General features: G+C 37.0%; 99 protein-coding genes and 2 pseudogenes (2 of these 101 cut by a window edge). 86 read left to right on the forward strand and 15 right to left on the reverse strand.

The genetic code is table 11. The annotated features are described in order from the left end of the window. From HMPREF1654_RS01665 to HMPREF1654_RS01710, 10 genes are all read left to right on the forward strand, one after another. Positions 1-2,537: the 3' portion of an alpha-mannosidase gene (locus tag HMPREF1654_RS01665; protein WP_004233768.1), read on the forward strand. Its footprint begins 97 nt before the window's first position; the window shows 2,537 of its 2,634 coding nt (coding positions 98-2,634); its start codon lies off the left edge, out of view; the stop codon is at positions 2,535-2,537. A gap of 65 nt (positions 2,538-2,602) precedes the next feature. Then, the gene (locus tag HMPREF1654_RS01670; protein ID WP_004233845.1) at positions 2,603-3,481 is read left to right on the forward strand and encodes an ROK family protein; all 879 of its coding nucleotides are present in this window, start codon (positions 2,603-2,605) and stop codon (positions 3,479-3,481) included. Next, entirely contained in the window at positions 3,466-5,349 is a 1,884-nt protein-coding gene (locus HMPREF1654_RS01675; protein WP_004233903.1) for a family 20 glycosylhydrolase, read from the forward strand. Before HMPREF1654_RS01670 ends, HMPREF1654_RS01675 begins: the two co-directional genes overlap by 16 nt. Before the next feature lie 186 nt (positions 5,350-5,535). Next, positions 5,536-6,456: an ABC transporter permease gene (locus HMPREF1654_RS01680; RefSeq protein WP_037589559.1), complete on the forward strand. Its 921-nt coding sequence runs from the start codon at positions 5,536-5,538 to the stop codon at positions 6,454-6,456. A gap of 13 nt (positions 6,457-6,469) precedes the next feature. Then, positions 6,470-7,402, forward strand: a complete 933-nt coding sequence (locus tag HMPREF1654_RS01685) for a carbohydrate ABC transporter permease (protein WP_003073189.1) — start codon at positions 6,470-6,472, stop codon at positions 7,400-7,402. An 88-nt stretch (positions 7,403-7,490) separates the two neighbouring features. Next, on the forward strand, positions 7,491-8,972 hold the full coding sequence (locus HMPREF1654_RS01690; protein WP_016670364.1) for an ABC transporter substrate-binding protein: 1,482 nt from the start codon (positions 7,491-7,493) through the stop codon (positions 8,970-8,972). A gap of 261 nt (positions 8,973-9,233) precedes the next feature. Then, the gene (locus HMPREF1654_RS01695) at positions 9,234-9,854 is read left to right on the forward strand and encodes a DUF624 domain-containing protein (RefSeq protein WP_003073185.1); all 621 of its coding nucleotides are present in this window, start codon (positions 9,234-9,236) and stop codon (positions 9,852-9,854) included. Continuing rightward, positions 9,851-11,494, forward strand: coding sequence for a sensor histidine kinase (locus HMPREF1654_RS01700; RefSeq protein ID WP_004233787.1), 1,644 nt, complete (start codon positions 9,851-9,853; stop codon positions 11,492-11,494). The genes HMPREF1654_RS01695 and HMPREF1654_RS01700 overlap by 4 nt, the downstream gene beginning before the upstream one ends. Positions 11,495-11,504: 10 nt before the next feature. Continuing rightward, positions 11,505-12,797 carry a response regulator transcription factor gene (locus tag HMPREF1654_RS01705; protein ID WP_004233843.1) on the forward strand — a complete coding sequence of 431 codons (1,293 nt, stop codon included), beginning with the start codon at positions 11,505-11,507 and terminating at the stop codon, positions 12,795-12,797. A gap of 90 nt (positions 12,798-12,887) precedes the next feature. Further along, positions 12,888-13,454 carry a GrpB family protein gene (locus tag HMPREF1654_RS01710; protein WP_004233983.1) on the forward strand — a complete coding sequence of 189 codons (567 nt, stop codon included), beginning with the start codon at positions 12,888-12,890 and terminating at the stop codon, positions 13,452-13,454. A gap of 180 nt (positions 13,455-13,634) precedes the next feature. On the opposite strand, the gene lysS is transcribed toward HMPREF1654_RS01710, so the two are convergent. The 5 genes from lysS to HMPREF1654_RS01735 form a co-directional block, all read right to left on the reverse strand. Further along, complete coding sequence (lysS, locus tag HMPREF1654_RS01715) at positions 13,635-15,122, reverse strand: lysine--tRNA ligase (protein WP_004233909.1); 1,488 nt, start codon at positions 15,120-15,122, stop codon at positions 13,635-13,637. Positions 15,123-15,204: 82 nt separating this feature from the next. Beyond that, on the reverse strand, positions 15,205-15,846 hold the full coding sequence (locus tag HMPREF1654_RS01720) for a histidine phosphatase family protein (protein WP_004233994.1): 642 nt from the start codon (positions 15,844-15,846) through the stop codon (positions 15,205-15,207). A gap of 24 nt (positions 15,847-15,870) precedes the next feature. Then, positions 15,871-16,347 carry an aminoacyl-tRNA deacylase gene (locus HMPREF1654_RS01725; RefSeq protein ID WP_004233944.1) on the reverse strand — a complete coding sequence of 159 codons (477 nt, stop codon included), beginning with the start codon at positions 16,345-16,347 and terminating at the stop codon, positions 15,871-15,873. Continuing rightward, entirely contained in the window at positions 16,347-17,189 is an 843-nt protein-coding gene (locus HMPREF1654_RS01730) for a DUF368 domain-containing protein (protein ID WP_003073165.1), read from the reverse strand. The genes HMPREF1654_RS01725 and HMPREF1654_RS01730 overlap by 1 nt, the downstream gene beginning before the upstream one ends. A 155-nt stretch (positions 17,190-17,344) precedes the next feature. Continuing rightward, the gene (locus HMPREF1654_RS01735) at positions 17,345-19,699 is read right to left on the reverse strand and encodes a cation-translocating P-type ATPase (protein WP_014829622.1); all 2,355 of its coding nucleotides are present in this window, start codon (positions 19,697-19,699) and stop codon (positions 17,345-17,347) included. A 118-nt stretch (positions 19,700-19,817) separates the two neighbouring features. Here HMPREF1654_RS01735 and HMPREF1654_RS01740 point away from each other — a divergent pair, with 118 nt between their 5' ends. The 4 genes from HMPREF1654_RS01740 to HMPREF1654_RS01760 all read left to right on the forward strand — a co-directional run bounded on the left by HMPREF1654_RS01740 (position 19,818) and on the right by HMPREF1654_RS01760 (position 25,004). Next, the gene (locus HMPREF1654_RS01740) at positions 19,818-20,558 is read left to right on the forward strand and encodes a lysophospholipid acyltransferase family protein (RefSeq protein WP_004233985.1); all 741 of its coding nucleotides are present in this window, start codon (positions 19,818-19,820) and stop codon (positions 20,556-20,558) included. A gap of 133 nt (positions 20,559-20,691) precedes the next feature. Then, complete coding sequence (locus tag HMPREF1654_RS01745; protein WP_004233958.1) at positions 20,692-21,333, forward strand: DJ-1/PfpI family protein; 642 nt, start codon at positions 20,692-20,694, stop codon at positions 21,331-21,333. A gap of 200 nt (positions 21,334-21,533) precedes the next feature. Beyond that, a complete protein-coding gene (locus HMPREF1654_RS01750; protein WP_004233942.1) occupies positions 21,534-23,540 on the forward strand; it encodes a C69 family dipeptidase in 2,007 nt (668 codons plus the stop codon). Positions 23,541-24,302: 762 nt separating this feature from the next. After that, a complete protein-coding gene (locus HMPREF1654_RS01760; protein ID WP_004233824.1) occupies positions 24,303-25,004 on the forward strand; it encodes a CPBP family intramembrane glutamic endopeptidase in 702 nt (233 codons plus the stop codon). 126 nt (positions 25,005-25,130) lie between these two features. Here HMPREF1654_RS01760 and nrdF read toward each other — a convergent pair whose 3' ends face one another. The 4 genes from nrdF to nrdH all read right to left on the reverse strand — a co-directional run bounded on the left by nrdF (position 25,131) and on the right by nrdH (position 28,994). Further along, positions 25,131-26,090 carry a class 1b ribonucleoside-diphosphate reductase subunit beta gene (nrdF, locus tag HMPREF1654_RS01765; RefSeq protein ID WP_003073153.1) on the reverse strand — a complete coding sequence of 320 codons (960 nt, stop codon included), beginning with the start codon at positions 26,088-26,090 and terminating at the stop codon, positions 25,131-25,133. 10 nt (positions 26,091-26,100) lie between these two features. Further along, the gene (locus tag HMPREF1654_RS01770; RefSeq protein ID WP_004233955.1) at positions 26,101-26,487 is read right to left on the reverse strand and encodes a nuclear transport factor 2 family protein; all 387 of its coding nucleotides are present in this window, start codon (positions 26,485-26,487) and stop codon (positions 26,101-26,103) included. Positions 26,488-26,516: 29 nt separating this feature from the next. Further along, on the reverse strand, positions 26,517-28,676 hold the full coding sequence (gene nrdE, locus HMPREF1654_RS01775; RefSeq protein ID WP_004234000.1) for a class 1b ribonucleoside-diphosphate reductase subunit alpha: 2,160 nt from the start codon (positions 28,674-28,676) through the stop codon (positions 26,517-26,519). 99 nt (positions 28,677-28,775) lie between these two features. Next, positions 28,776-28,994: a glutaredoxin-like protein NrdH gene (gene nrdH, locus HMPREF1654_RS01780; protein WP_003073148.1), complete on the reverse strand. Its 219-nt coding sequence runs from the start codon at positions 28,992-28,994 to the stop codon at positions 28,776-28,778. A gap of 381 nt (positions 28,995-29,375) precedes the next feature. Between nrdH and HMPREF1654_RS01785 the strand changes: the two genes are divergently transcribed. From HMPREF1654_RS01785 to HMPREF1654_RS01825, 9 genes are all read left to right on the forward strand, one after another. Further along, positions 29,376-29,639, forward strand: coding sequence for a phosphocarrier protein HPr (locus tag HMPREF1654_RS01785; protein WP_003068444.1), 264 nt, complete (start codon positions 29,376-29,378; stop codon positions 29,637-29,639). 1 nt (position 29,640) lies between these two features. Continuing rightward, a complete protein-coding gene (gene ptsP / locus HMPREF1654_RS01790; RefSeq protein ID WP_004233783.1) occupies positions 29,641-31,374 on the forward strand; it encodes a phosphoenolpyruvate--protein phosphotransferase in 1,734 nt (577 codons plus the stop codon). 345 nt (positions 31,375-31,719) lie between these two features. Further along, entirely contained in the window at positions 31,720-33,528 is a 1,809-nt protein-coding gene (gene uvrC / locus HMPREF1654_RS01795; protein WP_004233915.1) for an excinuclease ABC subunit UvrC, read from the forward strand. 106 nt (positions 33,529-33,634) lie between these two features. Then, complete coding sequence (locus HMPREF1654_RS01800) at positions 33,635-34,240, forward strand: nitroreductase family protein (protein ID WP_003073142.1); 606 nt, start codon at positions 33,635-33,637, stop codon at positions 34,238-34,240. Positions 34,241-34,257: 17 nt separating this feature from the next. Continuing rightward, entirely contained in the window at positions 34,258-35,658 is a 1,401-nt protein-coding gene (gene pepV, locus HMPREF1654_RS01805; RefSeq protein WP_003073138.1) for a dipeptidase PepV, read from the forward strand. 766 nt (positions 35,659-36,424) lie between these two features. Further along, positions 36,425-37,009, forward strand: coding sequence for a uracil-DNA glycosylase family protein (locus HMPREF1654_RS01810; RefSeq protein WP_004233759.1), 585 nt, complete (start codon positions 36,425-36,427; stop codon positions 37,007-37,009). A gap of 102 nt (positions 37,010-37,111) precedes the next feature. Next, on the forward strand, positions 37,112-37,564 hold the full coding sequence (locus HMPREF1654_RS01815) for a MarR family transcriptional regulator (RefSeq protein WP_004233842.1): 453 nt from the start codon (positions 37,112-37,114) through the stop codon (positions 37,562-37,564). Continuing rightward, on the forward strand, positions 37,561-39,093 hold the full coding sequence (locus HMPREF1654_RS01820; RefSeq protein WP_004234018.1) for an ABC transporter permease/substrate-binding protein: 1,533 nt from the start codon (positions 37,561-37,563) through the stop codon (positions 39,091-39,093). The genes HMPREF1654_RS01815 and HMPREF1654_RS01820 overlap by 4 nt, the downstream gene beginning before the upstream one ends. Beyond that, the gene (locus tag HMPREF1654_RS01825) at positions 39,090-39,809 is read left to right on the forward strand and encodes an ATP-binding cassette domain-containing protein (protein ID WP_004233835.1); all 720 of its coding nucleotides are present in this window, start codon (positions 39,090-39,092) and stop codon (positions 39,807-39,809) included. Before HMPREF1654_RS01820 ends, HMPREF1654_RS01825 begins: the two co-directional genes overlap by 4 nt. On the opposite strand, the pseudogene HMPREF1654_RS10155 reads toward HMPREF1654_RS01825, so the two are convergent. Beyond that, positions 39,799-39,965 (reverse strand): annotated as a pseudogene (locus tag HMPREF1654_RS10155) (IS30 family transposase); the annotation flags it as partial. The gene HMPREF1654_RS01825 and the pseudogene HMPREF1654_RS10155 sit on opposite strands and share 11 nt — an antisense overlap. Positions 39,966-40,410: 445 nt before the next feature. Between HMPREF1654_RS10155 and HMPREF1654_RS01830 the strand changes: the two are divergent. Beyond that, the gene (locus tag HMPREF1654_RS01830) at positions 40,411-42,306 is read left to right on the forward strand and encodes a CAP domain-containing protein (RefSeq protein WP_014829625.1); all 1,896 of its coding nucleotides are present in this window, start codon (positions 40,411-40,413) and stop codon (positions 42,304-42,306) included. Between the two features lie 434 nt (positions 42,307-42,740). On the opposite strand, the gene HMPREF1654_RS01835 is transcribed toward HMPREF1654_RS01830, so the two are convergent. Beyond that, on the reverse strand, positions 42,741-43,580 hold the full coding sequence (locus HMPREF1654_RS01835; RefSeq protein WP_014829626.1) for a glycoside hydrolase family 25 protein: 840 nt from the start codon (positions 43,578-43,580) through the stop codon (positions 42,741-42,743). Positions 43,581-43,875: 295 nt separating this feature from the next. Between HMPREF1654_RS01835 and ftsW the strand changes: the two genes are divergently transcribed. The 8 genes from ftsW (at position 43,876) to HMPREF1654_RS01875 (ending at position 56,567) form a co-directional block, all read left to right on the forward strand. Beyond that, entirely contained in the window at positions 43,876-45,108 is a 1,233-nt protein-coding gene (gene ftsW / locus HMPREF1654_RS01840) for a cell division peptidoglycan polymerase FtsW (protein WP_004233960.1), read from the forward strand. Between the two features lie 38 nt (positions 45,109-45,146). Continuing rightward, complete coding sequence (ppc, locus tag HMPREF1654_RS01845) at positions 45,147-47,846, forward strand: phosphoenolpyruvate carboxylase (RefSeq protein ID WP_004233931.1); 2,700 nt, start codon at positions 45,147-45,149, stop codon at positions 47,844-47,846. Between the two features lie 125 nt (positions 47,847-47,971). Next, positions 47,972-48,442, forward strand: coding sequence for an RNA polymerase sigma factor (locus HMPREF1654_RS01850; protein WP_003068536.1), 471 nt, complete (start codon positions 47,972-47,974; stop codon positions 48,440-48,442). Beyond that, on the forward strand, positions 48,429-49,493 hold the full coding sequence (locus HMPREF1654_RS01855) for an anti sigma factor C-terminal domain-containing protein (RefSeq protein ID WP_004233975.1): 1,065 nt from the start codon (positions 48,429-48,431) through the stop codon (positions 49,491-49,493). Before HMPREF1654_RS01850 ends, HMPREF1654_RS01855 begins: the two co-directional genes overlap by 14 nt. Before the next feature lie 123 nt (positions 49,494-49,616). Beyond that, on the forward strand, positions 49,617-50,813 hold the full coding sequence (gene tuf / locus HMPREF1654_RS01860; protein WP_003073108.1) for an elongation factor Tu: 1,197 nt from the start codon (positions 49,617-49,619) through the stop codon (positions 50,811-50,813). Between the two features lie 156 nt (positions 50,814-50,969). Beyond that, positions 50,970-51,728: a triose-phosphate isomerase gene (tpiA, locus tag HMPREF1654_RS01865; RefSeq protein WP_003073106.1), complete on the forward strand. Its 759-nt coding sequence runs from the start codon at positions 50,970-50,972 to the stop codon at positions 51,726-51,728. Positions 51,729-51,794: 66 nt separating this feature from the next. Then, positions 51,795-55,550 (forward strand): GBS Bsp-like repeat-containing protein, encoded by a 3,756-nt coding sequence (locus tag HMPREF1654_RS01870; RefSeq protein WP_004233907.1) that lies wholly within the window; start codon positions 51,795-51,797, stop codon positions 55,548-55,550. A 165-nt stretch (positions 55,551-55,715) separates the two neighbouring features. Continuing rightward, complete coding sequence (locus HMPREF1654_RS01875) at positions 55,716-56,567, forward strand: CPBP family intramembrane glutamic endopeptidase (RefSeq protein WP_003068543.1); 852 nt, start codon at positions 55,716-55,718, stop codon at positions 56,565-56,567. A 17-nt stretch (positions 56,568-56,584) separates the two neighbouring features. Here HMPREF1654_RS01875 and HMPREF1654_RS10350 read toward each other — a convergent pair whose 3' ends face one another. From HMPREF1654_RS10350 to mnmE, 3 genes and pseudogenes are all read right to left on the reverse strand, one after another. Continuing rightward, positions 56,585-56,743, reverse strand: a complete 159-nt coding sequence (locus HMPREF1654_RS10350) for a helix-turn-helix domain-containing protein (protein WP_080568629.1) — start codon at positions 56,741-56,743, stop codon at positions 56,585-56,587. A gap of 36 nt (positions 56,744-56,779) precedes the next feature. Continuing rightward, a pseudogene (locus tag HMPREF1654_RS01880) lies at positions 56,780-56,917 on the reverse strand (transposase); the annotation flags it as partial. Positions 56,918-57,154: 237 nt separating this feature from the next. Then, positions 57,155-58,528, reverse strand: coding sequence for a tRNA uridine-5-carboxymethylaminomethyl(34) synthesis GTPase MnmE (gene mnmE, locus HMPREF1654_RS01885; RefSeq protein WP_004234012.1), 1,374 nt, complete (start codon positions 58,526-58,528; stop codon positions 57,155-57,157). A 358-nt stretch (positions 58,529-58,886) separates the two neighbouring features. Here mnmE and rpiA point away from each other — a divergent pair, with 358 nt between their 5' ends. From rpiA to HMPREF1654_RS01905, 4 genes are all read left to right on the forward strand, one after another. Then, positions 58,887-59,570, forward strand: a complete 684-nt coding sequence (gene rpiA / locus HMPREF1654_RS01890) for a ribose-5-phosphate isomerase RpiA (protein WP_004233820.1) — start codon at positions 58,887-58,889, stop codon at positions 59,568-59,570. Positions 59,571-59,789: 219 nt separating this feature from the next. Beyond that, entirely contained in the window at positions 59,790-60,599 is an 810-nt protein-coding gene (locus HMPREF1654_RS01895) for a purine-nucleoside phosphorylase (protein WP_003073095.1), read from the forward strand. A gap of 190 nt (positions 60,600-60,789) precedes the next feature. After that, a complete protein-coding gene (gene deoD / locus HMPREF1654_RS01900; protein WP_004233789.1) occupies positions 60,790-61,500 on the forward strand; it encodes a purine-nucleoside phosphorylase in 711 nt (236 codons plus the stop codon). Further along, complete coding sequence (locus HMPREF1654_RS01905) at positions 61,500-62,255, forward strand: hypothetical protein (protein ID WP_004233979.1); 756 nt, start codon at positions 61,500-61,502, stop codon at positions 62,253-62,255. Before deoD ends, HMPREF1654_RS01905 begins: the two co-directional genes overlap by 1 nt. 61 nt (positions 62,256-62,316) lie before the next feature. On the opposite strand, the gene HMPREF1654_RS01910 is transcribed toward HMPREF1654_RS01905, so the two are convergent. Continuing rightward, positions 62,317-64,491 carry an LTA synthase family protein gene (locus tag HMPREF1654_RS01910; protein ID WP_014829630.1) on the reverse strand — a complete coding sequence of 725 codons (2,175 nt, stop codon included), beginning with the start codon at positions 64,489-64,491 and terminating at the stop codon, positions 62,317-62,319. A gap of 237 nt (positions 64,492-64,728) precedes the next feature. Between HMPREF1654_RS01910 and HMPREF1654_RS01915 the strand changes: the two genes are divergently transcribed. The 50 genes from HMPREF1654_RS01915 to HMPREF1654_RS02160 form a co-directional block, all read left to right on the forward strand. Then, entirely contained in the window at positions 64,729-65,892 is a 1,164-nt protein-coding gene (locus HMPREF1654_RS01915; protein WP_004234006.1) for a class I SAM-dependent rRNA methyltransferase, read from the forward strand. Further along, complete coding sequence (gene aroD, locus HMPREF1654_RS01920) at positions 65,889-66,566, forward strand: type I 3-dehydroquinate dehydratase (protein WP_003073084.1); 678 nt, start codon at positions 65,889-65,891, stop codon at positions 66,564-66,566. The genes HMPREF1654_RS01915 and aroD overlap by 4 nt, the downstream gene beginning before the upstream one ends. Continuing rightward, positions 66,556-67,410: a shikimate dehydrogenase gene (locus HMPREF1654_RS01925; protein WP_004233993.1), complete on the forward strand. Its 855-nt coding sequence runs from the start codon at positions 66,556-66,558 to the stop codon at positions 67,408-67,410. The genes aroD and HMPREF1654_RS01925 overlap by 11 nt, the downstream gene beginning before the upstream one ends. A gap of 10 nt (positions 67,411-67,420) precedes the next feature. Further along, positions 67,421-68,488: a 3-dehydroquinate synthase gene (gene aroB, locus HMPREF1654_RS01930; protein ID WP_004233776.1), complete on the forward strand. Its 1,068-nt coding sequence runs from the start codon at positions 67,421-67,423 to the stop codon at positions 68,486-68,488. A 33-nt stretch (positions 68,489-68,521) separates the two neighbouring features. Beyond that, entirely contained in the window at positions 68,522-69,688 is a 1,167-nt protein-coding gene (gene aroC / locus HMPREF1654_RS01935; protein WP_004233939.1) for a chorismate synthase, read from the forward strand. Continuing rightward, the gene (locus tag HMPREF1654_RS01940) at positions 69,688-70,524 is read left to right on the forward strand and encodes a sulfite exporter TauE/SafE family protein (RefSeq protein ID WP_003073075.1); all 837 of its coding nucleotides are present in this window, start codon (positions 69,688-69,690) and stop codon (positions 70,522-70,524) included. Before aroC ends, HMPREF1654_RS01940 begins: the two co-directional genes overlap by 1 nt. Further along, on the forward strand, positions 70,521-70,901 hold the full coding sequence (locus HMPREF1654_RS01945; protein ID WP_003073073.1) for a DUF1634 domain-containing protein: 381 nt from the start codon (positions 70,521-70,523) through the stop codon (positions 70,899-70,901). Before HMPREF1654_RS01940 ends, HMPREF1654_RS01945 begins: the two co-directional genes overlap by 4 nt. A gap of 10 nt (positions 70,902-70,911) precedes the next feature. Next, on the forward strand, positions 70,912-72,018 hold the full coding sequence (locus HMPREF1654_RS01950) for a prephenate dehydrogenase (RefSeq protein ID WP_004233753.1): 1,107 nt from the start codon (positions 70,912-70,914) through the stop codon (positions 72,016-72,018). 11 nt (positions 72,019-72,029) lie between these two features. Next, the gene (locus HMPREF1654_RS01955; RefSeq protein WP_003073067.1) at positions 72,030-72,368 is read left to right on the forward strand and encodes a YlbF/YmcA family competence regulator; all 339 of its coding nucleotides are present in this window, start codon (positions 72,030-72,032) and stop codon (positions 72,366-72,368) included. A 452-nt stretch (positions 72,369-72,820) separates the two neighbouring features. After that, positions 72,821-74,104, forward strand: coding sequence for a 3-phosphoshikimate 1-carboxyvinyltransferase (aroA, locus tag HMPREF1654_RS01960; RefSeq protein ID WP_004233971.1), 1,284 nt, complete (start codon positions 72,821-72,823; stop codon positions 74,102-74,104). Continuing rightward, positions 74,097-74,573: a shikimate kinase gene (locus HMPREF1654_RS01965; RefSeq protein WP_004233905.1), complete on the forward strand. Its 477-nt coding sequence runs from the start codon at positions 74,097-74,099 to the stop codon at positions 74,571-74,573. Before aroA ends, HMPREF1654_RS01965 begins: the two co-directional genes overlap by 8 nt. Next, positions 74,570-75,403, forward strand: coding sequence for a prephenate dehydratase (pheA, locus tag HMPREF1654_RS01970; RefSeq protein ID WP_003073061.1), 834 nt, complete (start codon positions 74,570-74,572; stop codon positions 75,401-75,403). Before HMPREF1654_RS01965 ends, pheA begins: the two co-directional genes overlap by 4 nt. A gap of 12 nt (positions 75,404-75,415) precedes the next feature. After that, positions 75,416-76,753 carry an LCP family protein gene (locus tag HMPREF1654_RS01975; RefSeq protein WP_004233893.1) on the forward strand — a complete coding sequence of 446 codons (1,338 nt, stop codon included), beginning with the start codon at positions 75,416-75,418 and terminating at the stop codon, positions 76,751-76,753. A 73-nt stretch (positions 76,754-76,826) separates the two neighbouring features. Then, positions 76,827-78,182 (forward strand): 23S rRNA (uracil(1939)-C(5))-methyltransferase RlmD, encoded by a 1,356-nt coding sequence (gene rlmD / locus HMPREF1654_RS01980; protein ID WP_014829634.1) that lies wholly within the window; start codon positions 76,827-76,829, stop codon positions 78,180-78,182. A gap of 1,009 nt (positions 78,183-79,191) precedes the next feature. Then, positions 79,192-80,058 carry a MerR family transcriptional regulator gene (locus HMPREF1654_RS01985; protein ID WP_004233809.1) on the forward strand — a complete coding sequence of 289 codons (867 nt, stop codon included), beginning with the start codon at positions 79,192-79,194 and terminating at the stop codon, positions 80,056-80,058. A gap of 431 nt (positions 80,059-80,489) precedes the next feature. Then, the gene (eutM, locus tag HMPREF1654_RS01990) at positions 80,490-80,768 is read left to right on the forward strand and encodes an ethanolamine utilization microcompartment protein EutM (RefSeq protein ID WP_004233772.1); all 279 of its coding nucleotides are present in this window, start codon (positions 80,490-80,492) and stop codon (positions 80,766-80,768) included. 30 nt (positions 80,769-80,798) lie between these two features. Then, positions 80,799-81,827, forward strand: a complete 1,029-nt coding sequence (locus tag HMPREF1654_RS01995) for a DMT family transporter (protein WP_004233726.1) — start codon at positions 80,799-80,801, stop codon at positions 81,825-81,827. A gap of 1 nt (position 81,828) precedes the next feature. Further along, positions 81,829-82,101 carry a hypothetical protein gene (locus HMPREF1654_RS02000; RefSeq protein WP_004233807.1) on the forward strand — a complete coding sequence of 91 codons (273 nt, stop codon included), beginning with the start codon at positions 81,829-81,831 and terminating at the stop codon, positions 82,099-82,101. A gap of 20 nt (positions 82,102-82,121) precedes the next feature. Beyond that, on the forward strand, positions 82,122-82,418 hold the full coding sequence (locus HMPREF1654_RS02005) for a BMC domain-containing protein (RefSeq protein ID WP_003078117.1): 297 nt from the start codon (positions 82,122-82,124) through the stop codon (positions 82,416-82,418). A 14-nt stretch (positions 82,419-82,432) separates the two neighbouring features. Next, positions 82,433-82,750 carry a BMC domain-containing protein gene (locus HMPREF1654_RS02010; RefSeq protein WP_004233922.1) on the forward strand — a complete coding sequence of 106 codons (318 nt, stop codon included), beginning with the start codon at positions 82,433-82,435 and terminating at the stop codon, positions 82,748-82,750. A 15-nt stretch (positions 82,751-82,765) separates the two neighbouring features. Next, entirely contained in the window at positions 82,766-84,121 is a 1,356-nt protein-coding gene (locus tag HMPREF1654_RS02015) for an aldehyde dehydrogenase family protein (protein ID WP_004233755.1), read from the forward strand. A 42-nt stretch (positions 84,122-84,163) separates the two neighbouring features. Next, on the forward strand, positions 84,164-86,710 hold the full coding sequence (gene cutC / locus HMPREF1654_RS02020) for a choline trimethylamine-lyase (protein ID WP_004233990.1): 2,547 nt from the start codon (positions 84,164-84,166) through the stop codon (positions 86,708-86,710). 72 nt (positions 86,711-86,782) lie between these two features. After that, positions 86,783-87,769 carry a choline TMA-lyase-activating enzyme gene (gene cutD / locus HMPREF1654_RS02025; RefSeq protein ID WP_004233752.1) on the forward strand — a complete coding sequence of 329 codons (987 nt, stop codon included), beginning with the start codon at positions 86,783-86,785 and terminating at the stop codon, positions 87,767-87,769. Positions 87,770-87,791: 22 nt separating this feature from the next. Continuing rightward, positions 87,792-88,142, forward strand: a complete 351-nt coding sequence (gene cutR, locus HMPREF1654_RS02030; RefSeq protein WP_004234014.1) for a microcompartment shell protein CutR — start codon at positions 87,792-87,794, stop codon at positions 88,140-88,142. Further along, entirely contained in the window at positions 88,139-88,585 is a 447-nt protein-coding gene (locus HMPREF1654_RS02035; protein ID WP_016670365.1) for a EutP/PduV family microcompartment system protein, read from the forward strand. Before cutR ends, HMPREF1654_RS02035 begins: the two co-directional genes overlap by 4 nt. Beyond that, the gene (locus HMPREF1654_RS02040; RefSeq protein WP_003078120.1) at positions 88,582-89,724 is read left to right on the forward strand and encodes a 1-propanol dehydrogenase PduQ; all 1,143 of its coding nucleotides are present in this window, start codon (positions 88,582-88,584) and stop codon (positions 89,722-89,724) included. The genes HMPREF1654_RS02035 and HMPREF1654_RS02040 overlap by 4 nt, the downstream gene beginning before the upstream one ends. A 68-nt stretch (positions 89,725-89,792) precedes the next feature. After that, positions 89,793-90,416, forward strand: a complete 624-nt coding sequence (locus tag HMPREF1654_RS02045) for a hypothetical protein (protein WP_004233884.1) — start codon at positions 89,793-89,795, stop codon at positions 90,414-90,416. Further along, positions 90,403-91,245, forward strand: a complete 843-nt coding sequence (gene eutJ, locus HMPREF1654_RS02050) for an ethanolamine utilization protein EutJ (protein WP_014829636.1) — start codon at positions 90,403-90,405, stop codon at positions 91,243-91,245. Before HMPREF1654_RS02045 ends, eutJ begins: the two co-directional genes overlap by 14 nt. A 17-nt stretch (positions 91,246-91,262) precedes the next feature. Beyond that, the gene (locus HMPREF1654_RS02055; protein WP_004233771.1) at positions 91,263-91,559 is read left to right on the forward strand and encodes a EutN/CcmL family microcompartment protein; all 297 of its coding nucleotides are present in this window, start codon (positions 91,263-91,265) and stop codon (positions 91,557-91,559) included. Between the two features lie 15 nt (positions 91,560-91,574). Further along, a complete protein-coding gene (locus HMPREF1654_RS02060; protein WP_004233804.1) occupies positions 91,575-92,207 on the forward strand; it encodes a cupin domain-containing protein in 633 nt (210 codons plus the stop codon). Positions 92,208-92,216: 9 nt separating this feature from the next. Beyond that, a complete protein-coding gene (locus HMPREF1654_RS10290; RefSeq protein ID WP_004233770.1) occupies positions 92,217-92,822 on the forward strand; it encodes a BMC domain-containing protein in 606 nt (201 codons plus the stop codon). A gap of 14 nt (positions 92,823-92,836) precedes the next feature. Beyond that, positions 92,837-94,489 carry an acetaldehyde dehydrogenase (acetylating) gene (locus HMPREF1654_RS02070; RefSeq protein ID WP_004233889.1) on the forward strand — a complete coding sequence of 551 codons (1,653 nt, stop codon included), beginning with the start codon at positions 92,837-92,839 and terminating at the stop codon, positions 94,487-94,489. A 9-nt stretch (positions 94,490-94,498) separates the two neighbouring features. Further along, positions 94,499-95,221, forward strand: coding sequence for a phosphate propanoyltransferase (gene pduL / locus HMPREF1654_RS02075; RefSeq protein ID WP_004233949.1), 723 nt, complete (start codon positions 94,499-94,501; stop codon positions 95,219-95,221). Between the two features lie 76 nt (positions 95,222-95,297). After that, positions 95,298-95,570 carry an ethanolamine utilization microcompartment protein EutM gene (eutM, locus tag HMPREF1654_RS02080; RefSeq protein ID WP_016670366.1) on the forward strand — a complete coding sequence of 91 codons (273 nt, stop codon included), beginning with the start codon at positions 95,298-95,300 and terminating at the stop codon, positions 95,568-95,570. A gap of 24 nt (positions 95,571-95,594) precedes the next feature. Beyond that, a complete protein-coding gene (gene eutM / locus HMPREF1654_RS02085) occupies positions 95,595-95,870 on the forward strand; it encodes an ethanolamine utilization microcompartment protein EutM (RefSeq protein WP_016670367.1) in 276 nt (91 codons plus the stop codon). Positions 95,871-95,991: 121 nt separating this feature from the next. Beyond that, a complete protein-coding gene (gene nifJ / locus HMPREF1654_RS02090) occupies positions 95,992-99,654 on the forward strand; it encodes a pyruvate:ferredoxin (flavodoxin) oxidoreductase (protein ID WP_231840240.1) in 3,663 nt (1,220 codons plus the stop codon). 464 nt (positions 99,655-100,118) lie between these two features. Continuing rightward, the gene (locus HMPREF1654_RS02095; protein ID WP_003075683.1) at positions 100,119-100,814 is read left to right on the forward strand and encodes a glycosyltransferase family 2 protein; all 696 of its coding nucleotides are present in this window, start codon (positions 100,119-100,121) and stop codon (positions 100,812-100,814) included. A 7-nt stretch (positions 100,815-100,821) separates the two neighbouring features. Continuing rightward, a complete protein-coding gene (locus tag HMPREF1654_RS02100; RefSeq protein ID WP_003075638.1) occupies positions 100,822-101,163 on the forward strand; it encodes a DUF2304 domain-containing protein in 342 nt (113 codons plus the stop codon). After that, complete coding sequence (locus tag HMPREF1654_RS02105) at positions 101,147-102,430, forward strand: lipopolysaccharide biosynthesis protein (RefSeq protein ID WP_003073015.1); 1,284 nt, start codon at positions 101,147-101,149, stop codon at positions 102,428-102,430. The genes HMPREF1654_RS02100 and HMPREF1654_RS02105 overlap by 17 nt, the downstream gene beginning before the upstream one ends. After that, positions 102,420-103,415, forward strand: coding sequence for a glycosyltransferase family 2 protein (locus tag HMPREF1654_RS02110; RefSeq protein WP_003075622.1), 996 nt, complete (start codon positions 102,420-102,422; stop codon positions 103,413-103,415). Before HMPREF1654_RS02105 ends, HMPREF1654_RS02110 begins: the two co-directional genes overlap by 11 nt. Positions 103,416-103,461: 46 nt before the next feature. Further along, on the forward strand, positions 103,462-105,003 hold the full coding sequence (locus HMPREF1654_RS02115; RefSeq protein ID WP_016670368.1) for a DUF2142 domain-containing protein: 1,542 nt from the start codon (positions 103,462-103,464) through the stop codon (positions 105,001-105,003). A gap of 115 nt (positions 105,004-105,118) precedes the next feature. Then, positions 105,119-105,679 carry an excalibur calcium-binding domain-containing protein gene (locus HMPREF1654_RS02120; protein WP_003075686.1) on the forward strand — a complete coding sequence of 187 codons (561 nt, stop codon included), beginning with the start codon at positions 105,119-105,121 and terminating at the stop codon, positions 105,677-105,679. A 102-nt stretch (positions 105,680-105,781) separates the two neighbouring features. Beyond that, positions 105,782-106,708: a glycosyltransferase family 2 protein gene (locus HMPREF1654_RS02125; protein ID WP_003075652.1), complete on the forward strand. Its 927-nt coding sequence runs from the start codon at positions 105,782-105,784 to the stop codon at positions 106,706-106,708. Between the two features lie 73 nt (positions 106,709-106,781). After that, on the forward strand, positions 106,782-107,633 hold the full coding sequence (gene rfbD, locus HMPREF1654_RS02130; protein ID WP_003075712.1) for a dTDP-4-dehydrorhamnose reductase: 852 nt from the start codon (positions 106,782-106,784) through the stop codon (positions 107,631-107,633). Between the two features lie 102 nt (positions 107,634-107,735). Continuing rightward, positions 107,736-108,884 (forward strand): beta 1-4 rhamnosyltransferase Cps2T, encoded by a 1,149-nt coding sequence (gene cps2T / locus HMPREF1654_RS02135; RefSeq protein WP_003075691.1) that lies wholly within the window; start codon positions 107,736-107,738, stop codon positions 108,882-108,884. Further along, entirely contained in the window at positions 108,881-109,816 is a 936-nt protein-coding gene (locus HMPREF1654_RS02140; RefSeq protein ID WP_003073003.1) for a glycosyltransferase family 2 protein, read from the forward strand. The genes cps2T and HMPREF1654_RS02140 overlap by 4 nt, the downstream gene beginning before the upstream one ends. A 2-nt stretch (positions 109,817-109,818) precedes the next feature. Continuing rightward, a complete protein-coding gene (locus HMPREF1654_RS02145; RefSeq protein ID WP_003073002.1) occupies positions 109,819-110,625 on the forward strand; it encodes an ABC transporter permease in 807 nt (268 codons plus the stop codon). Next, positions 110,625-111,845 carry an ABC transporter ATP-binding protein gene (locus HMPREF1654_RS02150; RefSeq protein WP_003075697.1) on the forward strand — a complete coding sequence of 407 codons (1,221 nt, stop codon included), beginning with the start codon at positions 110,625-110,627 and terminating at the stop codon, positions 111,843-111,845. The genes HMPREF1654_RS02145 and HMPREF1654_RS02150 overlap by 1 nt, the downstream gene beginning before the upstream one ends. A 25-nt stretch (positions 111,846-111,870) precedes the next feature. Then, positions 111,871-113,622: a glycosyltransferase family 4 protein gene (locus tag HMPREF1654_RS02155; protein ID WP_003075630.1), complete on the forward strand. Its 1,752-nt coding sequence runs from the start codon at positions 111,871-111,873 to the stop codon at positions 113,620-113,622. Further along, positions 113,619-115,343, forward strand: the 5' portion of a protein-coding gene (locus HMPREF1654_RS02160; protein WP_003075624.1) for a rhamnan synthesis F family protein. Its footprint extends 36 nt past the window's final position; only the first 1,725 of its 1,761 coding nucleotides appear in the window; its start codon is at positions 113,619-113,621; its stop codon lies off the right edge, out of view. The genes HMPREF1654_RS02155 and HMPREF1654_RS02160 overlap by 4 nt, the downstream gene beginning before the upstream one ends.

Below are 115,343 nucleotides of genomic sequence, written 5' to 3' on the forward strand. Positions count from 1 at the left end.
TTGACAATCTATTTGATCTTTTTGAAAATGATCCAGATTTCAAGAGCTTCCACCTAGACGGGCAAACTATTGTTTTGGATGATTATCTAGAAATCTGTCCTGAAAATCGGAACAAGGTGCAGCGTTACATTGATGAAGGCAAATTGAAAATTGGGCCTTTCTATATCTTGCAGGATGATTATTTGATTTCAAGCGAAGCCAATGTTCGTAATACCTTGATTGGCCAGCAGGAGTGCAAGAAGTGGGGCAAGTCCACTCAAATTGGCTATTTCCCAGATACTTTTGGGAATATGGGGCAAGCGCCTCAGCTTTTGCAGCAATCAGGTATTCATGTAGCTGCTTTCGGTCGGGGGGTGAAACCAATCGGGTTTGACAACCAAGTTTTAGAAGACGAACAGTTTACTTCTCAGTACTCTGAAATGTACTGGCAAGGTGCAGATGGCAGCAAGGTTTTGGGGATTCTCTTTGCTAATTGGTATAGCAATGGGAATGAAATCCCGGCAAATCCAGAAGAAGCGAAAGTTTTCTGGGAGAAGAAATTGGCCGATGTGAAGAGCTATGCCTCTACCAATCAATGGTTGATGATGAATGGCTGTGACCACCAGCCAGTTCAGCGCAATCTCAGTGAAGCTATCCGAGTAGCCAATGAACTTTATCCACATATCAACTTTGTGCACAGTTCTTTTGATGACTATGTGAAAGCTGTGGAAGCTGCCTTGCCTGAGGAATTGTCTATAGTTCAAGGCGAATTGACTAGTCAAGAAACTGACGGTTGGTATACTTTAGCTAATACTTCTTCAGCCCGTATCTATCTAAAACAAGCTTTTCAAGAAAATAGCAACTTGCTGGAGCAGGTAGTTGAACCACTGACTGTTATTACAGGCGGTCACAATCACAAAGGCCAGCTGACTTACGCTTGGAAGACTCTTTTGCAAAATGCGCCACACGACAGCATCTGCGGCTGCAGTGTCGATGAAGTTCACCGTGAAATGGAGACCCGCTTTGCCAAAGTTAATCAAGTGGGGGAATTTATCAAAGGAAACCTACTGGAAGAATGGAAGCAAAAATTAGATAGCCGTCAAGCAGAGAGTGATCTCCTCTTCACTGTTGTCAATACTGGACTCCATGACAAGGTAGATACCGTTTCTGTGGCTGTGACATTTGCGACCTGTGATTTCAAGGACGCCCATCCGACAGAAGCCTACCAGAGAATGGCGGATCTGACAATTCCAGATTTTGTTGTTAAGGATTTGGATGGCCGCTCCGTTGAAGCCAAAATCGAAGATTTGGGAGCTAATTTCCAATATGATCTACCGAAAGATCGCTTTCGTCAGGCTTATATTGCCCGCCAACTGCGCGTGACTTTGCCGATTCACCTAGCACCTCTGGCTTGGAAAACCTTTCAATTGCTTCCTGGTGCAAAAGAAGAACATGAAGGCCTTTATCGAAATGGCGTGATTGACACTCCATTTGTAACTGTTAGCTTTGACAAACACTTGACTGTCTATGATAAGACAACTCATGAAGCCTATGAAAACTTCCTCCGTTTTGAGGATCGAGGCGATATTGGGAATGAGTATATCTACTTCCAGCCAAAAAATACAGAGCCGATCTATGCAAAACTGGCTGACGTTAAGGTTCTGGAAAACAATGCTCGCTATGCCAAGGTGGAATTAAGCCATGAATTGACCCTGCCAGTAAGCGCAGATGAACTGTTGGAACAAGAGCAAAAAGGTATCGTCGAATTTATGACTCGCTCAGCAGGTCGTTCGTCAGAATTGACAAGCATGATCTTGACGACAGAGTTGACAGTCTTTGCGGATAGTCCGCAACTACGCTTTAAGACTCGATTTACTAATACTGCTAAGGATCACCGAATTCGTGTTCTCTTCAGAACTCATAACAGCAGTAAAACCAACGATTCAGACAGCATTTACGAAGTAGTTCATCGCAACAATCGACCAGCTTCCTCCTGGGAAAATCCAGAAAATCCACAGCACCAGCAAGCCTTCGTCAGCCTCTATGATGACCAAAAGGCTGTAACAGTAGCTAATAAAGGCCTAAATGAATACGAGATTTTAGGTGATGATACGATCGCGGTCACTATTCTGCGGGCAACAGGGGAGCTAGGTGACTGGGGTTACTTCCCAACTCCAGAAGCCCAATGTCTGCGTGACTTTCAAGTCGAGTACACAGCAGAATGCCACCAACCGCAAGAGCGTTTTGCTGCTTATCGTCGGGCTAAAGCCTTCCAAACACCTCTGACAGCCTTCCAAATTTCTAAACAAGAAGGAAGTGTCACAGCGACTGGACAAGCTTTCGAGCACCCTGCTCTGAAGTTAGCAGAAATCTGCCCGACAGCTCTTAAAGTGGCGGAAGACGAGTCAGGTATCGTACTTCGTTACTACAATATGAGCCAAGAAGAGCAGGAAGTGGTTTCTGATTCCAAAACTCTAGTTAACCTTTTGGAAGAAGTAGTGCCAGAAAAGCTAGGAGCCTTAGGACCACAGGAAATCCGCACAGAGCTCTTGAAGTAAGATTATGCTGACTACTGGGGTGTCTTGTCCCAGTCTTAGAATAAAAAACAGACAAAGGAGAAAATATGGTCATTGCAACAGTGGATATAGGCGGAACAGGTATCAAGTTTGCAGCTATGTCCAAAGAAGGAAAGATAGTAGAAAAGCAGAATATTGCTACACCTGACAATTTAGATGACTTGCTGGCTTGGTTGGATTCTTGCCTTTCTAAGCGAGATTACCAAGGCATTGCTATGAGTGTGCCTGGGGCAGTTGATCGAGCAACAGGAATTATTGGCGGTATTAGCGCAGTTCCCTATATTCACGGTTTTTCTTGGTATGATAAGCTAGCTTCTTATGGTCTGCCAGTTCGTCTAGAAAATGATGCCAACTGTGTTGGTTTGAGCGAACTTTTGGCTCACCCGGAGCTAGAAAATGCTGCTTGTGTTGTCATTGGTACTGGTATTGGCGGGGCCTTGATTCTCAATGGTAGGTTGCACCGAGGTAAGCACTATCTGGGTGGGGAATTCGGGTATATGCTCTTGTCCGAGCCTGCTGAGACACTGGGAAATTGGTCGCTCTTGGCTTCAACAGGCAGTTTAGTTCGCTCCGTTCAAGCTAGCACTGACTCGCAAGACTGGAATGGAAAGAAGATCTATCAAGCTGCGGCTACAGGAGATGAAACTTGCCAAGCAGCTATTGAACAAATGAACCGAAATCTTGCCAAGGGGTTGCTCAATATCCAATATCTCTTTGATCCGGATGTGATTAGTCTGGGAGGCTCTATCAGCCAAAATCCTGACTTTATCAAAGGTGTCCGCTCAGCGATTGCTTATTATGTCAATCGTTATGAAGAATATTCGGTGTCCCCAGAGATTCTAGCTTGTACTTATCAAGGAGAGGCTAACCTTTATGGCGCTTTAGTAAATTGGTTACAGGAGGAAGGTCAATGGCCACATTCTTAGGACTATCAAGTAAACAAGAAAAGGCTCTTATCCGTTTAGAAAAGTATTTGAACTTAGGAGAAATTGAAGTCAGTCTTGCTCCTAACTCAACTGTATCGATCAAAGTGGAAGGTTGTCAAGGACATTATCAAGTCAGTTATGAACAACCTCATCAGATCTATCGAGCTTTGGCCCTTTTATCTGCCGCTCTTAAATCAGGGCAGGATGAGGTTCATATTGTGGAAGAAGCAGCTTATGAGGATTTGGCTTATATGGTTGACTGCTCCCGCAATGCTGTTTTAAACCTAACCTCAGCCAAGAAGATGATTGAAGTCTTGGCCTTGATGGGCTATTCCACTTTTGAACTCTATATGGAAGATACCTATGAGATAAAAGACCAGCCCTATTTTGGCTATTTCAGAGGCCACTATACCGTCGAAGAATTACAAGAGATTGAAAACTATGCTGCAGATTTTGATTTGGCTTTCGTTCCCTGCATTCAGACATTGGCTCACCTGTCAGCTTTTGTCAAATGGCAGGTCCAGGAAGTGCAGGAACTTCGAGATGTTGAGGATATATTACTAATTGGCGAAGAAAAGGTCTATGACCTTATCGAAGGCATGTTTCAGACCATGGCGCATCTGCATACACGCAAGATTAATATCGGAATGGATGAAGCCCACTTGGTTGGCCTCGGACGCTATTTAATTCAGCATGGTTTCCAAAATCGAAGTCTCCTCATGTGTCAACACCTTGAGCGAGTTTTGAATATTGCTGATAAGTATGGTTTCCATTGCCAGATGTGGAGTGATATGTTCTTCAAGCTCATGTCAGCGGATGGCCAATATGACCGTGATGTAGAAATCCCAGAAGAAACCCGAGTTTATCTGGATCGTCTGAAACACAGAGTGACCTTGGTTTATTGGGATTACTATCAGGATAGCGAGGAGAAATACAATCGTAACTTCCGTAATCACCAGAAAATCAGTCAGGACATCGCTTTTGCTGGAGGCGCTTGGAAGTGGATTGGTTTTACACCAAATAATCATTTCAGTCGTTTGGTAGCCATCGAAGCCAATAAGGCCTGCCGACAAAATCATATCAAGGAAGTGATTGTAACTGGTTGGGGAGATAATGGTGGTGAATGCTCTCAATTTGCTATTTTACCTACCTTACAAATCTGGGCAGAATTAGCTTATCGCAATGATTTAACAAATGTTACACAGCATTTTCTGCTTAGTACAGGCCTTGATTTTGATGATTTCATGAAAATAGATTTGGCTAATCTCTTGCCAGATTTGCCAGATAATCTCAGTGGTATCAATCCAAATCGTTATATTTTATATCAAGATATTCTTTGTCCATTACTGGATAAGCACATTCGCCCTCAAAAAGATAGACTTCATTTTGAACAGGCGGCTCAGCAATTGAGAAATATTAGTAAAAGAGCAGGAAGCTACAGTTATTTATTTGCTACACAGGAACAGTTAAATCAAGTCTTAGCTCTTAAGGCTAGGATTAGCTCTCGTATTCGATCTGCTTATCAGAATAAACAAAAAACTATTTTAAAGACATTCGCCCTGGAGGATTTAGAAGTTCTTTATCAAGAAGTAGAGAAGTTTGCTGCATTGTTTAGCACGCAATGGATTGAGGAAAACAAGGTTTTTGGTTTAGATACGATTGATATTCGCATTGGTGGTTTGCTCAAGCGCATCAAACGAGCGCAAGAGCGTTTGTTGCAGTATGTTAATGGGGAAGTCGATTGTTTAGAAGAGTTGGAAGTTGAACTCTTGCCCTTCAATGATTGTTATACCGCACAAGGCTTTACAGTTACTAGTGCCAATCAATGGCATACGATTGCGACTGCTTCAACGATTTACACTACCTAATCAAAACATGACTTACTTGCGATCAATCTTTTTTAATAAACTAAAAGTGTCTTTTTCCTATTTTCGTCATATAATAAATAATTAGTAGAATTTTTTCTATAATTAGGAGTTTAGTTAAGGCCATGAAAAGGGGTATAATAAAATATGGAAGCGGTATCATTCTCAAAAAAGGAAAGGGGGATTTTAGTGAAAAATTTTGTAAAAACCTTAAAAGATAATGCAATTTTTTTATTCATGGTTTTACCTGGTGTCATTTGGCTGATCCTATTTTTCTATATACCTGTTTTAGGAAATGTGGTTGCTTTTAAAAACTTTAAACTAAGCAGCGAAGGTTTTCTCCATAGTGTACTGACTAGCGAATGGGTGGGGCTAAAGAATTTTCAGTTCCTCTTTAACTCAAAAGATGCTTTTACGATTACGCGAAATACGGTTTTGTACAATAGTGGATTTATTATTTTAGGCCTTATTTTCTCTGTAGGGTTTGCTATTGTCTTTAGTGAATTGCGCTCAAAGAGATTAGTGAAATTCTATCAAACAACAATGTTATTTCCTTATTTTCTTTCATGGGTTATCATCAGTTTCTTCGTTGATGCTTTCTTGAATCCAGGAAAAGGATTGTTGAACCATCTCTTGCATAATCCAAATATCAATTTTTATACAGTTCTGTCTTTTTGGCCAGCTTTCATTCTCTTTATTGGGATTTGGAAAGGGCTTGGTTACAGTAGTATTTTCTATTATGCAAGTATTATGGGAATTGATCCAACTTATTATGAAGCAGCTACGGTTGACGGTGCTTCAAAATGGCAGCGAATTCGCCATGTCACCATTCCATCTCTAGCTTCTTTAATTACCGTCTTGACAATTTTGGCAGTCGGAAATATCTTCCGTGCAGACTTTGGGCTTTTTTATACAGTTCCGCATGACTCTGGTTCACTTTATAGTGTCACCAATGTTCTAGATACCTATGTTTATCGTGGAATTTCCGGTACAGGGGACTTAGGAATGGCGTCTGCAGCAGGGCTCTACCAATCGATTGTGGGCTGTATTCTAGTTGTTGTAAGTAATTTAATCGTCCGCAGAATTGACAAAGAATCTGCTCTGTTTTAGAAAAGAGGAGACTATGAAATCGAAAAAAATTCAAAAAGAAAAGATTGATTATGTCGGTATTCATTCTTTTGATAAAAAAACAGACTTTTTCTTTAATGTCTTGATTGCAATTTTTGCCTTATCTTGTGTCTTACCTTTCTTCTTTGTGATTATCATATCTCTGACGGATGAAACAAGTTTGGTACAGAATGGCTTTGCTTTTTGGCCATCAAAGTTTAGCTTGGCGGGTTATGAATTTTTACTTTCTTTGAAAGATAAATTGTTACAGTCGCTTTTTATCACAATTTTTATTACGATTGTAGGAACCACTCTAAATGTCTTTTTCACAACGACTTATGCCTATGCTATTTCAAGGAGAACATTTAAATACAGACGATTTTTCACTCTTTTTGCCATGGCAAGCATGCTCTTTCAAGCAGGATTGATTCCAACCTATATTATTATGACAACCTTTTTAGGTTTAGGTGATACAGTCTGGGCATTGATTTTGCCACTGTTGCTTAGTCCTTTCAATATTATTCTGATGCGAACTTTCTTTAAACGAACCATTTCAGAGTCCATTATTGAATCAGCAAAGATTGATGGAGCAAGCGAGACAAGAATTTTCTTTCAAATCTGTCTACCACTGTCGCTTCCAGGTATTGCAACGATCACGCTTTTCACAGCGCTAGCTTACTGGAACGATTGGTTCAATGCCTTGCTTTATATCCGTAGCGATAACTTAGTTCCACTTCAATACTTACTGATAAAAATTCAGCAAAATCTGGACTATCTTTCTAAAAGTGTAGGAGCAAGTGCCCAACTTGCAGGTTTAACAAACTCTTTTCCTAAAGAATCAGCTCGTATGGCCATGGTGGTTTTAGCGACCGTGCCAATTGCTTGTGTTTATCCATTCTTCCAACGCTATTTTGTGAAGGGGTTGACAATCGGTGGTGTAAAAGAATAGTGCCTAATAGCATTGAAAAATACTTTATCAGTATGGAAAATTTTAAAGTCATTTATAAATGTAAATAATAAAAAAGGAGACTTTTCATATGAAAAAATGGAAAAAATATGCTCTGACCTCTACTAGTCTTTTAGCTTTGTCTGCAATGCTTGCAGGCTGTGGGAATCTGACTGGTAATAACCAAAAATCTTCTAAGACAGAGGATGGGAAAACAGTTCTTAAGATGTATCAAATTGGTGATAAACCAGAGAATCTTAAGGAGCTTCTAGCCAACGCTAATAAGATTATTGGGAAAAAAATCAATGCTAAATTAGAGATTCAGTATATTGGCTGGGGTGATTATGAACAAAAGATGAATGTTATCACTTCATCTGGTGAAAATTATGATATTGCTTTTGCACAAAACTATGTCATCAATGCCCAAAAAGGTGCGTATGCTGACCTGACAAAATTGTATCAAAAAGAAGGAAAGAAGCTATATGATTCCTTGGATCCAGCTTATATCAAAGGGAATACGATTAATGGCAAGATTTACGCTGTACCAGTCAATGCCAATGTAGCCTCTTCTCAAAATTTCGCTTTCAATGGTCCACTTCTTAAGAAATATGGTATTGGTGATGTTTCTAACATTCATTCCTACAAAGATTTGGAACCAGTTTTGAAAGCGGCTAAGGAAAAAGATCCAAAAGTAACACCATTTGCTATTGGTAAAAACTTTATTCCATCTGATAATTTTGATTATCCTATAACTAATAATCTTCCATTTGCGATTGATTTAGAAGGAGATAAGACGAAGATTGTCAACCGTTATGAGGTTCCTCGCTTCTTAGATAGTTTACGGACTATTCACAAATATTATAAAGCAGGATACATTCCAAAAGATGTTGCAACTAGTGACACTACATATGAATTGTCACAAGATACTTGGTTAGTCCAAGAACAAACCGTCGGACCTGCTGATTATGGAAATAGCTTGCTTTCACGCGTTGCAAATCGGAATATTAAAATCAGTCAATTGACAAAAAATTATAAGAAAAATCAAACGACACAAGTAGCAAACTTTGTCATTTCCAATAATTCTAAAAATAAAGCAAAAGCAATGGAATTACTGAACTTGCTTAATACCGATCCAGAGTTGCTGAACGGTTTGGTATATGGACCTAAAGGTAAAAATTGGGAAGACGTTGCTGGTAAAAAGAATCGAGTGAGAACACTGAAAGGCTATAATAACCGTACTCATATGTCCGGCTGGAATACAGGTAATAATTGGCTGCTTCACGTTGATGAAAAGGTAACAGATCAACAAATTAAAGATTCTAAAAAGATTCTTTCTGAGGCACCAGAATCACCAGCACTCGGATTCAACTTTAATGTAGATCCTGTAAAAGCTGAAGTATCTAGTATTACCAATACAATTAAAGAATATGCTACAGCAATCAATACAGGTACAGTTGATCCAGATGTTGAAATTCCTAAAATGATGGCAAAACTGAAATCAGAAGGTGCTTATGATAAAGTCATGAAAGAGTTTCAAAGACAATACGATAAATTCCTTGCTTCTAAAAAATAAGCTTAGATTAGCATATCTCCTTGGATTTATCTAAGGAGGTTTTTAGTTAGCAAAATTTTGAAATATCACAGAACAGTTCATCTTTATTTTAGGTTTTGTGGTAAATAGAAGAAAATCAAATGAGGAATAGTTGAGACTTAGCTATAATACTTCATTAATAGAGATAAGTGAAAGATTTGAAAATTTTTGAAAACGGTTAAAATATGGTATAATCATTTCATGTAGTAGATGATTTTACTGATAAGAATTGAGGAATAAAGAATGGGAAAATTGATTGAATTAATTTTTCAAAGAGTTTATATGGCTATGATAGCGACAGCGATTTTTTGGCTCTTAACATTGTCAGGTGGACTGTTTTTTGGACTTGCTCCAGCAGGAAGTACACTCATGACTCTCTTTCAGCAGTATCGCTATGATTATAAACGATATCATTGGCAGGAGGCGTGGACTGTATTCAAAAGCAATTTCGTATGTGCCAATCAAATTTTTTATAGTTTCTTTATAGTAGAAGGTGTTTTGTTTTATGGCATTTTTCTACTAGTGCAATTACCACATCAAACAATTCTGCATATTTTACTTGCAATTCTGGATTTAGTTTTCTTACTAGTTGCACCCTTATCATACGCTGTTTATTTAAAATTGCAAGTCTACTTTGAACTATCTTATAAAAATTGGTTCAAACTGGCTTTAATTGGTCCTTTTCTCAATATTTCAGCCGTATTAAAAGTTCTAGTGGGAACGATCTTATTATCAATTGCTGGTTATTATATACCTGCTTTACTCTTTTTTGTTTTTATTGGAGTCTGGCATTTTTTTATCAGCGATGTTTTAGAACCTATTTATCAAATAGTTCAGTCTAAATTAATCATGAAAGAACAATGAAAAAATTTTGGTTAAACTCATTATTAAAAGCCTATGCTGTGATTATGATTGTTATCATCGGCTGTCTAAGTTTCATTCTTTCTTATGTAGCTTGGCAGGGAAAGAAGCAGGAGATAGAACGAATTTCTCAGCAAGCTGCAACGAGATTGGTGGAAGAAGTTGAATATTATAATCGCCGTACTATTCAGTTAGCACAGAGCCTAGTGGAGAATCAAGCGAAGCTCGAAGGAGTTTATAAATATTTTACATTAAGCCCGGCAGAATATGCTAGTTGGCGTTTATCGGAGGATGTTCCAGACTATGTTCAGGTTTCTCTGCATCGAAATATTAATAATATCTATGTTGAAAATGATTTTGTAAAAGGTATTGATATTGCTTTAAAAGATTATAAGACAGTCTTTATATCTACACGAGAAACGAAGGGTGGAAAACAGATAGCGGCAGCAAAATTCAAACCAGCTGCTGATGCATTTCCGATTGCTATTTATGATAAAGCTGCGGGTCAAGTCATCGGAACAGTTTACATAACAGTTGATACGACTATTTTTAAAAATATAGTAGATAATACTAGGAGAGAAATCCCTCTTGTCGCTAGAATCACCTCATCCTATAACAAAGAAATAGCACACTTTGGTGAAAATCACCTGAGTAAAGATATTCGGTGGATAAAAAAAGAAACAGCTTATAATTATCTGATACAAGTAGCAGTTCCTTCGTTTTATATGTTTAATAGTATTCTTTCTAGTATTAGTCTGATTGTTCTTTCTGGTCTTGCGTTGGTTGTGATTTTATATTGGAGCTTGCAACGTATTTTTTTGAATTATCAAAGACAGGTTGTAGATATTGTAGATACGATTCAGGATATCACTCAGGGAGAAAACAACAAGCGAATTGATACTGCTACAAAAGAGCAAGAACTGCTGCTTATTGCAACGAATACCAATACTATGCTAAATAGTTTAGATAAAAATATCCGTGATATTTATCGGTTACAGCTTACTCAAAAGGATGCTAACATGCGTGCACTTCAGGCGCAAATTAATCCTCATTTTATGTACAATACATTGGAATTTATCCGCATGTATGCTGTTATGCAAAGCCAAGAAGAACTGGCGGATATTATTTATGAATTTAGCAGTTTGCTAAGAAATAATACTTCTAGTGAAACCAAGACAAGGCTGGAGGATGAGCTGAAATTTTGCCGTAAATATAGTTATCTCTGTATGGTACGTCATCCGAAGTCTGTTGCTTATGGTTTTAAAATAGATGAAGGACTAAAAGATATGTTGCTTCCTAAATTTAGTATTCAGCCTTTAGTAGAAAATTATTTTGCTCATGGAATTGATTATCGCAGAAAAGACAATGTCATCAGCGTTAAAGCAGTTAAAATAGCAGGTGCTGTCAGATTGTTGATTCAGGATAATGGTTGTGGAATGCCGCCCGAAAAATTAGCTCAGATTCAGCAAATGTTAGCTAATCGTCAGCTGCTTGGTATAGACAACGGAGAGATAAGAAAGTCTATTGGAATTGTGAATGTTCACGAGCGTTTCTTGCTCTTTTTCGGAGAACGGTATAACATTCAGATCGAATCCCGAAAAAATCAGGGAGTTACCTATACTATAGAAATTAAGGATGAATAGAGAAAACATTATGTACAAAGTATTGTTAGTTGATGATGAATACATGATTACAGAAGGGCTCAAAGTACTCATTCCTTTTGAAAATTGGAAGATGGAAGTTGTAGCGACTGCTAATGATGCAGAAACTGCTTTAAAATATATCAAAACAAATCCTGTGGATCTAGTTATTACAGATGTCAATATGCCAGGTATGAATGGGCTGGATATGATTGCTCAGATGAAGTCTTCTTTACCAAATGTTGCGTTCATTATTTTATCTGGTTATCAGGAATTTGAGTATGTTAAAACAGCTTTAAACTTACAAGTTGCGGACTATTTAGTGAAGCCAGTTAATAAACTGGAATTGGCAGCTATTTTAGAAAAATTATCCAAAAATTTTGAACAATCCTCTTACCATCAGATGGTGACTATTTTTCAAGATGATACTACAGAAGAAGAAATAGTTCACTTGCTAAAGGAAGTAGGGCCAATCTATCTAGGAGCTAGTACAAAAGCACAGGGTATCTTCTCTATTCCTTATCATAGTTCAGGGCAATCAATCTATCTTTTTCTTTCTCATCAAAAAGAAGAGAGTATCTATGAAGTTGAATTTTCAGCGCCCTATAAAGAACAAATTCAGCATTTCAAGCTCAATTTGGAAAAAACAATTTTTTATGGAACAATCAGTTTGAAGGTACAAAATCCACTTTTTAGCTACTATGAACCTATGTATCGGGTGATTATTCAAGGAAATATTCATCAAATTTTGGAAGAATTGGATTTGCTAAAAGAAATTATCCTAAAAAATACCCCGAAGGTTTCTATTACTAAGCAGTTGATGATCCAGTTTATCATGGATGTCTATCACCTTTTTGAACATTTGAAATCAGATGATATCACCAGTATTATCAAAGAAATTGAAGGGATGCACTCTTTTGATGAATTGTTAAGTTATATCAAGCTGCAGTTGCAAGATTTATTTGCTCAGTATCGGATGAATGAAAATGTAGCCAGTGTTTTAGAGGTTATTGGTCGTGATTACCAAACAGATTTGTCCTTGAAAGATATTAGTAAAGAGCTTTATATCAATCCAGTTTATCTAGGACAGTTGATTAAGCGCGAAACGGATTCAACCTTTGCTGAGTTACTTAATAAACAACGAATTAAGGCCGCCCAACAGCTTCTTTTATCCACTAATGATAGTATTGAGGATGTTTGTTATGCGGTGGGATACAGCAATGTCGGGTATTTTTACAAGGTTTTTCGCAAACTTTGTGGTAAATCTCCTAAAGCTTATCGCCGTCAGTCTAATAATAAAAGATAACAGTCATATTGTTGCTTTTTTGAAATTTCCTTTGAAAATACTGTAATAGGAACAAATGGGAGAGATAACTTTAAACTTGTGGAGGAGAAATTGAGTAAAAAATTAGAAAACATGAGTTTAGAAGAATTATGGCAATTGTTTCCCATATTTCTTGTAACACATAATAAAGAATGGGCGGATTGGTATGATGAGGAAGCAACCGCTATTTTGTCCCTGATACCAGCTAAATATATAGTAAGAATATCTCATATTGGTAGTACTGCTGTTCAAAATATATGGGCAAAGAATATAGTAGATATATTACTTGAGGTTCGATTAGCCGAAGAACTAGAAATAGTGAAAAATATTCTTGTTGAAAATAATTGGTTATGCATGAGTCAAAGTACACGACGAATCTCATTAAATAAAGGATACACGGAGCAAGGTTTTGCAGAAAAAGTCTTTCATCTTCACATTAGAGTTGTAGGGGATAATGATGAACTATATTTCAGAGATTACTTACGTGAGAATCATAATGTAGCGAAAGAATACGAACATCTAAAGCTGAACTTATGGAAGAAATTTGAACATGATAGAGACGGCTACACTGATGCAAAGCGTGAGTTTGTTAAACGATACACTAAAATTGCAAAAGAAAAATTTATAGGAAGATATTAAAATAGACACGAGCGCCGTGATCGTGCTTTTAAGTTGAGTTTTTATACTGTAGCGTTTATAAATCTATATATAAATAAAAAGAAAGCTCTATAATATCCAAATGGAGTTACCCACTATAGAAATTATAGAGCCTTATTATTGATAGCGAGTAGCTTGAAGACAGCTGCTCTTTTTGTTGGTTTACTTCATTGTAGGGAAAAGCAATACGTCACGAATAGAAGTGACATCTGTCAACAGCATAATTAAGCGGTCAATTCCAATTCCGAGGCCTCCAGTTGGTGGCATGCCGTATTCAAGAGCTTCTACGTAATCGTAGTCAATGCCAGTTGCTTCGTCATCTCCGAGTTCCTTAGCTTTGGCTTGCGCTTCAAAACGCGATAATTGGTCAATTGGGTCGTTCAACTCTGTAAAGGCGTTGGCAAATTCGCGTCCAACGATAAAGAGCTCAAAGCGGTCTGTAAAGCGTGGGTCATCTGCATTTTTCTTAGCAAGAGGTGAAACTTCAACTGGATGCCCATAGATAAATGTAGGCTGAATTAAGGTATCTTCAACAAAGTCTTCAAAGAAAGCATTGATAATATGACCAACTGTAAAATGCTTTTCAACCGTTACATGATGTTCCTTAGCTAGTGCAGTAGCCTCTTCGAGAGTCATTTCTTTCCAGAAATCAATACCCGTCTGCTCTTTAATGGCTTCTAGCATATGTTTACGTGCAAACTTGCGACCGATAAAGATTTCAGTACCTTGATAAGGGACACTTTCGGCATCTGTAACAGCTTTAGCTGCACTTTGGATAATCCCTTCTGTCAAGTCCATGATATCCTCAAAATCCGCATAAGCCTGATAAGCTTCAATTGTAGTAAATTCAGGATTGTGAGTGGCATCCATTCCTTCGTTACGGAAAATGCGTCCCATTTCATAAACACGTTCCATACCACCAACAATTAGACGTTTTAAGTGCAATTCAGTCGCGATACGAAGCACCATATCAATATTTTGTGCATTGTGATGAGTAATAAATGGACGAGCAGCAGCACCACCAGCTTCATTATGTAGTACAGGTGTTTCAACTTCAAGGAATCCTTGGTTATCAAGATAACGGCGAATTTCTGAAACGATACGACTGCGAGTTACGAAGCGTTCAAAGCTTTCCCGATTGGAAATTAAATCCAAATAACGCTTACGATAAATCGTTTCAACGTCTGTTAGTCCATGGAATTTTTCTGGTAATGGACGAAGTGCTTTAGAGAGGTGTGTGATGTGAGTTGCTTTGATTGACAACTCTCCCATATCTGTGCGCATAACCTCACCTTCAATACCAAGGAAGTCCCCAATATCTGCTTTTTTGAAAATTTGATAATTTTCTTCACCAACAGTATCTTTTCTGACATAGATTTGAATTTGACCTTCACGGTCTTGGATATGAGCAAAACCGACTTTGCCTTTCCCGCGCTTGGTCATAAGCCGTCCCGCAATGGTAGCAGTTTCCGCTAATTCATGTAGTTCTTCTTTTGTTTTATCACTATATTTTTCTTTTAATTGGGCAGAATCTGCAGTACGTTCAAAACGTTTACCAAAAGGGTCAATACCTTGTTCTGCTAAAGCGGTCATTTTTTCACGACGAATCAGTTGCTGGTCATTTAATTCTTCAATATGTTCAGTAGTCATATTCTTCCTCCTAAAGTTTACCTTCCTCATTCTATCATAAATAAGGCAGAAATTCACCTATAAATAAAGAAAAACCGTGATTTTATACGCTCACAGTTTCAATTGTTTCTAAGTGGTCAAGATTGTTCCAATCAAGAAGTGTAAAATGTTCAAAATCTTGTGTTTCAAGAATAGTGACACTTCCATTGGCAAGGCCTCCCTGCTGACGCAGTTGAGCAAAGTCATACCCTAATAACAAGCGTAAAGAAGCCGTTAAATTAGCTCCATGACCAACAAAAAGAAGATTATCATAAGAATATCCATTTTGTGATTTGATGAAGTCTATTGTACGTCGTGTAGTATTATAGACCGATTCTGCACCAAAAATAGAGTTGTTGAATTTTGCCAAATTATGACGAAAAGCTTGCATCTGATGAGGATAGATGGCGGTAATTGTAGAGATTTTCTGTCCTTCTAGAGAGCCAAGTTGCCATTCGCGTAGCTCTGTATGTGGTTCAACAACTGATGAATATTGATTTTCACTACAGATAATCTGTGCGGTTGCCATTGCGCGTGGTAAATCACTTGAAAAAACCTTATCAAATTTGATATGAGACATATGTTTTCCAAGCAAGTGTAGTTCTTTGATAGAAGTTTCAAGTAGTGGTGAGTCACCATTGGCTCCTTGAAATCGCCCTTCCAAATTCCATTGAGTTTTTCCGTGTCGAACGAAGTAGAGTTTCATGCAGTTTCCTTTCTGAATGGTATCTTAGTTTTCTTTTAAATCTGCAAAGTCTGCCTCAACAAAATCAGCTAAATCCTTTGCGCTAATTTCAATACTGTGTCCTAATTCTCCAGCTGATACGATAATAGTCTCACGTGTTAAAGCTGAATGATCAATATAAATTGGGAAATGGTGCTTTTGTCGAATGCCGACAGGATTATTTGCACCATGAATGTAACCAGTTGTTTTTTCCAAATCCTTCTGTGGGATCATACTTACTTTTTTGTTACCAGATAGTTTGGCTAGTTTCTTTTCTGAAAGATGTTCTGTAATGGGCAGGATGCCAATGATAACACCTGTTTTATCACCTGTTAGGGCTAATGTCTTATAAATCTGTGAACGATCTATTTCTTCAGGTAATTCTCCTCCTAAAGCATTAATTTGAAGCCCTTTGTGGCTGATTTTAGCTTTCGTCAAGATTTGTTCGACCAAGGTTTTCTTGATTTTTGTTTTTTTAGCCATTATTTATACTTTTCCTCCAATTGGCTCATCCAAGCACCCAGCCAAGTTCCCAAACCAAAGAAGAAGGCAGCAGTAACTAAAGTGATGATGGAAGTATTAGCATAATGAATACTTTCACTGTTCCCAGGATTTGGTACCAAGATGAGAATGGTACTTGACAAGACAATACCGATGATAAAATGATAGACTCGAGAATGATAATTTTCTAAAGCATAATGCATAGATTTTGAAAAAATTACAAGTGCGAGAAGACCGCCAATTCCGATTGGTAAAAAAGTTCCTAAAATATCTAAAGATTTGAAACCGATTAGCATAGGAGAATACAGTCCCAAAATTAAAAGTAAATTTGAAGGACTCAAGCCTGGAACGAGAATTCCTAGTGCAATTAGCGCACCAGCTAAAATAAATGTCAAGAAATTTGCAGGTAAAGTTCCAACGAAACTATTGAGAAAATATAGGCAAATACCAGAAATGAGAAAGGTAGTAAGGAACCAAATAACATCGGTTCGATCACGATCAGATTCTCTGATAGATTCGTTTAATAAACTTGGAATTGTGCCAATAATTGCACCTGCAAATCCCCATAAAACAATGATTTTATAGTGTTCTAATAGATATTCAACTGGTAAGGAAAATAGTGCAATTCCTAACACCGTTCCAATACCAACAGGTAAAAAATAAAGCACATTATCCCGAAAATTTTCCCTTATATGCGCTAAAAAATAAATCATCCGCTCGTAAATTCCCAAAATAGCAGCTAAAACTCCACCAGATACCCCGGGGAGAATAAATCCTAGCGCGATGATAATTCCCTTTAAAATTCTTATCAACCAAGAAATCATCCATTACTCCCTAAACTTTTCTATGCTAGTTATTATATCATATTTAGAAATAAGAAAGTAGTGATAACTGGACAAGAAGAAGAGAAAAGATTTGTAAAATTTTTGCTTAAATTGCTTAAAATAGATAATTCTTCTTACTGTCTACATGCTTAATTTCACGAATTATGTTCTCGTTCATTTTGTCTGTGTGTCACAACAATAAAAGTAATTGTAAAGAGGAGCATTAGAATGAAATAGATTGGCAAACTGTTGCTGGTTAAGGTAGTAATTTCGATGTATTTTTGCAGGATAATGGCTGTTCCGAAGAAGCCAATGAGTGACCAGAGAATAAGTAAGATTCGCCAGATATTAAGTGGCAGACAGGCACGGACAACGGAGAGAAAGCCAATAGAGCCTAATAAATAATAAAGTAGAGTTGATATTTCTACTTGTGACCAACCATGTAATCCGCCAAAAATATTGACAAATAAAACGCTAAAGACAACCATTAGTCCGCTTGGTAGAGCTTTAAAAATGGCTTTTTTGAGAAAGTCGGGTTCGACTGGTTTGATATTGCGCTCAAAGGTGAGGACAAATGGTGGTAAACCTTCTACAAATTGGTCAATCAAGGTAATTTGAACCGGGATAAATGGAAAGATTAGAAGCCACTCAGCTCGTCCCAGTAAGATACTGGAAATACAAATAATCGTTAAAATAAATGAATAAGTTGTTTTAATGAGGAAAATTGGTGCAATGCGGGCAATGTTATTGACCACCCGCCGCCCTTCAAAGAGGATTTCAGGGACATCGTTAAAATCAGAATTCAGCAAGACGAGATTGGCAACTTGTCGTGTTGCCGGATCACCTTCAGACATAGCAATGGAGCAGTCTGCTTCCCGCAAGGCTAGAATATCATTGACTCCGTCACCAGTCATAGCTGTGGTGTATCCTGTTTTTTTCAAAGTTTGAATAATGAGCTTCTTTTGATGAGGAGAAACACGACCAAAAATAGCCGTTTTTTCTGTCAGATCAATCAATTCTTGGTCTGATATTTTTGAACAATCAACATAACTTTGGTAATTTTCAAAGCCTGCTTTTGCAGCAATATTGGATACAGTAATTGGATTATCACCTGAGATGATTTTTAAACCAACTTTTTGCGAGCGTAAGTATTCTAAAGTGTCAGCTACTCCTTCACGAATTGGATCTGTAATTTCTAAAATAGCAATAGGTTGAATGGCGCTTGGTAAGTGGATGTGTTTGTGGTCAATATGTTCAGAACTAATGGCTAAAGCAAGTACGCGTGAACCTCGCATTTGGGCTTCCTGTGCTTGCCTGATTTCTTCCTGAAAGAGTATTTCAGGTGCGCCAAGAAAGACAGTCCCTAAGTTCGACATTTCCATGGCCCCCCATTTACGATCACTAGAAAATGGGATAATGTTGCTAGTTTGGTAATTTGACGATTTTGTAAATTGTTTGCGGATAGCTTGTGCAGTAGGATTATTGTCGTCACTTGCCGCAATATAAGCACTAAGAATATCAGCAATTGCTTGTTCTGAAAAATCTTGTGTGAGCGGGGTGACTCTTTCAACATGCATTTTACCTTGGGTAATCGTACCTGTTTTATCGAGACAGAGCATATCAACACGAGCAAGTGTCTCGACTGAGTACATTTCCTGTACAAGGACTTTTCGTAAACCCAGCTTGATGACAGCTGTTAAAAGAGAAGTAATCGTTAAAAGAGCAATTCCTTTTGGTAGCATTCCTAGAAGAGCCGTTGAGGTATTGACAACTGAGTCTTTGACAGGTAAATGTTTTACCAAGAGAGCTTCTAGAAAGAGCGCAATTCCGAAAGGGATAATGATTTTTCCTGTAAAACCTGCAATTTTGTCCATGGATTTCATGATACGAGAATTGATTGGTTTGACAGTCTTAGCCTCTAGCATCAGTTTAGAAGCATAGTTATCAGATCCAACATGGGTGATTTCAGCTACTACATGACCACTGACAAGAAAGCTTCCTGAGAGAAGCTGATCTCCAATTTCCTTTTGTACAAGGTCACTTTCTCCTGTTAACATAGCTTCGTTGACTTCTGCAAAACCATCTAAAACAGTTGCGTCACTTGGAATTTGTTCCCCTGCAGTTAAGCGAATGACATCATTTAGAACCAAATTTTCTGGATCAATAGGGGTGGTTTGCCCATCACGGATAACGTTAATTTTTTCTTTATTTAGGAGATTGAGCTTATCGACCATGTGCTTAGCGCGCAATTCGGTGACAATTCCAGAAAAAGCATTAAAGCAGATAACAGCGAAGAAAACTAAGTTGCTCCATGCTTGAACAGAAACGAGAGCGACAGCGATTGCAAAATTTAACGCATTAAATAGCGTAAAAACATTACGCTTGATGATTAGCCAAGTGCTGATACTTGTATTGACTGTAAAATCATTAGTGAGTCCTTGTGTAATTTTTTCTTGGACTTGCTGGTGGGTTAATCCCGTAAATTCTTTCGTGTTCATGAGGATAATCATACCATTTTTTTAGTAAAATTTCTAATAGAATCTATTCCGACGTGACAGTTTTATGTTGAAAAAGTTTGCGAGCAGGCATTTGATAAGGTATAATGGAAGAAATAAGAAGGGAGAGCCGATGTTTTATAGATATTTGAGAAGATTGGTGATGTTGATTTTATGGGCTTTAAATGGCAATGTACACTACCACCATTTGGAGAATATTCCAGATCAAGAGGAAAATTATATCTTAGTTGCTCCGCACCGTACATGGTGGGATCCAGTCTATATGGCTTTCGCTACAAGACCCAAGCAATTTATTTTTATGGCAAAAAAAGAATTATTCACGAATCGCGTTTTTGGTTGGTGGATTCGGATGTGTGGTGCTTTTCCGATTGACCGTGAAAATCCTGGAGCATCCGCTATCAAATACCCTGTAAAAATGCTGAAATCAAGCAATCGCTCGTTGATTATGTTTCCAAGTGGAAGTCGGCATTCGACAGATGTTAAGGGCGGTGTAGCCCTGATTGCGAAAATGGCAAAGGTACGGATTCTTCCAGTCGTTTATGTTGGTCCAATGCATTTGAAAGGATTGGCAAAAGGTGAACGTGTAGACATGGATTTTGGACATCCGATTGATATTTCAGACATCAAAAAGATGAATGATGAAGGCGTGGAAGAAGTAGCACGTCGCATTCAGACAGCATTTGATCGTTTAGATGCAGAAGTAGCAGCTCTTGAAGTGAAAAAAAGTCCGAATATATTATTGCTGTTGCCACGTTTGATTGCCCTCTTACTATCCCTTGTTGTTGGCTTGTTGACATTTGTTTTTAGTTTTATCGCAAGCTTTGTTTGGGATCCTGAAAAGCATAGAAAATAAAATCTCTTATGGAGGATGATAACTATACACCTATCTGGATAGCAGCAATCGTACAGAATGAAATGTAATTTGTATATCTGTTGGCAAAGTAAGTTTATCAAACATCTGATCTATGTTTCTAAAAGGAGCCTCTATGAAAATAGCAGTTTTGTTGTATCCAGCGTGCTCATTGCAGGAAATCACAACTTTGACATCAACGCTTTGTCTTTCTTTTGGGCAGTCTTTGGACTATCTTGCTTCAGAAAAGAAAATTTATACAAGTGAAGAAGGATTACAAGTTATTCCGGATTTTACTTTTAAAGAAGTTCAAGGTGTAGTGTATGATTGTATCATATTGCCAGGTACACAGGAGCCTTTTGTTAGTCTTTATGATTCTAGACTCATCTCTTTTTTGAAAAATGTAGATATCAAGCGAACAATAGTAGCTGCTATTTCTTCGTCACCTATGTTTTTGGGAAAAGCTGGTTTATTGAGAAATCGATATTATACAGGCGGTTTATATATGGAGTTGGTAGACTATTTTTCTTTTTTGGAAAAAGAAAATATGCTCCATCAGCCAGTTGTAAAAGATAAGAATGTTATCACAGCTATTGGATTTGCCTATACAACATTTTCTCAGACTGTTTTGGATACTTTGGGATTAGAATTACCGAGCGATTTCTTTTTGAGAAAAAATTTCTACAGCCCAGAGGAGTTAACTTATCATTTAGAAGTAAGTGATTACCAAAAAATACTGCAAAAAATCTCACAATATGAACAATGTACCCAGGAATGATTTCCTGGGTATTTATTGTAAATGTTAGGACAAAAAGAATAATTAATACATAAATTATACATGAAAGCGCTTGCTAAAATAGATTTAAAATAGTATACTAAATTTAAGGTATACGGTTTTAAAAAGGTGATAAGAGTGTGTATCGCTCTTATTTATAAAAAGTTGATGTATTCAACATGCAATGATAAAAGGAGAAATATATGAAAAAATTTATTTTTCGTTTAACAATTTTGTTATCTGCTCTCTTTCTCTTTCCTTTCCAAGTAGTTGAAGCTTGTACAGGTTTTATTGTTGGGAAGAACTTGACAGCAGATGGTTCGACTTTGTATGGTCGTACAGAGGATTTGGAGCCTCATCATAATAAAGTTTATAAAGTCCATCCAGCTAAGGACAATAAAGCAGGTGCAAAGCTGATTGATGAAGCCAATGGTTTTGAATGGCAGTTACCTGCTCGGAGTTATAAATACACTTCGGTTTCAGACGTCACGCCAAAAGAAGGTATTTTTGACGAAGTAGGCTTCAATGAACATGGAGTATCTATATCAGCCACTGTTTCTGCAAAAGCAAATAAAGCTATTCAAAAAGTTGATCCTTATGTAAAAAAAGGTTTAGCAGAATCTATTATGACTACAGTCGTTTTACCACATGTCAAAACGGCTCGTGAAGGTGTGGAACTCATCGCGGAGATTGTCAAAAAGCAAGGTGCTGCTGAAGGTAATATTGTGACAATTGCGGATAAGACGGGTGTTTGGTACATGGAAATCCTCTCTGGCCACCAATATGTTGCCATTAAGTATCCCGATGATAAATATAGTGTTTTCCCTAATACTTTCTTCTTAGGAAGTGTTGATTTTAATGACAAGAAAAATGTCATTGCTTCAGAAAATGTAGAAAAAGTAGCACGTGATGCTCATTCTTATAAAGAAATCAATGGCAAGTTTCATATCTCCCAATCTTATAATCCACCAATGTCAGAGGCAGATCGTTCGCGTGCTTGGGCAGGTATTAAGGCTTTAAATCCAGATGCACCGATCAATTATGATGATAAATATTTTGATTTGTTGCAATCTAGTAATAAAAAAATTAGCGTTGCAGATGTGATGCGGATGCAGCGGAATCGTTTTGAAGGAACACAATTCAAACCACTAGACCAAATGGAATTAGATGGTAAAGGGATTCCTCAACGTGGAAAAGTAGATCCAGTCTATAAATATCCGCTTGGCAATCCAAACGTAATGGAAGCACACATTTTCCAATTGAAAGATAATATCCCTGCCAGCATGGGTGGTGGTACGATGTGGCTTTCCGTTGGAAGTCCTCGTTTCGCTCCATACCTACCATATTATGGAAATATTACCAATACGTATTCAGCTTACCAAGTTGATACAACGAAGTACGATAAAAATTCGTGGTATTGGGTTGCATCTCACATTTACGATATGGCGGCCAAACACCAAAAATTATTTGGCAATAGTGTACAGGAAAAATGGAAAGCTTTAGAAGCACAATGGATTGAAGAACAAGCTAAGGCTGATGAACAATATGCGGCTGCAGGTGGGGCTTCGCCAGAGGAAGTGACTACAGCTAGTATGGCACGTGCGGAGAAAGTCTTTAAAGAAATGAAAGCTCTAGAAGCTGAAATGGAAGAAAAAATCAAAAATGAGCAAACACCACCAAGCTCTAGTTCAGGACCATCTTCAAGTTCTCCGGATTCTGAAAAACCAAAACCAAGCGAAACTTCTGACACCTTAATGGATACCGCTACAGGTGTTCGCTTACAAAATGCAGATTTAGTGAAGGCTAAGCTAAAATTAGCAGTTAAAAAGACGATTGAAGAAAATGCAGATAGCTATGATATTACCTTAACTAATCCGAAAGGTAAAGTGGTATCACAAGTCAGCTCAACAGTAGTGACAGTACCAGTAAAGAAAGGCGCTACTGTGGAATCTGTTTATGCTATGAAAGACGGCAAACAAGAAGAAAAGTTTGATTTTGTTCTTAACAACGATCAAACGATTAGTTTTAAAACAACACACTTTTCTATCTACAAGATTCATTATAAAGTTGTAAAAGAAGCACCAAAACAAAATAAACATGGATTCCTTCCATCAACTGGTGAAAAGGTAACATTTCTTGGATTGGTAGGAGTCGTTATTTTAGGAATTGTTATCTTCATTCTAGCAAAACGATCAAAAAAGAATAAATAGTTGAATAGATTAGCGATAGCCTAATAAAACTAATAACCCCCAAAGTTGGACAAGAAATGTTCTCTTTGGGGGTTTTATATGTAATAGATAGTTGCATAAATTGACAGTAATCATACTAAAATTGACGACCATACTTATCAAAATGACGTAATTGAGTCACAATACAAATGAAAGGAGAAGAGTGTATGAAGCTAGAAAATCGATTAAAAGAGCTTCGAGCGCGAGAGCTGAAAAATTCAGAAACAATTGGAATCACAAACTAAAAATGAGTAACTTTATCAGAAGAGGTTTAAAACTCTGGAGCATAGTACAATTTCGCTAGATGTGATGACAATTTAAAAATTTTTTGGTATACTAACATCATTTAGGTTAACCATTACTAGAAATAGTCTTTCAATTTAAGGTAGCTTATTTCTTTATGTAACACTTGCTTTATCTTGTATGGGCAATCTTATTTCCAAATGACTAAAGCAGATTTGCCATTTTAAATTGCCAATTGTTACATTTCCTGAAGATGTGTTAGCCTTGATGAAGATTGATGATGAAGCGGAATGGGAAGCGTATTATGAGCAAAGCTTTTCAGCTAAATCAATTTGTTTTACCAGCGTTCTATGTCATCTTGTTGTCCATTTCACTTCTATTACGTGAAATTCAATACTTTAATTAATAATTGTGGTATTCTTCACCTTTACATCAATATGATGAATATCTCTATGGTGAAGAGTTCTTTCAAATAAATAGCCATTCTAAGGAGAATCATTGATGAAAAAAATAGCCCATATTGGACTTGGAATTTTAAAATTATTAGGACTAATTATTTTAGTCATAGCTGTCAATAGCATCCCCATGTTATTTTTAGCTAAAGGACAAAATCTACCAATTTATGCAGAAATTTTGTTCGTTTTGGTATATCTTGTGATTGTGTTTTTTGCTATTCGTACTTTATGGAAGAGATACCAGACTCATGCCTCAGAGAATGTGAAGAGTTTGTCTTTTTCATGGGGAGATTTTGGAAAAGCCTTGTTATTCTTTTTAGCGGCAAGAGTGGTAGCAGTAGTTGGGACTTATCTAAATATCTTTTTAACAGGGCAAAGAACTACCAGCAACGATAACGCTTTACAAAGTCTAGGAAAAATTATGTCAGTTGATCACATCTTTTTTGCTTTGTTATATGTTGTAACAGTGGCACTAATAGCACCAGTGATTGAAGAATTGGTATTCCGTGGCTTTGCGACAAGGTTTTTCTTTGGAAAGAGTCAAAAACCAGCAGCAGCTATTGTGACATCCATCATCTTTGCACTTCCTCACATCTCAAAATGGACAGAATTTCCACTTTACTTTTCGATGGGGTTAGTCCTTTATGCCGCTTTTGCACGTCGGGAAAATCTGAAAGATTCAATGGTTGTGCATATTTTAAACAATACACCAGCAGCTCTAGTTATGCTGTTTGCGATGTTTCGATAGTGGTTTAAAAATGGCAAATCATTCATAATTTAAAATCAAAAACACGAAAGGAGTAGTACCACTTATTGTTGGTATGTCCCATTCGTGTTTTTTTATTATCAGATACTAGCTTTCTTAGTTGATAGTTTATAACCCATAATTATAATCATCATCTTGCATAGCTTCAACTTCGCCAAGTAGATAACCGTTTCCGACTTGGGAGAAGAAGTCATGATTAGAAGTTCCAGTTGAAATACCATTCATAACAATAGGATTGACATCATCAGCAGTATCAGGAAAAAGTGGATCTTGTCCAAGATTCATGAGAGCCTTATTGGCGTTGTAGCGAAGAAAGGTTTTGACTTCTTCTGTCCATCCAACACCATCATATAAGGTTTCAGTATAACCTTCCTCGTTCTCATAGAGGGTGTAGAGAAGATCATACATCCACTCTCGAAACAGTTCTTGTTCCTTTTCTGATAATTCATTGAAACCCAATTGGAATTTATATCCGATATAAGTTCCATGGACAGATTCATCACGGATAATCAATTTGATGATTTCAGCAACGTTAGCTAGTTTGTTGTTGCCCAGATAGTAGAGTGGAGTAAAGAAACCAGAATAGAATAGAAAGGTCTCTAAAAACACACTGGCAACTTTTTTTTCAAGAGCATTTCCATTAAGGTAAATTTCGTTGATAATTTCAGCTTTCTTTTGCAAATAAGGATTTGTATTGGTCCATTCAAAAATTTCATCAATTTCTGATTTTGTATTAAGCGTTGAAAAAATAGATGAATAGGATTTGGCATGAACAGACTCCATGAATTGGATATTATTCAATACAGCCTCTTCATGGGGAGTGCGAATATCCCCTCGGATCGCTTCGACACCTGATTGGGATTGCATGGTATCAAGAAGTGTCAGCCCGCCAAAAACTTTACCAACAAGGTCTTTTTCTTTAGCTGATAATTTTCTCCAATCATCTAAATCGTTGGAAAGAGGGATTCGTGTGTCGAGCCAGAATTGTTCAGTCAGTTTTTCCCAGGTGGACTTATCGATTACGTCTTCGATAGCGTTCCAGTTAATGGCTTTGTAGTAAGTTTGCATTCTTTCTCCTTTAGTACATGGTACGACCTGATTTGGTATCAGCTATCACTTCTTGGATACTGTCCCAATGTTCCACAATTTTACCTTGCTCGTCAAAACGGAAGAAGTCCATTGTGACATATTCTTTGTTGTCTGGCTCTTCCCAGATTTGATGAGTATGAAGAGCCACTAGATTGCCTTCAGCAATGCTGCGCACAAAGTTGACAGACTTGTCAGGGTATTCAGCAGCCATACGTTCAAAGTAAGCGATAAACCCTGCGGTTCCGTCCTCAACTAGAGGGTTATGCTGGCGGTATTCAGCGCCGACATATTTTTCTACCGCTTGCTTGGGATTTCCTTCAAAGGCTGTTTTGTAAAATTGGATGGCACTTTTTTTATTTTGTTCTAATTGTGACATGGTCGAATTTCTTTTTCTAAAATCTCTTGTTAGATCACACAGCTTTCACATTGGTTAGCCCCAACTTCGCCGCCATCATCAGTGAAGGTACGGACGTAGTAGATGGACTTGATACCCTTGTTGAAGGCGTAGTTACGCAGGATAGAAAGGTCGCGAGTTGTTTGCTTGCTTTCTTTTTTCCACTCATAGAGGCCTTTAGGAATATCGCTGCGCATAAAGAGAGTCAGGGAAAGGCCTTGGTCTACATGCTCAGTTGCCGCTGCATAGACATCAATCACCTTGCGCATGTCCATGTCATAAGCGCTAGTGTAGTAAGGAATAGTCTCAGTTGACAGACCAGCAGCAGGATAGTAGATCTTACCGATTTTCTTTTCTTGACGTTCTTCGATCCGTTGGGTAATGGGGTGGATAGAAGCAGAGACATCATTGATATAGCTGATAGAACCATTTGGTGCAACGGCTAGGCGGTTTTGATGATAGAGACCGTCAGCCTTGACCTTATCGCGTAACTCTGCCCAGTCTTCTGCAGATGGGATAAAGATATCTGTGAAGAGTTCTTTGATACGATCAGACTGAGGTACAAATTCACCCGTCAGGTATTTGTCAAAGTAAGTACCGTTAGCATAATCAGATTTTTCAAAGTTGTGGAAAGTCATGCCGCGCTCACGAGCAATATTGTTGGATTCAACAAGAGTCCAATAATTCATGAGCATAAAGTAAATGCTGGTAAACTCAACTGATTCAGCTGAACCATATTCAATCAACTGTTGAGCCAGATAACTGTGTAAGCCCATGGCTCCTAGCCCAAAAGTATGAGCTAAGCTATTGCCGTAGTCAATGGTTGGAACAGCTTTGATGTGAGAGCTATCTGTGACAAAGGTCAAAGCGCGTGTCATAGTGCGGATAGATTTTCCAAAGTCAGGGGAAGTCATCATGTTGACTACATTGGTCGACCCAAGATTGCAAGAAACATCCGTTCCCAAATGTACAAATTCTTGAGCATCATTCAGGAGACTTGGTTCTTGTACTTGCAGGATTTCAGAGCAGAGATTACTCATGATGATTTTACCGTCGATTGGATTTGAACGGTTAGCTGTATCGATATTTACGACATAAGGATAGCCAGATTCTTGTTGGAGTTTAGAAATTTCTGTTTCTAAATCACGAGCTTTAATTTTCGTTTTATTAATCTTAGGGTTGGCAACCAATTCGTCATATTTTTCAGTAATATCAATATAAGCAAATGGGACACCGTACTCGCGTTCAATAGAATAAGGACTGAAGAGGTACATTTCCTCATTCTTACGAGCTAATTCGTAAAATTTATCTGGAATGACAACTCCTAAAGAAAGAGTTTTAACCCGAACTTTTTCGTCAGCATTTTCTTTCTTCGTAGAAAGGAAAGCGATGATATCTGGGTGGAAGACATTGAGGTAAACAACCCCGGCTCCCTGACGTTGTCCCAGCTGGTTAGAGTAAGAGAAGCTGTCCTCAAACAGTTTCATCACTGGTACAACACCAGAAGCAGCCCCTTCGTACCCTTTGATGGGAGCGCCTGCTTCACGCAGGTTACTGAGAGAGATCCCAACGCCACCACCGATACGAGATAATTGCAGAGCAGAGTTAATGGAGCGACCGATAGAGTTCATATCATCTGTTACTTGGATGAGGAAGCAAGAAACTAGTTCACCGCGACGGGAACGTCCTGCATTGAGGAAGCTTGGTGTAGCCGGTTGATAGCGCTGGTGAATGATTTCATTAGCGATATCCTTAGCGATTGCTTCATTACCGTTGGCAAAATAGAGCGCGTTAAATAGAACACGATCTTCCATGCTTTCTAGATAATATTCACCGTCATTTGTTTTAAGAGCATATTGATTGTAGAATTTATAAGCTGCCATAAAAGATTTAAAATGGAAATCTTGTGCATGAATGAAAGCAGCTAATTCTTCAATATATTCAGACGAATAAAGCTGGATGAATTCTTTTTCTAAATAGTTTTCTTGAATTAAATAGTTAATTTTTTCAGTAATAGAAGAGAATTTTTTTGTATTTGGTTCAACATTTTCCTTAAAGAATGCCTCCAGAGCTTCTTTATCTTTGTGGAGCATAATTTGTCCATTGATTGGACGGTTGATTTCATTGTTGAGACGGAAATACGTCACATCTTCTAATTGTTTGAGTCCCATACTATTCCTTTTCTAAATACTAGATTTGCTATTGGCAAAAGAAAGGGCTTCTATGGCTCATAGAAGCGATTGATTTGCTCTATTATAGGTACAATAAAATTATGATAATTTTTTCAATTTAGCTGGTTGAAAACCGGAAAATGCTTCCGTTTGAGTTTGTACAACCGGTGCAGCATTAAAACCTAAGTTTTTCACATGATCGATATATTCAGGCTGTTCGTCCAAGTTGATTTCACGATATTCCACCTGATTGGTGTCTAGAAAACGTTTTGTCATTTTGCACTGAACACAATTATTTTTTGAATAAATAGTTACCATAATAAACTCCTAATTTTTTTAATTCAGTATGGATTTAGTATATCCAAAGCTATAAATTTTGTCAACCATTAGGCTCTAAATATTGTGCTTATTTTTGTTTTTTGAATTCAACAATACTAGATATGGTATTTTTAAAAAATGGAAAATCAGAGAAGAATCACGCTCTTATCCTCGTTTTATCACATAATTATAGATTGAAAATTTGTTTATAAGTTGAAGATTGAAAATCTCGTTTTAATGAAATTTCAGTAATTATCATAAAAAAGCCTTGATGAATACACATAAAATTCTTGAAAAAATTTTACAAAGATGTTATAATCTAAAATTGTAAGGGTTATCACATATGACCCCAAAAAGATTACATTAAAGGAGAGTCAAACTATGGCTTCTAAAGATTTCCACATTGTGGCAGAAACAGGTATTCACGCACGTCCAGCAACTTTGTTAGTTCAAACTGCTAGCAAATTTGCTTCAGATATTACACTAGAATACAAAGGTAAATCAGTAAATCTTAAATCAATCATGGGTGTTATGAGCCTTGGTGTTGGTCAAGGTGCTGATGTAACAATTACTGCTGAAGGTACAGATGCTGACGATGCAATTGTAGCAATCGCAGAAACAATGACAAAAGAAGGATTGGCTTAACATGACAGAAATGCTAAAAGGAATTGCAGCATCTGATGGTGTTGCTGTTGCTAAGGCATATCTATTAGTTCAACCGGATTTATCGTTTGAGACTGTTTCAGTCGAAGATACGAATGCAGAAGAGGCTCGTTTGGATGCAGCTCTTGAAGCTTCACAGAACGAGCTTTCTGTTATCCGTGAGAAAGCAGTAGAGAGCCTTGGAGAAGAAGCAGCTCAAGTATTTGATGCTCATTTAATGGTACTTTCTGATCCAGAAATGATTGGTCAGATTAAAGAAACAATTCGTGCAAAAAAAGTGAATGCTGAAGCAGGTCTGAAAGAAGTGACAGATATGTTCATCACTCTCTTTGAAAATATGGAAGACAATCCATATATGCAAGAACGTGCAGCAGATATTCGCGACGTGACCAAGCGAGTATTGGCTCATTTGCTTGGTGTGCACTTGCCAAATCCTGCTATGATCAATGAAGAAGTAGTTGTGATTGCGCACGATTTGACTCCTTCTGATACTGCGCAATTAGACAAAAACTTTGTTAAAGCTTTTGTAACGAATATTGGTGGACGTACAAGCCACTCAGCTATTATGGCTCGTACTCTTGAAATTGCAGCAGTTCTTGGAACGAATAACATTACCGAATTAGTGAAAGACGGTGATGTGATTGCTGCAAATGGTATCACTGGGGAAGTGATTATCAATCCAACCGAAGAACAAATTGCAGATTTTAAAGCAGCTGGTGAAGCTTATGCTAAACAAAAAGCTGAATGGGATTTGCTGAAAGATGCTGAAACAGTAACAGCCGACGGAAAACATTTTGAATTGGCTGCGAACATTGGTACACCGAAGGATGTTGAAGGCGTTAATGCTAATGGTGCTGAAGCCGTAGGACTTTACCGTACAGAATTCCTTTACATGGATTCCCAAGATTTCCCAACAGAAGATGAGCAATATGAAGCTTACAAAGCTGTTTTAGAAGGCATGAATGGGAAGCCAGTTGTTGTCCGTACAATGGACATTGGTGGTGATAAAGAACTTCCTTACTTTGATCTTCCAAAAGAAATGAATCCATTCCTTGGATTCCGTGCGCTTCGTATTTCAATTTCGGAAACAGGAAATGCAATGTTCCGCACACAAATACGTGCACTTTTGCGCGCATCTGTTCATGGGCAATTACGTATCATGTTCCCAATGGTCGCGTTGTTGACTGAATTTCGTGCAGCAAAAGCGATTTTGGAAGAAGAAAAAGCTAAATTGCTTGCAGAAGGTATTGCTGTCGCAGATAATATTCAAGTTGGTATTATGATTGAAATTCCAGCAGCAGCTATGTTGGCTGATCAATTTGCAAAAGAAGTTGACTTCTTCTCAATTGGTACTAATGACTTGATTCAATACACAATGGCTGCAGATCGTATGAATGAACAAGTTTCTTATCTTTATCAACCATACAACCCATCTATCTTACGTTTAGTGGATCGAGTTGTCAAAGCTGCTCATGCTGAGGGCAAATGGGCTGGTATGTGTGGTGAAATGGCGGGTGATCAAACTGCTGTTCCACTTCTAGTTGGTATTGGTCTAGATGAGTTTTCAATGAGTGCCACATCTGTTCTTCGTACACGTAGTCTGATGAAGAAATTGGATACGAAGAAGATGCAAGAACTGGCTCAACGCGCCCTTACAGAATGTGCAACGATGGAAGAAGTTCTTGAACTTGAAAAAGAATATCTTGATTTTGAATAATCTCAAAACAGAAACTATTGTCGACAAGGACAATTGTAGTGTTGATGATGGAAAGGCAGGGATAGTAGCATCCCTGCCTTTCTTTGTGATAGCAAAAAATTTTGACACAATAGCTGATTATTAAAAAGTAGTAGGAAAAATTGCGGAGCAAGTCAACCTTTTGTTCGTTTTGTAAATCTGGAGAAATATTCCATGAAAAAAGATTTATTCTATCTACAACCTAAAGTATACTTCTAATAACCTATTTAAACCTTGTGATAGTGAAGCTATGGGCTTAAAATTTTCAATAGTTATTTGCTTGCCCTTTTTTACTTCCTTTTAGCTAATTTTGCTATAATGATAATTATGAACAACTTAATTAAATCAAAATTAGAGTTATTGCCAACTGGTCCAGGATGTTATATCCACAAGAATAAAAATGGTACGATCATCTATGTGGGAAAAGCCAAGAATTTGCGCAATCGGGTGCGTTCGTATTTTCGCGGAAGTCATGATACTAAAACGGAAGCGTTAGTGTCTGAGGTTGAGGATTTTGAGTTTATTGTCACTGAGTCTAATATTGAAGCTTTGTTGCTTGAAATCAATCTTATCAAGGAAAATCAACCCAAATATAACATCATGCTTAAGGACGATAAGTCCTATCCTTTTATCAAAATTACCAATGAGACATATCCGCGGCTTATAATCACACGTCAGGTTAAGAAAGATGGTGGTTTATATTTTGGCCCGTATCCTGATGTAGGTGCTGCGAATGAAATTAAGCGCCTACTGGATCGCATTTTCCCTTTCCGAAAGTGTACTAATCCACCTGAGAAAGTTTGCTTCTACTATCATATCGGACAGTGTCGAGCTCATACTATCTGCCATAATGCCCCACATTTCTTTCAAGAGATGGCTCAAGAAGTAGCAGATTTCCTCAAAGGTCATGATAATAAGATTATTGATGAATTGAAAGAAAAAATGACTAGTGCTGCTGAAAAGATGGAATTTGAAAAAGCGGCTGAATACCGAGATTTGCTTCAAAGTATTGCGACACTTCGCACCAAGCAACGAGTGATGGCAAGGGATTTACAGAATCGGGATGTCTTTGGCTATTATGTGGACAAAGGATGGATGTGTGTGCAGGTTTTCTTTGTCCGTCAAGGAAAACTCATTGAGCGAGATGTAAATATGTTTCCTTATTACAATGACCCTGACGAGGATTTTTTGACCTATATTGGACAATTTTATCAGAATACATCTCATCTGGTGCCCAATGAAATTTTGATTCCATCTGATATTGACGAGGAATCAGTACGGGCTGTGGTGGATACAAAAATTCTCAAGCCTCAACGAGGAGAAAAGAAACAGCTGGTCAATTTGGCAATTAAGAATGCTCAAGTTAGTTTACAACAGAAGTTTGACTTATTAGAGAAATCTGTTGAAAAAACGCAAGGAGCAATTGAAAATCTAGGCCGGCTCCTCAATATTCCCACTCCAGTTCGGATTGAGTCGTTTGATAATTCCAATATTATGGGAACAAGTCCTGTTTCAGCTATGGTGGTTTTTATTAATGGCAAACCCAGCAAAAAAGATTATCGCAAGTATAAGATTAAGACAGTTATCGGTCCGGATGACTATGCCAGTATGCGGGAAGTCATCAAGCGTCGCTACAGCCGAGTTATGCGAGATGGTTTAATACCGCCTGATCTGATTGTCATTGATGGTGGTCAGGGCCAAGTCAACGTTGCTAAAGACGTCATTCAACATCAATTAGGTTTAGATATTCCTATCGCTGGTTTGCAAAAGAACGACAAGCATCAGACTCATGAATTGCTTTTTGGTGATCCATTGGAAGTGGTCGAATTATCTCGTAATTCCCAGGAATTTTTCCTTTTGCAACGCATCCAAGATGAAGTCCACCGTTTTGCCATTACCTTCCATCGCCAGCTCCGGTCTAAGAATTCCTTCTCATCACAACTAGATGGCATTGAAGGTTTGGGACCAAAACGCAAGCAAAATCTCATGAAGCATTTCAAATCGCTAACCAAGATTAAAGAAGCAAGTGTTGAGGAAATTGTCGAAGTAGGCGTACCGCGAAAAGTAGCAGAGGCTGTTCAGGGGAAGTTAAGAAGGGCTATAGATAAAAAAGAAATAATACCCGATACATTTTAAATCCTCAGGGTTCCAGTGAGGGAACCTGTTATTTCATAAAAAAACCTGCAAGCTCTTCCAATTTATGGTAAAATGAAATGAGTATAATAAGAAAAGGAAAATCCCTATGAAGTTTCTTGAATTAAATAAAAAGCGTCATGCAACTAAGCATTTCAATGATAAAGCGGTTGATCCAAAAGATGTGCGGACGGCAATTGAAATTGCAACTTTAGCGCCAAGTGCTCATAATAGTCAGCCTTGGAAATTTGTAGTTGTGCGTGAGAGAAATGCAGAGTTGGCTGAGGTTGCCTTTAATGCTAATCAGGAGCAAATCAAAGAAGCACCTGTGACGATTGCTCTCTTTACAGATACAGACTTGGCGCAGCGCGCTCGTAAAATTGCTCGTACTGCTGGTATAAAAAATATGTCTGAAGAAAAATTGCAATATTACATGCAAAATCTTCCGACTAAGTACAGTCATTACACCGAACAGCAAAAGAGTGATTATTTAGCTCTCAATGCTGGATTGGTAGCTATGAATTTAGTGTTGGCATTGACTGACCAGGGCATTAGTTCCAATATTATCCTTGGATTTGATAAGTCAAAAGTCAATCAAGTGCTAGATATTGATGAGCGCTTCCGTCCAGAACTTTTAATTACCGTTGGCTACACAGACGATAAACTGGATCCAAGTTATCGTTTGCCAGTGGATGAGATTATTGAAAAACGTTGATAGAAAGGAATGATTTTATGACGATTGATTTTAAAGCAGAGGTTGAAAAACGTCGCGACGCTCTATTGTCTGACTTATTTAGCCTTTTGGAAATTAACTCCGAACGAGATGACACGAAAGCAGATAAAGAACATCCGTTTGGACCTGGACCTGTTAAGGCTTTGGAAAAATTCTTAGAATTAGCTGAACGTGATGGCTATCCAACGAAGAATGTGGACAATTATGCAGGGCATTTTGAATATGGCGAAGGAGCTGAAGTGCTTGGAATTTTTGCACACATGGATGTGGTGCCTGCTGGAAGCGGATGGGATACAGATCCCTATACGCCGACTCTCAAGGATGGTAAATTATTTGCGCGTGGTGCGAGTGATGACAAAGGGCCAACGATGGCTTGCTATTATGGACTGAAAATCATCAAAGAATTAGGTTTGCCGACGTCTAAGAAAGTTCGTTTTGTAGTTGGTACAGATGAAGAATCTGGTTGGGCTGATATGGACTATTATTTCAAACATGTTGGTCTTCCAGAGCCAGATTTTGGCTTTTCACCAGATGCCGAATTTCCGATTATCAATGGTGAAAAAGGAAATATTACAGAATACCTTCATTTTGCAGGGGAAAATAGCGGAGCTGCACGCTTGCATAGCTTTACTGGCGGACTTCGTGAAAATATGGTTCCTGAATCTGCAACAGCAGTAGTATCAGGAAATATGCCAAATCTTGTAGATAAATTAGACGAATTTGCAAAAGAACATGGGCTTCGCTTTGAATACCAAGAATTATCAAATGGGCAAATGGCAGTAACGATTATTGGGAAATCTGCCCATGGGGCTTCGCCACAATCTGGTGTCAATGGCGCGACTTATCTGGCCAACTTCTTGACCCAGTTTGATTTCGCAGGTTCTGCTAAAGACTATCTTGAAGTGGCAGGAAACGTTCTTTTAGAAGACCACGAAGGGAAAGTCTTAAAAGTGGACTATGTAGATGAAAAAATGGGTGCTCTTTCTATGAATGCAGGGGTCTTCCGATTTGATGAAACAAGCGATGATAATACTATTGCCCTTAATTTCCGCTATCCACAAGGAACCAATCCAGCATCAATCAAATCTAAATTGGAAAACTTACCTGTGGAAAACGTGACATTGTCAGAGCATGAGCATGTTCCTCACTATGTTCCAATGGAAGATCCGCTTGTGACAACGCTTTTGAACGTGTATGAAAAACAAACAGGTCTAAAAGGTCATGAACAAATCATTGGTGGTGGAACCTTTGGGCGTCTCTTGAAACGCGGTGTTGCTTACGGTGCTATGTTCCCAGGATATACAGATACGATGCACCAAGCAAACGAATTTATAGAGGTAGAAGATCTTTTCCGTGCAGCAGCAATTTATGCTGAAGCAATTTATGAATTAATCAAATAAACCATGTAAACTCAGCTAGAAATAGTTGAGTTTCTTTTAAAAGAGAGAAATATTAGGATTTATACAATTACAGGTACGACAGGTTAACTGGGGCAAAAGGTCGTTGCCGAAGCACAGAAACAGTTAGCTTTTAATGAAATTCAGCTATCTGTTCATAGCCCTGCTAGTATAGGGCAGTAGGGATTGATGGCAGAGAAGTTGATTATTTAGATGTGGATTCTATGATGGAGGCTTGGCGTGGAACGAATGTATTGATTTACATTCCAAGTAGTTCTCATCTAAGTATAGTGTGTGCCAAGGTCTGAAAACTCTGTTATTGCAGCAGAAAAGTTTGGAATCAAACATTTTATCTTTGTTGGATCGTTTGTTGATCAAGTCGACAGACTTTTTCACATGGGGAATGTTAAAATAAACTTTATCTCGTGGGAAGAGAGTGTAGCAGCCATCATCAAACTAGCTATGTCGCCTGTTCTACATGGAAAAATATACATTTTGACTCAAGGTCGTAACTATACATGCTAGAATTAGCTAGCCTTTTGTTTGAAATATTGAGTCGTGAAATTGTCTATCAGCTAGTGACAGTTGAGGATTTTAATGCCTTTATGATTAGCTGAAAGGATTTGGAATTGAGTTGGCTTCTCTTTACCAAGCTGGTAGTCAAAGCTGCTTGGATATTGTGACAGATGATTTTCGGACGATCACAGGACGACAGGCAACCGATTTGAAAAGTTATATGATGAAAAATTATCAAGAATAGAGGTAAGAAATGGAAACATTAGAAGATATTAAGAAAGCTATTATGGATGATCCACAAAATCAATCATATACAGAGCGAGGAATTGAGCCGCTTTTTGCAGCTCCTAAAACGGCGCGAATCAATATTGTTGGTCAAGCACCAGGCATTAAAGCACAGGAAACACGTTTATATTGGAATGATAAGAGTGGAGATCGCTTACGTGAATGGATGGGTGTTGACTATGATACATTTTATCATTCTGGCTATTTTGCTGTGATCCCGATGGACTTTTACTTTCCAGGTCATGGGAAATCAGGTGATTTGCCACCTCGCAAGGGTTTTGCTGAAAAATGGCATCAGCCGATTTTAGAATTGCTACCAGATCTGGAATTGACTATTCTCATTGGTCAATATGCTCAGAAGTATTATCTTCATCAAAAAGGAACTGTGAAGTTGACGAATACGGTATACCACTATCAAGACTATTTGCCAGAATTTTTTCCGCTTGTTCATCCCTCGCCTCGAAATCAGATTTGGATGGCTAAGAATCCTTGGTTTATGAAAACTGTAATTCCTGATTTGAAGGAACATGTACAAAAGATTATTTCAAGATGAGTATTTGCTCATCTTTTTTTGAAACCAAATCTTTGACAAAAAAGGTTCGATATAGTATTATAAATAAACTTCTATATCGTATAATTTTAGAGGAAAAAACAGTTGGATAGAAAAATAATTAATAGTGGGTTTTACATTGGAAAAATTCATCGTTTATCTAATCGATTAATGAATCATATTTTGTTAGAACGAGGGATTCAAGCTTTTAATGGAGAACAGGGACGTATTTTACACGCGCTTTGGCAAAAAGATTATCAAAGCCAAACCGAACTGTCAGAGCAGACTGGCTTGACGTTGAACACTCTGACCAAAATGATTGACCGAATGATTCGCATGCAGCTTGTGAAACGGTGTTCTCATGAAAAAGATAAGCGGAAAAAGATGATTTGTCTGACAGATTATGCAAAAGGATTAAAAGCAGAATATGATGCAATTTCTGATGAAATCATTGAAATCTTTTACAGTGGTTTTTCTGATCTGGAAATCAGTGAATTTGAGATTTATTTAGAGCGTATTTTAGTAAATTTAAGCCAATCAAGAAAGGATGAAGCATGAACGAGTTAATTAAATTAGTCACCAATCAATGGCAGTTTCTGTTAGGTCTTATCTGGGATCATGTCTGGATATCAGGTTTGTCTATCTTACTTGCTTTGATTTTTGGGGTTGGACTTGGGATTTTTATTAGTTTCAAAAAAAGCTGGGCTGGAGTCGTTATTGGTTTAGTGAATATTCTTTATACAATTCCTTCTATTGCACTTTTAGGGATTCTGATTTCGATTACGGGGATTGGTAACAAGACAGCAATTGTAGCACTAACCTTATATGCTCTGTTACCAATGGTACGGAGTACTTATACAGGCGTTTCTGGTGTTGACCCGCTTCTCATTGAAGCAGCAGAAGGAATGGGTTCTACACGCAAGCAGATTTTAACCAAGGTGCAACTGCCCCTTGCCTTTCCGGTTATGATGGCAGGTTTCCGTAATATGGTTACAATGACCATAGCTCTTGCAGGGATCGCTTCTTTCGTTGGTGCTGGCGGTCTTGGTGTAGCAATTTACCGTGGGATTACGACTAATAATCAAACCCTAACTTTGGTCGGAAGTGTTTTAGTCGCCCTGTTGGCATTGGTCTTTGATTTTCTTCTTTCTTTGGTTGAAAAATCAATCCTACGTCATAAAAAAGTATCTAAAAAATGGTTAGCTGTTTTCAGTTCTATAGTTCTTTTGATGGCAGGAAGCATCGCATTTTTCCAAATGAATCCAATGGGCGGAACCGTGAAAATTGCGACCAAACCACAGACAGAAAACTATATCTTAGGTGAAATGCAAAAGCAAGTTATTGAACAATACACCAATCTTAAGGTCAAAATGACTAAAGGTGTTGGTGGCGGGACAGCCAATATTCACCCAGCCATCACAAAAGGAGAATTTGATATTTATGCTGAATACACTGGTACAATTTGGGAAGTCATTCTCAAACAATCAGGTTCATATGATGAAAGTCAGTTCAAGACACTTGAAAGTCAATATCGAAAAAAATATCAGTTAGAATGGGTAAATACATTTGGGTTTAATAACACTTATGGTTTGGCAGTTCGTAAGGATATTGCAGAAAAATACAATATTAAAACTTTTAGTGATCTTGCAAAAGCAGGCCCCAATTTAACCTTTGGTGCAGAATACGATTTCTTTGGTCGAGAAGACGGTTTTGCACGTTTGCAATCCATTTATAGTATGAAATTCAAGTCGCAAGTAGATATGGATAGCGGGTTAAAATATCAGGCTATCAAATCTGGAAAGGTTGATGCAATTGATATTTTCACCACAGATGGACAACTTTATGGAGCTAATCTAGTGGTCTTGAAAGATGATAAAAAAATTTATCCTTCTTATCAGGCAGGAACAGTTGTTCGAGCAGCTACTCTTAAAAAATATCCGCAGCTAAAAAAAGCCTTAGCAAAATTAAACGGGATTTTAACAGATAGTAAAATGGCAGAGCTAAACCACAAAGTAGAAAGCGACAAAGAAGAACCGTCAAAAGTTGCTCATGACTATCTTGTAGAGAAAGGAATTTTGAAGAAATGATTGAATATAAAAATGTCAGTAAATCATATGGAAATCAAGACATTATTAAACAATTGGATTTGAAAATTGAAGACGGTGCCTTTCTGACGATTGTAGGAACTTCTGGTTCAGGTAAAACGACATTGTTAAAGATGATAAATGGTTTAGTCAAACCGAGTCAAGGGGAAATTCTTATCAATGGACAAGATGTTCAAGAAACAGATTTGATTGAATTGCGGCGTAACATCGGTTATTCAATTCAAGGGAATGGACTTTTTCCACATTTAACAGTCGCTGAAAATATTGCCTTTGTCTTAAATTTACAAAAGAAAAATCAGATAGAAGTAGAGAGAATCATTGACGAAAAGCTGACTATGCTTGGTCTGGATACTCAGTTAAAAAAACGCTATCCTGCAGCTCTTTCTGGTGGACAAGCTCAACGAGTTGGAATTGCACGTGCATTAGCTGCAACTCCTAGTATTTTGCTAATGGATGAGCCTTTTGGAGCAGTAGATGCTATTACGCGCTATCAGTTACAGCATGAATTAAAATTACTGCATGAAGATACAGGTATTACAGTCGTGTTTATTACGCATGATATAGCAGAGGCCTTGAAATTAGGGACACAAATCCTTGTTTTAGACAAGGGACAAATTCAGCAATACGGTACACCAGAGGAAATCAAACAAGAGCCAGCTAATGAATTTGTAAGAAAATTACTTGAATTAGCGAGTTAATATCTATGTGCTCCTTGAGAATGTTTCCTAACGCCTCATTGACTACTTGTGCAGTCTTGTTTGGTAGCCAGCAAATGAGTTTGTGCAGAGTCATTCTGTGAGCAGACAAGATGTCTTTTCTCGTGTCTGAATCACTGTATCAATCTCGTAGTGCCCAGTTCTAGTCACTCAATGAGGCAACGCTCAGCCATTATCAGTGTGGTAGAATAACTTTGCATCTCTATGTTCATTTGTTTAGGTTTTGATTAACTTACAAGTATAACATGGAGGTGCTTTTTTCTATTTTCAAGTGGCTAACTTCATTTTAGAACTTTCGAAGATTTTAAATATCAAAATATTTTATAAATCTTAGTTAAATATATTGTGTCGAAAAATTTAGTATGTTATAATGAATAATTGTGGGTTAAATATATATGAAAATAGATTAGGATGATTTAAACTAGACCATCTCCTTTTTATATAAACGTATTTCCTGATATGTTCAAACAATAGGATTGATATCTAGTTGATGATGAATAGCTATTTTCATGAATTGTGCACAAAATAATTATCCCATAATTATAATATAAAGTGACCCAATCACTTTGGAGGTTAAATTAAAATGAATAGGTGTTTAAGATTTGTAACAAGATCTGTCCTAGCTACAGCAGCAATGATTCCTGTATTGGTTGCTAATGATGTTCAAGCACAAAGTTATGGATATGGCTATTATAATCATTATCAACCAGGATATGATTATTGGAATGGGTATTTTACCCACTATACAAATTATTACAATAACTGGGGATACGGCTATAACAATTGGAATAACTATTACAATAATTGGAATTATGGTTATAATAACTGGGGTAATTATTACAATAATTGGAACTATAGTTATAACAACTGGGGAAGAAACGACTACAACAATGGTTATAACCGTTTGACAACCGATCCGAATTACACATATTGGAATGGAAATCATTATTACCGTATGAGTGATGGTTCTTATCGTATTTATCGTAATGGACAATGGGTTCCTGTTTCAAATAATAACAACAGTAACAATGGTTACAATAACTTATTAAAGGATAGACATTATCGTTATTCAAATGGTTATCATTACTATGTGTTGGATAATGGTGATTATTACTATTATCAAGATGGTAAATGGGTATTTGTTAAGAACTCTACTGAGAATCCAACTACTCCACCGCAACCTGAAACTCCAAAACCAGAACAACCATCTGAAGATCCGAAGCCAGAAGTTCCGACTCCAAGTCCGGCAGAGCCAGAACAACCGACTCCATCTCCTAGCGATAAACCAGATGAGCCAACAACACCATCAGAACCCAAACCAGAGGAACCAACTCAACCTGAAAATCCAAACATTAACTTGCCTGAAAATCCTCCAATTAATGGTGCAGATGGTGAGTTCAATCCATTTACTCCAAAACCAGAACAACCATCCGAGGAGCCAAAACCAGCACAACCGAATCAACCATCTACTCCTGGAAATTCAGGTTTGGTAACAACTGATGAGCCAAGTGAAAATCAAATTCCTGCTTATGTTGAAAAACCAGCAGAAGGGCTTGAACATTTGCCTTGGGCACCAAATGGACAAACTCCAAAACTTGTTTACCCACCAGGAAAACCAGGTTCAGCAGCTCTTCAGAAAGACAAAAACTATTACTATGATGGTAGCACTCATTATTACTATGTACCGTCGAATGCTGAGCGTACTGGCTATTCACCATACTGGAAATGGATGGGAGATAAATGGAAACTTCATGGTATGACTGACCCTAATGATCCAGCTCTTGATCCAAAACTTCACAAAAACACGGATGATGACGAGTATATGTATAGTGATAAAAACTCTAGCGTGAAATTGTTCTCAACTAATTTAGTAACTACAGCAAAAGCAGGTCAACCTCTTCCATTCCAAAATGTTGAAGAATTTAAAAAATATGTTATTGAAAAAATGAATCCTAAATTTGTTGATAATGCTGGATGGGATGCTAAAGTTGAATGGAAAATTGAAGACGAAGATATTTTTGAACAATCTAAACAAAATCCATGGGCTAGAGATTATGTTTTGATTGCTAATCTAAAGAGTGGTGTCAATGATAAAAAGTATAGCGATACAGAATTTGGATATGTTAAATTTGTTTATCGAGTTGAAGCAACTGATGATACCAACTACATTGCTTTAGATAAAGCAAAAGAGGCGTTTGCTAAAATCAATGAAGAACGTAAAAAACAAGGACTGAAGGAATTAATCTGGTCCGACGAAATTTATAACTCACAAGCTCTTCCAAAAGCACATTCAATTTCTCGTCAATATGATAGTACAGGATTTGTTGGACGGCGTGATGAAGATCCATCAACTGTTGTTAAAAAATGGGCAACTAGTGGTCTTAGAGAATTACTTCTTTCACCTGATGCAACAAAAGGAGCAGTAGCTGCAGTTGTTAATGGCGAAGGTGTGTATTATTGGACATTCAATTATCAATAATAACCATATTATTTTGTATAAAATATTATCCGATAACTATTTATACTGACTCCAAAAAGTTGGATAAATAATTATTTCGAATCTTTGTCAACTTTAGTGGATGATGAGAAGATAACATCGAGAAAAGACCATATTGGTCTTTTCTTTTTTATGTTTAGTGTGATGAAAACGTGCTTCTTAAAGTTTAAAGGCTCTATAATCTCTACAGTAGATTTATCCACTACAGAAATGATAGAGCCGAACATTACAGGTTTTTTTGAGTGTATGAAAAAAGTCCCATATGACCTATAAATGAAAAGCACCTACACTATCATTAGAATAAATCACATGGAACAACTTTATAATACTACAGAATTGATTGGAAATTTTTGTCTTAGCTTCAGTTTAGGGAGCCCTGGCTCCAATAGCTGTCGATTGAAACTGTTACAGAGTCCTTATTTTCCATTACCAAATAATTTTTTAAATGTTTTTGTCTGATTTTTTAAAGGAGACAACTGATTTAAATCGACATCATGTGCAAAACCACTAATTGATCCTTGTGAGGTATATTGATGTAAATCGTATTTTAAATCAGTCTTGGGAGCAGCGTTGTAATAACCATCATTATAACCATAGGTTGGAATCCAGATTGCTGTGAACTTTTTGGTTGAAATACTATGTTCCTCAAGGAAATAGGTTCCAACATAAATCCCAATATTTTTAGCGCCTAATGATGCTAACTTAGCACGAAAAGCTTCTACACCAGCATTCATGTTCTCCATAGTCTTTTCTTCAACATCCAACCAATAGTAAGTTGGTTTGTACTTTGAAGCAGCTTTATAAAAGCTTTCAGCTGCTTTTTCCATTTCCTTCTTGCTATTACCTGCTACATAAGCGTAGACAGCAACAGGGATATTTCGTTTTTGAAATTCTTCAATATGGCGTTGATAAGATTTATCAATTCCATTTAGATGTGTAGCTGCATTTTCTTTTTTTGCTTGTGCTCCGCTATGCACGCGTATAATGGCACCAGAAATGTTTTTTGCTAATTGATCATAGTTGATATCACTTGGTCGTTGCCAGCCTGATAAGTCAATAATAGGTTTGTAGGCTTTATCTTCCTTGTTAGAATCAGAAGTGTCTTTCTCTTTAGCAGGGATAGTTGATGTTTGTTCAGTGGTAGCCTTTTGCTGTTTCGTTTCTTTGCTTTCTGCATAATACTTCGCTCCCACAATAATCATAATGAAGCTTACAAAAAAAGCAAATATAACAAGCGGTTTAATCCTCTTTCTCATATAAATTCATTTTAACGTAAAGTTAGATAAAAAGCAAAATAAATTAGTAGAAAAAAGGCATTTGTCACCAAATTGAAATATTAAGGAAAGCGGTTTATTGGTCATTGCTTAGTTATGTGTGTAGTAATACTTTTTCAAATCAATAATGTAGCCAAAATTCATAGCCTTATCTTTATTTTAGTTAAAGTTTAGCCTAGATAGCAAAAGGATTGCAAAAAAACCGTTCGTTAAATACTTTTATTTTACCTTAGAAAATGGTATAATGTTCGGTGAAAATTAAGAATATAGGTGAACTATGAAAATTGATAAACGCCACCTACTGAATTATTCCATTTTGATTCCTTATTTAGTTTTATCTATTTTGGGACTGATAGTTGTTTATTCAACGTCAAGTGCTACTTTGGTACAGGTGGGAGCAAATTCGCTCAGATCTGTTTTAAATCAAGGGGTTTTCTGGATAGTCAGTTTACTTGCTATTGCTTTAATTTATAAAATAAAGTTGGATTTCTTAAAGGACAATCGACTGATTATCATTGTTATTTTTGTAGAAATCTTGCTTTTAATTTTATCTCGTGTTCTTGGTGCACGAATCAATGGAGCTCATGGTTGGTTACGGTTTGGGCCAATTAGTCTTCAGCCGGCTGAGTATTTAAAAATCATTTTGGTTTGGTTCTTGGCATTACGTTTTTCTCATCAGCAAGATGAAATCTCAATTTATGACTATCAGGCTTTAACACGAAATCAAGTGATTCCACGTGCACTAAATGATTGGCGAATTATTGTTCTCATTCTAATTGGAATTGTAGCAGCATTGCCTGATTTAGGAAATGCGACAATTCTTTTATTGACAGCCATGATTATGGTTGCAGTTAGTGGGATTGGTTATCGTTGGTTTTCCACTTTTCTTGGTGTGCTAATTACTCTTTCTACAGTTGTTTTAACCAGTATTTGGCTCATTGGTGTGGAAAAAGTCGCCAAGGTTCCTGTGTTTGGGTATGTAGCAAAACGATTTAGTGCCTTTTTTAATCCATTTAAGGATGTGTCAGGTGCAGGTCATCAGCTAGCTAATTCCTATTATGCTATGAGTAATGGCGGTTGGTTTGGCTTAGGATTGGGAAACTCTATTGAGAAACGCGGATATTTGCCAGAAGCACAGACAGATTTCGTTTTTTCCATTGTTATTGAGGAATTTGGCTTTATTGGTGCCAGCTTGATTTTAGCTCTTTTGTTTTTCCTTATTCTACGGATCATTCTGGTGGGAATTCGAGCGAAAGATCCTTTCAATTCTATGATGGCTCTTGGTGTTGGTGGAATGTTACTGACGCAAACCTTTGTTAATATTGGGGGAATTTCAGGTTTAATTCCATCGACTGGTGTAACCTTCCCGTTCTTGTCACAAGGTGGAAATAGCCTGTTGGTATTATCCGTTGCAATTGCTTTTGTGTTAAATATTGATGCGAATGAAAAACGCGAAAGTTTGTATAGGGAAATAGAAGAAACCAATCACGGTTTAAGAGTTGTTCGCTAACTTGAGATTGAGCAAAAGCTTACTGAAAGGTGTAGATCATGTCACTTCAAAAATTAGAAAATTACAATAATAAGGAAGTCATCCAAGAAGAAGTTACGATTTTGACGGACTTACTAGAAGAAGTTACACAAAATATGTTAAGTCCTGAAACCTTTGAAAAAATCATCGCTTTAAAAGAATTGGCAGCAGTTGGAAATTACGAAGGATTAAATGAAATTGTTCAGAATCTGTCTAACAAGGAAATGTTCTATATTTCACGTTATTTTTCTATCTTGCCTCTTTTAATCAATATTTCAGAAGACGTTGATTTAGCTTTTGAAATTAACTATCAAAATAATGTTGGTCAAGATTATCTTGGAAAATTATCCACAACAATTGATTTAGTTGCTGAAAAGGAAAATGCCGCTGAAATTTTGGAACACTTAAATGTTGTACCAGTTTTAACAGCTCATCCAACTCAAGTACAACGGACAACCATGCTGGATTTAACAAATCATATTCACGTTTTGTTGCGTAAATATCGCGATGTGCGGATGGGATTGCTCAATGAAGAAAAATGGCATAATGATCTTCGTCGCTATATCGAAATTATTATGCGTACGGATATGATTCGTGAGAAAAAATTAAAAGTGACGAATGAAATCACCAATGTGATGGAATATTACAATAGTTCTCTCTTGCAGGCGGTGACAAATCTAGCAGAAGAATATAAGCGTCTAGCTAAAAAGCATGGGATTAGCTTGAAAAATCCCACACCCATTACAATGGGAATGTGGATTGGTGGTGACCGGGATGGGAATCCATATGTTACATCCGAAACATTGAAAAAATCTGCTTTGACACAATGTGAAGTGATTATGAATTACTACGATGCGAAAATTGCCAATCTGTATCGTGAATTCTCTTTGTCAACAGGTATCGTTAAAGTCAGTGAAGCGGTGCAGGAAATGGCTTATCTGTCAGAAGATAATTCTATTTATCGCGAAAAAGAGCTGTATCGCCGTGCTTTTTACTACATTCAAACAAAACTGAAAAATACCAAGACTTACTTTATTGACCAGGCAGAAGTAGAACCACACTATCATAATATTGAAGAATTTAAACATGATTTGCTAGCTATCAAACAATCTCTTCTTGAAAACAAAGGAGAGGCAATGATTTCTGGTGAATTTACTGAATTGTTGCAAGCAGTAGAAGTGTTTGGTTTCTATCTTGCGTCCATTGATATGCGTCAAGATTCAAGCGTTCATGAAGCCTGTGTGGCAGAATTGTTAGCCAGTGCAGGAATAGTGGAGCATTATAGCGAGCTTTCTGAGGGCGAAAAATGTCATGTCTTACTAAACGAACTGCTCTATGATCCACGGATTCTCTCTGCAACACACGCTGAAAAATCAGATCTCTTACAAAAAGAATTACAGATTTTTCAGACGGCTCGTGAGTTGAAGGATATGTTAGGAGATGCTGTCATTAAACAAACCATTATTTCTCATGCAACAAGTGTATCCGATCTTTTAGAGTTGGCTGTAATGCATAAGGAAGTTGGTCTCATTGACAAGGAATCTGCACGCGTGCAGATTGTACCGCTCTTTGAAACCATTGAAGATTTGGATAATTCCTATGATACGATGAAGAAATATTTATCTCTTCCTATTGCTCAAAAATGGATTGCCTCTAATAATAACTATCAGGAAATCATGCTTGGTTATTCAGATAGTAATAAAGACGGTGGCTACTTATCATCCTGTTGGACCCTCTATAAAGCTCAACAGCAATTAACAGCTATTGGAGATGAGTTTGGTGTGAAAATCACCTTCTTCCACGGACGTGGTGGGACAGTTGGACGTGGTGGTGGTCCTACTTATGAAGCTATTACCTCGCAGCCACTCCGCAGTATCAATGACCGAATTCGCCTGACAGAGCAAGGAGAAGTCATTGGTAATAAATACGGAAATAAGGATGCCGCTTACTACAATTTAGAAATGTTGGTTTCAGCGACGATCAACAGAATGATTACAAAGAAAAAGAGCGATACTAATACGTCCAATCACTACGAATCCATTATGGATCAGGTGGTAGACCGAAGCTATCAAATTTATCGTGATTTAGTCTTTGGCAATGAGCATTTTTATGATTATTTCTTTGAATCAAGCCCAATCAAAGCTATTTCTAGTTTTAATATTGGTTCAAGACCGGCTGCTCGTAAAACTATTACGGAAATCGGTGGTTTACGTGCTATTCCATGGGTCTTCTCATGGTCGCAAAGTCGTGTGATGTTTCCTGGATGGTATGGTGTTGGATCTAGTTTTAAAGAATTTATTGATGAAAATCCAAAAGAAAATCTAGCTTTTTTAAGAAAGATGTATAAAAATTGGCCTTTCTTTCGATCACTTTTATCTAATGTGGACATGGTGTTATCTAAGTCGAATATGAATATCGCCTTTGAATATGCAAAACTATGCGAAGATGAAAAAGTTCAAGAAATCTATTACACAATTTTAGATGAGTGGCAGTTGACCAAGAATGTCATTTTGGCTATTGAAGATTATGATGAATTGTTACAGGAAAATCCATACTTGCGAGACAGTTTGGATTACCGCATGCGTTATTTTAATATCTTGAATTATATTCAGTTAGAACTCATCAAACGCCAACGCCGTGGAGAGTTATCTCCTGACGAAGAAAGGTTGATTCACGTCACAATCAATGGAATTGCGACTGGACTGAGAAATTCAGGCTGATGAAGAATAAAAAATCGGACTATTTCCGATTTTTTTATATTTTTGTAACCAGAAATGCTTCCAATTCGTTATACTAGTGAAGGAAGGGGGATGAGAATATCAAATTAGATGATTATGAAAAAGTCTTGATTGCCTTTGCGAAAGAAATCGTCTATTATCTGCAAGGCTCAGGCGTTCCAAAAGAGCAAGCAGAAGATGTTGTTCAAGATGTTTTTATCAAAATGCTAGAGTCTGATTTTGTCATCCCTGCTGAAAAAATGCGAGCTTGGATGTATCGTGTGTCTATTCGTCGTTATATTGATAAATACCGGCGTGATAAGCATTATATGGAAATTCTGAGACGAGATTTTTTTACAAAGGGAAATCAATTGATTGTTGAAGGATCAGACTACGACTTTCTCATGGAGGAGGTGGAAAAGTTGCCAATGCGGGATAAAATCATGTTGGATCTTTATTATTTTCAAGGGTTCTCAATAGGCGAAATAGCAGAAGTGCTTCATTATTCTAAAAGCAAGGTCAAGGTTCAGCTCATGCGCAGTCGAAAGAAACTTCGACAAGTTTTGGAAAAGAAAGGATATCATCATGGAAACTTTTGAAATCGTTGCAAAGAAAAACAAAAAGAGAAATAGAAATCGAATCATTCTCTGGTCAATAACAGTAGTGGTAGCATTTTTGGGAATATATATTGGTGCTCGTATGGTTACGGGAAAACTTATCAGCAACCAAGCTTGGAAGGTAGTCAATGAGGTACAACTAGTTGAAAGCGTTGCTTTTCCTAATATTGAAACTTATACCTGGTCTGCTAATGGTGGGGACATGTTTCATGGTGGTATTAAAGGTAGACAAGCTAAAGATATTTATGGAATTCCACTCGACTATGGTGAATATAAGGCAGATTTTGGAATTTTTAATATCAATCGAGGAATCCTTTTTCATGCAAATTCTGGCAGATATACAGAATCTGGGGCAACTATTCAAATAGAAAATAACCAAAAGGTGCCACAATTCTACAATAAAAATGCGAAAGAAGAGAAAGGAGCACCTGTCCATAAACCAACTAGAGAGCTTCCTTATGTAAAGGAAATGCAAAATCAATTAGTAGAGGTAGCACTGACCTTTGATAAACCATATAGTTTAAAAGAAATTCGAGCAATGATTCCTAAGAATCTTAAAACCAATTGGTATTGGATTGGTACAAATTCAACAGGTGATCCAAGTTGGTGGCAACCAAGTAATCTATACGGCACGAGTCCAGATTATCTAACGAAAAAAGAATATGTTCATAAAAAGGAAGCAGAAGAAGCTATTAAAAATCTCAAAGAAGGAGAGAGACTGAGTAACAGAGTTGCCCAAATGAAAGATGTAGATGGATTCTTGGTTAATTTAAAAAAATATATTGCGACTGACATTGGAAAAAGTACCTACAATAATGTAACTCCGTCAGATGACATTAAAACCTACTTGAAAAAATTTGGTAAGCTAGACTTGTCTAAGAAAGAAGACCTAGAAAAATTAGAATTCTCAGGAGTCATCCTAACAGGAAAAGCTGAAAATTTTGCACAGTTGGAAGGTAAGGAGTGGATTTATGCATCAAGCATTGGAGCTTCTATACCAAACCAACCATACTACAAGTTAGACAAAGAATAAATTGATAAAAAAGGCGTAAAACACTTGCAATTTGAAGAAAATTTGATAAAATAGTAAGGAAAGTTAGACTGTATTGCCTACTGTCTATCTATAAAATATATTTTATTGGAGGCTTTTACTCAAATGGCAAAAGAAAAATACGATCGTAGTAAACCACACGTTAACATTGGTACCATCGGACACGTTGACCATGGTAAAACTACCCTAACTGCAGCTATCACGACTGTACTTGCACGTCGTCTTCCAAGTTCAGTTAACCAACCAAAAGATTATTCATCTATTGATGCTGCTCCAGAAGAACGCGAACGCGGAATCACTATCAACACTGCACACGTTGAGTATGAAACTGCTAAACGCCACTATGCTCACATTGACGCTCCAGGACACGCGGACTACGTTAAAAACATGATCACTGGTGCCGCTCAAATGGATGGAGCTATCCTTGTAGTAGCTTCAACTGACGGACCAATGCCTCAAACTCGTGAACATATCCTTCTTTCACGTCAAGTAGGTGTTAAATACCTTATTGTCTTCATGAACAAAGTTGACTTGGTTGACGATGAAGAATTGCTTGAATTGGTTGAAATGGAAATCCGTGATCTTCTTTCAGAATACGATTTCCCAGGTGATGATATTCCAGTAATCCAAGGTTCAGCACTTAAAGCTCTTGAAGGTGATGAAAAATATGAAGACATCATCATGGAATTGATGAATACTGTTGATGAATATATTCCAGAACCAGAACGTGATACTGACAAACCATTGCTTCTTCCAGTCGAAGATGTATTCTCAATCACTGGACGTGGTACTGTTGCTTCAGGACGTATCGACCGTGGTACTGTTAAAGTCAACGATGAAGTTGAAATCGTTGGTATCCGCGAGGAAATCCAAAAAGCAGTTGTTACTGGTGTTGAAATGTTCCGTAAACAATTGGACGAAGGTCTTGCTGGAGATAACGTAGGGGTTCTTCTTCGTGGTATCCAACGTGACGAAATTGAACGTGGACAAGTTCTTGCTAAACCAGGTTCAATTCATCCACACACTAAATTCAAAGGTGAAGTTTACATCCTTACTAAAGAAGAAGGTGGACGTCATACTCCATTCTTCAACAACTACCGTCCTCAATTCTACTTCCGTACTACAGACGTTACAGGTTCAATCGAACTTCCTGCAGGTACTGAAATGGTAATGCCTGGTGATAACGTAACAATTGATGTTGAGTTGATCCACCCAATTGCCGTAGAACAAGGAACTACATTCTCTATCCGTGAAGGTGGACGTACTGTAGGTTCAGGTATGGTTACAGAAATCGAAGCTTAATTCAGTTAAGTTCCCAGATGAACAATTAAAGTCAGACAAACGAGCTCCGCTATTGCGGGGCTCTCTTTTTTATGATTTCATTAGACTCAGTCTTTATTTCTATAGTAAATTATGGTAAAATGATAGATGTAAATAAAAAAAGAAGAGGTATGTGAAATGTCACGTAAACCATTTATCGCTGGTAACTGGAAAATGAACAAAAATCCAGAAGAAGCTAAAGCATTTGTTGAAGCAGTAGCTTCTAAATTGCCTTCATCAGAACTTGTTGAAGCTGGTATCGCAGCTCCAGCTCTTGACTTGTCAACAGTTCTTGCAGCTGCTAAGGGTTCTAATCTTAAAATTGCCGCAGAAAACTGCTATTTTGAAGATGCTGGTGCTTTCACTGGTGAAAACAGCCCTAAAGTGTTGGCTGAAATGGGCACAGATTACGTTGTAATTGGTCACTCAGAACGTCGTGAATACTTCCATGAGACAGATGAAGATATCAATAAAAAAGCAAAAGCAATCTTTGCAAATGGTATGCTTCCAATTATTTGTTGTGGTGAAACACTTGAAACTTATGAAGCAGGTAAAGCCGCTGAATTCGTAGGTGGACAAGTTTCAGCCGCTCTTGCTGGCTTATCAGAAGAACAGGTTTCTTCACTTGTTATCGCATATGAACCAATCTGGGCTATTGGTACTGGTAAATCAGCTAGCCAAGATGATGCACAAAAAATGTGTAAAGTTGTTCGTGACACAGTTGCAGCAGATTTTGGCCAAGCAGTAGCGGATAAAGTTCGTGTACAATACGGCGGCTCAGTAAAACCTAACAATGTTGCTGAATACATGGCTTGTCCAGATGTTGATGGCGCTCTTGTTGGTGGTGCATCACTTGAAGCAGAAAGTTTCCTTGCGTTATTAGACTTTGTGAAATAATTCTTATAAAAAGTGATCAGCTTGCTAGACTTTTATAGCAGGCTGATTTTAAAATGGAGAACAAAAGTGAGAAAGAAAAGTTTATTTTATTTAACAAGCACAGCTATTTTAATTGCAGCTAGTTCACATCAAGTTTTTGCCGCTGAATCTGTAAAAGCTTCTACTTCAGAAAGAACAGTAGAGCTCAATAAACAAGAAGCTGATCCTTCACCTAAATTCCAAACAAAAGAAGCGACTCAGGCCTCTCCAGTAAATCAAGTAACTTCATCTTCTTCATCTGAAAATGAAGCAACTGATTCCTCGACTGCTTTAACTGAGGAGGCTAAAGCGTCTAAAGAAAAATCAGTTGTGAAAGAAAATCCAGTAGTTGCAAATGAGACTAAAAAAGACAATAAATCAACTTTTTTTGCTGCGCAAAATAATCAAGCAACAGCTAGGAGTAATACTGCTGCACAAGTGAAAAAATCAACTTTTGTAGATGTCAGTAGTCATAATGGTTATATCAGCAAAGAAGATTATCAGCGCTTAGCTGAAAAAGGAGTAAGTGGCGTTGTTGTTAAACTAACAGAAGGAACGAGCTACAAAAATCCTTATGCAGCTTCCCAAATACAAAATGCGCAGGCGGCAGGTATGCAAGTGTCAGCTTATGCTTTTTCTCATTATACTAATGAAGCAGAAGCAAGGGCAGAAGCTCGCTATTTTGCAGAGGAAGCCAGAAGATTAAATCTTCCGTCATCAACTGTTATGGTAAATGATATTGAAGATTCCGATATGCTTTCGAATATCAATACAACCACTCAAGCTTGGGCGGATGAAATGCGGCGTATGGGTTTTTCCAATTTGATGTACTATACAAGTGCAAGTTGGCTTGATCGAAACAATCTCAGAACGAAAGGACCAATCCAAACAGAGAGGTTTGGTTTAGAGAATTTCTGGGTAGCCCAATATCCAACTTCAAAATTAAGTGCTGATGATGCAAAAACATTGAAATATAATAGTGAAGCAGGAGCTTGGCAGTTTACTTCGCAAGCTGAGTTGCTACCTGGTCGCCACGTGTTTGATCAAAGTGTTGATTATACTGGACGTTTTACTGATCATGCACCTATTGCAAAAAATGCTTTATCCGGAACGATTAGTATTAAAAATAATAATCCTGAAACAGGAACCTTTGATGTGATTGTCTCAAATGTCGGTGCACCTTATGGCGTTCGTGAAGTGAAAGTGCCAATTTGGTCCAGTGTCAATGGTCAAGATGATATTATTTGGTATACAGCTGCTAGACAATCTGATGGAACTTATAAAGTAACGGTTAAGGCAAGTAATCACAAAAACTCGGTTGGTGAGTATAATATCCATCTTTACTATGTTCAAAATGATGGCCAATTAGTTGGTGTGACTGGAACGAAAACAACTGTATCCATTGGTAAGCCCAAAGGAACAATTACCATTCAAAACAACAATCCCAATACAGGAACCTTTGATGTGATTGTATCAGGTGTTTCTAATCCAGCTGGTGGAGTGAAGACAGTCAGTGTTCCAATTTGGTCTAGTGTCAATGGACAGGATGATATTATTTGGTATACAGCTGCTAGGCAAGCTGATGGAACTTATAAAGTAACGGTCAAGGCAAGTAATCACAAAAACTCGGTTGGTGAGTATAATATCCATCTTTACTATGTTCAAAATGATGGTCAATTAATTGGTGTAGGTGGAACGAAAACCAATGTTTCTATTGCTAAACCACAAGGGAAAATTACTATTGCTAATAATAATCCTGAAACAGGAACCTTTGATGTGATTGTTTCAGAAGTTTCCAATCCAGCTGGTGGAGTGAAGACAGTTAGTGTTCCAGTTTGGTCTAGCGATGGTGGACAGGATGATATTATTTGGTATACAGCTGCTAGACAAGCTGATGGAACTTATAAGGTGACTGTTAAAGCAACTGATCATAAACGATCCACAGGTGAATATAATATTCATCTATATTATGTTCAACATGATGGTCAGTTAGTAGGAGTGACTGGAACAACGACAACTGTTTCGATGGCTCGTCCTAAAGGTACTTTGACAATTACGAATAATAATCCGAATGCAGGAACCTTTGATGTGATTGTATCAGGTGTTTCCAGCCCATATGGTGTTCGCGAGGTAAAATTACCGACTTGGTCTAATGTAGATGGTCAAGATGACATTATCTGGTATACTGCTAAAAAGCAAGCAGATGGAACCTATAAGGTAACGGTTAAAGCTAGTGATCATAAATATTCAACGGGCATATACAATGTTCATCTTTATTATGTACAAGATGATGGTAAATTAGTAGGTGTATCAGGGACACAAACAGTTGTTTCTTTAGCTAAGCCACAAGGACAAATTACCATTCAAAACAATAATCCTCATACTGGGACCTTTGATGTTATCGTGTCAAATGTTTCTAATCCTTACGGTGTACGCGAAGTCAAGTTGCCAATTTGGTCTAGTGTGAATGGACAGGATGATATTATCTGGTATACGGCAGCTAAGCAAGCAGATGGAACCTATAAGGTAACGGTTAAAGCTAGTGATCATAAAGACTCGGTTGGTGAGTATAATATTCATCTATATTATATCCAAAATAATGGTAAACTGGTGGGTGTAACTGGAACAAAAACCAATGTTTCCGTTGCTAAACCACAAGGGAAAATTACTATTGCCAATAATAATCCTGATACTGGGACCTTTGATGTGATTGTATCAGAAGTTTCCAATCCAGCTGGTGGAGTGAAAGCAGTTAGTGTTCCAATTTGGTCTAGTGTCAATGGGCAGGATGATATTATTTGGTACACTGCTACAAAGCAAGTCAATGGAACCTATAAAGTCACAGTCAAAGCCAGTGATCATAAATATTCGACCGGTTTATATTATGTTCATTTATACTATGTTCAAAATAATGGAACATTGATTGGAGTAGGTGGTACATCAACCAATGTCACAATTTCTCCAGATAAGCTGAAACCAACTGGAAAAATCACTATTCAAAACAACAATCCCAACACAGGAACTTTTGAAGTTGTCGTATCCAATGTTTTCAGTCCCAATGGTGTTCGTGAAGTGAAACTACCAACTTGGTCTAGTGTCAATGGACAAGATGATGTTAGTTGGTACACAGCCACAAAACAAGCTGATGGAACTTATAAATTATTTGTCAATGCTAGTAATCATAAAAACTCCACTGGTGAATACAATGTCCATCTATATTATGTCCAAAATGATGGTCAATTAGTTGGTGTGGGGGGGATTAAACTTCAAGTTAACAAAAGAGTCTATGAAACGCCATATTATTCTCAACGTGATAGTCGTTGGGCAGGACGAACTTATGGTGGCTATACGTTTGCTGCAACAGGCTGCGTTCCAACGACAGTCGCTATGGCAATTTCTGGTATTACAGGACAGACTGTCTTGCCAACGACTGTGGCCGATTATCTCTATCATTCTACGAATGAATTTAATAAGAGAAGTTACGGAACAACGAGCCACGGAATTGTATTAGCAGCACGGCATTGGGGTCTAAAAACAGAGACTTTAGGGTCAACTGCAGCTGTACGAGAAGCACTTGCTATGGGGCATCATGTGCTTGGTGCAGTAGGAACTAGTGTGTTTGCAAATTATCCTGTCACACATGAATTAATCATGAAAGGTTATAACAACGGAATGACCTATGTAATGGATCCTTATAATGCTAGTAATAATGGCTATTATTCAGTAGATTATTTATTTAGAGTACGGAGTTTGGATCCAACTGATAATACAGAGGGGTCACCATTTATGACAATCAGAGCGTAGGTTGTACTTATTCTGATGAGAATGAAAAATATATATTTTGACCCGTGGTGCTATATATAAAAACATAACAATTTAATAACGATTGCTATATTTTATTGTGAATATTGGTACAGTCAATTAGTTTGTATTGCAGTAGTATGTATAATTAAGAAAAGGTAAATTTACATGGGAAAATTAGAGCTTAACAGCACAATGCTTGAATTGAAAAAGTCAGAGGGAGCAGGTTTTAAGACATTTGCACTTTGCTATCTGCTTTATATTGCTGTAATGGTTATTTTTCAGATTATATTCAGAGGCAGTCAACAAATCGTAGGAGTTCTTGCTGGCTACTTCGCTGCAATGCCCGTTTGTGTGGGCTTTATGGTTAAGGTCGGTAAAAGGAGCTTTGCATCTCTGGGGATGAGTAAAGAAAAGTTTTTACTCAGATATTGTGCCGGCTGGCTTGTCTCTCTTGTTATGCTGGCAATTGTGTGGGGGATTAATATTCTGCTTGGCGGGGTGAGCTTTCAGTTCAATAAGAACTTCAACATAACAGTCTTCTTAATGTTACTTGCCGGATTTGTAGTTCAGGGCTTTATGGAAGAGTTTTTGCTTAGAAGCCTGTTGTTTACTCAGATTGCTGTAAAGTGGGGCATGGCTGCGGGTATAATTTCCAATTCGATAATATTTGGACTCGGACACATCAGTAATTCAGGTGCTTCCGCGATCAGCCTAATCAATACCGTTCTAATCGGAACATTTGCAAGCCTTATATTCTACTATTATGACAATGTATGGCTGGTGAGCGGATTTCATTCGGGATGGAATTTCATATTGGGACCAGTTTTCGGCATTATAGTGAGTGGCTTTGCACAGCCTACAAGCGTACTTCTCACTGAGGCGGACATGAATCAAACCATATTGAACGGAGGCAGATACGGCTTTGAAGCGGGACTGCCCGTGACTGTTATATCTATTTTGCTGATAGTGATTTACTGGGTTAAAATTATACGCAAGCCAAAGGCTGTACCGGGATAATACACATAAACTGCCACTTATCGGGATTTTATTTTCTCTGAGGAGTTCTTAAATTCATTGGGTAACATCCCAAATTCTTTTCTAAATGTACGGTAAAAACCAGAATAGTCGCCAAAGCCACATTCTGCATAAGCTGTTGTTATGTCTTTGCCGGAGGCAATCGAAGCCTTACACAAATAGGCTCTTTGTCAACTGTAGTGGGTGACGAAAAGTTACAACCTGGAGAGGACCAAATTGGTTCTCTCCTTTTTGATATTTAAAGCGATGAGAATTCTAGTTTTAAAGTTTTCAAAGTTTCGGAAGCCAAAAGCGTTGCGCTTGATAAGGTTGTTAGTAGCTTCTAGCTTAGCGATGATTTCTTTATGTGTACCAGCATCTAGATAATCCAAAATAGTAATATTAGGGTCTTTCATTCCGAGTAAGGTTGTGATAAAATTTCATTGTTCCATAAGAGCCTTTCTAATGATGGTTTTGTCGCTTTTCATTATAGGTCTTATGGGACTTTTTTATGAACACAATAAAAAACTCTATGACTTCTACAGAAAAAATCATAGAGTTTGATTGTTTTCAACTGAATTTATCTTTTGTTATTTTCCCAAGCAAAATTGGCTGAAAAGCTGAGTAATGAGTTCATCAGGAGCTGCATCCCCTGTGATTTCGCCGAGGATTCTCCACGTCTGAGTTAGATCGACTTGAACTAAGTCTACCGGCATTCCCAAATCTAGTCCCTCATTAACAGCATGAAGACTTTCGATGGCCTTTTCGATTAGAGAGATATGACGAGAGTTCGAGAGATAAGTAGCGTCTTGTTCTGCAATGCCAGCATTTTCAAAGAAAAGTTGATTGATTCGTTCTTCAATTTTATCAATATTTTGATTTTGAAGAGCCGAAATCTTGATAAAATCATCTGGGAGTTGAGTAGTTTCAATCTTTTCGTCCAAATCTGTCTTATTAAGTAGCAAGATACGATTGGTGTTTTGGCTGATTTCTAAAAGTTTATGGTCTTGTTCTGTTAAGGGCTCGTTTGCATTTAGCACAAGAAGTACAAGATCAGCATCTTTGAGAGCTTTTTTGGATCGCTCTACTCCGATTTGTTCGACAATATCATCTGTATCACGGATACCAGCAGTATCAATCAATTTTAATGGCACGCCATTAATGTTGACATATTCTTCAATGACGTCACGAGTGGTACCAGCTATATCTGTCACAATAGCCTTATCCTCACATAAAAGATTGTTGAGTAGGCTAGATTTGCCAACATTAGGGCGGCCGATAATAGCGGTAGAAATTCCTTCACGTAGAATCTTACCTCGGCGTGCTGTTTTTAAAAGTTGAGTTAAAAGTTCTTCAAAGTCAGCCGTTTTTTCACACAGAAGTTTGGTCGTCATTTCCTCAACATCATCATATTCTGGATAGTCAATATTGACTTCAACTTGAGCCAGCGTGTTAAGTATTTCTTGACGTATATTATTGATGAGATCGGATAGAGACCCATCTAATTGCTTGACAGCAATATTCATAGCTTTATCCGTTTTTGCTCTGATAATGTCCATGATCGCTTCAGCTTGTGTCAAATCTACACGTCCATTGAGAAAGGCTCGTTTGGTAAATTCACCAGGTTCTGCGATTCTGGCACCTTCTCGAATCACTAATTGAAGGATTTCATTCGTAACAGCGATTCCACCGTGCGTATTGATTTCAATCACGTCTTCGCGTGTAAATGTTTTGGGAGAACGCATTGCTCCAATCATGACTTCATCTAAAATTTCGTCTTTTGCTGGATCAACAATATGGCCATAATTTAGTGTATGGCTGGCAACTGTACTTAAATCTTTTCCTTTAAAGATTTTTTGAGCAATGGCAAAGCTCTCTGTTCCACTCAGTCGAACAATACCGATAGCTCCTTCACCAAGAGGAGTAGAGATAGCAGCAATCGTATCAAATTCTTTGGTTAACATCCTTTATTCCTTGTATAGTGTATTCAAATGCAATCTATATTCATTGTAACGCAAAACTATGTTCGTCGCAAGATTTTTACATATTATTTTTATCTAAAAATATTTTCAATAGTCTTTTTAAAATGATAAACCAAATTTAAAAACAGTCTATTTTATCATTCGGTTTTTGTCTTTGGCTGAAAAAATATTATATAAAAAACAAAGATTTTCAGCATTTTATAATCAATGAAAACTGAATATTCGGATTTTTTGTTAATTTGTAAAACATAATGATTTAAAAAGAAAGTGGTTTCATTTTTTGAGTGATAAAGTTCTCAAATCATGGTATACTAGAAACAGATTGATTAAAGGAGTAAAAATGGAAAACCTCAAAAAGATAGCAGGAATCAAAGCTGCAGAATATGTGAAAGATGGGATGATAGTTGGTTTGGGTACTGGTTCGACTGCTTATTATTTTGTAGAAGAAATTGGTCGGCACATCAGAGAAGAAGGATTGAACATAACGGCAGTTACAACTTCAAGCGTAACGAGTGAGCAAGCTCGACGTTTAGGCATTCCTCTAAAATCAATTGATGAAGTAGCAGAAATTGATGTAACGGTAGACGGGGCTGATGAGGTGGATGATGCCTTTAACGGTATCAAAGGTGGTGGTGGCGCCCTGCTTATGGAAAAGGTTGTTGCAACTCCAACAAAGACCTACATTTGGGTAGTGGATGAAAGTAAAATGGTTCGTCAATTAGGTGCGTTCAAATTACCGGTAGAAGTGGTGCAATATGGTGCAGAACAGCTTTTTCGTCGCTTTGAACATGCCGGCTATAAACCGTCATTTCGTGAAAAAGATGGCAAGCGATATATCACTGATATGCAGAATTTTATCATCGATCTTGACTTAGGTGTGATTGAAAATCCAGTTGAATTTGGGCGAGAATTAGATCATGTAGTTGGTGTTGTAGAACATGGGCTCTTTAATCAAATGGTGGATATGGTTATTGTTGCTGGAAAAAATGGCGTGCAAATTTTAAAATCAACTAAAGAAAAATAAAAGGAGAGTGGAATTTTATGTTGACTAAAATTATATTCATGTCCTTATCATGGATTCAGTCCGAATTGGTATTGCACTAAATGTTGTTTTTTTAGATCGAAAAATGTTAGAGCGTGTAAAAGAAGTTGTTCTAACGAAAATTACAAAGTAGTTTAATATTTCATCTCCCTTTCGGGTAAAATCTTGAAAGGGAAGAGTATAAGAATAAGGAGTAAAGATATGAAGTTAATGAACAAAATTAAGGAAACAGCACAATTTTTAAAAGGTAAGGGAATTGCCGCGCCGGAATTTGGCTTGATTCTTGGTTCTGGCTTAGGAGAATTAGCTAGTGAGATTGAGAATGGTATTAGTATTGACTATGCAGATATTCCCAATTGGGGTCGCTCAACAGTAGTGGGGCATGCCGGTAAATTGGTCTATGGTGAGTTAGCAGGTCGGAAAGTATTAGCTTTGCAAGGACGATTCCATTTTTATGAAGGAAATCCGATGGAAGTGGTGACATTCCCTGTTCGTGTGATGAGAGCACTAGGCTGTGAAGGTGTTATTGTCACAAATGCTGCTGGAGGAGTTGAATATGGTCCCGGTACTTTAATGGCTATTTCAGATCATATCAATTTAACTGGACAAAATCCTTTGATTGGAGCAAATTTGGATGAATTTGGTCCACGCTTCCCAGATATGTCTGACGCTTATACAAAAGCTTACCGTGAAAAAGCACATGCTGTAGCAGAAAAATTAGGCATTGACTTGAAAGAGGGAGTTTATCTGGGTGTGACAGGACCAACTTATGAAACACCGGCAGAAATTCGTGCGTTCCAAACATTAGGTGCTAGTGCCGTCGGTATGTCAACGGTTCCAGAAGTGATTGTAGCAGCTCATTCAGGTTTGAAAGTATTGGGAATTTCAGCCATTACAAACTTTGCAGCTGGTTTCCAAAGTGAGCTAAACCACGAAGAAGTGGTAGAAGTTACAGAACGTATCAAGGAAAACTTTAAAGGACTTGTAAAAGCAATCCTTGCAGAATTGTAAGAAAAAATACAGAAAGAGCGTAGAGTTTTCTTGCTGAAGTCAACTCTGTCTCTTTTTGAATTTAATTAAAATCGAAAGGAATAAAGCCCGCACAAAAGTTTTTCTGAAAAGAAAAGGTTTCTAGAAAATGATATATTTCTGTTGCTTGTACTTTTCAGTTTGGTTTTTTGACGGGTTTGGTAACTTATTTATGTCTATCCACATTGCAGCAAAAGAAGGCGAAATTGCCGATAAAATTTTACTACCTGGAGACCCTCTTCGTGCCAAATTTATTGCTGAAATTTTTTTAGAAGACGCTGTATGCTTCAATGAAATTCGCAATATGTTTGGTTATACAGGGACTTATAAGGGACAACGTGTCAGCGTTATGGGAACTGGAATGGGAATTCCGTCCATTTCTATATATGCGCATGAATTGATTGTGAACTATGGTGTGAAACGTTTAATTCGTGTAGGAACTGCTGGTTCATTGAATAAAGATGTTCATGTACGTGAATTGGTGTTGGCGCAAGCAGCAGCGACAAATTCAAATATCATTCGTAATGATTGGCCTCAATATGATTTTCCGCAAATTGCAAGTTTTCATCTGTTGGATAAGGCTTATCATATTGCTAAGGGATTTGGTATGACAACGCATGTTGGAAATGTCCTATCGTCAGATGTTTTCTATTCAAACTATGGTGAAAAAAATATCGAACTTGGTAAAATGGGGGTTCTGGCTGTGGAAATGGAAGCGGCAGCTCTTTATTATTTAGCTGCTCAATATAATGTTGAAGCACTCGGTATTATGACTATTTCAGATAGCTTGGTGAATCCAGATGAAGATACAACAGCAGAAGAACGACAAACGACTTTCACAGATATGATGAAAGTCGGCTTAGAAACACTTATTTCAGAGTGATGGTTGGAAACTTAGATCTAAAAGAAGAGATAGTGTATGCTATTTCTCGCTATGATTATGCTCATGCTTATAAATTGGCTAAAAGGCTAGATAATGTAGAAGCAAAGCTCGTTGAAGTTTTGTATATCATGGCAGAAAGGAGAGAGTTAAATATCCACCCTGCTATGGAATGTCAGTTAGAAATTAGAAATGATTTTCAACTTTTTTGTCATGAGTCTGAGGAAGATGAGCAATTAGCAAATTATCTCTATGATTTAGAAGCAAAACTGAAGAATGAACAAGTGATTGATTTTATTCGTGCTGTTAGTCCAGCTATTTATCGGATTTTTATGCGTTTGGTTAAGCTGGAAATTCCTGATATTGAATCCTATATTCACAATTCTCGAGAAGCGAGTTATGATCGTTGGAACTTTGATAAGATGAAAAATATAGGGCATCCAATTTTGAGCACTTTTCATGCCGAAAGCACGGTTCATTCTTCCAGTCTAGCCAGTTTGATTTTGCTACTGGATTTGTCAGAGCAAGTCAAGATAATGGTCAAAGAGTTGCGAAAGTTGGAGAAATCTGTTAGAAATCCTTTGGCACATTTGATTAAACATTTTGATGAAGAAGAGTTGTACTCCACTACTGGGTTTTCTTCTCAATTTTTTATGGAAATATTAATTTTGCTGGCACAAGCAACTGGTATCACTTATGATAAAGAGCAGTTTTATTTTGATCGTGTTAATCAAGTCATCAAAACATTGCTTGATTAAATGTTTCATTCCATTATAAAATCCCATACAAACCATTAAATTTCTTGTATGGGATTTTTAATTATTTAGATGAGGAGCTGGATTCTTCTGTTGATGAAGAACCACTACTTGTTGATTCAAACTGTTCTGGATGAAGAGCACGATAACTTGGTGAATTGAACAAATCAACGGTTGAATTACCATTTCGTTTGCTATAAAGACTTGTAGATTCAGCACCCTTTTTCTTCTCAATAGCTAATAATGATTTGAGTGAATTGGTGTAAGAATAGTCTTTAGGGTTCACTTTTCCTAAATTATTTCCTTTGTAGAATCGAAGTAAGTCTCCTGTTTGAATCAGGTCGCTCATTTTTAACTGCTCATTGGCTGTATTGCGAATTTTTTCAAGTTCTGCTTTGGTTGTTTCATCAGGATTGGTAATTTCTTGTCCTGTTTCAGTATAGTAAGTGCGTCCGCTATAACTTGTATACTTAGGAGTTACAAAATAGTTTGATGAACGAAAGGCAACGGTTTGCTGATGTTTTGGTGATAACAAATCTTGTCCGACTTGTAAAAACTGTTTGGAGTCAATACCAAGCAAATGTTCTAGAGTAGGCAAGAGATCAATCTGTCCACCGTAAGTATTGACAATTTTCCCTTTTGTCATTCCTGGAATAACAACCATATAAGGAACTCTTTGGAGCATAGCGTTATCATAACTAGACCAAGTTTCAGAGTTTTTGCCAAGCAGAGGTGCAAGTGATGGATTGCGAGAATTTGAAATACCATAATGGTCGCCATACAGTACGATAATTGAATTTTCATAAAGTCCAGACGCCTTTAAATAATCAAAGAATGATTTAACAGCAGAATCAAGATAATTAGCAGTAGCGAAATAACCATTAATAGTTTCATCTTTCGTCGTAGCCAGTGGGAAACCAGTTTCATCACCAGTCAAACTAGTAGTGTAAGGATAGTGATTAGAAACGGTGATATATTTTGCATAGAAAGGTTGCTGTAAACGTTCAAGATATTTAATAGAATCTTTGAACATAATCTTATCATTTAGACCATATTGGAAAGAGTTTGACTTATTTTGTTTGGAGAAATAAGATGCATCAAAGAAATTGTTATATCCCCATTGCTTGTAGGTGGTGTTTCGATTCCAGAAACTACCAGCATTCCCGTGGAAAACAGCACTAGAATTGTATCCATTTTTTGAGAGGATGTATGGGGCAGCTTGCTGTGTATTTGTGCCGCCATAGTTTACCATGTAAGAACCTTGATTGAGTCCAAATAATCCAGTTTCTAACATAGTTTCAGCATCAGATGTCTTCCCAGCTTTGACCTGATTAAAGATATTGGAGAAAGCTAAGGTTGAGTTTGAATGATAGAGTGAGTTGAGGAAAGGAGTTACTTCGTATTCTTTACCTCCAGACTTCAATTTATAATCAATTAGGAATTGTTGGAAACTTTCTAAGTGAAGGTAGATGACATTTCTACCTTTAGCAATCCCATAATACTCTTTATTTGGTTCAGCATAGTGTGATTTAACATATTTTTCAACTGGTTTCAAATCTTCAGCACTTGCTTTGGAGCGTTCTTTATTGGCACTATATGTTTGATTGGCACTATACCCAAGAAAGGCAGGTAGCCCTAAGGCGCGGACAACATAATAATTGGAGAATCCACGTGTCAATAATTCTGGACGGTCAATTTCTGCCAGAAAGAGGTTGGCTGAAAAAAGCATACTAGACAGAGCAGTAATAGCGAAGCTAGCTCGTTTATTGAACGACCGATCATCCAAACGAATCCATTTCTTATAGAAAAGAAAACCTAAGATTGGAAAATCAATGATGTAAATCAAATCTCCAGGTCTAAATAACTCAAGAGCAGCTTCTCCTAGACCAGCAGAAACGCTACTTGAAGCCAACATGGTATTAACAGTGACAAAATCACTAAACTCGCGATAATAGATTGAATTTGAAATGAGCCAAACAAATAATAAAATGTAAAGCGTAACTGCGAGAATGTAAAAAACCTTGGTTCTCTTAATATAAAGTGCTAGCCCAATCAGTAATAATCCTAATGGAAGAGGATTGATTATAGAGAGAAAGACTTGATAAGCGCCTTGAATATCCAGATTAAAATCAACAGAATAGGCCCACATGGTTTTAAGCCAATAAAGAGTCAGTAAGGTCAAGATAAAACCTAGTCTTGTACTCATAAAATTGAGTATATTCCTAGTCATATTTTTCACAAATTGTACTTCCTTGTCTTATTTCCTAAAATTTTCACTATTAAGTATAACATATTTTCGATTTAAGTAGGTAATTTAAAATGTAGCATTCTCTTTTATCAGATAAAAAACAGAGTGAAATTTTTGTAGACTGAAAATAAGTAGAATCTTTACGCATTCTAATTTTATTTGAAATCATTTTGTAATAAGTAATACATTTTTTTGAGAAAATTCATAATATTTGATATAATAGGGCTTATGAAAAAGCTTACTATTCCTTCTTGCGCTGAAGAAAAAATTAAAAAAGGACAATTTGTTATAGAAAAACAAGATTTCCCATCTCTTCCTTTTCATCATCAAGCCGTAGAACTAATTAATACGAAAGGGCAATTTGTAGGCATCGCATATTTATCAGAACAAAATAAGGGAATTGGATGGTTTATCTCACATAAAAAAATAACTTTTGATATTCCGTTTTTCTGTCAGTTGTTCCAGCATGCGAAAAAAAAGCGGCAAGTTTATCAACAATCTGAAGAAACGACAGCTTACCGTCTTTTTAATCAAGAAGGAGATGGATTTGGTGGTTTTACAATAGATTTGTATCAAGACTATGCTGTCTTTTCTTGGTATAATCTCTTTGTTTACGAAATGAAAGAGACCATTGTTCAAGCGTTTCAACACGTTTTCTCAGAAGTTGCAGGAGCATATGAGAAAATTCGTTTCAAAGGGTTGAATGTTGAATCCGCTCATGTGTATGGGCAAGAAGCACCAACATTTTTCCCAATTTTGGAAAATGGTGTTCGGTATCAAGTCTTTCTAAATGATGGCTTGATGACAGGCATTTTTCTCGATCAGCATGAAGTGCGAGGAAGTTTGGTAGATGGTCTCGCAGCTGGGAAATCTCTGTTAAATATGTTTTCCTATACAGCAGCTTTTTCGGTTGCAGCAGCTATGGGAGGAGCAAGTCAGACGACCTCTGTTGATTTAGCAAAACGGAGTCGTGAGCTATCTGAAGCACATTTTAAAGAGAATGGTTTGGATCTGAGTTATCATACATTTTTTGTGATGGATGTGTTTGACTACTTTAAATATGCAAAGCGACATGGTCTGACCTATGATGTGATTGTGTTAGATCCACCGAGCTTTGCAAGAAATAAAAAACAAACTTTTTCAGTGGCTAAGGACTATCATAAGTTGATTGCTCAGTCTTTAGAAATTTTAAATCCTCACGGAATGATTATTGCTAGTACGAATGCTGCGAATATTTCACGTAGTAAGTTTAAAAAAGAAATTGAAAAAGGTTTTGCAGGAAGCAAGCACCGTTATCTGAAAGAATACGGTTTGCCGGCAGATTTTACTTATAATAAGAAAGATGAAAGAAGTAATTACCTCAAGGTATTTACCATTAAGGTGGACAAATGAAATTAGTCGTATCAGTGATGCCTAAAAATTTAGAAGAAGCGCAAAATATTGATAGCTTGCGCTATAATGACGCAGATATTATTGAATGGCGCGCTGATTTTTTAGCAAAAGATGATATTCTGACTGTTGCGCCTGCTATTTTTGAAAAATTTGCTGGTCGTGAATTGATTTTCACTCTGAGAACAATTGGGGAGGGTGGAAAGATTGAATTGACGGATGATGAATATATTTCTATCATTAAGGAAGTTTCAACAATATATCAACCCGATTATATTGACTTTGAATATTTTTCTCATAAAGATAGATTTGAGGAAATGTTGGATTTTCCAAATCTTGTTTTGAGTTATCACAATTTTGAAGAAACACCTGAAAATATGATGGAAATTTTATCCGAGTTGACCAGTTTGACTCCAAAAGTAGTAAAAGTTTCTGTTATGGCACATAGTGAGCAAGATGTACTGGATTTGATGAACTATACGCGTGGTTTTAAAACACTCAATCCGGATCAAAATTTTGTGACCATTTCCATGGGACAAATTGGAAAAATTTCACGAATTACATCGGATTTGACAGGTTCAAGTTGGTCTTTTGCTAGTTTGGATGAGTCTAGCGCTCCAGGGCAAATCTCTCTTGCTAATATGAAACAAATTCAGGAGATTTTGAATGAAAATTGACGGCTATACTCGTTTAGCGGCAGTTGTTGCCAATCCAATCAAACATAGTATTTCTCCTTTTATTCATAATGCAGCGTTTGAGCAAGCGGGAGTTAATGGAGTTTATCTAGCTTGGGAGATTTCAAAAGATGACTTGAAAGCAACTGTTGAAAATATTCGTCGCTACGATATGTTTGGAATCAATTTGTCTATGCCTTATAAACAGGCTGTGATTCCTTTTTTAGATGAGCTCACGCCGGCTGCACAGATGATAGGGGCAGTGAATACTGTTGTAAATCAAAACGGGAAATTAATTGGTTATAATACAGATGGTAAGGGATTTTTTATGAGCTTGCCATCTTTTGTCATCAAAGGCAAAAAAATGCTTATACTTGGGGCTGGTGGAGCTGCAACAGCTATTATTGTGCAGGCTGTTTTAGAAGGTGCTGATGAGATTTTTGTGTTTACGAGACAAACCTCTTTTGAGCGTGTTTCACAGCAAATGAAGCAAATTCAGCAGGCAGCTAGCACGAAAATTTCAGTGTTACCATTAGAACAGAGAGAATTATTGCAAGAAAAGCTTAATGTTTCTGCTTTGTTGGTCAATGGGACCAGTCTAGGGATGGATGAAAAGACATCACCAGTCCCCGACACTATTCGTTTATCAAAAACCCTCCTAGTGGCGGATGTGATTTATCAGCCATTTGAAACACCATTTTTACAATGGGCAAAAAAACAAAATGTGCAAGTCGTTAATGGCTTAGGTATGCTACTGTATCAAGCAGCAGAAGCATTTAAATTGTGGACAGGAAAAGATATGCCAACTAAGGAAATTTGGCAGGCATTGGAACAGGAGTACAATTAAGGAGTTGCCTATGAAGTTAAATGTGAACCTCCCCAATCATCCTTACGATATTGTCATTGAAAAGGGGATTTTAGCAAAGGCTGGAGAATGGCTGGCAAGTTTGTGGTCAGATCAAAAACTTGTTGTCATCACCGATAATCATGTGGCAAGTTTATATGTCGAAACAGTCAAACGTAGTTTAGAGCTTGCAGGTTTTGAAGTATTTGTGTTTAATTTTCTGGAAGGTGAAGCCAGTAAAAATTTAACAACAGTTACTAACGTTTATGAATTTTTAGCAAAAGTTGGATTGACCCGTAGCGATGGTATTGTAGCCTTAGGAGGTGGCGTGGTTGGTGATTTAGCTGGTTTTGTGGCTTCAACTTATATGCGGGGTGTTCATTTTGTACAGATACCGACTAGTTTGACTGCTCAAGTAGATTCTTCAATCGGTGGGAAAACGGGTGTCAATACACCGTGGGCAAAGAATATGGTGGGAACTTTTACTCAGCCAGATGGAGTTCTGATTGATCCAGATGTTTTAAAAACTTTGGGACAACGGGAGCTGATTGAAGGTATGGGAGAAGTTATCAAGTATGGTTTGATTGAAGATGTAGAGTTGTGGAAGGAACTGTCTGATATGGACGGTAGTCCAGAGTCTATTTTAGAGCACGCAGAAAGTATCATCTATCATTCTTGCAATGTCAAACGAAAATTAGTAGTAGAAGATGAACTTGATAATGGAGTGCGTCTTTATCTAAATTTTGGTCATACTATTGGTCATGCAGTAGAAGCGACTGCAGGTTATGGAAAAGTCATGCATGGAGAAGCTGTTTCTATTGGAATGGTCCAGGTCGCACGTGTGGCAGAAAAAGAAAAGCTAATGCCTAAGGGAATAACCACAGAGATTGAGAAGATGTGTTGTAAGTTTGGTCTCCCGACTGATTACCAACCTTGGTGTCAGGAAGAACTCTATCAAGCTTTACTTCATGATAAGAAAGCTAGAGGAAAGATGATTAAATTGGTTCTTGTTCCAAAATTGGGCACGGCAACCATTTATCAGATTCCTTTAGAAGAAATGAAGGCTTATTTAGAAAAATAAGAGCTTAGTGTATATAAAATATGAGGTAACTAAATGAGATATTTAACTGCTGGGGAGTCACATGGACCGCGTTTAACAGCTATCATTGAGGGAGTACCAGCTGGACTTCCTCTTACGACAGATTACATCAATTTAGAACTCAAACGCCGTCAGGGTGGATACGGTCGTGGAGCTCGCATGAAGATAGAGAGCGATAAAGTGGAAATTACTTCTGGTGTTCGTCACGGGCGAACCATGGGCGGTCCGATTACACTCAATGTGATAAATCTGGATCATCAAAAATGGTTGGACATTATGAATGTGGCAGATGTGGATGACCCAAAAAAAGAACTGCGTAAGATAACCAGGCCTCGCCCGGGTCATGCAGATCTGGTTGGAGGTATGAAGTACCGTTTTGATGACTTGCGCAATTCTTTGGAGCGATCTTCTGCACGTGAAACGACCATGCGGGTTGCAGTAGGAGCTGTTGCCAAGCGACTCTTAGAAGAAATTGGAGTTGAAGTAGCCAGTCATATCGTAAGTTTTGGTGGTATTGATGTTGAAATTCCGGAAAATTTGACTGTTGCTGAAATCAAGAAACGAGCTTGTCAATCAGAAGTTTTGATTGTCAATCCAGAACGGGAAGAGGAAATCAAGAGCTATATTGATCAGATAAAGAAAGATGGCGATACCATTGGTGGAATTGTTGAAACCATTGTCGGTGGTGTGCCAGTTGGACTAGGGTCTTATGTTCAGTGGGATAGGAAATTAGATGCTAAAATTGCTCAAGGGGTAGTTTCTATTAATGCATTTAAAGGTGTGGAATTTGGGGTTGGTTTTGAAGCAGGGCGGCTTAAGGGAAGTCAGGTTATGGATGAAATACTCTGGTCTAAAGAGGATGGCTTTACTCGTCGTACCAATAATCTTGGTGGTTTTGAGGGTGGTATGACTAATGGAGAGCCTATCATAGTACGCGGAGTGATGAAGCCGATACCGACTCTCTATAAACCACTTATGAGTGTTGATATTGAAACACACGAACCTTACAAGGCAACAGTAGAACGGAGTGATCCGACTGCTTTGCCAGCTGCTGGTGTAGTAATGGAAGCTGTTGTTGCAACAGTACTTGCAACGGAGATCTTGGAGAAATTTTCTTCGGATAACCTAGACGAATTAAAAGAAGCAGTTCAACAATACCGTGATTATGTGAAAGGTTTTTAATGCTTATTTATATTTGTACCATGTTACTCGTAGGACTATTTGCGGGGATTTTGGGGGCTTTATTAGGACTTGGGGGCGGAATTGTTATCACGCCTGTACTCACTCTCTTATTTGGAGTGGACATTAAGTATGCAGTGGGAGCCTCTATTATTGCAGTTTTAGCAACTAGTTCAGGCTCTGCTATTGCTTATCTTAAAGATGATATGCTCAATCTACGGATTGCTATGTTTTTAGAAATTTTTACAACTTTAGGCGCCTTTGTGGGTGCGGTGTTATCAGTGATAACAGATTCACAGTTTCTTTTTTTACTTTATGGAGCTCTTATGCTCTTTCAAGCATTTAATATGTACCAGAAAATTCGTTCTAAAAAAGAAGAGCATTTACCTAGTCAAAATGATGTTATTGCTGAAAAGCTGAATCTAAGTGGAGAATATTTTGATAAAGGCTTAAATCGGACGATTAAATACCAAGTAGCTAATGTTCCAGGTGGTTCCATTGTTATGTTTTTTGCAGGCGTTATGTCGGCTCTCTTAGGCATTGGTGCAGGCGCCTTTAAAGTATTGGCTATGGATACGGTGATGAAAATGCCTTTAAAAGCTAGTTCAGCAACCGCTAATTTTATGATGGGAGTTACAGGAACTGCTTCAGCCATCTTTTATCTTTTTGTAGGACAAATCAATCCGGTATTAGTGACACCAATCGCCTTAGGTGTTCTAGTCGGCTCTTTTATCGGAAGCCGCATCATGCCATATGTGCCTGTAAAAGTTTTGCGATGGATTTTTCTTGTTGCTTTGTTAGCTCTTGGTATGCAAATGTTTATACGAGGTGTGAAATGACAGATAAGATGCGAGAAGAAAAAGAACAGCTGGATTTGGTAATGGGGAAAATTCTTCGCGTAGGAATTTTATTATCCCTTATTTTTATGTTTCTTGGTCTGATTTTTTACTTTTTTAGTGGGCAGCAGGTGATTTCTTTAGGAAATTTAGAACAGTTTAATCCAGTTGACTACGTGAAGAGCCATTCCATTTTTGATGCAGTAACGTTTATGTTACTAGGATCTTTTATGCTTATTTTGACACCGATTTTTCGAGTGATTTCGACATTTATCATTTTTTTCAAAACAAAAGATAAAATGTACATGATGTTCACAGCAATTGTTATGATTATTATTTTGGTGTCGATTATTCTAGGGTTTATCATTGAACCAAAGTAAAGGAGTGAGCATGGAAAAGAAAGTTATTTACATTGCAGGTCTTGGCTTGATTGGATCATCAATCGCACTTGGAATTCGACGTGATCATCCAAACTATATCATATTAGGCTATAATCGTGGAGAAGAGTCAAGAAAGATCGCCCTTGAAAAAGGCTTAGTGGATAAAGTGACCAACCAGTTTGCTGAATTTGCTCCTCTGGCAGATGTGATTATTCTTGCTATCCCTATCAAGCAAACCATTGAGTTTATCCGACAATTAGCCACTCTAGATTTAAAAAAGGCTGTCATTGTCTCAGATGCTGGTTCTACTAAAGCTGAAATTGTAACTGCTGCTGAAGAAGCTCTAAGGGAGAAAGATATTCGATTTGTAGGTGCGCATCCTATGGCAGGTAGTCATAAAACGGGTGCTCGTGCAGCAGATGTGAATCTGTTTGAAAATGCCTATTATATTTTTACTCCGTCTCATTTGACGAAAGATGGCACGATAGAGGAAATGAAAGATCTCTTATCGGGTTTGCATGCTCGGTTTATCGAGATTGATGCCAAAGAGCATGATGATGTAACTAGCCAAATTAGTCATTTTCCGCATATTCTAGCTTCGAGCCTCATGGATCAAGCAGCTGCATATACTCAACAGCACGAAATGACACAACATTTCGCTGCTGGAGGCTTTCGTGATATGACACGGATTGCAGAGAGTGAGCCAAGCATGTGGACTTCGATTTTGTTGACCAATCCAGATGCTATTTTAGAGAGAATAGAGGATTTTAAGAAGCGATTAGATATCATTTCAAGTGCTATTCAGAATAAAAATGAAGATCTAATTTGGAATTTTTTTCAACATGGGCGGCAAGTCCGAAAAGCTATGGAAATTCATAAACGAGCTGGTGTGGATAGCTTTTATGACATTTTCATCAATGTTCCTGATGAAGAAGATGCTATTTTAGGTATCCTAGAACTTCTAAGAGGAACGTCCATTGTTAACATTCACATCAACGAAGAAAATCGTGAAGACATTAACGGAATTCTCCAAATCACCTTTAAAAATCGTGAAGATTTGGAAAAATCTGCTAAAATAATAAGAGAAAAGACACATTATCCAGTCTTTTTAGATTAAGGAGGAAGACTATGTCAAATATTTATGATTTAGCAAATGAACTTAGCCGTACTCTGCGTGACCTTCCTGAGTACAAAGCTGTTGTCGAAAGTAAAAAAGCAGTAGATGCTGATAGTGAAGCGAAAGCTCTTTTAAAGGATTATCTAGCTTTTCAACAAGAATTGCAAGCGATGGCACAATCAGGTCAAATGCCCACGCAAGAAGTACAAGATAAGATGAAATCCTTTGGGGAAAAAATTCAAGTAAATCCTGCTCTGACTGAATTTTTCAACAAACAACAGCAATTATCTATTTACTTGGCGGACATTGAACGTATCATTTTTGATCCAGTTCAAGAATTGCTAAAATAAACAATATACACAGGTTGGCTGATTCAAAATTTGAATCAGCTTTTTTGGTCAGGGCAAATAAACCTTGTAAAACAAGTCTCTTCCAGAAATATGTGAATTTTCTGCATCTTTTTGGAAAATGCTTGTTTTTTAATGATTTCTGAGTATAATGAATTATATCTACTGGACAAATTTTCAATATATTATCAACCATGAGACACCTATTTGAGGTATCCAGCCATTGTAGGATGTGAGGGAATTCTGGAACAAGTTCAATTTAGCTTAACAGAAGAAGAGAATGAAACTTAGCTCGTTCTGCACCATTCATCGAGCAAAAATTTTTAGAAACTTTATCGTCTTAAGAGGTTGAGGGCAAGTAGAATCTGAAGAAATGAAGTCATCCCCCACTCACTTTTGTTTCCCTCCTTTTTTTATGGTACAATATGTAAAAAGGATCAGGTATGAGGTTTTCTATGCAATTACGAACAAAGGCAAATGGGTTAGCAGGGTGCATTCATGTGCCAGGGGATAAGTCTATTAGTCATCGCTCAATTATATTTGGTAGTTTAGCTAAAGGAGTCACAACGATTCATGATATTTTGCGAGGGGAAGATGTTCTATCCACCATGCAAGTTTTTCGTGATTTAGGTGTTCAAATTGAAGATGACGGCAATGTAGTAACGATTCATGGAGTGGGTTTTGCTGGTCTTCAAGCGCCGACAAACAAACTGAATATGGGAAATTCTGGAACCTCTATTCGCTTGATTTCAGGTGTATTAGCTGGGCAGGATTTTGCGGCGGAAATGTTTGGTGATGATAGTTTATCTAAACGTCCTATGGATCGTGTAACAATTCCTCTCCGTCAAATGGGAGTCCAAATCGCTGGGCAAACCACTCGTGACCTGCCGCCGCTTACGATTCATGGAAATAAGACCTTACAACCAATTCATTATACATTACCTGTAGCTTCTGCTCAGGTTAAGTCTGCTTTGATATTTGCTGCTTTGCAAGCTCAAGGTGAATCCGTCATTTTCGAAAAAGAGATGACCCGCAACCATACAGAAGATATGATTGAGCAGTTCGGTGGTCAGATTTTTATCAATGATAAGGAAATTCGTATTCAGGGTGGACAAGAGTTTATAGGCCAGAATGTTGTAATACCAGGAGATATTTCTAGTGCAGCTTTCTGGTTGGTGGCAGGACTTATTGTTCCAAATTCTAAGATTATTTTGAAAAATGTTGGAATCAATGAAACGCGGACTGGCATTTTGGATGTCATTCAAGCAATGGGTGGGAAGTTAAGTGTGGCGGATGTAGACAATATTGCTAAGTCTGCAACTATGACGGTGGAAACATCTGAATTAGTTGGCACAGAAATTAGTGGAGAAATTATCCCACGCTTGATTGATGAATTGCCCATCATTGCACTTTTAGCTACTCAAGCTAAAGGGCAAACGGTCATTCGTGATGCAGAGGAACTAAAAGTAAAAGAAACAGACCGTATTCAAGTTGTGGCAGATACACTAAATAGCATGGGAGCCGATATTACTCCGACAGAGGATGGCATGATCATCAAAGGGGAAAGCCCTCTTCATGGTGCTAAAGTGAATACATTTGGCGATCATCGAATTGGTATGATGGCAGCTATTGCAGCTCTTTTGGTAAACGATGATCAAGTAGAACTGGAACGAGCCGAAGCTATCAATACGAGTTATCCGAATTTCTTTCATGATTTGGAGGATTTACTTCATGCCTAAAATTTTGATTGGTTTCATGGGGGCTGGAAAATCAACAATTGCTAGCTTGTTAGATGAGAATTTTATTGATATGGATGAGTTTTTGTCAGAAAAACTAGAGATGCCGATTAAAGAATATTTTGAGCGGTATGGTGAAGAAGCTTTTCGACAAAGAGAAAGTGAATTATTAAAAGAATTGCTGCAGTCAGAACAAGTCATCTCAACCGGTGGCGGAATCGTAAGCAGTATTCAAAATCGCAAGTTATTAAAACAAAATCCTGAAAACATTTATTTGAAAACGGATTTTGAGACACTTTACCAGCGCCTTGAAGAAGATCAGAATCACCAGCGTCCGCTTTATTTGAATAATAGCAAAGCTGATTTAAAAAGCCTTTTTAATCAACGTCAGGCTTGGTATGAAGAAGTAGCTACAAAAGTTATTGATGTGACTACTTTGACACCAAAACAAATTGTGGAGGTGTTGCAATGAAAATTGGATTTTTAGGTCCGAAAGGGTCTTTTTCTCACCATGTGGCACAAGAAGCCTTTCCAGCAGATACTTTAGTTGCTTTTGAAAATATCACAGATGTTGTAAAGGCTTATGAAATAGGTGAAGTAGATTATTCTGTGGTGCCGGTTGAAAATTCAATTGAAGGCAGTGTCCATGAAACATTGGATTATCTTTTTCATCAGGCTGCCATTTATGCTGTGGCGGAAGTTGTACAACCGATACAACAACAGCTATTGGCTACAGCAACTGAGAAGCCAGTAGAAAAAATCTTTTCTCATCCGCAGGCAATTGCGCAAGGCAAAAAATATATCCGTCAGCATTATCCACAAGCTAAAATCGAAATAACAGCTAGCACAGCTTATGCAGCCCGTTTTGTGGCTCAACATCCTGAAGAAAATTATGCAGCCATTGCTCCTAAAACTGCAGCCAGTGAATATAGTCTGCAGATTATTGCAGAAGATATTCAAGAAATGGATGAGAATTTCACTCGTTTTTGGTTGCTTGGACAGTCAATCTCGGATTTGCCATTGTATCCGAAGGAAAAGAAAATGACGCTTGCTTTAACTTTGCCAGATAATCTACCTGGTGCTTTATACAAAGCTCTTGCAACTTTTGCATGGCGGGGAATTGATTTGACAAAGATTGAAAGCCGTCCATTGAAGACAGCTTTGGGAGAATATTTTTTCATTGTGGATATCAATAATGAAAAAGCGAATTTGGTGTCATTTGCGATAAAAGAGTTAGAAACAATTGGTATTACTTATAAAATTTTAGGAAATTATACTGTTTATACCATTTCAGAAAAGTAGATTGGAGAAATTATGGGTAAAAAATCTGATAATCTCAGCCACCATGAGCAGTTGAGACTGGACTATCTTTACAAAAATATCCATTATTTAAATGAACGCGAGAAAAAAGAATATCAATATCTTCTTAGCAAGCAAGAAGGAAACCAAACAATAGAGCCAGCTCGAGCAGTGAGAAGTAACTTTTCTGACCAACAGGTTCCTGAGAATTTTGGTTATACTGAACAAGGCCTGCCTCGATACCCAGAAAGAAATCGTCGTGATAAACGAGCTAAGTCAGAGCGAATACCAACTAATGCAGTTAAAAATGTTGTAGAAGATGTACCTAAGCCTAAAAAGGAAAAGCAACATAGAAAATTACGTGTGAAGCGGATTTTAGGTTGGTTGGCTGCCTGTTTGATTCTAATTGTCGGGGGGATGCTTTTTATGTTTATAAAGGGGCTAAATACCTCTAAAAGTAATCCAAACGCAAAGGCCGCTCAAACGGAAGTCTTTCACGGCAAGGACACAAAAGATGGTGTGAATATTCTTATTTTGGGAACAGATGGGCGAATTGGGCAATCTTCTTCTGAAACACGTACAGACTCTATCATGGTCTTAAATGTAGGTGGAAAAAATAAAAAAATGAAACTCGTCAGTTTCATGAGGGATACGCTTGTTCACATTGATGGAGTTAGCAAAGGAGCAGGTTACGATCAAAAGTTAAACGTTGCTTATGCTATTGGGGAGCAAAATCATAATCAAGGTGCTGAATTAGTACGCCAGGTGTTGAAAGATAACTTTGACATTGATATTAAATATTATGCTTTGGTTGATTTTTCGACCTTTGCAACAGCGATTGATACACTTTTTCCAAATGGTGTTGAAATGAATGCGAATTTCTCAACTATCAATGGTGAAAAAGTGAGTGAAGTTCAGGTGCCGGATGACCTCAATATAAAAAATGGTGTGGTTCCAGAGCAGACGATTAAAGTTGGTAAACAAAGAATGGACGGGCGTACTCTTTTGAATTATGCGCGTTTCCGTAAGGATGATGAGGGAGATTTTGGACGTACACGTCGTCAGCAAGAGGTGATGAGTGCGATTATCCAGCAAATAAAAGACCCAACGAAACTGTTTACAGGATCTGAAGCACTTGGAAAAGTCTTTGCGTTAACTTCGACAAATATTCCTTATAGCTTTTTACTAACACATGGCTTATCTTCTCTTACCAATGCTCGTAATGGTGTTGAAAAGATGACTATTCCTAAAAATGGCGATTGGATAGACGCTTATGATATGTATGGTGGTCAAGGATTGCTTGTTGATTTTGAAGCTTATAAGACTAAATTAGCAAAACTTGGACTCAGATAATGATATAATAGAAAGTGATAATTCTGTCGCTTTCTTTTTTTGGGAAATGGCAGAGCAGATAGAAAGAGAAAATATGTTAAAAAAGAATGATGTGATAGAAGTTGAAATTGTAGATTTGAGTCATGATGGTGCAGGAATAGCTAAGGTAGAAGGGTTGGTTTTCTTTGTAGAAAATGCCTTACCAAGTGAAAAAATCCTTATGCGGGTTCTCAAGATCAATAAAAAAATCGGCTTTGGCAAAGTAGAGGAGTTTCTTCGCACTTCAGACCAGCGTAATGAGAATCTTGATATGGCTTATCTGCGTACAGGAATTGCGGACTTGGGACATCTGAGCTATCCATCTCAGCTGGCCTTCAAACGCAAGCAAGTCAAAGACAGTCTCTATAAGATTGCTGGTTTGTCCAATGTTGAGGTGTCGCCGACACTTGGTATGGAGCGGCCACTGGGCTACCGCAATAAGGCTCAGATACCTGTTCGTCGTGTCAATGGACAACTGGAAACAGGATTTTTCCGAAAAAATTCCCATGACCTCCTGCCGATTGAAGATTTCTATATTCAGGATCCAGTTATTGACCAAGTTATCCTCTTTACACGCGACTTGCTCCGTCGTTTTGATCTCAAACCTTACGATGAGAGGGAAAAGACTGGTCTCATTCGCAATCTAGTTGTTCGCCGTGGCCATTATTCTGGTGAAATCATGGTGATTTTGGTAACAACCAGGCCCAAGATCCTCCGAGTGGAGCAACTGATTGAGCGTTTGGTAGAGGCCTTTCCAGCTATCGAGTCCATCATGCAGAATATCAACGATCAGAATACCAATACTATTTTTGGAAAAGACTGGCGAACGCTTCACGGTCGAGACTATATTACAGACCGCATGCTGAATAATGACTTCCAGATTGCTGCGCCAGCCTTTTACCAAGTTAATACCGAGATGGCAGAAAAACTTTATCAGACAGCCATTGACTTTTCCGAGCTGGCAGCAGATGATGTGGTGCTTGACGCTTACTCAGGCATCGGGACTATCGGTCTGTCAGTCGCTAAGCAGGTCAAGCAAGTCTACGGTGTAGAAGTGATTCCAGAAGCTGTCGAAAATAGCCAAAAGAATGCAGAAATCAACGGCATTACTAATACCCATTATGTTTGTGATTCAGCAGAAAATGCTATGGCTAACTGGAGTAAGCAAGACATCAAGCCAGACGTTATTCTGGTTGACCCACCACGAAAAGGCTTGACAGAAAGCTTCATCGAATCCAGTGTTAGTATGGAACCAAAGAAAATTATCTACATATCCTGCAACCCAGCAACCATGGCGCGTGATATCAAGCTCTATCAAGAGCTGGGTTATGAACTAAAGAAAGTACAGCCGGTGGATCTATTTCCTCAAACGCACCATGTCGAGTGTGTAGCTCTGCTCGTGAAAGTTTAGAAACCTTTTAGCGAAAGGCTTTATGAAGTCACTGGAAACAGTGGCTTTTTAGCTTTGGTGGGGATGTATCAAAGTAATCATTCAAGGTGAAGCGGTAGGAATGATACTGGAGGAACTGAGTCAGAAGTAATTATTTCTTCCCATATACTTATCATTATAAAATTTCATCTGCTTTACTTCATATTAAGCCTGCTGGAGACCTTATTGAGAATTATATGAATTTAAGCGTAGTAGATATTGTAGTTCCGTTTGCTTTTTCAATATTTTTGACAATACTATTTCTATATTTGTTAAAAAGTTTGGTGAGTTATGATAAAAAGTGAATTTCTTAAACTAAAGAACAGTACAGAATTTTATTTAGTCAGCACATATGCTTTACTAGAACTTCTGGTTATTCCCATATATTTATTTTTTAGGAATGATCGCATATCAACAGTAAATCTATCCCTAATTATAATGTTATCCTTTCCCATTTTAGCTTCAATTTTAGTTTTTGAATAAGAGCCCTTCTAATGATAGTTTCGTAACTTTTCATTATAGGTTTTATGGGACTTTTTTCTACAACAAAATAGACTCCATAATTCCTACAGTAGTTTTACTCAATACAGAATAGATCCCTATGATACAGAACTGAACTACCCCCAAAAGTTAGATTTTGTGTGTCTCACTTTTGGTGGTAGCATATAAGCTGAGTTTAAAAAGGAGGGAAACTTTTAGAAAGTAGATTATTTTTTCCCAATAAATTACCTCGTAAACCACCTATAGTTATTTAATGTAACATAAATATAATGTTATTTATTCATTCATGTATTTAAATACGGTTTAAAATGTAACTTATGGTAAAAAAACTAAATTTTAAACAATATTATTTTAGTTTTAAATTGACTATTAACATAATTCATAGTAGAATGATAGCTAAAATAGTGGATATATAATAAATAAGATGTTTGATTGCTTGAAGACAACCTCTAAGTGGTGAATGGAATATTATGAAGATAGGAGTGGATCGATGGTAGCAGACAAATTATTTTCTATCGGGCGAGCAGCAAGTGTAAGCGGAGTATCTACTAAAACCTTGCGGTACTACGAGAGTTTAGGGTTAATCATGCCGACAAAAGTCTCAGATGAAAATGGATATCGTTATTATGACAGAGAAACTCTCTTATTGATTCCTGTGATTAAATACTACAGACAAATCGGTTTAGATTTGAAGAGAATCAAAGAACTTATCTCAGAAGCTAGTTGTTCCAATCATTATTATTTTTTAGAACAACGAAAAGATGAAATCAAGGCTGAGAAAGAAAAGTTACTTGTTTCAATGGCTTCGGTTGATGATTGGATGCAGTTAATTATTGAAGGCGAACTTTGTTTGAAAAATCAGGAACTATCGTATCCTCCGAAAAAGAAATCGAGTGTAAACCTTAAGTACTATGCTGAAGAAAAACATTTTTGTCAGATTAAGCAAGATTTTTCTTATAACTTTAAAGAATCAATTATTAATCTTGAATGGATTAAATATTTAGAGGAAAATCAGTTAGAAGTTTCTGGCCCTGTAATATTGAAATACGACTCGTATTCAGAAAAGATAGCAGGAAAGATTAAGTTTGCTACAATCATGCAACACTGTTTTCCTGAAGCCCACTGTGGCTACACCTTTGGTGGTTTTTTGGCGCTAAGTGCTTATCATATTGGTTCTCTAGCAACGATTGGTGATACCTATCAACAAATCATCTCTCATGCAAAGGAAAATGGTATTTCACTGCAGAATGAGACTTATGAGCGACATGTTATTGACTATTGGGTTACACAACGAGAAGATGAATTTGTAACAGAAGTGATTATCCCCGTCATAAAAAAAGATGAGATCGAATACTAATAATAATAATTTTAGACAGCAGTGATGCTGTCTTTTTTATAAATTATGAAAATGACATGCAGAAAATTCAGGCAATCTAATATGTATAAAGGCACTCAGGATAAAAAGTTTGCCCTTAGTGGAATGTTTTCTTAAGCAATTGAACGTTTAAACGATTAAAAACAGGTGTTATTTTTTGAAAATTAGGAAAATTTAATGTTATATAATAGAGGTTTTTTTGCTAAATAACTGTAATACAACAGATATAATGGTGTTCAAGTTACTATAAAAATAACGATGTAATGATAAAAAATTTTTTTCAGAAAAAAGTTGACTTTACCCTTGTGTAAGGGTTTACAATATTATTGATAAGTATGTAACAAAGTAAACACACTTAAATATCATTTATATAAATTTGTATAAAGAAAATAAATTTAAAAGGAGGTAGTGACATGAATTCCGAAGCATTGGGAATGATTGAAACTAAAGGTTTAGTCGGTTCAATTGAAGCGGCTGATGCAATGGTTAAGGCGGCAAATGTTACCTTAATTGGGAAAGAGCATGTAGGTGGCGGTCTAGTAACTGTCTTGGTTCGTGGAGATGTTGGAGCTGTAAAAGCTGCAACAGATGCAGGTGCAGCAGCAGCTCAACGAGTTGGCGAATTAGTTTCTGTACACGTAATTCCACGTCCTCATATAGAAGTTGAGACTATTTTGCCACATAGCAAATAATTTGTGAAGGACGACGAGAGGTAATAACATATGGAACAAGTTAGTCAAAGCGTAATCAATACTTCTCCTACTGACAATCAGACGGTTGCCCGTCAAAAAATGATGGAGACAACAAAAGCTTTTCATATTGCTGGTATTAGAAGTGGGATTGTTTCGGGCTTGTTTTATGGATTGTATTCATTTGTAATCATGATTTTGCAAGGTTACGATCCAATTAAATCAGCCGTAGGGATTTTAGCAGCGCCATTTGTAATGGGTGCTCTTAATGACTTATTAGGTGGATGTGTTCTGCTATTAAATGTTAGTAGAAATGGGAAATTTAAAGAATTAGGTCGGACTTTAGCAACCAAACCTGGAAAAATCATGTTGCTTGGCTATGTTCTAGGTGGACCTGTTGCTAATGGAGCCTATCTTGTAGGATTGTACCTTGCAGGAGCTTTTGCTATTCCAATTTCTGCTACCACAGCAGCATTTGGGGCACTGTTCTCTGCTATTTTCCTCAAACAAAAATTAAGTTTCCGTGTGATCATGGGTATGCTGTTATGTGTAGTAGGGGCTGTTATTATCAACTTAGTGAAACCAGATAGTGCGCCAAACTTCACTTTAGGAATTATTCTAGCCACTGTTGCCGCTATTTGTTGGGGACTTGAAGGGACTATTTCAGCCTTTGGTGGAGCCATGCTTGACTCAGAAGTAACAGTAACATTGAGACAACTTGTTTCAGGGCTCATTCAAATGGTCATTATTGTTCCGTTGATTGGAGCAACCGGATTATTTGTGGCAACATTAACATCTCCTTTCTTAGTACTGATGTTAGTTGTTTCTGGAACTTTGGTTGGTTTTTCTTACATGGAGTGGTATCGTTCAAATGCGATGATCGGAACGGCAATTGGTATGTCCTTGAACATTACTTACGCATTCTGGGGAGTGTTGCTTAGTATTCTCTTTTTGGGACAACCAATTACAACAACAATTATCGTCGGCTCTATCGTAATTATTGTTGGTGCAATTGTTGTAACAACAAATCCACTTGATTTCTTCCGAAAGAAGGAGGTTTAACATGGCAATTCTACCAGCTAGAACAGCTGTACTAGATTATATGAATACAGTAGATGAGGCAGATGTTTACCAAGTTATGGAAGCGCTTAAAAATGTTTATGGTAAAGAAAAACATTTTACAGTTCCAATATTTTTAGAACATTTAATGTCATTAGAATGTAATGGATATTTAGTTCAGACTGGATATAGTTTAAATACAGATGGAAATTTGAGTATCCGCTACCAAATCAATGAGGACGGCAAACAAGCTGTTCAAAAATATATTGTAAAGTAATATAAAAAGGAGTAAATCAAATGAGATATCGTGGAGGACAAGCTTTGGGTCTCGTAGAAACTGTCGGTTTAGTTCCGGCGCTAGAAGCTTGTGACAAGATGTTAAAAGCGAGCAATGTGAAGTTAGTTTCTTACGAAAATATAGGTTCGACATTGGTTACAATTATGGTTGTAGGAGATGTAGCAGCGGTTGAAGCAGCGGTTGAAGCAGGTGCACAAGCAGCGGCAGCTATTGGAAAATTAACGTCTCATAATGTTATGCCACGACCAATTCCTTCCGTTGGGGATATTGTTTCAGTGCATGATATTGATAATTGATAAAGGAGAATATCATGGAAAGATATCAAGCTATTGGAGCCATTGAAACATTTGGTCTTGTATTTGTACTTGAAGCAGCAGATGCTATGGTGAAAGCTTCTGATGTAGAAGTGATTGGCTATGAAAATACTGCGTCAGGTTATATTTCTGTTATTGTTCAAGGTGAAACAGCAGCATGTAAAACAGCTGTTGATGCAGGTGTGAAGGCTGTTGAAAATATGGGAACAGAGGTTTACAGTCATGTTGTAATTCCTGGCCCACATGAAGATTTGAGAAAGATCATTGATCGCTATTCGTTATCGGTTTTGTTGCCAGATGAAACGATAGAATAAGGACGTTTTACTTTGATGAGATATATCGATAACGATTTAGATTCCATTCAAGAAATGAGGAATCTAATTCAGAATGCTCAAATATCTTTTCTCCAATTACAAAATCTTGAACAAAATGAACTAAATGTTTATGGTGAAAAATTTATAGAGGAAATAGAAAAAGAAGCGGATGGATTAATTACAGATGTTGTATCAGGAAATCAATATGGTCTGGAGTCTGACGAGATCTTTCTATTTCACCATTTTCTAGATAAATTTAAGAAGACTATCCAACAAGAAAACTATATTGGGATTCTTGAAGGAAATATTGATGAAAAAACTATAGAAATAGGAGCACCTATAGGGGTCGTATCAGTTTTATTACCTGCCTTTCCAACATTTACCCTTCTGATTAATATTATTTTATTAGCTATGAAGTCAGGGAATACAATGGTAGTTGTTGCAAACAAACATACTAAGGAAGTCACGATTGAATCGTTTAAATATTTGGTTACCTTAGCAGAACAAGCTGGTTACCCTGAAGGAGGCATTGGAATCACAGAGAGCATTAGTGATTCAAGTGTTTTGGAACTATACAATAGTGAAAAAGTATCGTTGATTGTGAATATTGGGTGTTCAGAATATATTAATAGACAATTTAAGACAACTACACCGTTGATTTATGGTGGAGAAGGTTCAGGTCCAGTGTTTATTGAACGGACAGCAAATATTGAGAAAGCAATTGAAGATATTATTCATTCTAGAAGCTTTGATAACGGGATTTTACCAGGGTCTGAACAGTTTTTGGTCACGGAAAATATTATCGAACAAGAGATACGATATATGTTAACCTGCAAAGGAGCCTATATCTTAAATGAGACAGAGTGCGAACAATTAATTGCGTTTTTGAATCGATCAAAAAATAATACTTTGTGTAATTTTGCGGGTCATTCTGCTACATGGTTAGCCAAAATGGCAGGTTTTGAAGTTCCTGACTCAACAAGAGCACTTGTTTCCTTACAAGATTACATCAATCATGAAGATTTTTTCAATCAAAAATTACTTTGTCCAATTATTATCGTATATCTTGAACCCGATTGGCAGATGGCATGTAAGAAATGTATGAGCTTATTAGCAGAGCTGAAGATGGGCCATACATTAACTATTCATTCTAAAGACTGGGAGGTTATCAAAGAATTTGCGCTTGTTAAGGAAGTTGGGCGTATTGTTGTAAATTCTCCTACGGTCTGTGTGGCGACAGGTGTTATGTCTAATTTAGCTACCTCTTTAATTCTTGGGGGTGTCACTACTGGTAGGGGATATACTTCAGAAAATGTTACTCCAAAACATTGGACATATAGGCGTCAGATTGGATTTAAAGTTGAACAGTGAGAATTCTGCCTGAATATTTTATAAGAGAAAGGAAAATCCAAAATGGATATGAATGAATTTACCGCTAAGTTAGAAGAAGCGACTAAGAAATTAAGTACTGAAGATCGTGCATCCTTAGTTAAAATTTTTCAAAGCGTTTCAGAAGATATTACAAAACCAGATTTCGTTGCTTCTGGTTCTCAATATGTAGAATCAGATGGTGTAGATATCCCGGATGGGATTACTCCTCGTCTACAAGCCTTGAAAGATCAATATTTGAATGCAACACCAACGATTTCCTTGATTCGTGCAGTCAATCTAACAAAAATCTCTAAAGAAAACGAAGGAATGCCTAAAGCAATCCTAAGAGGTACTGCTTTTAAAGAATTTTGTAAGATCGCTCCTCTTGTCATTCAAGATCATGAATTGTTGGTAGGCGCACCAAATGGTGGTGCTCGTTGGGGGGCGTTCTCTCCAGATATTTCATGGCGTTGGCTCCGTGATGAGATTGATACAGTGTCTACTCGCCCTCAAGACCCTTATTTCCTATCGGAAGAAAACAAACGAATTTTACGTGAAGAAATTTTCCCATATTGGAAGGGTAAATCAGTCGATGAAGCTTGTGAATCTCAATACCGTGAAGCGGGTGCTTGGGAACTTTCAGGTGAATCTTTTGTATCAGACTGTTCTTACCATGCGCAATCAGGTGGAGGCGACTCTAATCCGGGTTATGACGTTGTTGGTATGAAGAAAGGAATGCTGGACATCAAGGCTGAAGCGGAAGCTTGCTTGAAAGAACTAGACTATGCAAATCCTGATGATCTTGAAAAGATTTATTTCTATAAAGCACGTATTCTCACTGCAGAAGGTGTGATGATCTATGCACAACGTATGTCAGAATACGCAGCTCAATTAGCAGCGAAGGAAACCAATCCAAAACGTAAAGCGGAATTGGAGATGATTTCTCGAGTAAATGCGAACGTTCCAGCTCATAAACCAGAAACTTTCTGGGAAGCAATGCAATACGTTGTAACCATCCAACACTTGTTACTTTGTGAAGAAAACCAAACTGGACTGTCAATTGGGCGTGTAGATCAGTATATGTATCCATTCTATAAGAAAGATAAAGAAGCGGGGCGCATGAATGATTATCAAGCATTTGAATTGGCTGGTAGCATGTTCATCAAGATGTCTGAAATGATGTGGCTAACTTCTGAAGGTTCATCACAATTCTTCGCAGGTTATCAGCCATTTGTAAATATGTGTGTTGGTGGTGTAACTCGGGAAGGACGTGATGCTACAAACGATCTCACTTACTTACTGATGGATGCCATTCGTCATGTTAAAGTTTACCAGCCAACCTTAGCAGCTCGTATTAATAATAAATCACCTCGTAAGTATTTGAAGAAGATCGTTGATGTTGTTCGTGCGGGAATCGGTTTCCCAGCTTGTCACTTTGATGATACACATATCAAGATGATGCTTGCCAAAGGTGTATCGATGGAAGATGCACGTGACTATTGCTTAATGGGGTGTGTGGAACCACAAAAATCAGGTCGTTTGTATCAGTGGACTTCTACATCCTATACCCAATGGCCAATTTTGATTGAAACAACACTCAATCATGGTATTCCGCTTTGGTATGGAAAACCTGTGACACCGGATATGGGATCTCTCAATCGATACAAGACATTTGAGGAATTTGAACATGCAGTGAAAGAGACTATTAAGTATGTCACTAAATGGACTTCTGTCATGACTGTTATTTCACAACGTGTGCAGCGTGACTTGGCACCAGTTCCACTCATGTCTATCATGTATGAAGGAACAATGGAACATGGCCGAGATGTTAAGGCTGGCGGGGCCATGTATAACTTTGGACCTGGTGTGGTTTGGTCTGGCTTAGCCAACTATGCGGACTCTATGGCAGCCATTAAGAAACTTGTGTTTGAAGATAAGAAATATACTTTGGAAGAATTAAATAGAGCTTTAGTTGCCGACTTTGAAGGATACGATCAAGTGCGCGCAGACTGTCTAGCAGCTCCTAAATATGGTAATGACGATGACTACGTAGATTACTTTACTTCAGATATCATCGGATTTACAGAAGAAGAACACCGTAAATATAAGACTTTGTACTCTGTCCTCAGTCATGGAACCTTGTCTATTTCAAACAATACTCCATTAGGACAAATTACAGGAGCTTCTGCGTCTGGGCGTCGAGCTTGGAAACCATTATCAGATGGGATCTCTCCAGACCATGGAATGGATACAAAAGGTCCTACAGCAATTATTAAATCTGTCTCTAAGATGGCAAATGAAAATATGAACATTGGACTTGTTCATAACTTCAAGATTATGGCTGGTTTGCTCGACACACCTCAAGGTGAGGAAAGCTTGATTACATTGCTTCGTACAGCAAGTGTTCTTGGAAATGGTGAAATGCAGTTTAACTACTTGGATAATGCAGTTTTGATTGATGCGCAGAAACATCCTGAAAACTATCGTGATTTGATTGTTCGTGTAGCAGGTTATAGTGCGTTCTTCGTTGAATTGTGTAAAGATGTTCAAGATGAAATTATTTCTCGTACAGTTTTAACACAATTTTAGTCTGAAAATAGATGTTGTTGTAGTGGTTTCCAAATTTTTGAAGACTGCTACAACAATCGTTAGGAGAAGATTGTGGAAGCAGTGAATAAAAAACATGAAACGCGCATTAATGTTTTTAATGTACAGAAATATAATTTATATGATGGTCCAGGTATACGGACAATTGTATTTTTTAAAGGTTGCCACATGCGTTGTAAATGGTGTGCAAATCCAGAAGGGTTAACATTTGGACCCAATATGATGTACAAAGAAACTTTGTGTAAACCGTACAATACTTGCGCAACATCTTGTCCACTAGGAGACATCTGCTTTAAATATAAAACCAACGACAACATTCCTTATGATTATGAAGACACAGATCATCCGATAGATATCAAGAGGTTTGATAAGAAAAAACCAACAGTTGATGATATTAAAGGTTGTCCAGAAGGAGCATTAACAATCGCTGGAGAATCAAAAACTATTTCAGAATTAATGGAAATTATCCATGAGGATGATGCTTTTTATGAAATGTCTGGAGGTGGAGTTACTCTATCTGGAGGAGAATGTCTAGCTCAAGGAGAAGGTGCGTTAGCATTATTACAAGCATGTAAACAAGATGGATTAAATACCGCAGTTGAGACTGCTGGTTATGTTCCTAACAAAGTCATGTTGAAAGTCGCGGAGTATACAGATTTATTCCTATTTGATTTAAAGCATATGGATTCAAAACGTCATAATGAATTGACCGGCGTTAGCAATGAGCGAATCTTGAGCAATTTCAAATCAGTCATTGAAGGCGGTTATAATGTCAAAGTCAGAATGCCGATGCTAAAAGACATTAATGATAGGGAAGAAGAAATCCAAGACATTATTAATTTCCTAACTCCTTATAAAAATTTTCCCAATTTTAAAGGGATTGATTTGTTGCCTTATCATAAATTGGGGGTGAATAAATATTATCAATTAGGGATGGACTATGAAATTGAAGGAGATCCTTCGTTGAGTCAATATGATTTAGACAGAATAGAAAAATATATATTAGCAGCTGATTTTCCAGTAACTGTGGTGAAACATTAATTTAATTTGGAGAGGAGTAGAATTGATTGAAGAACTTGGGAAAATAGATCGGATTATCCAGGAGTCTGTACCAGGAAAACAAATTACTCTAGCCCATGTTATTGCGGCTCCAATTGAAGCGGTGTATGAATGCTTAGGAGTAGATCATGAAGGAGCAATAGGAGTAGTATCACTTACTCCTAATGAGACAGCTATTATAGCAGCCGATATCGCCGGAAAGGCAGCGAATATTGATATTTGTTTTGTTGATCGATTTACGGGTTCCGTGATGTTTAGTGGGGATATACAAAGTGTCGAAACATCGCTGGAAGATATTTTGGAGTATTTTAAGAACTCCTTAGGTTTTTCAACTGTTCCATTAACAAAATCATGAGAAAAAGATTACTACTAATAGGTCCATCTGATGAAGAAAATAGAGAGCTCCTATATTTTTTAGAAAATAAAACGAGCTTACGCATTAGACCATCCATTATGTATTATGACAAAACGATTTTGTTCCCCAGTACCTATTTGCGAAGCCCATGGATGAAAAAATATCTGATAGCAATGCAGCAAAATGCTTATTTGGTTTTGATGCTTGCCTCTTGTAAAAGTAAGAGAGGGATTTATTCCCCAAACTTTGCTAAGGCCTTTCGAGCTCCGACCATCGGAGTGATACTGTATGATGAAACTCAATCGAAAGAAAGAGTATCTGACTGTAAAATGGAGTTAGTCAATGCTGGTGTGGACGAAACAGTTGAATTGAATTTAAAAAATTCAGTAGAGTGTGATCGTTTTTTACAAAAAATAAAATTAGATAAAGAAGGTAGTTCATGAGAATACAAGAGTTCAATGTAGGGCCGCGATTTATTTTTGGTGAGGACGCAATCAGTGAGCTCTCTAATCTAGATATTAAAAAAGCTTATATTATATGTGATCCGTATATGGAACAGAGTGGGATGGTTTATCATGTATTAGATCAGCTGGATCAAAATGCTGTTGAAACCAAGATTTTTTCTGGCGTTGTTCCAAACCCAACTGTTGAAAGTATTTCAAAAAGTATTTCTGAAATTAGATCATTTAAACCAGATACGATTATTGCTTTGGGAGGTGGTTCGGCCTTAGATTCTTCTAAAGCTATCATTTTAACCTATACAAGCTTAGAAAAGGTTGCCAAACCAACTTTAATAGCGATTCCGACAACAAGCGGTTCAGGAAGTGAAATTACTTCTTTTGCAGTGATTTCTGATTTGTTGACAGAGGAAAAATATGCTCTGGTAGATGACTCTTTGGTTCCTGATATTGCTATTTTGGATACGACTTTTACAATGAGTGTACCTTCAGGAGTTACAGCAGATGCTGGTATGGACGTCTTAACTCATTGTTTGGAAGCTTATGTAGCTGACGGGGCAAGTGATTTTTCAGATGCCTGTGCTGAGAAAGCTATAGTGTTAGCTTGGGAAAATTTACCCCTTACTTTTAGAGATGGAAACAACAAAGTGGCTCGGGAAAAGATGCACAATGCTTCTTCTTTAGCAGGAATCTCGTTCAATAATGCTGGATTAGGAATCTGCCATAGTTTATCGCACGCAATTGGAGCATTCTTCCATAGTCCTCATGGGAGAATCAATACGGTATTGTTACCGCATGTTATAGCGTTTAATTCTTCTTTATCCAATCTCACTGTAACGCCAACAAGTTCTCGATATGCAAAACTTGCAGCTATGTTACAGTTTGACTTTCGAAATGAAAAAGAAGGTGTAGAAAAGTTAATTGCAGGAATTAAACAATTATCCACTCAGTTTGGAATTCGTGGCACTCTTGATGACTTGGGAATTGATAAAGCAGACTTTATCACACATATTCCAGAAATGGCTGAGCGAGCTTTGGCAGATGCTTGTACACCAGCAAATCCACGAAAAGTAACAAAAAGCGATTTAGAATCAATTTACTATTTGTTAGCAAGAAGTGTATAGAATAAGAAAGCAACTCCGCTTTCAGTGTTATTTGTATCAAAATTGAAATTCGATTGGAAGAAAATGTTATGAAGTATTTAACTGAAAATGATTTAAGAATAGCATATCGTGATATTCCCTTCGAAGTTTTCACAATTCGTAGTAACGAAAAACTAACGCCAGGAGCACGGACATTTTTATCGGATAGAAAAATTAAAATTATTGATGATAATGATGGTAAAGCAAGGAGTCAAGTAAATCATTATAGTGGTAGAGGCCAACCACAAGCTTCTTCAGTATCATTTGTTCCAAATGATTTTGAATTACTTGCTGTTCGTTGCGATATGTTATCAGCAGCACAAATGTTGTGTGGACTAGATATAGCGATAGCAGAAGAGTTAAAATTGCTAGAGCGTTATCTGTCAACTCCATCTGGAACAGTTGATATAACCTCTTCTACGTTTTTCCAAAACCTAAAAGAGGTTGATCAGGCAGGCTTAGTAGAACAGTTGTCTAATGTAGGATTATTTATCAATACTCAGAAAGGTGAAATCTTACTGAAACTGTACCCTATTTATTTCAGTTTATTAGCTTATACTGAAAAAAGCAGGGATTCAGATGATATACGATTTGTTACAACTTTATCACGATTAGGAAATATAATTTCTTATTACCTTGGGAAGGAGGAGAGAGAAACGAATGAGCCACAATAACTTATCTAAATCTTGTGATCACTATGTAGCGGATTTCGAATTGGTCGAGAAACAGCCAATTACCGATGGGAAAGGGCCCTACTTTACTGGAGTAGACTTGGGAACTGCCTATATCGTATTGGTCGTTACGGATGAAAATAAGAAGATTGTTGCTGGAACTCATCGTTCTGCATCAGTTGTTCGTGACGGTATGGTAGTCGATTATATTGGCGCTGTTCAGATTGTTCGAGAACTGAAAGAAGATCTAGAAAAAAAATTAGATACAGAATTAGTCTATGCCTCGGCTGCGATTCCTCCTGAAACAGATTTGTTAGATGGCGGTGTCATTAAAAATGTTATTCAGAGTGCAGGGTTTGAATTGACTGCTATTTTGGATGAACCCACGGCAGCCAATACAATTATTGGAATGAAAGATGGAGTAATTGTTGACATTGGAGGAGGCACAACAGGGATTTCAGTTGTAAAAAATGGTGAAGTCATTAAATGTGTAGATAAACCAACAGGAGGTACTCACTTTACGTTGGTTGTATCTGGTGCTTATCACATGCCTTATGAAGAGGCGGATCGATACAAACGGAATCCTGCAAATCATAAAGAACTATTAACTATCTTAAAACCTGTCGTCGAAAAAATTGCATCTATCATTAGTAAAAACATCAAAGGGTTGGATGTCGACACTATCTTTTTAGTCGGTGGTACCAGTTGTTTGACTGGTATCGAGCAGATTATTGAAAAAGAAACTCAGATTAAGACAATCAAACCGCAAAATCCTATGTTTGTTACTCCGATTGGTATTGCAATGAATTGTACTGATGAGATTATTTATTAACATAGAAGGAGAGTCGTATGTTAGTTGCAGAATTAGTGGATACAATCTGGGCTACTAGGAAATCAGAAGCACTCAATGGAGTAAAATTTTTATTGGCAGAAGTGAAAGGTGGACGAAGATCTGGCGAACTACTAGTCGTTGTGGATATGATTGGCGCTGGAATTGGAGACCGTGTTATTGTAGCGACGGGTTCTGCAGCGAGACGAATGATGGAAAACGATGAGATACCAGTGGATGCAGCTATTGTTGGAATCATTGATGAAAATTACGATGAAGTCAAGAGACAAAACGGAGAAATTCAGCGATTCTCTTAAAGGAGGACAGAATAAATGTCGAAATTAATTACGGCTAAGAATATCATTGAATGTTCTGAAGCAGGAAAGTCAATTTGTTATATTGAACCAAAGACAATTGTCACCCCTGCTGCAATGGATGAAGCAAAAAAGCGAAAAATTGAGCTAAAAGAATGCTCAGGTAGTTGTGCATCGTCCAAAGAGACAAATGAACATGGGATTACTAGCGATGAAATACTTTGTTTGCTAAAAAAAATGTTAGTGGAGAATGAAACAGACGAGAAACCCATTCCGTTACCTTATCGTTGTGTAAAACACCCTAATGGCATGAAAGTTGTGAAAGGGTCTACTGTTCACTTAGATAACTTTGATACGGGAAATCCCAAAGCAAAAGTAGACTATCAAGAGTTAATCCATAAGGAAGAATCAAAGATGAGTGCAGGTTTTCTGACGATTGACCACTCAACATTTGCTTGGGACCTATCATATGAGGAAATTGATTACGTTATTTCTGGTACCGTTTCAGTTCAAATTGATGGACAAACCTATGTGGCTAGAGAGGGAGACGTTATTTATGTTCCTTCTGGATCTAGCGTTGTTTGGGGTTCGCCTGATAGAGCAAAAATTTTCTATACAACGTTTCCATCCAATTGGCCTGATTTAATGTAGGAGTAAGCCATGAAAGCATTGGGTATGATTGAAACATATGGTTTGGTTGGGGCTATTGAAGCAGCAGATGTAATGCTGAAAACAGCAACAGTCACTCTTTTAAAAAAGGAAATTGTAAAAGGAGGCTTAGTTTTGGTCAGTATCACAGGAGATGTTGGTGCTGTAAAGACGGCTGTTGAAGCAGCCTCTATTGCAGTAGATCGGCTAGGTACACAAGCGTTTTATGGTTCACATGTTATTCCACGACCTGACTTTCAACTAACTTCTTTCTATCCTTCAGAAAAAGAAGATAAGGATCTCGTTGAGGAAAAATATACAGAACAGGACTTCGTCCAGGAAGCAAAAACGGTAGAAGAAGAGACTGAGGTCATCAAGGCTGAAGCGAACATTTCTCCAGAGGCTGTGGAGGATGCAGAATTAGTCGTTTCTTTTACAGAAAATCTATCAATGACCCCTCAGGAATATAAAAAAAGCTTGCAAAAACTAAGAGTTGCTGAATTACGTGATAAATTAATTCATCAAAATATTGTTCTTGATGAGGAAGTAGATGTAATGACTCTGACTAAAAAGCAACTGACTACCATATTAGTAGATAATTTTGAAAAAAATAAGTAGAAAGGAGACAATTTATGACGACTATTGATGTAGATCTTTGTTCGATACAGGAAGCGCGTGACTTAGTTAGAAATGGAAAAGCTGCAGCTGATAAGATAGCTTTCTATTCTGATGAACAAATTGATTTAATTTTAAAGAATATAGTGAAGACGATAGAGGCCAATGCTTACTATTTAGCTGACTTAGCAGTGGAAGAGACGGGCTTTGGAAAACTTAATGATAAAGCATATAAGAATTACGCTGCTTCAACTCTGCTCTATAGTGAGATGAGACAGTATAAGACATCAGGCGTGTTAAGTTTTGATGAATCCAAAAAAGTATTTAAAGTAGCTGAGCCAATGGGGTTGCTTCTTGGGATTACTCCGTCGACCAATCCGACTTCAACAATTATTTTTAAATCGCTTATTGCTATTAAATCTCGGAATGCAATTGTCTTTGCTCCACATCCATCTGCAAAACGATGTAGTTACGCTGCTGCCGAATTAGTATTAAAAGCGGCCGTGGAAGCAGGGGCACCTGAACATATCATCGGTTGTGTGAAGAATCCTACAATGGAAGCAACAAACGAACTCATGAAATCGAAGGATATTGCCCTGATTATTGCCACAGGAGGTCCAGGAATGGTTCGGTCAGCCTACAGTAGTGGGAAGCCTGCTATTGGTGTAGGAGCGGGTAATTCACCTGTGTATATCGAACGAACGGCCGATGTGAAAAAAGCAATTTCTACAATTATCGCTTCGAAAACATTTGATAATGGAACCATTTGTGCATCTGAACAATCTTTGATTTGTGAAGAGGTCAATAAAGATGCTGTCGTTTCAGAATTGATTGCACAAGGATGTTATATGATGACGAAGGAGGAAACAGACAGGGTTTGCTCATTACTCTTCCGAGGTATTTTAGATGGTCATCCAGTGATGAATGCAAAATTTGTCGGACAAGCTGCAACTACTATAGCAGAAGCAGCAGGTATTCGTGTACCAGTTGATACGAAACTATTAATTGGCTCTCAATCAGGCGTTGGAGAAGGAAATCCACTTTCCTTTGAAAAATTGACAACTGTATTAGGATTCTATGTGGTGAAAAATTGGGAAGAAGCTTGTGCATTAAGTATTCGTTTGCTCCAAAATGGTATAGGACATACAATGAGTTTGCACACAAGTGATCCAGATATTATCTTTAAATTTTCAAGCAAACCAGCTTCACGTATCCTAATTAATACAGGGGGGAGCCAAGGAGGAACGGGTGTTTCTACAGGATTACCGATAGCCTTTACTTTAGGATGTGGAACGGATGGAGGAAGTTCAGTATCAGATAACCTGACTCCGGAACATTTGATAAATGTGAAAACAGTGGCTTATGGCATTAAGGATGTGACGAAATTAGTTGCAGAGGATGATTATTTCCATACCTTACCAAAAGTAGCTGTATGCAATCGTCCAAATGAGAAGGTGGACGGTCTGAGCTCAGCGTCACTAAAAGTGAAACAAGAAATCGTTACGAAAAAAGATTTTCTAAATCAGACCCCTCAGCAAATTCAAGTAAATTTTGAGAAAAACAATCCACCAAGTTCTCATGAAGTACCTTCCAATGCTACAGTTACATCAGATGATGAAACGAACGAAGCTATTGTAAGGGAGATTTTATCAACATTAAAAATAAAATAGGAGGTGCCAATGAGTGAAGACTTAGAAAGCTTGTTTTACTTGGCCGTGGAGCATTTAGGGGGTGAAAAATTACTTTCTGATTTAACTGTTAACAAACAAGCAGAAGCAGTTATTGAGAAATGTGAAAAGCAAACAGAAAATGTAACGAAAAAAGGTGATCCTAAGTTTAATATTCCTCTAGGTGTATCAAATCATCATGTTCACTTATCTCAAGCAGATGCAGATGTACTATTTGGTAAAAATTACACGTTTTCTGAATTAAAGCCATTGTCTCAAAAAGGGCAGTTTGCATATAAGGAATGCATTACCTTAGCGGGACCTAAAGGTGTTGTAGAAAAAGTACGTGTATTAGGACCGGTGAGAAAGCAGACACAGGTCGAATTGACAACAACAGATTGTTTTAAACTTGGGTTGCAAGCACCTATTCGTTTATCGGGTGATCTTACTAATACTCCAGGTTGTACTCTGATTGGGCCTGCAGGATCTGTACAACTTGAATCTGGTTGTATTGTTGCCAAAAGACATATTCATATGGGTCCTTTGGATGCAATCCGATTTGGTGTTCAAAATAATCAAGTAGTGTCATTGGAGGTTCCTGGAGAACGAGGTGGAGTAATCAATAATGTCAGTATTCGAGTAGACAACTCCTTCACTTTGGAATGTCATTTGGATACAGAAGAGGCAAATGCTCTAGGTGTTTGTGGAAATAATCGATTGAAATTAATTAAATAATTTGAGGATCATAAGGTCAAATCATTTTCGTTGAGTTTGTTAAATAATTTTTTGAAAATAATTAAGGAGGAGTAAAATGACTTCAGAAGCATTAGGAATGATTGAAACCAAAGGTTTGGTTGGCTCAATTGAGGCAGCAGATGCGATGGTAAAAGCAGCTAACGTAACGTTAATTGGTAAAGAACATGTAGGTGGTGGACTCGTTACAGTTCTAGTACGTGGTGATGTTGGCGCGGTGAAGGCTGCGACCGATGCTGGAGCAGCTGCAGCTCAACGTGTAGGTGAGTTAGTTTCAGTTCACGTTATCCCACGTCCACATACAGAAGTGGAATCGATTTTACCTCATTAAACTAAAAGACGAAAGGATAAAGATATGAGTACTTCAGAAGCACTAGGAATGATTGAAACCAAAGGTTTGGTTGGCTCAATTGAGGCAGCAGATGCGATGGTAAAAGCAGCTAACGTAACGTTAATTGGTAAAGAACATGTAGGTGGTGGACTCGTTACAGTTCTAGTACGTGGTGATGTTGGAGCGGTGAAGGCTGCGACCGATGCTGGAGCAGCTGCAGCCCAACGTGTAGGTGAGTTAGTTTCAGTTCACGTTATCCCACGTCCACATACAGAAGTGGAATCGATTTTACCTCATTAAAAGTAATTTTGGGAAATCGAATAGTACTGTTTTACAGTTGACTAAAGCTTATCCCAAACTTGGGATGAGCTTTTTTTAAAAGTGTAGGAATAAAAATTACTGGTCAGGAGGAGAGGATATGATGGCACATCAAGAAATAATGGATGGGAATGCAGCTGCAGCTTATATTGCATATCATTTTAGCCAAGTAGCTGGGATTTATCCAATCACTCCTAGTTCAGGCATTGGAGAGCTTGTAGATATTTGGCAAGCTGAGGGTAGGGAAAATCTTTTTGGTGAAAAAATAAGGGTGGTTGAGATGCAATCAGAAGCTGGTGTAGCTGGTTTTATACACGGAGCTCTGAAATCAGGTGCTTTAGCCACTACTTTCACTTCATCCCAAGGCTTACTACTCATGTTGCCAAATATGTACAAAATTGCTGGGGAGCTGTTGCCGACAGTTTTTCATGTAGCTGCAAGATCCGTTGCAACGAACGCACTAAGTATCTTTGGAGATCATAGTGATGTAATGTCTGTTCGTCAGTCAGGTTTTGCTCTCCTTTCAGAAGGTTCTGTTCAAGAGGTTATGGATTTATCCGCTATTGCTCATTTAGCAACTCTAGAATGTTCAATTCCTTTTGTTAGCTTTTTTGATGGTTTTTTAACGAGTCATGAGACTCAAAAAATTACTGTTTTACAATCGAATGATTTAAAGGAATTAATAAATCAAGAGGCTTTGGAAATTTTTCGGTCGAGAGGGATGAACCCAAATCATCCGACTGTATCGGGAACAAATCAAGGGCCAGACTTATATTTTCAGCAACGAGAAACAGTCAATAGGAATTATCAAGTCATTCCCTATGTGGTTCAAAAGTATATGAAAAAAATTAATGAATTGCAGGGAACAAATTATGATTTAGTAACTTATTATGGGCATCGAGAGGCAAAGGAAGTCATTATAGCAATGGGTTCGATCTCATCTACAATTCAACAAGTTGTCGATTATTTGATAAAACTTGGAAGAAAAGTAGGAATGCTTCAAGTACATCTTTATCGGCCTTTCCCAGTAGAGTGTTTTTTAGAAAAGCTTCCGAATACAATTCAATCTATTGCAGTTTTGGACAGGACCAAGGAGCCAGGGGCATTAGGTGAACCCCTCTATTTAGATGTTCAAGCTGCCTTATATGATTATCAGACTCGTCCTAGGATTATTGGCGGAAGATTTGGAATCGGTTCTAAGGATACAACACCTGCTCAGATTATTTCAGTATTTAAGGAACTGCAAAAAGAAGTTCCTAAGAAGCGTTTTACAATTGGAATTGAAGATGATGTGACGAACTTGTCATTAGAAATAGAAAAGGAGATTGACTTAACCCCTTCTAATGTTTACCAAGTCAAATTTTGGGGATTAGGTGGAGATGGAACAGTAAGCATGAATCGCTCCACGATTCAGATTATTGGAAAACATACGGATAAAAACGTTCAAGCGTATTTTTATTTTGATTCTCGCAAAAGAGAAGGTGTTACGATTTCGCATTTGAGGTTTGGCCACGATGCAATAAAGTCAACCTATTTAATTCAACAATCTGATTTTATCGGTGTCACAATGCCAGCTTATTTACACCAATATGATGTTTTAAAAGGTCTGAAACCGGGAGGTATTTTCTTACTAAATACGCCCTGGAAACGGGAACAGCTAGAAAGACGCTTGCCGGCTAAGATGAAAAGGTTTATTGCAAATAATCGAATTAAGTTTTATACCATAAATGCCTATAAAATTGCTCAAGAAGTTGGTTTAGTAGGCAAATTTAGTATTAGTATGCAAGCCGCTTTCTTTAAACTAACCAGTGTATTACCTTTTGATGTTGCACAACAAGCGATGAAAGACGAAATTACTAAAGTTTTCTCGAAAAAGTCAAAATTATTAGTTAACCAGAATTTAAGAGCAATCGCTTTGTCCATAGATGCCTTAGAAGAAATTAATATTCCTTCGGAGTGGGCAACCTGTGAAGACATTCCAAGAAGAGAAGGAAACTTTAGAAATCAATTTAAGAAACAGGTTCAAGAACCTTTTAATCGCTTAAAAGGAAGTGAAATTTCCGTTGGTCAACTGATTGATAATGGAATGGTAGCAGGGGATCTTCCATTAGGTGGTACGGCTACTGAAAAGAAATCTCTCTCCTGGGAAGTTCCTGAGTGGGAGCCAGCTCATTGTGTTCAATGTGGACTTTGTTCTTTTGTTTGTCCTCATGCAGCAATTCGACCATTTTTAGTCGAAGAGGATGAACTGAATGAGGCTCCCGAGGGTTACAAAGTGAGGGATTTTAAAGGTAAAGATGGTTTAATGTACAGAATTCAAGTATCCGTTGAAGATTGTACAGGATGCGAGCTATGTGTGAAAGCTTGCCCAGCTCAGGGGAAAGCATTGAAGATGATTTCTAGTTCAGAAAATGAAACTGAACTAAAGGATCAAACTATCAATTGGGCGTTTTCAATGACCTTACGGGCCAAAGAAAACCCGGGAAAACCAGGGACTGTTGCTTATACGCAATTTGAACAACCTTTACTAGAATTTTCTGGAGCATGCGGAGGTTGCGGAGAAACACCTTATGTTAAATTATTGACACAGATGTTTGGGGATAGAATGGTTGTGGCAAATGCGACAGGTTGCTCATCTATTTGGGGAGCACTGGGAGCAAGTACACCTTATACAACCAATCAAAAAGCTTGTGGTCCGGCTTGGAGTAACTCCTTGTTAGAAGATAATGCAGAATTTGGCTATGGGATGCTGATTGCTAACGATACACGAAGGAGATCATTAATCAAACTCATAGAGAAAGCCAAAAATGAGGCCAGTCATGATTTGAATTTATTGATGAGTGACTGGATTCAGCATTTTGAAGAGGGAAAGGGAACAAGAGCTAGGGCAGCGAAGCTACAACAAGCCTTGCAAAAGGAATGTTCTGTTAACACGCCGTTTCTTAACGAATTATACTCTCATAAAGATTTGTTTATCAAACCTTCCCAGTGGATTGTGGGGGGTGATGGTTGGGCCTATGATATTGGCTATGGAGGGTTGGATCATGTCTTAGCAAGTGGTGCAGATGTCAATATTTTAGTATTAGATAATGAAGTTTATTCGAATACAGGAGGACACTTATCTAAAGGGACTCCGACCGCCGCAATTGCAAAATTCTCCGCTACAGGAAATCGTAGCTCCAAAAAAGATTTGGGTATGCTTGCTATGACTTATGGAAATGTCTATGTTGCTCAAGTTGCTAATGGAGCTAATCCAATCCAAGTGATAAAAGCTTTTGAAGAGGCAGAAAACTATCCAGGACCATCCATTATTATTGCGTATGTTCCATGCATTACCCATCGACTTGAAGGGGGAATGAGTAGAACTCTTGAAGAGGCTAAAGAAGCGGTTCATTCAGGCTATTGGTCTTTATATCGATACAATCCTTCACGTATTAAAGAAAATAAATGTCCGATGATACTTGATTTTAAGCATCCTAAGTTTGAAAATATGATTTCATTCATGCTAAAGCAAGAGCGTTTTTCAGCACTTCAAATTGTAAATAGAGAAGAAGCAGAGAAATTGTACCAGCTAACTGTTGCTCAAGCTAGAAAAAGATTTTTAAACTACGCCAAACTTTCGGGGGATTATGATAGCTTTTTAGATAAAGAGAGTAAGAATAAAAAGTTTTATAAAGATACAGAGATAATACAAAGTGAGCTAGTCTCTAAAATGAATCCAAAGAAAGATGATATTGATGAAATTCTGAAAAAACTGGACATTTGACAGCCTTTGACAAGTGTGGTTGCTGAATATATAAATCGGAAACTACTGAAACATAATCTATAGTTAGCTTCCTCATCTATTTTGCTATAGTCTCCAGAAATTATAGCGTCTTAAATACTCACAGTTTTAAGCTTTTGTATTAGAATTTAATAACTTACGTTTAATGATTCTCTAAATGAGAATCATTAAACGTTTCATAGCATAGGAAAATACCTCCAAATACGTGAAGTGCATTGGTAAATATCATCGTTAAATAAAATAAGGCTGTGAAAAATGTGTTAAAATATTCAACTAAAATTTAGTGATTATAACATTATTTCTCCAATACTGAATCATTGGTATAAAATAAAAGTATTTAAATCTATCCTATTGAGGATTTTTTGCTTCTTTTATGGAAATAGTAGAAAATGGAGCGTAGATGTAGTATAATATGCTTATATGATTTTGAAGGAGAATGAGATTAAGTGAAATCTTCGGATTTATTGATTATTATCCCTGCCTACAATGAAGAAGGCACTATTGAAAATGTTGTAAAAAACATTATCACGAATTATTCGCAATATGATTATGTGATTATCAACGATGGATCAAAGGATAAAACATCAGATATTTGCCATAATAATGGTTATAATATTATTGATTTACCAGTTAATTTAGGTTTGGCAGGAGCTTTTCAGACAGGACTTAGATACGCTTATGAGCAAGGGTATAAAAAAGCAGTACAGTTTGATGCGGATGGTCAACATTTGCCTGAATACATCTCAGGTTTGGAAGAAAAAATGGACGAAGGTTATGAAGTGGTTATTGGATCTCGTTTTGTGACGAAAAAGCGAGAAACGTCTCTGCGGATGATGGGAAACATTCTCATTAGTGCAGCTATTAAATTAACTACAGGAAAAACAATCAACGATCCTACTTCTGGTATGCGGATGTTTTCTGAAGGACTTATCAAAGAATTTGCACTCAATATCAATTATGGACCAGAACCCGATACAGTTTCATACCTAATTCGTCATGGTGTAAAAGTAGCAGAAGCTCAAGTTCAAATGGAAGAACGACAAGCTGGTGAAAGTTATTTGACGCTTTCTCGTTCTATTCAATATATGACGCATATGTTTGTGTCTATCTTGATTATTCAAAATTTCAGAAAGAGAGGGTAAACATTAAATGACTATTTGGTTTCAGATTGTATTAATTTTTGTCTCTATTATGACTTGTGTCTTTATTTTACGTAATATTCGCAAATCACAAGTTCAAATCAATGATGCTATTTTTTGGGTATTCTTCTCTTTAATTTTATTGGTATTTAGTATTTTTCCGAGTTTAGCAGAAGCAATTGCAAGTGCATTAGGAATTGTATCAGCAGTCAATTTTATCTTTTTATTTGTCATTTTTTTATTGCTCATCAATCAATTTCAACTTACTCTTAAATTATCAAAACTAGATACGAAATTTAAAAACTTAGTCCAAACAATAGCATTGAGGGATAAAGATGAAAATAAAAACTAATCCTTCTGCTAAAGAGATTTATTTTTGGAACTTATTAGGAAATTTAGCAGCGTCAGGAGTTTCAGTTCTTTATCTACTGATTGTAACAAGATTAACTTCTGCGAAAGTAGCTGATCAGTTTAGTTTGGCTAACTCTATTGGTACTCTTTGGATTGTTATTGGATTGTTTCAAGTAAGAAATTATCAAGGGACGGATGTGAATCAAAAGCATTCTTTTATAGGATATTTTCAAACTAGGATGATAACAATTCTAGTAATGTTAATCACGTTATACCCTTATTTATATATTGTAAGTGAAGGCCATTATTCTTTTGAAACGATTTTCTTGACATTTTTAATGGTTCTTTATCGTATGTGGGATGCAGTATCTGATTTGTTTCAAGGTTTATTTCAGCAAAGAGAGCGTATGGATATTGCTGGAAAAACAATGTTTTACCGCTATTCCACTAGTGTAATTATTTTATTTCTTAGCCTTTTGGCATCCAAATCTGTGATTGTAGGTTTATTTTCTCTCGTTTTTTGGAATGGTTTGGTTATTGTTTTTTATGAAATTAGTTTTCTTAAGTATTTTGAAACGATTCATTGGAGAGAGATCTTCTCTTGTAATTACAAAAAAGATATAAAAGATATTTTTTTGGCTTGTTGGCCATTATTTGTAAATGGTTTTATTTTATTGTATATTTTTAATGAACCTAAAATCATTATTGAAAAAGGGTTAAATCAAGAAGTTTTGTCGACAGGGATGCAACGTGATTTTAATATTCTTTTTATGCCCGTTTTTTTTATGAGTCTCATTATTTTAATGGTGAGACCCTTAATAACCCAAATGGCTATTTTGTGGAATCGAGAAAAATATAAGGAATTTTCTCTAATTGTGAAAAAACTTTTATTCTATTTACTTATAGGGGGGGTAACTGTTACGATAGTGGCTTATTTCATAGGTACTCCAATTCTTAGTTTGGTATTTGGAGTTACATTATCACAATACACCCTTCCTTTTACAATTTTAATCTTTGCAGGAGTTTTATATGCTTTAGCCATTATTTTTGAAAATATTCTAACCATTATTCGAAAACAACACTTATTAGTAGGCTTATATATTGTTTTATTAGTTATCACTAAATTCATAACAGAACCATTTATTTATCGTTATCATATGTTAGGTGCAGCACTCAGTTTTTTGATTGTTATGATTGCTTATTTAGCTGGTATTTTTGCTATTTATATGGTAGTTGGGAGAAGAAAAGGAAAAAAGAATGAAGTATGATTTAACTGTCATTATTCCTGTTTATAATACAGAAAAATATTTAAGAAGATGTTTAGATAGTATTGTTCATCAGGATAATTTAAAAGATTGCTCTTTACGCGTTATTTGTGTCAATGACGGGAGTACTGATCGTTCGGAAGAAATTATTAAGGAGTATGCTGCAAAATATCCATTTATCGAATTGTTTTCAAAGGAAAATGGAGGACTTGCAGATGTTCGTAATTTTGGTCTTGCTCACATTGAAGATAGTTTGTATACTGTTTCACTCGATTCAGATGATTTTTGGGAAGAATCATTTATTACAGAATTTTTAAAGGTTAAAGAACAAGGGGCAGATATAATATTTTTTGATATTAATTTAGTAGATTTTCAAGGAAAATTTATCAATGTTTTAAAAGTTCATCCTTACTCTGAGAAATATAGAAAAAAAGAGGATTACATGGTCGTAAAGCATGCTGCTTGGTCTAAAATTTGTAAAACAAGCTTGTATAATGGGATACAGTTTCCAAAAGGAAAATTATATGAAGATTTGGCAGTAATGCCATACTTAACGTCAAAATCAACTGATATTGCATATATAAAAAAACCACTAATTAATTATGTCATTAATACTCCAGGCTCAATCATGAATTCAAGCAAGTCAAATATTTTTGATATCTATGATGCGTTGAAATATTTATTTACTTTATTTGGTGATGATTTTGATAAATATAAAAAAGAATTGCAATATTTAGCTTTGGAGCATCTATGCATTGGTCATACCTACAGATTATTAAAATATCCGGCAGTGAAAAAGCAAGATTTCAAAGATATCATTCTCTTTATGGAAAAGTATTTTGGAAAAAACTGGGAGAAGAATAAATATATAAAACAAGGTGTACAAAAAGTGAATATTCACTCTAAATTAGCCTACATTGTCCCACTGTTTTTAAAAGTATTGAAGAATGAATGGTTTGGATTGTTATTGCTAGTTAGGAAAAACTAATACTCTATATTAAAACAAAAGAAGATTGGAGAAATAAGTAATTGTGATGGAGAAGTCTATTAATTGGTCATTTATATTCAATGCAAAAGACTGGTTTTATTCTTTTGCATTGAATATAACAAAACGATGGAAATATTTAGTTGGATTATGGGTGTTGTTATTACTTACTTATTTCTATTTAGGTGGCTCAACGACTACCGTTCCAAGAACTTTATTGTTTATAACCGGCTTAGTTTTTAGTATAACTATTTGCTTACCTGGAAAATTATATAATAAGGTATTTTTGAGCATTCTTTTTTCAGGAAGTCTTTTTGTTATTTTAACTCCTGTTTTAGATGCCCCCGATGAAACAGCCCATTATTCAAGAGCTTTATATATATCAGAGGCACATCTCTACCTACCCCAAAAATCTTCAGAGTTTAGAGTTTCTAAGGATGTCATAGAAGCTGAAAAAGTATTTAAAAAACCATTGATACATTCAGATTTAGATAAGGTTAAAACTTCTTCAAAGACTGCGCGTTATCCTAAATTTTTAGCAACAAATGCTTCATCGTTTATCCCTTATCTACCTCAAGTATTGGGTTTGATAATTTCTAAGATTTTAGGATTGAGTGTTCTATCCTCAATTATTTTAGGTCGGTTATGTAATCTTCTTGTTTATGCATTTTTAATTAAGGTGGCTATAAAAAAAGCTAAGGGGAAAGAATTATTGTTCGCAAGTCTAGGGATGTTGCCAATGAGTGTATATTTAGCATCTTCTTTTAGCACAGATGGCATGGTGAATGGGCTTCTCTTCCTAATTATTGCTTTATTTTGTGAGTATATTCAAAAAGATAAGGTTTCCTTATCAAATATCCTTTTATTTGCAATATTGTGTTTAATAATGGCTACCATGAAATTGCCTTATGTATTATTGGTAGGACTGTTATTATTTATACCAAAAAAGAAATTACCAGATAAGTATGCTTATATATTTATTATTGGATTAATCTTGTTAGTAGGAATTTTAAGTTTCTTTTGGTTACGTTTATCTAGTAATATTAATATGAATCAGGTAACTTCTAATGTAAATCCAGTTGAAAAGATTAAATACACATTAGAGCATATGAGTGAATTTACAAGAATGATTGTGCAAGAGTGGGTGAATTTAATTCCAAATAAAATTCCCTCCCTATTTACATTTGGTTGGTTAACCTATGGTTTAGGAAATTTACTATGGTTCTATTTAATATTTATCAGTTGTGTCATATTTATGATACCTCAATATAATCCTTTGCCTAAAATTAGTAAATATGGAACTTTTTTAGTCGGTACTGGAGTTACGTTTGGCATTTTAATGACAGCTTATTTAATGTGGGGAAAAGTTAATGAAATTGCTATTCAAGGTGTTCAAGGTAGATATTTTACTGGGGTTATTTTACTTTTAGGTTTAACATTTAATAGTATTAAACTATTTGTACCAGTATATCCGACACTCTCTTCAGAAGAAGAGGAAAAAAGAGATACCTTTATTTTATTTATTGCCTTGGTCTTTATAATGATGTCTGTCGTATTAACAGTACTTCAATATTATGGCTTTAAAATTTAATAGTTAAAGATAGGAATGATTTTAAATGAAAAAAGCACTAAGCAGTTTTGTTTTCTTAACATTAATAATGTTGTTGGGAATTTAAAAGGCAAAGGCTGATAATGAAGGTTTAGAAATGTACCGTTTGTATAATCCAAATAGTGGCGAACATTTTTATACAGCGAATTGGAATGAAAAAGAAATGCTTTCAAGAGTTGGCTGGCGTTATGAGGGGAGAGGCTGGATTGCTTCCTTAAAAGGACAGGATGTATATAGAATGTACAACCCTAATGCTGGCGATCATCATTATACTTTGAATGCTAATGAAAGAGATTTCCTTATTAAGTCTGGCTGGAGATATGAAGGAGTGGCTTGGAAATCCTCTGGTCAGTATCCATTGTATAGACTTTATAATCCAAATGCTAGAGCAGGTAGTCATCATTACACATTATCTGAAGCAGAAAAAGTGCATTTAACTCACGTTGGTTGGCGTTATGAAGGCATTAGTTGGTATGCTGTTGGGTTAGGGGCTCCAATTTCTCATCGATCGTCTTCTAATTCAGGAAATATAGTGAATCCGGAAATATATCCAAATTGTGAAGCTGCCCGAAGAGCCGGTGTAACTCCTATTTATCGTGGACAGCCTGGTTATAGTAGTAAATTGGATAGAGACGGAGATGGGGTTGCTTGTGAATAGTTAGCAAATCATTTATTTTAAATATCCCTTGTAAAGTTGGGCTTTGTTCCTAACTTTTTTATTTTTATGTTAGAATATATTTAACGACATAAGGAGGCTAAAATGACAATCTCAATCATCATTCCTTGTTTTAACGAGGAAGAATCGCTTCCATTATTTTATGCAGAAATGGAAAAAATAAAACAGCAGATAAAGGAAGAATTTCAATATATCTTTGTGAATGATGGTTCAAAAGATAGGACGTTGCAAGTTCTACGTGATTTGAACCAAACAGATAGAAATGTTCATTATCTCTCTTTTTCGCGAAATTTTGGGAAAGAAGCAGCTCTTTATGCTGGTTTGCAGCATGCAACGGGTGACTATGTAACTGTTATGGATGCGGATTTGCAAGATCCACCTGCATTATTGATTCAAATGAAAAATATGCTAGATGAAAATGCTGAATTGGATTGCGTAGGAACGCGTCGTACAACACGCAAGGGAGAACCTCAGATTCGTAGTTTTTTTGCGAAGATGTTTTATAAATTGATTAATAAAATTAGCCAGGTTGAGATGGTAGATGGAGCGCGTGATTTTCGTCTTATGCGCAGACAGATGGTGGATGCCGTTTTAGAGGTTTCTGAGTATAATCGTTTTTCCAAAGGGATTTTTGCTTGGGTTGGTTTTAAGACAGAATATTTAGAATACAAAAACGTGGAGCGCGTAGCAGGTCAGACGAGCTGGAATTTTTGGCAGTTGTTTAATTATTCCTTAGAAGGAATTATCAATTTTTCAGATGCTCCATTGACAATAGCTTTTGTGGGAGGGGTTGTTGCCTGCTTATTGGCATTTTTCCTTATCATTATTGTCATTATTCGTACCTTGATTTTTGGGGATCCTACATCTGGCTGGCCTTCGATGATTTCAATTATTCTCTTTCTAGGTGGTTTCCAATTGTTGACGATTGGTATTTTAGGGAAATATATAGGTAAAATATTCATGGAAACCAAAAAAAGGCCAGTTTATATCATTAAAGAGAAGAGTGAGTAGAAACCAGATTTTTTCTACTTTTTTTGGTATAATTAAGTTCATTGAATGTTTATTATTCAGAAAGGAATGTCAAATGATTTTAATTACAGGTGCTAATGGACAACTTGGGACAGAACTTCGTTATCTTTTAGATGAACGCAACGAAGAGTATGTGGCAGTTGACGTGGCAGAAATGGATATTACCAATGCCGAAATGGTTGAGAAGGTCTTTTCCGAAGTGAAGCCAAGTCTAGTCTATCATTGTGCCGCCTATACAGCAGTTGATGCGGCGGAAGATGAAGGAAAAGAATTGGACTATGCAATCAATGTTACAGGAACTGAGAATGTTGCTAAAGCAGCAGAAAAGCATGGTGCAACACTTGTTTATATATCTACTGACTATGTTTTTGCTGGAGATAAGCCAGTTGGTCAGGAGTGGGAGGTAGATGATCAACCAGACCCTCAGACAGAATATGGTCGTACGAAGCGTATGGGAGAAGAACTTGTTGAGAAATATTCTAGTCGTTTCTATATTATTCGCACCGCTTGGGTCTTTGGAAATTATGGAAAGAACTTCGTTTTTACCATGCAGAATTTAGCCAAAACACATAAAACCCTAACAGTTGTTAATGATCAGCATGGTCGTCCAACTTGGACACGTACGTTAGCCGAATTCATGACTTACTTAGCAGAAAATCAAAAAGAATTTGGTTATTATCATCTGTCAAATGATGCTACAGAGGATACGACTTGGTATGATTTTGCAGTAGAAATCTTAAAGAATACAGATGTCGAAGTTTTGCCAGTAGACTCTAGTAAGTTTCCAGCGAAAGCGAAACGTCCATTGAATTCGACCATGAGTTTAGCTAAAGCTAAGGCAACCGGCTTTGTCATTCCAACGTGGCAAGATGCTTTGCAAGAATTTTATAGGCAAGGAAAGAAATAAGGTATAAGCAGCCGAAAGGTTGCTTTTCTCTTTTATGTTACACAAACTGTTCATAAAGTGGTATAATAGTATGGATTGTAAAATCTTGAAGTGAGGAAAATCATGCAGCATGTATTCATTATTGGAAGTCGTGGTCTTCCTGCAAAATATGGTGGATTTGAAACTTTTGTAGAAAATTTGGTTGGACACCAGGTTTCACCACAGATTCAGTATCATGTGGCTTGCTTGTCAGATAAAGAAGCCTATCATCATTTTGACTACAAAGGCGTAGATTGTTTTACGATTCAAGCACCAAAATTTGGTCCAGCTCGTGTTATTGCCTATGATATGATGGCAATCAACTACGCTTTGAAGTTAGTGAAAGAGCAAGAAATAGTTCAACCAGTTTTTTATATTTTAGGAAATACAATCGGAGCTTTTATTGCACCTTTTGCTCGAAAAATTCACAATGCCGGTGGTATATTTTACATCAATCCTGATGGTCTGGAATGGAAGCGTGCAAAGTGGGCAAAACCAGTTCAAGCTTATCTCAAGTATTCTGAAAAGTTGATGACTAAACATGCAGATTTGGTAATTTCAGATAATCAAGGAATTGAAATGTACATCAACAAGATCTATCCTTGGTCTAAAACGACTTTTATCGCTTATGGAACAGATTTAAATTTATCTTCTTTGACAGATCAGACTACAAAAGTGCGTGATTTTTTTAACCAATGGCAGAGTAAAGAAAAAAATTATTATTTGATTGTTGGACGTTTTGTTCCAGAAAATAACTATGAAAGTATCATCTGTGAGTTTATGAAGTCACAGACGCAGCGAGATTTACTGATTGTCTGCAATCATCAAGGTAATGCTTATTTTGAAGAACTACGACAAAAAACAAATTTTGACCAAGATGAGCGAATTAAGTTTGTTGGAACGGTTTATGATCAGGAATTATTGAAGTACATTCGTAATCAAGCCTTTGCTTATATTCATGGTCACGAAGTTGGTGGAACCAATCCTGGCTTGCTGGAGGCGTTGGCGCAAACGGATTTGAACTTGGTTTTAGATGTCGATTTTAATCATCAAGTTGCAAAGGAAACTGCTTTCTATTGGCAGAAAGCAGATGCATCTTTAGTAGCATTGATTGACCAAGTAGATATGAAAGCCGATTTCTCCCAATTAGGGCAAGCTGCCAAAGAAAATATGAAAGAAAACTACACCTGGGAAAAAATTGTGGGTGAATACGAGGAATTATTTTTATCATGAAAGTGACGATTCTCATGTCCACCTACAATGGTGAGCGATTTTTAGCAGAACAAATTGAGAGCATTAGGCAGCAGACCTATACAGACTGGCAGCTGTTAATTCGAGATGACGGATCTAAAGACAGGACGCGTGAGATTATTCAAGATTTTTGTCAAAAAGATAATCGCATTCGTTTTGTGAATCCTGATAGTGTCGAGAATGTTGGGGTTATTAAAAGTTTCTTTCATCTTTTGAAATATCAAACGTCAGATTTCTATCTATTTAGCGATCAGGATGACGTTTGGTTGCCTGAAAAAATTGAGCTGCAGCTGAAAGAAGCAGAAAAATATGATAATACGCTACCTTTACTTGTTTATATGGATTTAAAAGTAGTAGATCAAGAACTCAATGTTGTTCATGAAAGTATGATTCAAACACAATCGGATCATGCCAATACAGAATTGCTCCAAGAATTAACAGAAAATACTGTGACTGGTGGCGTTTCGATGATTAATCAAGCTCTGGCTGACTTATGGACTGGGCAGGAGGAGTATGACTTACTCATGCACGACTGGTATCTAGCTCTACTAGCTACAGCTTTTGGCAAGCTGGTTTATATTGATAAGCAGGGAGAATTGTATCGGCAACATTCGAATAATGTTTTAGGTGCAAGAACATTCAGAAAAAGAATGCAAAATTGGATTCGCCCGCATATTCTCTTTGCAAAATATTGGAATCTCATCCAAGCGAGTCAAAAACAAGCAAAGAATTTATTAGCTTTGCCTCTGACTACTCAAAATAAAGAAATGATTGAAAATTTTGTGACAATCATGGAAGTACCTTTGACAGAACGATATAAGCGTCTATGGAAATATGGTTTCCGAAAAAATCGTACCTTCCATACTTTTGTCTTCACCACTTTGATTCTCACAAAATTTGCTTATAAGGAGTAATGATGGACTTATTTAGTCGAAAAAATATGATTCTCTTACGCGAGATGATTAAAACGGATTTTAAATTACGGTATCAAGGAAGTTTAATTGGCCATCTATGGTCCATTTTGAAACCTTTACTTTTGTTTACGATTATGTATTTAGTTTTTGTGCGATTTTTAAGATTCGATGATGGAACACCACACTATGCTATTGGTCTTTTAGTTGGTATGGTAACTTGGAATTTCTTTTCAGAAGCTACAAATATGGGGATGATGTCTATTGTTGCTCGTGGTGATTTGCTTCGAAAACTTAACTTTTCCAAAGAGATCATTGTTATTTCTTCAGTTGTTGGTGCAGCAATTAACTACTCTATTAATTTATTGGTTGTTTTCATCTTTGCTATAGTTAATGGAGTAGCAGTATCCATGGGCTGGTTTACAGTTATTCCGTTATTTGTTGAATTGATTTTATTTTCAACAGGAATTGCTTTTATATTAGCGACGTTATTTGTTAAATATAGAGATATTGGTCCGATTTGGGAAGTAGTGATGCAAGCAGGAATGTATGCGACACCTATTATCTACTCTCTTACCTTTATTTTGCAACGTGGTCAAGTGACAATTGCAAAACTCATGATGTTAAATCCTTTGGCACAGATCATTCAAGATTTGCGGCACTATATTGTTTTTTCAGGAAGCATGCGTGGCTGGGATTTAATTGGTCATAAAGGTGTTGCTATAGTGCCCTACATTCTTCCTTTCTTCATCTTTGGAATTGGGTATTATATTTTCCACAAAAATGCTAAGAGATTCGCGGAGATTTTATAATGTCAAATAAAAAAATTGCAGTAAAAGTTGATCATGTCAGTAAGTATTTTAAACTTCCTACTGAAGCAACGCAAAGTTTACGTACCAATTTAGTCAATTATTTTAAGGGGATTAAAGGCTATACGGAACAACATGTTTTAAAAGATATTAACTTTGAGGTTGAGGAAGGTGATTTCTTTGGGATTGTGGGCCGTAATGGTTCAGGAAAGTCTACTCTTTTAAAAATCATTTCGCAAATTTATGTTCCTGAGAAAGGGAAAGTCACTGTCAATGGGAAAATGGTTTCCTTTATTGAACTTGGTGTTGGTTTTAACCCAGAATTGACTGGACGTGAAAATGTCTATATGAATGGTGCTATGCTTGGTTTTACAACAGAAGAAATTGATGCCATGTACAATGACATTGTTGATTTTGCCGAATTACATGAATTCATGAATCAAAAATTGAAGAATTATTCAAGCGGAATGCAGGTTCGTTTGGCATTTTCGGTCGCGATTAAAGCACAAGGTGATGTTCTCATTCTTGATGAAGTTCTTGCAGTCGGTGATGAAGCTTTCCAGAGAAAATGTAACGATTATTTTTTAGAACGAAAAAAATCTGGGAAAACAACTATTCTTGTTACGCACGATATGGGTGCTGTTAAAAAATATTGCAATAAAGCTGTTTTGATTGAGGATGGGTTGATTAAGGCGATTGGAAATCCTGATGATGTTGCGAATCAGTATAGCTTTGATAATGCTATTCAACCAACACAAGAGAAAGATACTTCTTCAGAGAATAAAATGAAACAAGTTGCATTAGTTGAGAACTTTGAAGTAAAATTGTTATCTCCAAATCAAGTCACGCCAGATGATGAGTTGAAATTTGAATTTACGTTTAAACAACTCCAAAACATTGAAACCCATATTGCTATGTCATTTGTTGATATTAACACTAATTATGGGTATTATAATGATAATTCTATGGATTTAAAAATCGGTGGTACAGGCGAAAAGAAAGTCACTTATACATGTAAGCTTCCTTATTTAAACCGTGCTCGTTTAAGATTAGAAGCAACAGTTCGTGATACTGACAAGCGTGTTTTAGCTTTTGCAGTATCTTCAAAAGCTCCAATCGTCTTTATTGAACGGAATGATATTCTAGAGGATGATAAATCTGCATTAGATTCTGCAACGGGCTTACTTGTTAGAAATGGAAGTTGGCAAGAATCGGACATATAAAACTTTACAAAACGAGGGCTGAATTATGGTAAAGCGTATTTTATTTATCTCTCCAACTGGGACATTAGACAATGGAGCTGAAAAATCAATAACGAATTTAATGGTTTATTTATCTGAAATCGGCTATGATATTTACAACGTCTATCCTGAAAATGGGCACCCGACTCATACAAGTTATAAAAGCAAGCTGTCTAATGCCAATGTTCACTTGTTTCCACTATCTACGATAAAATGGTGGTGGGAAGAAGCACCTGGTGAATTACTATTTTCTAGAGAAGAACGTATTGCTTTTTATCAAAAGAATATTAAAGAAATACGAGATATTATTATTGAGCAAGATATTGATTTAGTTATTTCTAACACGGCAAATGTTTTTCAAGGAGCTGTAGCAGCAGCTTGTGAGAATATCCCACATTTTTGGCTTATCCATGAATTTCCAGAGAGAGAATTTGAATATTATGCCAAAAAAATGAAGTTTATTTTTGATAGTTCGGATAAAGTTTTTTCTGTACGGGGAAATCTAGCCCAAAAATTGGCTGAGTTAAATAATAATCCTGTTAATTTAGAAACATTTATTCCTTATACACAATTTACAACTGAAGCTTTGGCAGAGTCCAATCAAAGAAGAATCGTTTCAATTGGTGTAATAAATGAAAATAAAAATCAAATTGAGCTTCTTAAAGCATATAAAAAACTTGGGAGCAATGATATTCCCTTAATTTTCATTGGTGGCTGGCAAAAAGAGGCGAAAGAGGAGTGCGATGCTTTTATTGAGAAATATGAATTAACTAACGTCCAATTTTTGGGTTATAATGACCAACCGTGGAAAAAAGTGACAGATTCAGATATTTGTATATATACTTCTAAATCCGAAGCCTTTCCTCTCGTTTTTATTGAATCTATTTTGAGGGGAGTTCCTACAATAGTTTCAAATAATAATGGCTATAAATCAGTGAAAGAGTATTTTGGTGTGGGTACGACATATCAGTTGGGAAATATTGACTCATTGGTTGATAAGATGGCAGATTTTCTTGAAAATTTCGATATACATAAGAATAATGCAGTTCTTGCAAGAGAGAGAGCTAAACAGCTTTATACACTTGATAAGTGTTATGATAGTTTACTTGCAAATATAGCATCCCTTTCAACAAGAACAGAGAAAACCCTACAAGCTCTTAGCCCCTTGTTAGGAGAAACATTGCCAAATCATTCCATATTGAATATAAAGAAGCAGCTTATTACGATTTTTTACGCACGAGCAGATGAAGAATTTTCGGAAACAAATAGTCTGAAATTTCCATTACAGTATGCAGATGAACTTTATTTTAAGATTCCATATGAAGCGGCTAGGTTGAGAATTGATTTATCTGAGGTTCCCAATTATTATAAAAATGTTAGCCTAAAAACTTACCATAAGCAGACAGAAGTGGAAGTTACTTTTACAAATGGACTTTTGCTTTCTAATGAATTACTTTTCGGGAAAAATGATCCTCAGCTTCACTATCAGATTGATACTGTTGGTGATTCAGAATTTCTTTTTTCGTATGAAATGAAAGATATTTTTGACCTTATGAAAGAAGGTTCGGTTTTGACTGAATTATCAGAGGCGAATGGACTTAACCAGAAATTGCTGGGGAACATTACGGATTTGGAAGGACAGATTCAACAGTTAGAATGTGACTATCAAAAATTAGTTCATGAACACAATGCGGTTATAGGAAGCAGACGCTGGATCATTCCAACTAAAATTATTAACTTCTTTAGGAGAAGACAATGAAACGATTATTAATTTATGTTCATTTTAATAAATACGATCATATCAGTCGACATGTATTTTACCAAATTGAACATATGCGGCCTTTATTTGAAAAACTTGTTTTTATTTCAAATAGCAAGTTAAGTCTATCTGAAGTAGAGAAACTTCGTGAAAAAAAATTAATTGACGAATTTATTCAACGTGAAAATACTGGTTATGATTTTGGAGCATGGCATGATGGTATGGCTTTAGTTGGTTTTGACAAGTTGAAAGAATACGATTCAATTACTGTGATGAACGATACTTGTTTTGGTCCACTTTGGGATATGAAACCTATTTATCAAAAATATGAGTCTAATTCAGAAGTAGACTTTTGGGGAATGACGAATCATCAGGAAGTTAAACAAAGAAATCTGTTCATTAATGAACATCTTCAATCTTATTTTATTTCTTTTAAAAATAGACTAGTTCAGTCAACCGTATTTCAAAATTTCTGGCAATCAGTTGAAAATTATATAGATGTACAAAAGGTTATTGATAATTATGAGACCCAGTACACCAAGAAATTTGTAGATGCAGGTTTTAAATATCAGACAATTTTGAATACGATTCCTTTAAAAGATGACTTTTTCCATAGTAACTTCACAATTCATTATCCGCATGTTTTATTGGAAAATCATGTTCCTTTTATTAAGATAAAAACATTTGATTTGACTCAACATTTATCTCCTTACTTACTGAAGGCAATTGAACAGGAATCAGATTATCCGACAGAATTTATTTTATCTCATATGTCTGATATGAGTTTACCAACACCTCCATATTTGCTTGATAGAAAAGTATTAAAAGATAATCAATTTCAGTATTCAAATCAAAAGAAAGTTGCGGTGCATCTCCATACTTATTATGTGGATCTTTTGGAAGAATTTTTAATAGCTTTTGAAGGTTTTCATTTTAATTACGATTTATTTTTGACAACAGATTCTGAGAAAAAGAAAGCGGAAATTGAAAAGATTTTAACAAAATATGGTAAGGTAGGTAAAGTTTATATTACTGGAAATCGGGGTCGTGATGTTATTCCGATGTTGAAACTCAAAAAAGAACTGTCAAAATATGATTATATCGGTCATTTTCATACGAAAAAATCTCCAGAGTATCCGCATTGGGTAGGAGATTCATGGAGAAATGAACTTTTTGATATGTTAATCAAACCGGCAGATAAAGTTATAGCTAGTTTGGAAAATGATGAACGGTTAGGTTTAGTTATTGCTGATATTCCATCTTTTTTCCGTTATACAAAGATTGTTGATCCGTGGAATGAAAATAAATTCGCAGATGATATGAACCTGCTCTGGGAACGAATGAATATTAAACGGTCTATAGATTTCAATCAATTAAATACATTTGTCATGAGTTATGGAACCTTTATTTGGTTTAAATATACTGCTCTGAAACCGTTATTTGATTTGAATCTGCAAGATGAAGATATTCCATCAGAACCACTACCACAGCATACCATTTTACATTCTATTGAACGAATTTTGGTTTATTTAGCATGGTCTCAACGTTATGACTACGCAATCTCTAAAAATGAGATTTATATTACTCCTTTTGTGGATAATATCGTTTTAAATATTCGTCCAGATACCTTACCAAACACCTATATAAATTTCGATAATATTGGTGGTATTAAAGGTGCTCTGAAATATATTTATCGTGGACCAGGGAGTGCAATTAAGTAT

The organism is Streptococcus intermedius SK54 = ATCC 27335 (genome assembly GCF_000413475.1).
In the GTDB taxonomy this organism is placed as follows: Bacteria; Bacillota; Bacilli; order Lactobacillales; family Streptococcaceae; genus Streptococcus; species Streptococcus intermedius.

Coding starts and splice junctions, on each gene's coding strand:
- HMPREF1654_RS01670 (WP_004233845.1), top strand. CDS start 2,603: ATGGTCATTGCAACAGTGGATATAGGCGGAACAGGTATCAAGTTTGCA.
- HMPREF1654_RS01675 (WP_004233903.1), top strand. CDS start 3,466: ATGGCCACATTCTTAGGACTATCAAGTAAACAAGAAAAGGCTCTTATC.
- HMPREF1654_RS01685 (WP_003073189.1), top strand. CDS start 6,470: ATGAAATCGAAAAAAATTCAAAAAGAAAAGATTGATTATGTCGGTATT.
- HMPREF1654_RS01690 (WP_016670364.1), top strand. CDS start 7,491: ATGAAAAAATGGAAAAAATATGCTCTGACCTCTACTAGTCTTTTAGCT.
- HMPREF1654_RS01695 (WP_003073185.1), top strand. CDS start 9,234: ATGGGAAAATTGATTGAATTAATTTTTCAAAGAGTTTATATGGCTATG.
- HMPREF1654_RS01700 (WP_004233787.1), top strand. CDS start 9,851: ATGAAAAAATTTTGGTTAAACTCATTATTAAAAGCCTATGCTGTGATT.
- HMPREF1654_RS01705 (WP_004233843.1), top strand. CDS start 11,505: ATGTACAAAGTATTGTTAGTTGATGATGAATACATGATTACAGAAGGG.
- lysS (WP_004233909.1), bottom strand. CDS start 15,122: ATGACTACTGAACATATTGAAGAATTAAATGACCAGCAACTGATTCGT.
- HMPREF1654_RS01720 (WP_004233994.1), bottom strand. CDS start 15,846: ATGAAACTCTACTTCGTTCGACACGGAAAAACTCAATGGAATTTGGAA.
- HMPREF1654_RS01725 (WP_004233944.1), bottom strand. CDS start 16,347: ATGGCTAAAAAAACAAAAATCAAGAAAACCTTGGTCGAACAAATCTTG.
- HMPREF1654_RS01730 (WP_003073165.1), bottom strand. CDS start 17,189: ATGATTTCTTGGTTGATAAGAATTTTAAAGGGAATTATCATCGCGCTA.
- HMPREF1654_RS01735 (WP_014829622.1), bottom strand. CDS start 19,699: ATGATTATCCTCATGAACACGAAAGAATTTACGGGATTAACCCACCAG.
- HMPREF1654_RS01740 (WP_004233985.1), top strand. CDS start 19,818: ATGTTTTATAGATATTTGAGAAGATTGGTGATGTTGATTTTATGGGCT.
- HMPREF1654_RS01745 (WP_004233958.1), top strand. CDS start 20,692: ATGAAAATAGCAGTTTTGTTGTATCCAGCGTGCTCATTGCAGGAAATC.
- HMPREF1654_RS01750 (WP_004233942.1), top strand. CDS start 21,534: ATGAAAAAATTTATTTTTCGTTTAACAATTTTGTTATCTGCTCTCTTT.
- HMPREF1654_RS01760 (WP_004233824.1), top strand. CDS start 24,303: ATGAAAAAAATAGCCCATATTGGACTTGGAATTTTAAAATTATTAGGA.
- nrdF (WP_003073153.1), bottom strand. CDS start 26,090: ATGCAAACTTACTACAAAGCCATTAACTGGAACGCTATCGAAGACGTA.
- HMPREF1654_RS01770 (WP_004233955.1), bottom strand. CDS start 26,487: ATGTCACAATTAGAACAAAATAAAAAAAGTGCCATCCAATTTTACAAA.
- nrdE (WP_004234000.1), bottom strand. CDS start 28,676: ATGGGACTCAAACAATTAGAAGATGTGACGTATTTCCGTCTCAACAAT.
- nrdH (WP_003073148.1), bottom strand. CDS start 28,994: ATGGTAACTATTTATTCAAAAAATAATTGTGTTCAGTGCAAAATGACA.
- HMPREF1654_RS01785 (WP_003068444.1), top strand. CDS start 29,376: ATGGCTTCTAAAGATTTCCACATTGTGGCAGAAACAGGTATTCACGCA.
- ptsP (WP_004233783.1), top strand. CDS start 29,641: ATGACAGAAATGCTAAAAGGAATTGCAGCATCTGATGGTGTTGCTGTT.
- uvrC (WP_004233915.1), top strand. CDS start 31,720: ATGAACAACTTAATTAAATCAAAATTAGAGTTATTGCCAACTGGTCCA.
- HMPREF1654_RS01800 (WP_003073142.1), top strand. CDS start 33,635: ATGAAGTTTCTTGAATTAAATAAAAAGCGTCATGCAACTAAGCATTTC.
- pepV (WP_003073138.1), top strand. CDS start 34,258: ATGACGATTGATTTTAAAGCAGAGGTTGAAAAACGTCGCGACGCTCTA.
- HMPREF1654_RS01810 (WP_004233759.1), top strand. CDS start 36,425: ATGGAAACATTAGAAGATATTAAGAAAGCTATTATGGATGATCCACAA.
- HMPREF1654_RS01820 (WP_004234018.1), top strand. CDS start 37,561: ATGAACGAGTTAATTAAATTAGTCACCAATCAATGGCAGTTTCTGTTA.
- HMPREF1654_RS01825 (WP_004233835.1), top strand. CDS start 39,090: ATGATTGAATATAAAAATGTCAGTAAATCATATGGAAATCAAGACATT.
- HMPREF1654_RS01830 (WP_014829625.1), top strand. CDS start 40,411: ATGAATAGGTGTTTAAGATTTGTAACAAGATCTGTCCTAGCTACAGCA.
- HMPREF1654_RS01835 (WP_014829626.1), bottom strand. CDS start 43,580: ATGAGAAAGAGGATTAAACCGCTTGTTATATTTGCTTTTTTTGTAAGC.
- ftsW (WP_004233960.1), top strand. CDS start 43,876: ATGAAAATTGATAAACGCCACCTACTGAATTATTCCATTTTGATTCCT.
- ppc (WP_004233931.1), top strand. CDS start 45,147: ATGTCACTTCAAAAATTAGAAAATTACAATAATAAGGAAGTCATCCAA.
- HMPREF1654_RS01855 (WP_004233975.1), top strand. CDS start 48,429: ATGGAAACTTTTGAAATCGTTGCAAAGAAAAACAAAAAGAGAAATAGA.
- tuf (WP_003073108.1), top strand. CDS start 49,617: ATGGCAAAAGAAAAATACGATCGTAGTAAACCACACGTTAACATTGGT.
- tpiA (WP_003073106.1), top strand. CDS start 50,970: ATGTCACGTAAACCATTTATCGCTGGTAACTGGAAAATGAACAAAAAT.
- HMPREF1654_RS01875 (WP_003068543.1), top strand. CDS start 55,716: ATGGGAAAATTAGAGCTTAACAGCACAATGCTTGAATTGAAAAAGTCA.
- mnmE (WP_004234012.1), bottom strand. CDS start 58,528: ATGTTAACCAAAGAATTTGATACGATTGCTGCTATCTCTACTCCTCTT.
- rpiA (WP_004233820.1), top strand. CDS start 58,887: ATGGAAAACCTCAAAAAGATAGCAGGAATCAAAGCTGCAGAATATGTG.
- HMPREF1654_RS01895 (WP_003073095.1), top strand. CDS start 59,790: ATGAAGTTAATGAACAAAATTAAGGAAACAGCACAATTTTTAAAAGGT.
- deoD (WP_004233789.1), top strand. CDS start 60,790: ATGTCTATCCACATTGCAGCAAAAGAAGGCGAAATTGCCGATAAAATT.
- HMPREF1654_RS01905 (WP_004233979.1), top strand. CDS start 61,500: ATGGTTGGAAACTTAGATCTAAAAGAAGAGATAGTGTATGCTATTTCT.
- HMPREF1654_RS01915 (WP_004234006.1), top strand. CDS start 64,729: ATGAAAAAGCTTACTATTCCTTCTTGCGCTGAAGAAAAAATTAAAAAA.
- aroD (WP_003073084.1), top strand. CDS start 65,889: ATGAAATTAGTCGTATCAGTGATGCCTAAAAATTTAGAAGAAGCGCAA.
- HMPREF1654_RS01925 (WP_004233993.1), top strand. CDS start 66,556: ATGAAAATTGACGGCTATACTCGTTTAGCGGCAGTTGTTGCCAATCCA.
- aroB (WP_004233776.1), top strand. CDS start 67,421: ATGAAGTTAAATGTGAACCTCCCCAATCATCCTTACGATATTGTCATT.
- aroC (WP_004233939.1), top strand. CDS start 68,522: ATGAGATATTTAACTGCTGGGGAGTCACATGGACCGCGTTTAACAGCT.
- HMPREF1654_RS01940 (WP_003073075.1), top strand. CDS start 69,688: ATGCTTATTTATATTTGTACCATGTTACTCGTAGGACTATTTGCGGGG.
- HMPREF1654_RS01945 (WP_003073073.1), top strand. CDS start 70,521: ATGACAGATAAGATGCGAGAAGAAAAAGAACAGCTGGATTTGGTAATG.
- HMPREF1654_RS01950 (WP_004233753.1), top strand. CDS start 70,912: ATGGAAAAGAAAGTTATTTACATTGCAGGTCTTGGCTTGATTGGATCA.
- HMPREF1654_RS01955 (WP_003073067.1), top strand. CDS start 72,030: ATGTCAAATATTTATGATTTAGCAAATGAACTTAGCCGTACTCTGCGT.
- aroA (WP_004233971.1), top strand. CDS start 72,821: ATGCAATTACGAACAAAGGCAAATGGGTTAGCAGGGTGCATTCATGTG.
- HMPREF1654_RS01965 (WP_004233905.1), top strand. CDS start 74,097: ATGCCTAAAATTTTGATTGGTTTCATGGGGGCTGGAAAATCAACAATT.
- pheA (WP_003073061.1), top strand. CDS start 74,570: ATGAAAATTGGATTTTTAGGTCCGAAAGGGTCTTTTTCTCACCATGTG.
- HMPREF1654_RS01975 (WP_004233893.1), top strand. CDS start 75,416: ATGGGTAAAAAATCTGATAATCTCAGCCACCATGAGCAGTTGAGACTG.
- rlmD (WP_014829634.1), top strand. CDS start 76,827: ATGTTAAAAAAGAATGATGTGATAGAAGTTGAAATTGTAGATTTGAGT.
- HMPREF1654_RS01985 (WP_004233809.1), top strand. CDS start 79,192: ATGGTAGCAGACAAATTATTTTCTATCGGGCGAGCAGCAAGTGTAAGC.
- eutM (WP_004233772.1), top strand. CDS start 80,490: ATGAATTCCGAAGCATTGGGAATGATTGAAACTAAAGGTTTAGTCGGT.
- HMPREF1654_RS01995 (WP_004233726.1), top strand. CDS start 80,799: ATGGAACAAGTTAGTCAAAGCGTAATCAATACTTCTCCTACTGACAAT.
- HMPREF1654_RS02000 (WP_004233807.1), top strand. CDS start 81,829: ATGGCAATTCTACCAGCTAGAACAGCTGTACTAGATTATATGAATACA.
- HMPREF1654_RS02005 (WP_003078117.1), top strand. CDS start 82,122: ATGAGATATCGTGGAGGACAAGCTTTGGGTCTCGTAGAAACTGTCGGT.
- HMPREF1654_RS02010 (WP_004233922.1), top strand. CDS start 82,433: ATGGAAAGATATCAAGCTATTGGAGCCATTGAAACATTTGGTCTTGTA.
- HMPREF1654_RS02015 (WP_004233755.1), top strand. CDS start 82,766: ATGAGATATATCGATAACGATTTAGATTCCATTCAAGAAATGAGGAAT.
- cutC (WP_004233990.1), top strand. CDS start 84,164: ATGGATATGAATGAATTTACCGCTAAGTTAGAAGAAGCGACTAAGAAA.
- HMPREF1654_RS02035 (WP_016670365.1), top strand. CDS start 88,139: ATGAGAAAAAGATTACTACTAATAGGTCCATCTGATGAAGAAAATAGA.
- HMPREF1654_RS02040 (WP_003078120.1), top strand. CDS start 88,582: ATGAGAATACAAGAGTTCAATGTAGGGCCGCGATTTATTTTTGGTGAG.
- HMPREF1654_RS02045 (WP_004233884.1), top strand. CDS start 89,793: ATGAAGTATTTAACTGAAAATGATTTAAGAATAGCATATCGTGATATT.
- eutJ (WP_014829636.1), top strand. CDS start 90,403: ATGAGCCACAATAACTTATCTAAATCTTGTGATCACTATGTAGCGGAT.
- HMPREF1654_RS02055 (WP_004233771.1), top strand. CDS start 91,263: ATGTTAGTTGCAGAATTAGTGGATACAATCTGGGCTACTAGGAAATCA.
- HMPREF1654_RS02060 (WP_004233804.1), top strand. CDS start 91,575: ATGTCGAAATTAATTACGGCTAAGAATATCATTGAATGTTCTGAAGCA.
- HMPREF1654_RS10290 (WP_004233770.1), top strand. CDS start 92,217: ATGAAAGCATTGGGTATGATTGAAACATATGGTTTGGTTGGGGCTATT.
- HMPREF1654_RS02070 (WP_004233889.1), top strand. CDS start 92,837: ATGACGACTATTGATGTAGATCTTTGTTCGATACAGGAAGCGCGTGAC.
- pduL (WP_004233949.1), top strand. CDS start 94,499: ATGAGTGAAGACTTAGAAAGCTTGTTTTACTTGGCCGTGGAGCATTTA.
- eutM (WP_016670366.1), top strand. CDS start 95,298: ATGACTTCAGAAGCATTAGGAATGATTGAAACCAAAGGTTTGGTTGGC.
- eutM (WP_016670367.1), top strand. CDS start 95,595: ATGAGTACTTCAGAAGCACTAGGAATGATTGAAACCAAAGGTTTGGTT.
- nifJ (WP_231840240.1), top strand. CDS start 95,992: ATGGCACATCAAGAAATAATGGATGGGAATGCAGCTGCAGCTTATATT.
- HMPREF1654_RS02100 (WP_003075638.1), top strand. CDS start 100,822: ATGACTATTTGGTTTCAGATTGTATTAATTTTTGTCTCTATTATGACT.
- HMPREF1654_RS02105 (WP_003073015.1), top strand. CDS start 101,147: ATGAAAATAAAAACTAATCCTTCTGCTAAAGAGATTTATTTTTGGAAC.
- HMPREF1654_RS02110 (WP_003075622.1), top strand. CDS start 102,420: ATGAAGTATGATTTAACTGTCATTATTCCTGTTTATAATACAGAAAAA.
- HMPREF1654_RS02115 (WP_016670368.1), top strand. CDS start 103,462: ATGGAGAAGTCTATTAATTGGTCATTTATATTCAATGCAAAAGACTGG.
- HMPREF1654_RS02120 (WP_003075686.1), top strand. CDS start 105,119: ATGTACCGTTTGTATAATCCAAATAGTGGCGAACATTTTTATACAGCG.
- HMPREF1654_RS02125 (WP_003075652.1), top strand. CDS start 105,782: ATGACAATCTCAATCATCATTCCTTGTTTTAACGAGGAAGAATCGCTT.
- rfbD (WP_003075712.1), top strand. CDS start 106,782: ATGATTTTAATTACAGGTGCTAATGGACAACTTGGGACAGAACTTCGT.
- cps2T (WP_003075691.1), top strand. CDS start 107,736: ATGCAGCATGTATTCATTATTGGAAGTCGTGGTCTTCCTGCAAAATAT.
- HMPREF1654_RS02140 (WP_003073003.1), top strand. CDS start 108,881: ATGAAAGTGACGATTCTCATGTCCACCTACAATGGTGAGCGATTTTTA.
- HMPREF1654_RS02145 (WP_003073002.1), top strand. CDS start 109,819: ATGGACTTATTTAGTCGAAAAAATATGATTCTCTTACGCGAGATGATT.
- HMPREF1654_RS02150 (WP_003075697.1), top strand. CDS start 110,625: ATGTCAAATAAAAAAATTGCAGTAAAAGTTGATCATGTCAGTAAGTAT.
- HMPREF1654_RS02155 (WP_003075630.1), top strand. CDS start 111,871: ATGGTAAAGCGTATTTTATTTATCTCTCCAACTGGGACATTAGACAAT.